Annotated in this window: 107 protein-coding genes and 2 pseudogenes (1 of these 109 running past the window's edge); 40 read left to right on the plus strand and 69 right to left on the minus strand. The window is 58.8% G+C overall.

Annotation, left to right across the window (positions count from 1 at the left end):
• Positions 1 to 369: pseudogene (locus tag GLP52_RS16310) on the minus strand (flagellar basal-body MS-ring/collar protein FliF); the annotation flags it as partial.
• A 134-nt stretch (positions 370 to 503) separates the two neighbouring features.
• On the opposite strand from GLP52_RS16310, the gene GLP52_RS16315 reads away from it, so the two are divergent.
• The 4 genes from GLP52_RS16315 to GLP52_RS16330 are packed head-to-tail and all read left to right on the plus strand — an operon-like array spanning position 504 to position 3,129.
• Positions 504 to 1,145 carry a flagellar basal body-associated FliL family protein gene (locus tag GLP52_RS16315; RefSeq protein ID WP_093732889.1) on the plus strand — a complete coding sequence of 214 codons (642 nt, stop codon included), beginning with the start codon at positions 504 to 506 and terminating at the stop codon, positions 1,143 to 1,145.
• A 9-nt stretch (positions 1,146 to 1,154) separates the two neighbouring features.
• A complete protein-coding gene (locus GLP52_RS16320; protein WP_093732888.1) occupies positions 1,155 to 2,108 on the plus strand; it encodes a flagellar motor switch protein FliM in 954 nt (317 codons plus the stop codon).
• Positions 2,089 to 2,463, plus strand: a complete 375-nt coding sequence (locus GLP52_RS16325; RefSeq protein WP_093732887.1) for a flagellar motor switch protein — start codon at positions 2,089 to 2,091, stop codon at positions 2,461 to 2,463. Before GLP52_RS16320 ends, GLP52_RS16325 begins: the two co-directional genes overlap by 20 nt.
• 3 nt (positions 2,464 to 2,466) lie before the next feature.
• Positions 2,467 to 3,129, plus strand: coding sequence for a MotE family protein (locus GLP52_RS16330; protein ID WP_093732886.1), 663 nt, complete (start codon positions 2,467 to 2,469; stop codon positions 3,127 to 3,129).
• Here GLP52_RS16330 and GLP52_RS16335 read toward each other — a convergent pair.
• Genes GLP52_RS16335 through GLP52_RS16370 form a run of 8 tightly spaced genes read right to left on the minus strand, consistent with a single transcriptional unit; the run spans position 3,126 to position 9,316 of the window.
• A complete protein-coding gene (locus GLP52_RS16335) occupies positions 3,126 to 4,253 on the minus strand; it encodes an EscU/YscU/HrcU family type III secretion system export apparatus switch protein (RefSeq protein WP_237273775.1) in 1,128 nt (375 codons plus the stop codon). The genes GLP52_RS16330 and GLP52_RS16335 overlap by 4 nt on opposite strands.
• A gap of 2 nt (positions 4,254 to 4,255) precedes the next feature.
• Positions 4,256 to 5,011 (minus strand): flagellar biosynthetic protein FliR, encoded by a 756-nt coding sequence (locus tag GLP52_RS16340; RefSeq protein ID WP_237272927.1) that lies wholly within the window; start codon positions 5,009 to 5,011, stop codon positions 4,256 to 4,258.
• A gap of 6 nt (positions 5,012 to 5,017) precedes the next feature.
• Complete coding sequence (gene flhA / locus GLP52_RS16345; protein ID WP_237272928.1) at positions 5,018 to 7,108, minus strand: flagellar biosynthesis protein FlhA; 2,091 nt, start codon at positions 7,106 to 7,108, stop codon at positions 5,018 to 5,020.
• Positions 7,109 to 7,110: 2 nt separating this feature from the next.
• Entirely contained in the window at positions 7,111 to 7,899 is a 789-nt protein-coding gene (locus GLP52_RS16350) for a lytic transglycosylase domain-containing protein (RefSeq protein ID WP_237272929.1), read from the minus strand.
• A 1-nt stretch (position 7,900) separates the two neighbouring features.
• Positions 7,901 to 8,170 (minus strand): flagellar biosynthetic protein FliQ, encoded by a 270-nt coding sequence (locus GLP52_RS16355; RefSeq protein WP_093732882.1) that lies wholly within the window; start codon positions 8,168 to 8,170, stop codon positions 7,901 to 7,903.
• A gap of 39 nt (positions 8,171 to 8,209) precedes the next feature.
• Entirely contained in the window at positions 8,210 to 8,527 is a 318-nt protein-coding gene (locus GLP52_RS16360) for a flagellar hook-basal body complex protein FliE (protein WP_093732881.1), read from the minus strand.
• Between the two features lie 9 nt (positions 8,528 to 8,536).
• On the minus strand, positions 8,537 to 8,947 hold the full coding sequence (flgC, locus tag GLP52_RS16365) for a flagellar basal body rod protein FlgC (RefSeq protein ID WP_093732880.1): 411 nt from the start codon (positions 8,945 to 8,947) through the stop codon (positions 8,537 to 8,539).
• Between the two features lie 15 nt (positions 8,948 to 8,962).
• Positions 8,963 to 9,316: a flagellar basal body protein gene (locus tag GLP52_RS16370; protein WP_237272930.1), complete on the minus strand. Its 354-nt coding sequence runs from the start codon at positions 9,314 to 9,316 to the stop codon at positions 8,963 to 8,965.
• Positions 9,317 to 9,378: 62 nt separating this feature from the next.
• Here GLP52_RS16370 and GLP52_RS16375 point away from each other — a divergent pair, with 62 nt between their 5' ends.
• Positions 9,379 to 10,770, plus strand: coding sequence for a FliI/YscN family ATPase (locus tag GLP52_RS16375; protein WP_237272931.1), 1,392 nt, complete (start codon positions 9,379 to 9,381; stop codon positions 10,768 to 10,770).
• A 99-nt stretch (positions 10,771 to 10,869) separates the two neighbouring features.
• Here the strand turns inward: GLP52_RS16375 and GLP52_RS16380 are convergent, their stop codons facing one another.
• The 5 genes from GLP52_RS16380 to GLP52_RS16400 form a co-directional block, all read right to left on the minus strand.
• Positions 10,870 to 11,775: a flagellin N-terminal helical domain-containing protein gene (locus GLP52_RS16380; RefSeq protein WP_237272932.1), complete on the minus strand. Its 906-nt coding sequence runs from the start codon at positions 11,773 to 11,775 to the stop codon at positions 10,870 to 10,872.
• A gap of 167 nt (positions 11,776 to 11,942) precedes the next feature.
• The gene (locus GLP52_RS16385) at positions 11,943 to 12,812 is read right to left on the minus strand and encodes a flagellin N-terminal helical domain-containing protein (protein WP_237272933.1); all 870 of its coding nucleotides are present in this window, start codon (positions 12,810 to 12,812) and stop codon (positions 11,943 to 11,945) included.
• A 132-nt stretch (positions 12,813 to 12,944) separates the two neighbouring features.
• Positions 12,945 to 13,436: a flagellar biosynthesis protein FlgI gene (locus GLP52_RS16390; protein ID WP_237272934.1), complete on the minus strand. Its 492-nt coding sequence runs from the start codon at positions 13,434 to 13,436 to the stop codon at positions 12,945 to 12,947.
• Complete coding sequence (locus GLP52_RS16395) at positions 13,433 to 13,735, minus strand: hypothetical protein (protein WP_237272935.1); 303 nt, start codon at positions 13,733 to 13,735, stop codon at positions 13,433 to 13,435. Before GLP52_RS16395 ends, GLP52_RS16390 begins: the two co-directional genes overlap by 4 nt.
• Positions 13,735 to 14,916 (minus strand): flagellar basal body P-ring protein FlgI, encoded by a 1,182-nt coding sequence (locus tag GLP52_RS16400; RefSeq protein ID WP_237272936.1) that lies wholly within the window; start codon positions 14,914 to 14,916, stop codon positions 13,735 to 13,737. Before GLP52_RS16400 ends, GLP52_RS16395 begins: the two co-directional genes overlap by 1 nt.
• 150 nt (positions 14,917 to 15,066) lie before the next feature.
• Between GLP52_RS16400 and GLP52_RS16405 the strand changes: the two genes are divergently transcribed.
• The gene (locus GLP52_RS16405; RefSeq protein WP_093732873.1) at positions 15,067 to 15,771 is read left to right on the plus strand and encodes a response regulator transcription factor; all 705 of its coding nucleotides are present in this window, start codon (positions 15,067 to 15,069) and stop codon (positions 15,769 to 15,771) included.
• Here the strand turns inward: GLP52_RS16405 and GLP52_RS16410 are convergent, their stop codons facing one another.
• The 4 genes from GLP52_RS16410 to GLP52_RS16425 form a co-directional block, all read right to left on the minus strand.
• Positions 15,772 to 16,851: a flagellin gene (locus GLP52_RS16410; protein ID WP_272903480.1), complete on the minus strand. Its 1,080-nt coding sequence runs from the start codon at positions 16,849 to 16,851 to the stop codon at positions 15,772 to 15,774.
• Between the two features lie 10 nt (positions 16,852 to 16,861).
• Complete coding sequence (gene flgK / locus GLP52_RS16415; RefSeq protein ID WP_093732871.1) at positions 16,862 to 18,280, minus strand: flagellar hook-associated protein FlgK; 1,419 nt, start codon at positions 18,278 to 18,280, stop codon at positions 16,862 to 16,864.
• 26 nt (positions 18,281 to 18,306) lie between these two features.
• On the minus strand, positions 18,307 to 19,608 hold the full coding sequence (locus GLP52_RS16420; RefSeq protein ID WP_237272938.1) for a flagellar hook protein FlgE: 1,302 nt from the start codon (positions 19,606 to 19,608) through the stop codon (positions 18,307 to 18,309).
• 130 nt (positions 19,609 to 19,738) lie between these two features.
• On the minus strand, positions 19,739 to 21,556 hold the full coding sequence (locus GLP52_RS16425) for a tetratricopeptide repeat protein (protein WP_237273776.1): 1,818 nt from the start codon (positions 21,554 to 21,556) through the stop codon (positions 19,739 to 19,741).
• Positions 21,557 to 21,673: 117 nt separating this feature from the next.
• On the opposite strand from GLP52_RS16425, the gene GLP52_RS16430 reads away from it, so the two are divergent.
• Genes GLP52_RS16430 through GLP52_RS16450 form a run of 5 tightly spaced genes read left to right on the plus strand, consistent with a single transcriptional unit; the run spans position 21,674 to position 25,109 of the window.
• Positions 21,674 to 22,405 (plus strand): flagellar hook basal-body protein, encoded by a 732-nt coding sequence (locus tag GLP52_RS16430; RefSeq protein WP_093732869.1) that lies wholly within the window; start codon positions 21,674 to 21,676, stop codon positions 22,403 to 22,405.
• 21 nt (positions 22,406 to 22,426) lie between these two features.
• On the plus strand, positions 22,427 to 23,212 hold the full coding sequence (gene flgG, locus GLP52_RS16435) for a flagellar basal-body rod protein FlgG (RefSeq protein ID WP_093732868.1): 786 nt from the start codon (positions 22,427 to 22,429) through the stop codon (positions 23,210 to 23,212).
• A gap of 12 nt (positions 23,213 to 23,224) precedes the next feature.
• Positions 23,225 to 23,905: a flagellar basal body P-ring formation chaperone FlgA gene (gene flgA, locus GLP52_RS16440; RefSeq protein ID WP_093732867.1), complete on the plus strand. Its 681-nt coding sequence runs from the start codon at positions 23,225 to 23,227 to the stop codon at positions 23,903 to 23,905.
• A complete protein-coding gene (locus GLP52_RS16445) occupies positions 23,902 to 24,639 on the plus strand; it encodes a flagellar basal body L-ring protein FlgH (protein ID WP_093732866.1) in 738 nt (245 codons plus the stop codon). The genes flgA and GLP52_RS16445 overlap by 4 nt, the downstream gene beginning before the upstream one ends.
• A 14-nt stretch (positions 24,640 to 24,653) precedes the next feature.
• Entirely contained in the window at positions 24,654 to 25,109 is a 456-nt protein-coding gene (locus GLP52_RS16450) for a flagellar biosynthesis protein FlgH (RefSeq protein WP_237272940.1), read from the plus strand.
• A gap of 11 nt (positions 25,110 to 25,120) precedes the next feature.
• Here the strand turns inward: GLP52_RS16450 and GLP52_RS16455 are convergent, their stop codons facing one another.
• The 13 genes from GLP52_RS16455 to GLP52_RS16515 form a co-directional block, all read right to left on the minus strand.
• Complete coding sequence (locus GLP52_RS16455; protein ID WP_237272941.1) at positions 25,121 to 25,792, minus strand: flagellar hook assembly protein FlgD; 672 nt, start codon at positions 25,790 to 25,792, stop codon at positions 25,121 to 25,123.
• A 13-nt stretch (positions 25,793 to 25,805) separates the two neighbouring features.
• Positions 25,806 to 27,251 (minus strand): flagellar hook-length control protein FliK, encoded by a 1,446-nt coding sequence (locus GLP52_RS16460; RefSeq protein WP_237272942.1) that lies wholly within the window; start codon positions 27,249 to 27,251, stop codon positions 25,806 to 25,808.
• A 1-nt stretch (position 27,252) separates the two neighbouring features.
• Positions 27,253 to 27,924: a sigma-70 family RNA polymerase sigma factor gene (locus GLP52_RS16465; RefSeq protein ID WP_093732862.1), complete on the minus strand. Its 672-nt coding sequence runs from the start codon at positions 27,922 to 27,924 to the stop codon at positions 27,253 to 27,255.
• A gap of 126 nt (positions 27,925 to 28,050) precedes the next feature.
• On the minus strand, positions 28,051 to 29,334 hold the full coding sequence (locus tag GLP52_RS16470) for a TRAP transporter large permease (protein ID WP_237272943.1): 1,284 nt from the start codon (positions 29,332 to 29,334) through the stop codon (positions 28,051 to 28,053).
• Positions 29,327 to 29,848 carry a TRAP transporter small permease gene (locus GLP52_RS16475; protein ID WP_237272944.1) on the minus strand — a complete coding sequence of 174 codons (522 nt, stop codon included), beginning with the start codon at positions 29,846 to 29,848 and terminating at the stop codon, positions 29,327 to 29,329. Before GLP52_RS16475 ends, GLP52_RS16470 begins: the two co-directional genes overlap by 8 nt.
• A gap of 53 nt (positions 29,849 to 29,901) precedes the next feature.
• Positions 29,902 to 30,882 carry a TRAP transporter substrate-binding protein gene (locus GLP52_RS16480; RefSeq protein WP_237272945.1) on the minus strand — a complete coding sequence of 327 codons (981 nt, stop codon included), beginning with the start codon at positions 30,880 to 30,882 and terminating at the stop codon, positions 29,902 to 29,904.
• Between the two features lie 89 nt (positions 30,883 to 30,971).
• Positions 30,972 to 31,853 carry an NAD(P)-dependent oxidoreductase gene (locus GLP52_RS16485; protein WP_237272946.1) on the minus strand — a complete coding sequence of 294 codons (882 nt, stop codon included), beginning with the start codon at positions 31,851 to 31,853 and terminating at the stop codon, positions 30,972 to 30,974.
• Between the two features lie 32 nt (positions 31,854 to 31,885).
• Positions 31,886 to 33,373: an aldehyde dehydrogenase family protein gene (locus GLP52_RS16490; protein WP_093732857.1), complete on the minus strand. Its 1,488-nt coding sequence runs from the start codon at positions 33,371 to 33,373 to the stop codon at positions 31,886 to 31,888.
• 211 nt (positions 33,374 to 33,584) lie between these two features.
• Positions 33,585 to 34,865 carry a surface lipoprotein assembly modifier gene (locus GLP52_RS16495; protein ID WP_093732856.1) on the minus strand — a complete coding sequence of 427 codons (1,281 nt, stop codon included), beginning with the start codon at positions 34,863 to 34,865 and terminating at the stop codon, positions 33,585 to 33,587.
• 163 nt (positions 34,866 to 35,028) lie between these two features.
• Positions 35,029 to 36,030 carry a transferrin-binding protein-like solute binding protein gene (locus GLP52_RS16500; RefSeq protein WP_237272947.1) on the minus strand — a complete coding sequence of 334 codons (1,002 nt, stop codon included), beginning with the start codon at positions 36,028 to 36,030 and terminating at the stop codon, positions 35,029 to 35,031.
• Positions 36,031 to 36,213: 183 nt separating this feature from the next.
• Entirely contained in the window at positions 36,214 to 37,089 is an 876-nt protein-coding gene (locus tag GLP52_RS16505; protein ID WP_237272948.1) for a hypothetical protein, read from the minus strand.
• Positions 37,090 to 37,107: 18 nt separating this feature from the next.
• Positions 37,108 to 41,076, minus strand: a complete 3,969-nt coding sequence (locus GLP52_RS16510) for a cytochrome P450 (RefSeq protein ID WP_237272949.1) — start codon at positions 41,074 to 41,076, stop codon at positions 37,108 to 37,110.
• Positions 41,077 to 41,123: 47 nt separating this feature from the next.
• A complete protein-coding gene (locus tag GLP52_RS16515) occupies positions 41,124 to 42,785 on the minus strand; it encodes a hypothetical protein (RefSeq protein ID WP_237272950.1) in 1,662 nt (553 codons plus the stop codon).
• Between the two features lie 165 nt (positions 42,786 to 42,950).
• On the opposite strand from GLP52_RS16515, the gene GLP52_RS16520 reads away from it, so the two are divergent.
• Positions 42,951 to 44,639 (plus strand): thiamine pyrophosphate-binding protein, encoded by a 1,689-nt coding sequence (locus GLP52_RS16520; protein WP_237272951.1) that lies wholly within the window; start codon positions 42,951 to 42,953, stop codon positions 44,637 to 44,639.
• A gap of 98 nt (positions 44,640 to 44,737) precedes the next feature.
• Positions 44,738 to 45,373 carry a glutathione S-transferase family protein gene (locus GLP52_RS16525; protein WP_237272952.1) on the plus strand — a complete coding sequence of 212 codons (636 nt, stop codon included), beginning with the start codon at positions 44,738 to 44,740 and terminating at the stop codon, positions 45,371 to 45,373.
• Between the two features lie 13 nt (positions 45,374 to 45,386).
• Here GLP52_RS16525 and GLP52_RS16530 read toward each other — a convergent pair whose 3' ends face one another.
• From GLP52_RS16530 to GLP52_RS16545, 4 genes are all read right to left on the minus strand, one after another.
• On the minus strand, positions 45,387 to 45,680 hold the full coding sequence (locus GLP52_RS16530; protein WP_093732851.1) for a CcdB family protein: 294 nt from the start codon (positions 45,678 to 45,680) through the stop codon (positions 45,387 to 45,389).
• 8 nt (positions 45,681 to 45,688) lie between these two features.
• On the minus strand, positions 45,689 to 45,910 hold the full coding sequence (locus GLP52_RS16535) for a type II toxin-antitoxin system CcdA family antitoxin (protein WP_237272953.1): 222 nt from the start codon (positions 45,908 to 45,910) through the stop codon (positions 45,689 to 45,691).
• Positions 45,911 to 46,074: 164 nt separating this feature from the next.
• Complete coding sequence (locus GLP52_RS16540; RefSeq protein ID WP_237272954.1) at positions 46,075 to 47,262, minus strand: ParB/RepB/Spo0J family partition protein; 1,188 nt, start codon at positions 47,260 to 47,262, stop codon at positions 46,075 to 46,077.
• Complete coding sequence (locus tag GLP52_RS16545; RefSeq protein WP_093732848.1) at positions 47,262 to 48,560, minus strand: AAA family ATPase; 1,299 nt, start codon at positions 48,558 to 48,560, stop codon at positions 47,262 to 47,264. The genes GLP52_RS16540 and GLP52_RS16545 overlap by 1 nt, the downstream gene beginning before the upstream one ends.
• A gap of 504 nt (positions 48,561 to 49,064) precedes the next feature.
• On the opposite strand from GLP52_RS16545, the gene GLP52_RS16550 reads away from it, so the two are divergent.
• The 8 genes from GLP52_RS16550 (at position 49,065) to GLP52_RS16585 (ending at position 59,743) form a co-directional block, all read left to right on the plus strand.
• Positions 49,065 to 49,745, plus strand: a complete 681-nt coding sequence (locus GLP52_RS16550) for a DnaA N-terminal domain-containing protein (protein WP_093732847.1) — start codon at positions 49,065 to 49,067, stop codon at positions 49,743 to 49,745.
• Between the two features lie 102 nt (positions 49,746 to 49,847).
• Positions 49,848 to 50,609, plus strand: a complete 762-nt coding sequence (locus GLP52_RS16555) for an SDR family NAD(P)-dependent oxidoreductase (RefSeq protein ID WP_093732846.1) — start codon at positions 49,848 to 49,850, stop codon at positions 50,607 to 50,609.
• 24 nt (positions 50,610 to 50,633) lie between these two features.
• Positions 50,634 to 51,794, plus strand: coding sequence for an acetyl-CoA C-acetyltransferase (locus GLP52_RS16560; RefSeq protein ID WP_237272955.1), 1,161 nt, complete (start codon positions 50,634 to 50,636; stop codon positions 51,792 to 51,794).
• Between the two features lie 101 nt (positions 51,795 to 51,895).
• Positions 51,896 to 52,873 carry an NAD(P)H-dependent flavin oxidoreductase gene (locus GLP52_RS16565; RefSeq protein ID WP_093732844.1) on the plus strand — a complete coding sequence of 326 codons (978 nt, stop codon included), beginning with the start codon at positions 51,896 to 51,898 and terminating at the stop codon, positions 52,871 to 52,873.
• Positions 52,874 to 52,931: 58 nt separating this feature from the next.
• Positions 52,932 to 54,194 carry a glycerate kinase type-2 family protein gene (locus GLP52_RS16570; protein ID WP_237272956.1) on the plus strand — a complete coding sequence of 421 codons (1,263 nt, stop codon included), beginning with the start codon at positions 52,932 to 52,934 and terminating at the stop codon, positions 54,192 to 54,194.
• Positions 54,195 to 54,465: 271 nt separating this feature from the next.
• Positions 54,466 to 57,570: a CHASE domain-containing protein gene (locus GLP52_RS16575; protein ID WP_237272957.1), complete on the plus strand. Its 3,105-nt coding sequence runs from the start codon at positions 54,466 to 54,468 to the stop codon at positions 57,568 to 57,570.
• 145 nt (positions 57,571 to 57,715) lie between these two features.
• On the plus strand, positions 57,716 to 59,368 hold the full coding sequence (locus tag GLP52_RS16580; RefSeq protein ID WP_237272958.1) for a PAS domain-containing sensor histidine kinase: 1,653 nt from the start codon (positions 57,716 to 57,718) through the stop codon (positions 59,366 to 59,368).
• 9 nt (positions 59,369 to 59,377) lie between these two features.
• Complete coding sequence (locus GLP52_RS16585) at positions 59,378 to 59,743, plus strand: response regulator (protein ID WP_093734529.1); 366 nt, start codon at positions 59,378 to 59,380, stop codon at positions 59,741 to 59,743.
• 214 nt (positions 59,744 to 59,957) lie between these two features.
• Here GLP52_RS16585 and GLP52_RS16590 read toward each other — a convergent pair.
• From GLP52_RS16590 to GLP52_RS16605, 4 genes and pseudogenes are all read right to left on the minus strand, one after another.
• Positions 59,958 to 60,092, minus strand: a pseudogene (locus GLP52_RS16590) (IS30 family transposase); the annotation flags it as partial.
• A 40-nt stretch (positions 60,093 to 60,132) separates the two neighbouring features.
• The gene (locus tag GLP52_RS16595) at positions 60,133 to 61,125 is read right to left on the minus strand and encodes an IS30 family transposase (RefSeq protein WP_237272959.1); all 993 of its coding nucleotides are present in this window, start codon (positions 61,123 to 61,125) and stop codon (positions 60,133 to 60,135) included.
• A 182-nt stretch (positions 61,126 to 61,307) separates the two neighbouring features.
• Positions 61,308 to 61,913, minus strand: a complete 606-nt coding sequence (locus tag GLP52_RS16600) for a GlxA family transcriptional regulator (RefSeq protein WP_237272960.1) — start codon at positions 61,911 to 61,913, stop codon at positions 61,308 to 61,310.
• A gap of 31 nt (positions 61,914 to 61,944) precedes the next feature.
• A complete protein-coding gene (locus GLP52_RS16605) occupies positions 61,945 to 62,205 on the minus strand; it encodes a hypothetical protein (RefSeq protein WP_237272961.1) in 261 nt (86 codons plus the stop codon).
• Positions 62,206 to 62,353: 148 nt separating this feature from the next.
• On the opposite strand from GLP52_RS16605, the gene GLP52_RS16610 reads away from it, so the two are divergent.
• The 8 genes from GLP52_RS16610 (at position 62,354) to GLP52_RS16645 (ending at position 70,745) form a co-directional block, all read left to right on the plus strand.
• Positions 62,354 to 63,247 (plus strand): 3-keto-5-aminohexanoate cleavage protein, encoded by an 894-nt coding sequence (locus GLP52_RS16610; protein ID WP_093732968.1) that lies wholly within the window; start codon positions 62,354 to 62,356, stop codon positions 63,245 to 63,247.
• A gap of 50 nt (positions 63,248 to 63,297) precedes the next feature.
• The gene (locus tag GLP52_RS16615; RefSeq protein WP_237272962.1) at positions 63,298 to 63,522 is read left to right on the plus strand and encodes a twin-arginine translocation signal domain-containing protein; all 225 of its coding nucleotides are present in this window, start codon (positions 63,298 to 63,300) and stop codon (positions 63,520 to 63,522) included.
• Positions 63,495 to 64,850, plus strand: a complete 1,356-nt coding sequence (locus GLP52_RS16620; RefSeq protein WP_237273777.1) for an ABC transporter substrate-binding protein — start codon at positions 63,495 to 63,497, stop codon at positions 64,848 to 64,850. Before GLP52_RS16615 ends, GLP52_RS16620 begins: the two co-directional genes overlap by 28 nt.
• Before the next feature lie 68 nt (positions 64,851 to 64,918).
• On the plus strand, positions 64,919 to 66,424 hold the full coding sequence (locus tag GLP52_RS16625) for a carnitine 3-dehydrogenase (RefSeq protein ID WP_237272964.1): 1,506 nt from the start codon (positions 64,919 to 64,921) through the stop codon (positions 66,422 to 66,424).
• A 1-nt stretch (position 66,425) separates the two neighbouring features.
• The gene (locus tag GLP52_RS16630; RefSeq protein WP_237273778.1) at positions 66,426 to 67,382 is read left to right on the plus strand and encodes an ABC transporter permease; all 957 of its coding nucleotides are present in this window, start codon (positions 66,426 to 66,428) and stop codon (positions 67,380 to 67,382) included.
• A 3-nt stretch (positions 67,383 to 67,385) separates the two neighbouring features.
• Positions 67,386 to 68,207, plus strand: a complete 822-nt coding sequence (locus tag GLP52_RS16635) for an ABC transporter permease (RefSeq protein WP_237272966.1) — start codon at positions 67,386 to 67,388, stop codon at positions 68,205 to 68,207.
• A 3-nt stretch (positions 68,208 to 68,210) separates the two neighbouring features.
• Complete coding sequence (locus GLP52_RS16640; protein ID WP_237272967.1) at positions 68,211 to 69,830, plus strand: ABC transporter ATP-binding protein; 1,620 nt, start codon at positions 68,211 to 68,213, stop codon at positions 69,828 to 69,830.
• A gap of 3 nt (positions 69,831 to 69,833) precedes the next feature.
• Positions 69,834 to 70,745, plus strand: coding sequence for an alpha/beta hydrolase (locus tag GLP52_RS16645; protein ID WP_237272968.1), 912 nt, complete (start codon positions 69,834 to 69,836; stop codon positions 70,743 to 70,745).
• 29 nt (positions 70,746 to 70,774) lie between these two features.
• Here the strand turns inward: GLP52_RS16645 and GLP52_RS16650 are convergent, their stop codons facing one another.
• From GLP52_RS16650 to GLP52_RS16675, 6 genes are all read right to left on the minus strand, one after another.
• The gene (locus GLP52_RS16650; RefSeq protein ID WP_237272969.1) at positions 70,775 to 72,403 is read right to left on the minus strand and encodes a GMC family oxidoreductase; all 1,629 of its coding nucleotides are present in this window, start codon (positions 72,401 to 72,403) and stop codon (positions 70,775 to 70,777) included.
• A 146-nt stretch (positions 72,404 to 72,549) separates the two neighbouring features.
• Positions 72,550 to 73,251, minus strand: a complete 702-nt coding sequence (locus GLP52_RS16655) for an ABC transporter ATP-binding protein (protein ID WP_237272970.1) — start codon at positions 73,249 to 73,251, stop codon at positions 72,550 to 72,552.
• Positions 73,244 to 74,020, minus strand: a complete 777-nt coding sequence (locus GLP52_RS16660) for an ABC transporter ATP-binding protein (protein WP_093732960.1) — start codon at positions 74,018 to 74,020, stop codon at positions 73,244 to 73,246. The genes GLP52_RS16655 and GLP52_RS16660 overlap by 8 nt, the downstream gene beginning before the upstream one ends.
• Positions 74,017 to 75,879: an ABC transporter permease gene (locus tag GLP52_RS16665; protein ID WP_093732959.1), complete on the minus strand. Its 1,863-nt coding sequence runs from the start codon at positions 75,877 to 75,879 to the stop codon at positions 74,017 to 74,019. Before GLP52_RS16665 ends, GLP52_RS16660 begins: the two co-directional genes overlap by 4 nt.
• A gap of 71 nt (positions 75,880 to 75,950) precedes the next feature.
• The gene (locus GLP52_RS16670) at positions 75,951 to 77,168 is read right to left on the minus strand and encodes an ABC transporter substrate-binding protein (protein ID WP_237272971.1); all 1,218 of its coding nucleotides are present in this window, start codon (positions 77,166 to 77,168) and stop codon (positions 75,951 to 75,953) included.
• Between the two features lie 54 nt (positions 77,169 to 77,222).
• The gene (locus GLP52_RS16675) at positions 77,223 to 78,290 is read right to left on the minus strand and encodes an aromatic ring-hydroxylating dioxygenase subunit alpha (protein WP_237272972.1); all 1,068 of its coding nucleotides are present in this window, start codon (positions 78,288 to 78,290) and stop codon (positions 77,223 to 77,225) included.
• Between the two features lie 159 nt (positions 78,291 to 78,449).
• Between GLP52_RS16675 and GLP52_RS16680 the strand changes: the two genes are divergently transcribed.
• Positions 78,450 to 78,887 (plus strand): MarR family winged helix-turn-helix transcriptional regulator, encoded by a 438-nt coding sequence (locus GLP52_RS16680; RefSeq protein WP_093732956.1) that lies wholly within the window; start codon positions 78,450 to 78,452, stop codon positions 78,885 to 78,887.
• A 3-nt stretch (positions 78,888 to 78,890) separates the two neighbouring features.
• Here the strand turns inward: GLP52_RS16680 and GLP52_RS16685 are convergent, their stop codons facing one another.
• The 7 genes from GLP52_RS16685 to GLP52_RS16715 all read right to left on the minus strand — a co-directional run bounded on the left by GLP52_RS16685 (position 78,891) and on the right by GLP52_RS16715 (position 86,850).
• On the minus strand, positions 78,891 to 79,475 hold the full coding sequence (locus tag GLP52_RS16685; protein ID WP_093732955.1) for an amino acid synthesis family protein: 585 nt from the start codon (positions 79,473 to 79,475) through the stop codon (positions 78,891 to 78,893).
• A complete protein-coding gene (locus GLP52_RS16690; RefSeq protein WP_093732954.1) occupies positions 79,472 to 80,056 on the minus strand; it encodes an amino acid synthesis family protein in 585 nt (194 codons plus the stop codon). The genes GLP52_RS16685 and GLP52_RS16690 overlap by 4 nt, the downstream gene beginning before the upstream one ends.
• Positions 80,049 to 80,897 carry a UPF0280 family protein gene (locus tag GLP52_RS16695; protein ID WP_093732953.1) on the minus strand — a complete coding sequence of 283 codons (849 nt, stop codon included), beginning with the start codon at positions 80,895 to 80,897 and terminating at the stop codon, positions 80,049 to 80,051. The genes GLP52_RS16690 and GLP52_RS16695 overlap by 8 nt, the downstream gene beginning before the upstream one ends.
• Positions 80,894 to 82,381 (minus strand): 6-hydroxynicotinate reductase, encoded by a 1,488-nt coding sequence (locus tag GLP52_RS16700; RefSeq protein ID WP_237272973.1) that lies wholly within the window; start codon positions 82,379 to 82,381, stop codon positions 80,894 to 80,896. The genes GLP52_RS16695 and GLP52_RS16700 overlap by 4 nt, the downstream gene beginning before the upstream one ends.
• Positions 82,374 to 85,121, minus strand: coding sequence for a molybdopterin-dependent oxidoreductase (locus GLP52_RS16705; RefSeq protein WP_237272974.1), 2,748 nt, complete (start codon positions 85,119 to 85,121; stop codon positions 82,374 to 82,376). The genes GLP52_RS16700 and GLP52_RS16705 overlap by 8 nt, the downstream gene beginning before the upstream one ends.
• A complete protein-coding gene (locus GLP52_RS16710) occupies positions 85,121 to 85,957 on the minus strand; it encodes an FAD binding domain-containing protein (RefSeq protein WP_237272975.1) in 837 nt (278 codons plus the stop codon). The genes GLP52_RS16705 and GLP52_RS16710 overlap by 1 nt, the downstream gene beginning before the upstream one ends.
• Positions 85,958 to 86,043: 86 nt before the next feature.
• The gene (locus GLP52_RS16715) at positions 86,044 to 86,850 is read right to left on the minus strand and encodes a ferredoxin--NADP reductase (protein WP_237272976.1); all 807 of its coding nucleotides are present in this window, start codon (positions 86,848 to 86,850) and stop codon (positions 86,044 to 86,046) included.
• A 132-nt stretch (positions 86,851 to 86,982) separates the two neighbouring features.
• On the opposite strand from GLP52_RS16715, the gene GLP52_RS16720 reads away from it, so the two are divergent.
• The 8 genes from GLP52_RS16720 to GLP52_RS16755 all read left to right on the plus strand — a co-directional run bounded on the left by GLP52_RS16720 (position 86,983) and on the right by GLP52_RS16755 (position 95,619).
• The gene (locus GLP52_RS16720; RefSeq protein ID WP_237272977.1) at positions 86,983 to 88,173 is read left to right on the plus strand and encodes an amidohydrolase family protein; all 1,191 of its coding nucleotides are present in this window, start codon (positions 86,983 to 86,985) and stop codon (positions 88,171 to 88,173) included.
• 375 nt (positions 88,174 to 88,548) lie between these two features.
• Positions 88,549 to 90,240 (plus strand): class I adenylate-forming enzyme family protein, encoded by a 1,692-nt coding sequence (locus GLP52_RS16725; RefSeq protein WP_237272978.1) that lies wholly within the window; start codon positions 88,549 to 88,551, stop codon positions 90,238 to 90,240.
• A gap of 33 nt (positions 90,241 to 90,273) precedes the next feature.
• Positions 90,274 to 91,566, plus strand: a complete 1,293-nt coding sequence (locus GLP52_RS16730) for a 3-hydroxyacyl-CoA dehydrogenase (protein ID WP_237272979.1) — start codon at positions 90,274 to 90,276, stop codon at positions 91,564 to 91,566.
• Entirely contained in the window at positions 91,563 to 92,342 is a 780-nt protein-coding gene (locus GLP52_RS16735; protein ID WP_093732945.1) for an enoyl-CoA hydratase-related protein, read from the plus strand. Before GLP52_RS16730 ends, GLP52_RS16735 begins: the two co-directional genes overlap by 4 nt.
• A gap of 57 nt (positions 92,343 to 92,399) precedes the next feature.
• On the plus strand, positions 92,400 to 93,686 hold the full coding sequence (locus tag GLP52_RS16740; protein ID WP_093732974.1) for an acyl-CoA dehydrogenase family protein: 1,287 nt from the start codon (positions 92,400 to 92,402) through the stop codon (positions 93,684 to 93,686).
• On the plus strand, positions 93,683 to 94,450 hold the full coding sequence (locus GLP52_RS16745) for an SDR family NAD(P)-dependent oxidoreductase (protein WP_093732944.1): 768 nt from the start codon (positions 93,683 to 93,685) through the stop codon (positions 94,448 to 94,450). Before GLP52_RS16740 ends, GLP52_RS16745 begins: the two co-directional genes overlap by 4 nt.
• A gap of 9 nt (positions 94,451 to 94,459) precedes the next feature.
• The gene (locus GLP52_RS16750; RefSeq protein ID WP_237272980.1) at positions 94,460 to 95,251 is read left to right on the plus strand and encodes an SDR family oxidoreductase; all 792 of its coding nucleotides are present in this window, start codon (positions 94,460 to 94,462) and stop codon (positions 95,249 to 95,251) included.
• Entirely contained in the window at positions 95,248 to 95,619 is a 372-nt protein-coding gene (locus GLP52_RS16755; protein WP_093732942.1) for a VOC family protein, read from the plus strand. Before GLP52_RS16750 ends, GLP52_RS16755 begins: the two co-directional genes overlap by 4 nt.
• A 21-nt stretch (positions 95,620 to 95,640) precedes the next feature.
• Here GLP52_RS16755 and GLP52_RS16760 read toward each other — a convergent pair whose 3' ends face one another.
• From GLP52_RS16760 to GLP52_RS16840, 17 genes are all read right to left on the minus strand, one after another.
• Positions 95,641 to 96,696 carry an amidohydrolase family protein gene (locus tag GLP52_RS16760; RefSeq protein ID WP_237272981.1) on the minus strand — a complete coding sequence of 352 codons (1,056 nt, stop codon included), beginning with the start codon at positions 96,694 to 96,696 and terminating at the stop codon, positions 95,641 to 95,643.
• Positions 96,693 to 97,571, minus strand: a complete 879-nt coding sequence (locus GLP52_RS16765; RefSeq protein ID WP_237272982.1) for an acyl-CoA thioesterase — start codon at positions 97,569 to 97,571, stop codon at positions 96,693 to 96,695. The genes GLP52_RS16760 and GLP52_RS16765 overlap by 4 nt, the downstream gene beginning before the upstream one ends.
• 6 nt (positions 97,572 to 97,577) lie before the next feature.
• Positions 97,578 to 99,536: an acetoacetate--CoA ligase gene (locus GLP52_RS16770; RefSeq protein ID WP_237272983.1), complete on the minus strand. Its 1,959-nt coding sequence runs from the start codon at positions 99,534 to 99,536 to the stop codon at positions 97,578 to 97,580.
• Positions 99,533 to 100,735 carry a serine hydrolase domain-containing protein gene (locus tag GLP52_RS16775; RefSeq protein ID WP_237272984.1) on the minus strand — a complete coding sequence of 401 codons (1,203 nt, stop codon included), beginning with the start codon at positions 100,733 to 100,735 and terminating at the stop codon, positions 99,533 to 99,535. The genes GLP52_RS16770 and GLP52_RS16775 overlap by 4 nt, the downstream gene beginning before the upstream one ends.
• A gap of 101 nt (positions 100,736 to 100,836) precedes the next feature.
• Positions 100,837 to 101,541 (minus strand): ABC transporter ATP-binding protein, encoded by a 705-nt coding sequence (locus GLP52_RS16780; RefSeq protein WP_005848854.1) that lies wholly within the window; start codon positions 101,539 to 101,541, stop codon positions 100,837 to 100,839.
• Positions 101,541 to 102,302 (minus strand): ABC transporter ATP-binding protein, encoded by a 762-nt coding sequence (locus GLP52_RS16785; RefSeq protein WP_237272985.1) that lies wholly within the window; start codon positions 102,300 to 102,302, stop codon positions 101,541 to 101,543. The genes GLP52_RS16780 and GLP52_RS16785 overlap by 1 nt, the downstream gene beginning before the upstream one ends.
• A complete protein-coding gene (locus tag GLP52_RS16790; protein ID WP_237272986.1) occupies positions 102,299 to 103,639 on the minus strand; it encodes a branched-chain amino acid ABC transporter permease in 1,341 nt (446 codons plus the stop codon). The genes GLP52_RS16785 and GLP52_RS16790 overlap by 4 nt, the downstream gene beginning before the upstream one ends.
• Positions 103,636 to 104,592 (minus strand): branched-chain amino acid ABC transporter permease, encoded by a 957-nt coding sequence (locus GLP52_RS16795; RefSeq protein WP_093732935.1) that lies wholly within the window; start codon positions 104,590 to 104,592, stop codon positions 103,636 to 103,638. Before GLP52_RS16795 ends, GLP52_RS16790 begins: the two co-directional genes overlap by 4 nt.
• 78 nt (positions 104,593 to 104,670) lie before the next feature.
• Positions 104,671 to 105,918, minus strand: a complete 1,248-nt coding sequence (locus GLP52_RS16800) for a branched-chain amino acid ABC transporter substrate-binding protein (protein ID WP_237272987.1) — start codon at positions 105,916 to 105,918, stop codon at positions 104,671 to 104,673.
• A gap of 460 nt (positions 105,919 to 106,378) precedes the next feature.
• Positions 106,379 to 107,176, minus strand: a complete 798-nt coding sequence (locus GLP52_RS16805) for an IclR family transcriptional regulator (RefSeq protein ID WP_093732933.1) — start codon at positions 107,174 to 107,176, stop codon at positions 106,379 to 106,381.
• Position 107,177: 1 nt separating this feature from the next.
• Entirely contained in the window at positions 107,178 to 108,209 is a 1,032-nt protein-coding gene (locus tag GLP52_RS16810; protein ID WP_237272988.1) for a phosphotransferase family protein, read from the minus strand.
• A 12-nt stretch (positions 108,210 to 108,221) separates the two neighbouring features.
• Positions 108,222 to 108,869, minus strand: a complete 648-nt coding sequence (locus GLP52_RS16815; protein WP_093732931.1) for a histidine phosphatase family protein — start codon at positions 108,867 to 108,869, stop codon at positions 108,222 to 108,224.
• 6 nt (positions 108,870 to 108,875) lie between these two features.
• The gene (locus GLP52_RS16820) at positions 108,876 to 110,072 is read right to left on the minus strand and encodes an acetyl-CoA C-acyltransferase (protein ID WP_093732930.1); all 1,197 of its coding nucleotides are present in this window, start codon (positions 110,070 to 110,072) and stop codon (positions 108,876 to 108,878) included.
• A 27-nt stretch (positions 110,073 to 110,099) separates the two neighbouring features.
• Positions 110,100 to 111,026, minus strand: coding sequence for an SDR family NAD(P)-dependent oxidoreductase (locus GLP52_RS16825; RefSeq protein ID WP_093732929.1), 927 nt, complete (start codon positions 111,024 to 111,026; stop codon positions 110,100 to 110,102).
• Between the two features lie 9 nt (positions 111,027 to 111,035).
• Complete coding sequence (locus GLP52_RS16830) at positions 111,036 to 111,857, minus strand: SDR family oxidoreductase (RefSeq protein WP_093732928.1); 822 nt, start codon at positions 111,855 to 111,857, stop codon at positions 111,036 to 111,038.
• Positions 111,858 to 111,860: 3 nt separating this feature from the next.
• The gene (locus GLP52_RS16835; RefSeq protein ID WP_237272989.1) at positions 111,861 to 112,976 is read right to left on the minus strand and encodes an acyl-CoA dehydrogenase family protein; all 1,116 of its coding nucleotides are present in this window, start codon (positions 112,974 to 112,976) and stop codon (positions 111,861 to 111,863) included.
• A 4-nt stretch (positions 112,977 to 112,980) separates the two neighbouring features.
• Positions 112,981 to 114,156: an acyl-CoA dehydrogenase family protein gene (locus GLP52_RS16840; protein ID WP_237272990.1), complete on the minus strand. Its 1,176-nt coding sequence runs from the start codon at positions 114,154 to 114,156 to the stop codon at positions 112,981 to 112,983.
• A 124-nt stretch (positions 114,157 to 114,280) separates the two neighbouring features.
• On the opposite strand from GLP52_RS16840, the gene GLP52_RS16845 reads away from it, so the two are divergent.
• Together GLP52_RS16845 and GLP52_RS16850 are read left to right on the plus strand one after the other, a co-directional pair.
• Positions 114,281 to 115,279: an NADPH:quinone oxidoreductase family protein gene (locus GLP52_RS16845; RefSeq protein WP_237272991.1), complete on the plus strand. Its 999-nt coding sequence runs from the start codon at positions 114,281 to 114,283 to the stop codon at positions 115,277 to 115,279.
• 18 nt (positions 115,280 to 115,297) lie between these two features.
• Positions 115,298 to 115,343 carry the beginning of an NADP-dependent oxidoreductase gene (locus GLP52_RS16850; RefSeq protein ID WP_237272992.1) on the plus strand. It continues 959 nt past the right edge of the window, so the window shows 46 of its 1,005 coding nt (coding positions 1–46); its start codon is at positions 115,298 to 115,300; its stop codon lies beyond the right edge, outside the window.

The following is a 115,343-nucleotide window of genomic DNA, read 5'->3' on the forward strand; positions in this document are numbered from 1 at the left end:
ATTGATTTTCTGAAGGAAGGAATTCATCGCCAGCCCGCTGTTTTCGTCAAACAGCTCCCACCCGGGATCGCCGTCGATCGGCATGCCGGTTTCGGCCAAAACCATCCGTGCCCGCACCGCATCACCGCGCGGCACAGAAATGCTCGTACCATCTTCCGACACCATGGCATCAAAGCCCGCATTCGCCAGTGTCGCTTCGATTGAATTCGCAGAGGTGATCGACAGATTCGAATAAAGCGGCGCGTAGTCCGGACGAGTCACCGCACCGATGCCGAGAATCATCAACAGCATCACGCCGATACCCGCCCCGCCAAGCACCATAAGCTTGTTACGACCGAGCGACTTAAGATTGTCGAGTAATCCTTGCATGATGCCCCTCAGCAGCGATTTGTTATGGATATATTGAACAATTCATGCCTCGTGGCAAGTATTAAACAATTTTTAACCTTGTGTTTTTGGCCCTGAGAGACGAATGTACATTAACACCAAGTTAAGGTTTCCACATGGCCGATAAAGCAAAAAAAAAGCCAGCCGCGGCAAAGCAGGGCACCCCTGCTGACGCAGCGGACCGGCCGCGCGGATCGCGCAAAATGCTGATTGCAGCGGCCTTGATGTGTGTGGTCTCGCTCGGTGGTGGCTTCTTCCTTGCGCGCGCGGCCTATGTCAAAGACGCAGAAGCCTTCGAGCCCGAGTACAAGAGCGATGAAGCCGAACACGCTGACGCCAAAGATAACGACGCTGCACCGCAAAAACCAAGCGACGAAACGCACGGCGAAGCCGAAACCGACGATCACGCAGACGGCGAAAAAGACGCTAAAGCAGCCGACACCGGCTTGCTTGATCTGGGCGAGATGCTGACCAACATTCAGGGGTTCGACCAGAACGGATCCCCCACGTCGGTTTATCTTAAGGTTAACCTGATGGTCGCCTACCGCCCCGACGACGGCGCGGACAAGCTGATGGCAGAGCGTCAGCCTTTCATGCGCGATCTCTTTAACGGGTACCTGCGTGGACTGACGGAAAACGACGTGCGCGGCATGGCGGGCATTCTGTATATCAAGGCCGAACTGCTAAAACGCGCCCGCGCGGCTGTTGGCAATGATCTGCCGCAGGAAATCCTGATCAAAGACCTGATCGTGCAATAGGGGGCTGAGATGAGCGCGAGCGATACAGCAACACGACCCGACGAAACAGGCCCTAACCTGATAGACGAGATCATCCGCATGTCGGATTTCACCTTTGACCGGCTTCCTATGCTGGACATCATCGGTGATCGCATGGTTGAAAACCTTTCAGTCGCCCTGCCCGATTTATTGCGGGCCATGTGTGAAGCATCGCTGGCATCGCTCGATTATATTCCAATGGGCAAAGTGATCGAAGGGCTGCCCAAGCCCACGTTTCTCGCCATCGGAACAGGCCATCCGTTCGTCGGCGAAATCCTTGTGGTGATGGACCAGACCGTTCTGATGACTGCGGTAGAGTTGATGCTGGGCGGCAATGCCAAGAATATCGACTTCGACAACACTGATCCCTTCACAGCTATTGAACTGGGCTTTGGAGAGCGGCTCGCCTCTGCTGTCTTTGCCGAGCTGGAGCGATCACTGTCGGTTGTAGGGGCCGCGAACCTAGAGCTGGACCGCATCGACACAGAGGTCGAAGGCGCTGCAATTGCCAAGAATACCAGCCTTTGTGCGCGGCTACGTTTGTCTCTCACCTTGGCAGGCAACACAGGTAACCTTGATCTGGTCATTCCCTATGACGCCCTAGAACAGATTCTGCCTGATCTTGGCAAAGTCTATTTCGGTGACCGCATGGTGTCGCAAGACCAGTGGCGGTCCCTTATCGAAGCGCAGATCGAACGTGCCCATGTAGAATTGGATGTCGTGCTGTCCGAAAACGTCTTTCCCCTACAGAAGATCATGTCGTGGCGTCCAGGCGATACGATTGATTTTGGTATCGAAGAAGGGCGCGACGCGACAGTGACTTGCGCCGATACCCCGATGTTCAACGTATCTTTGGGGAAACGCAATAACGGCTACGTGGCTGTGCAAATTACCGAAAAGCTGGAAATTCTGGAGGACCACGAAGATGATAGCAACGATAATTGACAGTCTGATCGTCGTATTGCTGATCGGCAGCATCGGCTATGGGTATGTGGTCTCGATGAAGTTACGCAAGCTGACCGCGACGCTGAAGCAGCTTGAGCCGCTGGTTGAACAATTCTCATCGGCGGTCGATAAATCCGAGCAATCGGTGCATCACATGCGTGAAAGCATTGAAACCGCGCAGCGTGTGCCTGACCCCGTCGACGAACCACGCCCCGTAGAAGAAGCCGCCGCCTCTTTCGCAAGCCGCCGCGCCACCAAGCCCGTTCCGGCCGAACGCAATGGCGTCCGTGTGGTGCGGGATAAAAAGGAAATGGTGCGCGCATTTTTCGAAAATTCCTCTGCGGCGAAGGGCTGATAGATGTTTGGATCAGGTATGTTTAACGGCAAGATTATCATTGGGGGGCTGGCGCTTACGCTCTGTGCCAAAGCGGCCCTGTCCTTCCCAGAGCTGCCGATGTTCAAAGATAGCCCCCTTCCCGCGCAGCCAATGGTCGTGCTTGCGGCGGAAACCAAGGAAGAAACGGAGCTGCAGCCGGTTCAGGATGCGCCGCCCTTGGTCGCTAATCTGCCCGACCTGTCAAACGGCTGCGAAGCGCCGGAAGACGTGCTTATTTCTTTGACCAAAGAACGTGAACTGGTGCGTTTGCAACAGGTAGAGCTGGAAAACCAGCGGGCTGAATTTGCCCTGGCACGTGAACGGCTTAACATCGAAAAGGCGTCGCTAACGGAACTGAAGACGTCTATCGAGAGCCTGTTGGGCCGCGTTGACGCCGCACAGACCGATGACCTTGATCGATTGATCCAGCTTTATACAAATATGAAGCCTACGGATGCCGCGCGTATTATGGATGATCTGGATATCGAAACCACCATCATGATCCTCGGAACCATGAAGCCAAGAACTGCCGCGCCAATCCTTGCGAAAATTCCCGCAGTGCGTGCCCGCGCGGTTTCCAAGATTATTCTTGAACGCTCTCAATTGCCCGCAGACCAGGACCTAACGGGCATCAAACTGCGCTAATTCGGGTCGGTCCGCAGGATTGATCCCTGCGGTGCCGCGCGCTTCTTATTGTTGCGCAGATCAAAGACAAAGCTAATAATCTCCGCCACGATTTCCCAATGGGCGACGGGGATGACCTGATCGACTTCGATCTCGTCATACAGCATCCGCGTTAACGGCTTATTCTCGATCATTGGAATATTGTGTTCCGATGCCACCTCGCGGATACGCCGCGCCAGATGATCAGCGCCCTTGGCAATACAGACCGGGGCCATGTCCTGCGCAGGGTCATACTTCAGCGCAATCGAATAATGTGTGGGGTTGGTCAGGATCACATCCGCCAAAGGCACGGCGGTAATGGTCCGCTGCTGCGACAACTCGCGGCGACGGCGCGCCCGTTTCTGGCGGATTTCGGGGGAGCCTTCGGATTCTTTATGCTCGTCCTGGATGTCCTTCTGGCTCATCCGTTGCTTGCGCCGCCAGTCAAAACGCCGCCATAAGATGTCGGCAATCGCAATGGGCACCAGCAGAATTGCCGCTGCAATCAGCAGCTTCACCGCGGCGGCGGTCAGATAGCCGGGCAGGTGCTCTGGGATGAAACCAGCCGATGTCCAGATGCGCCGCACTGCTTCATTCGTAAACCACACGGCGAGCCCGCCAATCGCCAACACTTTGACGATACTTTTCACGAATTCGACCAGCGCATTGGCCGAAAAAAGACGCTTAAATCCCTCGAACGGGGATAATTTCGAAAGTTTGGGTTTGATACGCTCGGCGGCAACCACAGTTTCGCCTTGGATCACCGCGCCAATCGCGCCCCCTAGGAACAGCACACCAAAGATCGGAAGAACCGCCCAGACGATCATAAAGAAAAACTCGCTCATGATCTGCCCCAACCGAATGACACCCGGCTCCCCCGTGGCGACCAACAGGGTGGGAGCGTGGTCTAGGAGAACCGAAAGCGCGACCACAATTTGCGGGGCTTGATACGGCAAGATCAAGGCAGCGATCGCCAGCATCGCGACGACAACCACCATATTTCCCGTCTCTTTCGAAGATGGGACGTCGCCTTTCTTGCGCGCGTCCTTAAGCTTCTTCTCGGTCGGCTCTAGCGTCTTTTCTGTGCTATCGCTGTTCTCGGCCATGACTAGATCCTAAACCCCATGATCCATTCTTGGAACCGCGTCAAAAAGTAATCAAGCATGGTTGGCAGGGCGATGGCAAGGATCAGTAGCCCTGCCCCAATCAGCAGCGACGCCGCGACAAAGAACACGGGCAGCTGCGGCATCATCCGGTTTGCCAACCCCATACCTAGGTTCAAGATCACCCCCATCACGAAAAATGGGGCCGCGATCGCCGTGCCAATATAGAGGCTCGCACTTGCCACGCGCAGAATTTGATCCGCCAGATCTGCTAGGACGAACTGACCGGGCGGAAAAACTTGATAGCTGGCGAGCAACGCGCGGATGATCAGATGATGGGTATCTGTGACAAAAATCATGGTAGCCGCACTCATAAGCAAAAGACTGGCGACCATTGTGGCCCCTTCAAATGATCCGAACGAGGGTCCAAAGGCATTCGCCAAACCGGATACCTGCCCCACCTGAAATCCGGCAAACTGCAATGCTGACAAGAGGATACGTGCGCAAAGCCCGATCCATAACCCAATCAACACCTCAGCGCCGAACAGGAATACCGCGGTCACGATACTGTCGGGTAACGAGCTTGCGACCGGGGTCAGAGGCAGCAGCGACAGGCTGATCAGCATCGCGAGCGATAGACGCGGCCGTACCGGAATCTGAACCTCGCCAAAACCCGGCATGAACATCAGCGCTGTTCCAATGCGCGCAAACACAACGAAGAATGAGAAAAACAATGACGAAATGAAAGGTTCGATTGCCACGGGCCCTTACCCGACGGTGCCAACGGTACGCAACGACGCTTTGCGGTGGACTTCGTTATGCGAAATCACCTGGGTCATTGGGCTGACCCGTTCCAGTATCGACCGCACGTAGGGACGCGCTTGGGGGCTCACTAAAATGGCCGGCCATTCATCCGCACTCGAGAATTTTTGGATTTCTTTCCGCACAGCAAGAACGAACTCCTGCACGCGCGATGGAGACATCAAAAACGTCTCCTCTCCATTTGCCTTCGAAATAGAGGTCGCTAACTCGCGTTCCCAATCACTGCCCAGGTTAATCACCGGTACGTACCCTTGAGAATCCTTTAAGGACTGGCAGATTTGCTTGGCGAGTTTGCTCCGCGCATGTTCGATCACGGTCCGGATATTCTTGGACGTCGCACTGGCCTCGGCGACCGCCTCGATGATCATTGAAAGGTTCCGGATCGATACCCGTTCAGCTAGTAGCGCTTGTAGAACATGCTGCAACATGACGGCTGAGCTGCTGTCCGACCCATTTGAAAGCAGTTTTTGGTATTCCTTATCCTGCCCTTCGATCAGTTCCTGCGTCGCAGCGTAGGTGAGTATCTCGGGCATGTGCTCTTTGATCACCTCGGTCAGGTGGGTGGTAATCACACTTTCAGGATCGACAACCGTCATCCCCATCAGCTCTGCTTCGGAAGCGCGCGTTTCGTCGACCCATATGGCCTCGAGCCCGAAGGTGGGCTCGCGTGTGCGCTTGCCGGGCAAATTGATCTCCTGCCCGGAGGGGTTAATGACCATCATCATCATCGGATCAACCTCACCGCGCGCCGCCTCTACGCCTTGCAGCGAGATGGTGTAGGTATAGGCGGGCAGTTCGGCATCGTCCTTAATCCGGACAAGAGGAAGGACAAAGCCAAAGTCCTTTATAAACAGAGACCTGAGGCTTTTTACCTTGCCTGGCAGGGCGGCATTCACTGATGTAATCATCGGGACAAGCCCGGAACCAAGGTCAAGCCGCACATCATCCACCCGAAGCATATCCGAAAGCTTGTCTTCGGTACTTTCAGCAGGGGCGGCCTGGCGCGCTGCCGCTAGTTCTTCGGCTTTATCCCGCTCTAGAAAAGACTTTTGCATGATATAGCCAAACCCCACCATGCCGGTCGACAACGCAAGAAAGATCATCAGCGGAAAGCCGGGCAGCCAACCGATGCAGAATGTCAGGCCGCCTGCGACATAGAGCGCCTTGGGGAAGTTGCTAAGCTGGCCTAAGACTGCTTCATTCGCGGCACCCAGCGTCCCGCCCTTTGTCACGAGCAAACCAGCGGCAAGGGAAACCACCAAAGCCGGGATTTGCGTAACCAGACCGTCCCCGATGGTCAGCACCGTATATCGGCTCATGGCATCGCCGACGCTTAGGCCGTGGCTGATCATCCCAATCATAATGCCGCCGAACACATTAATCAGCGTGATGATCAACCCGGCGACCGCATCGCCCCGGACAAATTTCGACGCACCATCCATGGCCCCGAAGAAAGAGCTTTCTTCCTCCACCGTTTTACGCCGTGTTTTCGCCTCCTCCTCTGTAATCGCGCCCGCCCCTAGGTCAGCGTCGATCGCCATTTGTTTGCCAGGCATCGCATCCAACGAGAATCGCGCTGCGACTTCTGCGATCCGAGTAGAGCCCTTAGTTATGACGATAAAGTTAATGATCACCAGAATTGTGAAAACGATGATCCCGATGATGAAATCGCCGCCCAGAATGAACTGCGAGAAACCTTCGATGACATTCCCTGCGGCACCTGGGCCATTGTGGCCTTCACTTAATATTAATCTGGTTGAGGATACGTTGAGGGCGAGACGCAGCATCGTGACGACCAGCAGCAGCGTCGGAAAGGAGTTAAATTCAAGAGGTGTACCGATCCACAACGCCACCATGAGAATCAGTACAGATAGCGCGAGCGAGATCGCAAGACCAAGATCGAGAAAGAAAGGAGGCAACGGAATAAACAGCATTGCCAGAATGAGAACCATCCCCACGGCAAACCCGATGTCGCGATTGGCACCACTCAGCTTTGCAAAGCTGAAGGGCACCGGATTTGTGTCGGGTGTCGCCACGTTCAGTTGACCTCCGCATAGTGGGGTAGGACCGGGGTCAACACCTGCGTCGAATAAATGGATAACGCACCGCGCGTTTTCCCGGAATTCGCGCCGCTTAGATCTGCGCTCCAATTAAAGTCGGGCATGTCGCGGGCAGCTGCAACCTGTTGCGGTGCGTTGTCGCCAGCGCTGACATCACTCGCAAAGCGGGTCAAGAATGCTTGGGCGATGCGCTGGTTCTGCTTCAACTTCTTTAGGTAAACCGCTTTATAGCTGGCGTTTGAGGAATGGTACCGGCCAGCCGCCTGCCACCAATCGCCCGTCTCGTGATAAAGCGATGTGAGAAAGCGCGCGGCATAGTCTACGTTATGCACCGGTGCCGTCGCCTCCTCGAGCGAGGCAAACTGGTCACCATGCCAACGCTGATTGATCTGCATACAACCGACATCTGTCGACCGAACGCCACGCGCCTGGGTCTCGCGGACATGCGCTTCGAGGGCCAGCTTGCTCCCGAAAAATGTGCCGGTGCCATTCGTATTTGCGGTCCAGGGCCACACCACCAACTTGTTGTTCACTTCGCGACCCGCTTCTTGAATACCTATGGCCAGCAGCAGGTTTCCCGGAATGTCATAGCGTTGTTCAGCTGCGAGAATTTCCTCAATGCAAATCCGCATCGGATTTTGGTTCGTGCTTAGCGCCGCAGGTTTTACCGCCGATACCGACGCGGTGTAAAACCCCGACCAGCCAGCTTTGTCCGCTTGTGCAGATATCGGCAGCAATACCGCCAGCAAAAATGCAGACAAGCGCACCCTAAAGCCCCCCATTGGCCACAAGGTCGAAAACCCGGTCAGACAGGCCTACGAGTGTCGAAAAGATAAAGGGTATACTGATCGCAAGCGTTACAAAGATTGCGGCAATTTTCGGCACAAAAGTCAGCGTCATTTCTTGAATTTGGGTCAAAGCCTGGAAAAAGGCGATGGCCAGTCCGACCCCAAGCGCCACGACCAGCACCGGCGCTGATCCGATCAGTGTCACGGTCAACGTCTGCCGGATGATCTCGTAGATAGTGACAGGATCCACAGTGGACCTCCGAAAAACATGGCGTACATTAACCTGATGTTAAACCGGCATGCGCATAACTTCTTGGTACGCTTCCACCAATTTGTCACGCAACGCCACCGACACCTGAACCGTCTGCTCCATCGCCATGGTGGCCTGAACAACTTCCTGAAGGCTGCCCTGCCCTGTCAGCCCCTTGATCGCCATCTGGTCGCCGCTGCGTACGGATTCCACCGCCTGCGACGCCGCATCGCCAACCATTTGCGAGAAATCTTTGGGAGCGGGGCCTGCAGCCTTCGGTCCGCGCGTTTCTCCCTGAACCGTCTTGGAATAGGCGGCTTCAACATAAGAGGAACGGATGGCGGAAAAATCTGTCATTCTGGCACCTTACTTCAACAGCTCGACCAGCTGACGGCGCATATCGCGCGCCTTGTCCAGCATCGAAAGGTTTGCTTCATAGCTGCGCGCGGCTTCGCGCATGTTGCTCATTTCGATCAACGGGTTAACGTTCGGCATCTTGATGTAGCCATTCTGATCGGCCGCTGGGTGCGATGGCTCGTACCGCAGGGTAAAGTCGGCAGCATCCCGCGTTACGCCCGCAGACTGCACAATCGCCGCGCCGGTGGCCGGATCGGTCCCGCTTTCGAAGGAAATGGCCTTGCGCTGATAGGGGTCACCCCCAGCCGTTTGCGCGGTCGAACTCGCGTTGGCAAGGTTTTCAGACACAATGCGCAACCGATCACCCTGCGCGCGCATCCCACTGGCTGCTGTTGTTGAAATTCTGGAAAGAGAATCCATCGCGCCCGCCTCCTATTACCGTCGACCTGCAACGGCATAAACCATCTCATGCGCCTTGCGGTACAAACTGGCTGCCATCTGAAACTGTCCCGAAGCACTATTCGCCTCGACCAACTGCTCTTCGAGATTCACGTTATTCCCGGTCATGGTCGCGCCAGAAAGAACCTTTGCCTCGACCACTTCGGCCTCTTGCAACCCCTGCGACCTGCCGGTGTCCTCAAGATAGCTTGCGAAGCTTTGAACGTCCTGCGCCCGGTAACCCGAGATATTTGCGTTGGCGATATTCTCGGACACGACGTTTTGCCGCGTGGCAAGCCACTGCAAACGCTTGGGGGCAAGACTGAACAAGGATGTAGGATCTGTATTCATACTAGACTCATAATCTATCCTTGATATATAGCAAGGATAGAATATTTTCGAAAGAGTATATTTTGACTTCTGCCTTCGCAAACCTGCAAAAGTCCATCTATTCATGCGCCAGCGCAAAGATCTCGGGCACCGTCAAATCAATCACCGGCATGACCTTGACGGTCGGCGGGCTGGAAGCAATGGCGGCCATCGGCAGCCAATGCAGAGTACACACCCCCGCAGGGCATATTGACGGTGAGGTCGTGAGCGCGCAGGGAAGCGACCTTTGTGTCTTGCCCTTTGGCACATGGGAAGGCGTGTCTGTCGGAAACGCGGTCGAATTGATCGAACATGACGATATGGTTTTCCCCGACGAGAGCTGGATCGGCACGGTGGTCGATGCGCTTGGCCGCCCGCTCACTCAATATGCACGCGCCCGACGCCCCCGACGAAAAACCCGTTTTCGCGCCAATCCGCCCGGCGCGTTCGATCGTAAAATGGTCGGCGAGAAGCTAGAGACCCAGATCAAATGCATCGACATCTTTACGCCCATTTGCCGCGGACAGCGGATGGGGGTTTTCGCGGGCTCCGGCGTTGGGAAATCCACGATGATGGCCATGCTCGCCCGCAATACGGATGCCGATGTCATCGTGATCGGGCTGATCGGCGAACGCGGACGCGAGGTACAACAGTTCATCCAAGAGGATTTGGGCGAGGAAGGCATGGCGCGCGCGGTGGTCGTTGTCTCTACCGGGGATGAGGCGCCGCTGCTGCGCAAGCAGGCCGCGCTCACCACGACTGCGATTGCCGAATACTTCAAATCGACGGGCAAACAGGTGCTGCTACTGCTCGACAGTGTCACGCGTTTTGCCATGGCGCAGCGTGAGATCGGCCTCGCCCGTGGCGAGCCACCGACCCTACGGGGCTATCCGCCGTCGGTCTTCAGCGAGCTTCCGCATTTACTAGAGCGCGCAGGCCCCGGCATGGCGGCCGAGGGCGACATAACAGGGCTTTATACCGTGTTGGTGGACGGGGATGACATGAACGAACCGATCGCGGATGCGGTGCGCGGCATCGTGGACGGGCATCTGGTTTTGGATCGGCGCATCGCGGAACAGGGGCGCTTTCCTGCGATCGACCTGCAAAAATCACTGTCACGGATGCTGCCGGGGTGCCACTCCCCCGAGGAGTATGAAATCACCAAAGTCGCGCGCAAGGCTTTGGGCCGCTATGCCGATATGGAGGATCTGATCCGCCTTGGGGCCTATAAATCAGGGTCCGATCCTGAAACTGATCAGGCCATTACCTTCTTTCAGGCAGCAAGCCCGTTTCTGTCACAAAGCCGTGGCGACAAAACGCCCGCCGCCGAGGGGTTTGCAGATACCTATCGGATGATCCTTGAATCCGGCATCGACGACCCGCTGCGGAGTTTTTTCGAGGAACGCGCCCGCGCCGAGGCTGGTCAGGCGCAATAAAAAACCGGCGGGACGCATGTCCGGGCCGGTGGTTTGTGTCCTCAGGGCCCCTCCCCACCAAAGGCGGAGAGGGTGTTTTCATAAAACGCCGAAAGCGAATTAACGGAACAAGCTCAGGATGTTCTGAGGGGCCTGGTTGGCAATCGACAAGGACTGCGTCGCCAGCTGCTGCTGAACCTGATAGGCCTGCAAACGTGCCGCTTCTTCTTCCATATCCGCATCAACCATCGAGCTCACGCCGGAATCCAGCGTGTCCGTCAGGCTGTCGATGAACTCCATCTGACCTTCCAGAGCGTTCTCGGTGATGCCGAGGGATGTGGCTGCAGTGATCGATGCTGCTAGCTGCTTTTCAGCAGCCGCCAGTTTAGTCCGTATGTTAGTTTCATCATTTGCACCGGCTGAAGTCTCTGCAGTATCCGCGGCGGATACATCGATCGCTTCGAAGGCTGTTTTGATGTCGTTTAGGTTAACACCTTCAAAGGAGAAAGTCGTTGTCCCAAAACCAGCCGAATCCCGCTTTACGCCGTTGACCAGAGTGACAGGTGTACCTGCCGTACGCCCGCCAGCGCCGTCATCGACCCCGAGGGTTGTCTTTGTACCGTCTACCAAATTATCGCCGTTAAAGGTGGCCTGCTCGATTGCAGTTCCCATGTTCTTAACAAGCGCAGCAATTTCGAGCTGAACATCATTACGATCCACGCCGTCGGTTTGGGCGAAGGCAACACGCTCAACAATCTGTTGTGCAATGTCGGCAACAGTTTCGGCACCAAGACGGGCTGTCGCGACGGAGTTCTTGGTTGCGGTCATGCCTTCGTTGATGGCTTTGAACATGCCGCTGTCGCCCTTCATCGTCTCGGAGACGGCGAAATAGGCAGCGTTGTCTTTACCAGATGCCACTTTCAGACCCGTGGAAACACGGTCCTGTGTTTGGTTCAGCCCGCGGTTCACGTCTTTCAACGTGGCCAGAGCGTTCATTGCGGAGCTATTGGTGAGAATGGACGACATTTAATGTTCTCCTTGCTTCTCGTATTGATCCAGTCTTCTGACTGATGCTGGCAGGGGGCCAGCTTTATTTATATTTTACTCAGTTGAAAGCGGGCTGGACGATTGTCAGTGCCAGCCCTCCCCCACCATAGATGGAGAGGGTATTGTCATAAAACGCCGAAGCCGAATTAACGGAACAAGCTCAGGATGTTCTGAGGCGCCTGGTTTGCAATCGACAACGACTGCGTCGCCAGCTGCTGCTGGACCTGATAGGCCTGCAAACGCGCCGCTTCTTCTTCCATATCCGCATCAACCATTGAGCTCACACCGGAATCCAGCGTGTCTGTCAGGCTGTCGATGAACTCCATCTGACCTTCCAGAGCGTTTTCGGTAATGCCGAGAGATGTCGCAGCAGTGATAGATGCTGCCAGTTGGGTTTCGGCAGCACTCAGTGCAGCGCTCATGTCGATATCATCCGGAGTTCCCGGAGTGGTTTCACTATAAACCTTCACGCTCTCAAATGCGGTTTTAATCGCGCCAAGGTTCACGCCTTCAAAATTGAATGTCGTGGTAGCGAAGGTGGATCCATCGCGTTTGACACCGTTGACCAGAGTTATGGAGTTATCGGTTGTCCCGTCATCCATTTTTGTCCCATCAACCAGGTTATCACCGTTGAAGGTCGCTTGTTCGATTGCGGTACCCATGTTCTTTACAAGCGCATCGATTTCCAACTGGACATCGGCACGGTCAACGCCATCGGTTTGAGCAAAAGCAACACGTTCAACGATCTGCTGCGCAATGTCAGAAACAGTTTCTGCACCCAGACGGGCTGTCGCGACGGAGTTCTTGGTCGCAGACATGCCTTCGTTAATGGCTTTGAACATGCCGCTGTCGCCTTTCATCGTCTCGGAGACGGCGAAATAGGCAGCGTTGTCTTTACCAGACGCCACTTTCAGACCCGTGGAAACACGGTCCTGTGTTTGGTTCAGCCCGCGGTTCACGTCTTTCAACGTGGCCAGAGCGTTCATTGCGGAGCTATTGGTGAGAATGGACGACATTTAATGTTCTCCTTGCTTCTCGTATTGATCCAGTCTTCTGACTGAGGTCAGCCGTAGAAAGGCTAACCTGAACTACTTAGCAGCTCAGGTTAAAGCAGGGTTAACAAAATGGGTAAATCGGTAGAAAGAGGATCAGAATTTCTGATCAATGCGCATATTTTTGTCGGCAACGCCGCTGACACGTTGCCCCATCTTCCCGTAATTCCCGTCTAGATCATTGCGATTGCTGATCTTTTTCACCTCGCGCAAAATGGTGCGCGCCGCGACCGCCATGCGGGACAAAATGGCGCTGTCTTCTTCAATCGCGCTTTTGAGGTGCCTGAGGTGCCGCTTGACCTCCAGCTCCGTCATAATCGGGTGATCGATAAAGGGCTCTACAAGCGGCGTTTGCAGTTCCAACCATTTCAGCGCGCGGGATTTCTCCTCGAAGATCGCGCTGACGACGTCCAGATCGCCGGCCTTGATCGCGTCTATCTCGCGGTTCAGCACGTCGATTGTATCGTGGATCTTCGCCACATAGGCGTGGATGTTTTCTTCGTCCTGCGGGGTTAACGCAGGCTGGTCCGTCGCCTCCCCCTCTGGGGTGCTGCCGCGTTGACCAAAGCGGAAGGTGCGCGACATCATTCGCCCTGCCCTCCGATCGTGAATTTGCCCTGACCGTAAGCATCCAGCATCTGCGACACGCTGCCCGAGAACCCGAAACCGCCCTGTTCGACAAGCTGGCCAGCAACGGCTTCTGACATGAACGACCGCCACATATCGGCTTGCTGCTCGCCCCCAAACGCAGATGAGCCGGCCGTCTTCATCATCTCATCGACAAACTGGGTCAGAAACACCTTTTCGAATTCCTTGCCCGTCTGCGCCGCGCGATCGGGCTTGGCGATGTCGAAGGCAGGCTGTGCCGACGTGATTGGACCCGTCATCAGATAATCTCCAGATCGGCGTGTAGGGCACCGGCGGCTTTGATCGCTTGCAGGATCGCGATTGTCTGCCGTGCGCCAACGCCAATGGCGTTCAACCCATCAACCAGTTCCTGCAGGCTCACGTCACCGTTCAGAATGCTAAAGCTGCCGTCGGTTTCCTGGATATCGATTTCCGTTTCGGGCACGATCACGGTCGTCCCCCCGATAGAGATGGGTTTCTCGCTGATCACAGCCGTATTGCCACCAACACTGATTGGACCGGGCTGGCTAACGCCAAAGTTCTCGCGCACGCGCACGGTCAATCCGCCTTGACTGATGGCAACCTGCGCGATCCGCACATCAGCTCCCATGACGATGGTGCCGGATTTCTCGTCGATCACGACCCGCGCAACGGCATCCGGCGTGACCAGCAGATTTTCAACTGACATGATCGTCTCTGGGGCGTTGCGCTTGTCACCGACCCAGACCTCGATCGTGCCGGAATCCAGCACTTCGACCTGACTAGACCCGAGGTGTCGGGCAATCGCCTCGCGCACACGGTCAGCGGTCGTAAAATCCGGATTGTTCAGCGCAATCCGGATGCTGTCGAGCTGGAAGAGGCTAAATTCGATCTCGCGTTCAACGATGGCACCGTTTTCGATCCGTGCGATAGTCGGAACGCCGTCCACGACGCTCGCGGCATTGCCGTCCACGCGATACCCCGAGGCCGCGACCGCACCCTGTCCTACGGCATAGACCTCACCGTCTGCACCGGTCAGCGGTGTGATCAACAAGGTACCACCGCGCAGGCTGGTCGCATCGCCCAAGGACGACACCGTGATATCGATGGGCGAGCCGCGCCGCGCAAAAGGCGGCAGCTTGGCCGTAACCATCACAGCTGCGGTATTTTTGGTTTTCAGCGTCTCGCCATCCAGATTGGCAACGCCCAAACGTTCAAGCATGCCGCGAATGGATTCACGCGTGAAGGGGCTAGAGTTCAGCTTGTCCCCCGTCCCCAAAAGGCCCACGACCAAGCCATAGCCGATCAAATGGTTTTCCCGAACCCCTTCGAAATGCGCAATGTCCTTGATCCGAACCTGCGCGCCCGCGGGGACTGCCGGCAACGCAAGCAGCGCGGCAGCCGCAATCACCTGCAAGCCGCGCAGCCATGCTGAGAAAGGGGGTCGCTGGCGGTGCGCCATTGCGAAATCTCCGGTACAAGAACAGTTCAACTATCCTTGCCATAATCACGTAGCAGACCGTTTTATACAAGTTAAATCATCTATTAATTGTTGCTACCGCAGAATATACTTGCTACCGATAGGAATAGTCAGGGTTTAGGGCACAAAAACATGCGCATGTATATTTTCGAACAGCGGAAAGAACGATGCGCCGGCCTAACCGCAGAACTGCGCAGCGCAGGTATCGAGCTTCAGTTCGTCACAGCCGAGTTTTTCACCACCGGGCTTGGCCCGTTGCTGCAACCTGGCCACCAAACCAATGCGGTTTTGATCGGTGAAGGCGATGACACGCGTGAGTATATCCGTGCGATGCGCACAGCAGGCTGCGTCAATCCGGTCATCGTCCTCAAGGATTTCCGCAACGCCAAAGACACCTCAGATCTGCTGAACCTCGGGGCCGATGATGTGATCGTAAGCCCTATACGCGGTGCAGAAGTGCTGTCGCGGACAAATTCGATTATCCGGCGGCACTATGGTCACGCCTCTGAAAGCGTGATTGTCGGAGAGCTGACGGCCTATTTCGACGGGCGCGACCCGATTGTGTCTGGCAGCCGGATTAAGTTGTCGAAACGAGAATACTCGGTGTTTCAGCATCTTGCGCTGAACTCGAACAAGGTCATCTCGAAAAACGCGATCTATGACGCCATCTATGGCAGCAGCATCGACCAGCCGTTTGACAAGGTGATTGACGTCTACATCTGCAAGCTGCGCAAAAAGCTCGCGTCGGCGTCAAAGTCGGGCTGGCAGTATATCGAAACCGTACATGGTCGTGGCTATAAGCTCAGCTCGCCCGAGGTGACCTCCAAGGCAAGCTGATCAGCGCAGATAGTTCAGGATCGACAGGCTCGAGAGCCGCGATGTCACCTGATAGCTCGCTTGCAACTGCGTTTCCAGACTGTTCATCCGCGTGGCTGCCTCATAGGGGTCGACGCTCTCGTAGTTGGAAATCTGCGTGCGCTGGACCAACGATAGATCATTCAGCTGCATCTGTGTTTTCTCGACGATCTGCTGGTTGAAACCGATCCGTGCAGAGATATCCAACATCCCTTCCTGCGACGCTGACAGGCTGTCGACGACCTCTGACATCCAAGTGCTATAGGCCGCGTCATCCATCTGGCTCACATCCGAAACAGCAAGCATTGCCAAGCCCTTATAGGCATCGCGGAAGGATTGTTCATTCGCACGCACGCCATATGCCACCTCTTGGCCGGTATTCACCCAAGCACTAAGCTGCTTTGTCTCGTTGCCAGCTGCATCGGCTTCGGGCGACGCTTGATAAAAAGTGCCTTGGAAATTTCGGCTGGCATCGGCGTCTTGAGACTGGAAAACCGCGTCGATCTGATCTGCAATCGCTTGGGCACTTGCGGGATCCGTCGGCCCGGAACCAAAGATTTCCTCCATCACGGATTGCGGTGACCGCCCGGTTTCAGCACTGTCTTCCGGCCAACGTGTCAGCGCGGTCTTGTTGGATTCCAGACCGGAAAACAGGTTTTCCCCGTTATACGAGGTGTTCATCGTCGACACGAGGCTTTCAAGGGCTGCCCGCGCCTGCATCTGGAGCACTTCGGCCCCATTGTTGTCCCGCGTTGCATTGACCAACGCGCTTTCCAGCACCGATTGCACCTGCGTGCGTGCAGCATCGACCGAGGCGAGCATCGCGTCAAGCTTGCTGCCGAGGACCTTGTTAGACGTGATGAAGGTTTGCGTATTCGCCTCTCGGCCGTGCAGTTTCATGACCGACGCGGCGCGCGGGCCCAGATCGGCATAGATGTCGGCCTTTTTTCCGGTCGCGACTTCCTCGCCCGCACGCTGCAACGCCATTGTGTTGCTCTGTACGTTCTGTCGGTTGAAAAGGTTAAACTGAAACGACGAAAAACTACTGATGCCTAGAACCATTTTATCCGCCTCATACCGCTGCGATCAGCGTGTCGATCATCTCTGACACTGCTGCGAGCACTCTGGAATTTGCCGCGTAACTTTGTTCGATCAACAACAATTGCTGCATCTCGTCGTCGATATTGACGCCCTCGGAATTGCGTCGCGCCGACATCACCACCTCGGCCGCAGAGGCCGCTGCATTGAAATCATTCTCGGCCCGCGCACGCTCTGCCGCCTGACTGGTGATCATCTCGGCTGAGAAATCACGCAATGAGACCTCGCTCGGAATGCCTGTGCCTTTCGCGGCGTTCATGGGGTCATCAAGTGCGGTCAGAAAGGCGTTGATTTGCCCCATTTCAGACCCTGCACCAGGGGAAACCGCCTCTAACCCGTCCCGAATACGCCAAACCTCGGCATCGCCAGTTGAGGAAATCTTGTCGTTCACCTGCAAGCGGCTGGCCAGTCCGGTGAGGTTATCGGGATCAAAAGCACTGCCGTTGTCGGTGAACAAGCCTGCCTCGTTCGGTTCCAGGCTGGCGTCGGCCCCTTCGAAGGTCTGGATCAACCCGCGGGCGAATTCATCCAACTGTTGACTAAACCGCGGTATCGTCTCTCTTTTCAGTTCGGATAGCCCCGCAAGACTGCCGTGCTGCACACCGCGGACGCCGTCTTTGAACGGGGTGATGTCTTGTTTGCCCGCCATCAGCGTCCCGTCACTGGGGTTAAAGGTCACGTCCTGAACCACTTGCCCTTCAAGCAAAGCCGCACCGCTGACGGTATATAGGCTGATCGACCCATTGGACGACCGGTGCATCCGCGTATCCACAATGCCCGATATCTGATCAAGGATCGTATCTACTTTTTCATCAAATTGCGCAGCCTCTAGCGATCCTGGCGCAAAACTGCTGCCCGAGGCATTCAGGTCACGCAGCTGATAGAGCGCGGTGTTCAAATCCGCGACTTCATAGCGGATCTCCATGTTCACGTCGCTCAGCGTGGTGGACAAGGTCGTCGCCGCCCCTTTGACCGATCGCGCCAAATCCTCTGCTGCCAACGCAACCGCGGTCTGCGCACCATTCGACGATGGCATATTTACCAGTGTTGTCAGACTGTTCTGAAAATCGTTGAACCGGTCCGCGGGCGACGTACCATCGCCGGGCTGCCCCAGATAGGAAGTATAGCTGGTCAGCCCTTCCTGAATCGATTGGTACTGCGTCATCCGGGCGTTTTCGAGCCGCGACATCCGCTGCAGCGTCGCATCGACTTCGCGGCGGACCTCGCTGATCACAGCGCCGCCTTGCCCGCCGCTGGCGGTGACAAGCACCGCCTCGCGCCGGACATACCCCGGGTTCATCGCATTCGACACGTTATCCGCCGCGACCCGCGACTGACCCTGTGTGGTATATAACCCGGCCGTGGCCGAATTCAGCGCGCCCGTAAGGCTCATGTCATGCTCCGGTCAGACCGTCTGGATTATCGCTTCAGACGGGTGGTTTCATCCATCATATCGTCGACGGTCGTGATAACTTTGGCGTTGGTAGAAAACGCCCGCTGCGCTTTGATCAAGTCGGTCATCTCTTGCGCAATGTCCACGTTAGAGCCTTCAAGCGCCCCGGCGTTGATCGACCCAACGGTAGAGGAATTGGCCTGCAACGCAGAGAACGACCCGGTCTCGCCAGACAGGCGATAGGCGTTGCCCTTCACCTCGACCAGCCCGTTGGGGTTGGCCACAACAGCGACAGGAATATCGTAAAGGGCGCGGCGCATACCATTGTCAAAAATGCCGAACAAAGTGCCCTCTTCGGTGATCTCGGTACGCACCAACTCCCCTGCACTGGACCCGTCGCGATCAAATGCGAGGCTGAAGTCACCGGCGAACTGGCTGATCCCGTCAAAGCTGCCCGGCTTGCCCAATGTGATGTCGATCTCTTGCGGGACGACACCGTTATTCAACGTGATGGTTGCCACACCTGTCTCTGGATCAACTGAAAACGCAGCCGGTGCTGTCGCTGTCGACGTGGCGTTTGTATACCCTAGGGGCGAACCGGCGGCCGGACCTGCGTTGTTGAATTCGATTGTGACGCTGCCCAAGGGATCACCCTTCTGGTCCGCGATTGCCAGATCCCACGTATTGGCCGTCGTGCCGGGGGCCCAGGAAAAGCTTACCCGCTGGCTTTCACCCAAGGCGGTAAACACTTCGGATGAGGTCACAAAAGGCGCACCGGGTTCGGCCTGACCTGTATCTTGCGACGGCAGGTTGCCAAAGGAAGAAATGGTCGTCGTCACCCCGGCAGAGATATTCAGGTTACCGATGTTTACGGTTTCCATATCGCTAAACGATGTGCGGTCGACGGATCCGATGCCGCCATCCAGCTGATACGGATAACCGGCAAGGTAATATCCCGCCGCATTTTGCAGATTGCCCTTTTCATCCGGCAGGAAAGATCCTGCACGCGTGAGCATATAGTTGGTCTGAACTGTTTCGTTCGGGTTCATCGACACCGAGAAAAAACCATTCCCGCCGATCGCCAGATCGGTAGGCGAGTTGGTCGAGATCAAGCCGCCCGCTGTCGAGATGTCTATCTCTTCGACGGCATTAACCGACAAAACCCCGTCACCATTTCCGCCCGAAGCCGTGGTCGTGACCATATGCGCGAACCCGCGGCGGTACCCCACCGTGTTCGAGTTTGCGATGTTCTCGGAGATGCTGCCAACCGCTTTGGAGTTGGCGCGCAACCCGCTGACACCGGTCTGAAGCGCACTTGAAATGCTCATGTTTCTACCTCGTTATCGTTCTTGGTATTCTTGCCTAATAGCACAAATAGACGGATTAGTTTAAGGAAGGTTAAATTGTAGCGTTTTATTTTTGCCTAACCTTGCAATTTCGACGCATCAGGATGCGAGTTCATGGAGATATCCCTGAATTGGCGATACTTTCAAAAGCGTTTTCCAGCTGATCTAACCGCTTTGCAGCGCTGCTGGCGCTTAGAGGATCCACACCATCCCGTGCTTCAGAAATGCTATTCGCTAGCGATATCAGATCCTTAGACGGCGTAAGGCTAGGAAAGGATCGGGTGACCTTCTCTAGTGTGCCCTGATCTTCAGACCGGTAGGCCGCAATCAGCAACCGTGTGGCATCCTGCAAGGAAAAGGCCTGTGGGTAGTCCCGCCAAAGCTGCGATAAAGCCTCTGATGCCTGCGGCCAGCGCTCTTCTTCGGACAGCGCCAAAGCCACATCGCGCAGATGTTGTGCCGTCGGGGTATTGACCGACGCCTTCAATAATGCGGGCTTATCCCCCAGCTTTGATAGGGCTTCTGCCAACAAAGTCTGATGCGCTTGCATCAGCTCTGGCGCAACGCTCGGGTCCATCTGGTCAAGCGTCAGCCGAGCCTCGGCGAACTGGCCGCCGCGCATCTGGGCCTGCGCGAGCTTCAGGTGCAGGCGGAAAATATCCGCCTCACGCGAGGTGCCCTGTTCTTCCTGCTTTTCTTGCAGGATGCGCACCGCACGACGGTATTCCTTGGCCGCAAGGTCGGTTGACCCGAGCTTCAGGACATAGTCGCCCAACGTTTCGATCTGCGCCGTGAACCCTTCGGTGTACCGGAAATGTGGCAGCAGCCGCAGATGCAGCGCCATCCACGCCGACAAGGGATATTGCCCCTCGCCCCCCGTAGCATAGATACGCGCCAACAATTCTTGTGCACGTGCTTCGTTCGACGCCGCCTCGGCGCGCTCGGGAAAGCGCAGCAATATGCGACCAAGGGTCAGCACCGCTTCGGGATCGTTGCCAAGCGCATGATAAACGCGTTCTTGGCGATACAGCACTTCCAGCTCATAACGACCGCCGCGCCACGCTTCTGATCCGCTCTTTAGGGTCGATTGTGCGGCAAGCAACGCCCCCTTCCCGCCCTCGGCAAGCGCCATATCCGCCACCGCCATCCGCGCGCGCACGGCATATTGGTCCCAGCCCTCGGCGGCCTCTAGATATGTCCTAAGGGCGGTGGCCTCATCGCCCCGCTTTTGCGCCGCCCGTGCCCGCAGGAATGTCCCGGACGAAGCCCCCGCGAGGTCCGGCATTTCATCCATCAAGCGCAGCGTCGCATCGACATATTCGCGCTTGTCCAACTCTATCGCCGCCTCTAGCAGCACGGGCAACACTGCACGTACAACTGATTCAGGCTGCGTGCTGAGCCCGCCAAAGCTGGCCTCGATATTAAGTGACAGCCGCCGAACATCCGATGTCGCGATGGCATCGAGGCTGGCCCAAAAGGCTCGATCCGGCCGACTACCCGCCAGCGGCGAGGTCGAAAAAGGCGGCGTCATCGCCGTTGGAGCCTCTCCTGCAAGCAGCCGCACCGCGTCTGATAGCGCCCGATGACGTCGTATGGGACCAGGGGTCTCGGGCACCACATCGGCCAGTATGGCCCCTGCCTCGAACAGCAGCATATGCGACAGATACAGCTCTGCGATATCCAGCATCACACGGATTTGGTCGGGACCCCGCTGGCTGCCCAGCTTATCGATGTTGTGCCGCATATCGGCGCGCAAGCCATCCGCAGACCAGCGCCGCAAATCCACATCGCGCCGCCAGCTCCGCCCTGAATCTAAAATGCTGTGGTCAAGAGTATCCACGACATCCGTCGGCGCTGCCACAAGGACACCCGCCGGAACAGCAAGAACCAGCGCCCCTTTAAGCACAGCAAGGCAAATATATCGGCGCACAACTATCCTTGATATAGTAATTACAGCTTGCCTTATCCTTGTATTCATGAAAATTTATATTTGCAATAACATGTAGAATGCGGTTTTTGTTTTGCGTTAGCATCGTCGGGGGATGAGATGACAAATATCAGTTACGTGTCGCTTTCTCAGGCAACCGCACTGACGCGCAGCATGGATACTGCGGCGCATAACCTCGCCAACGCCACAACATCGGGCTACAAGGCGATCCACCCTGTGACCCAATCTGTCCCAGATGGCAGCGGTCAAGACGCCATCAATTATGTGCGCGAAAGCGGGACCTACCTCGAACTCTCCGACGGCCCTCTCACGCAGACTGGCAACCCGATGGACATCGCTATTGCCGGTGACGGCTGGTTCCAGTTTCAAATGCCCGGCGGCGAGACAGGCTATAGCCGCCACGGGCGCCTTGTGGTCGACGTGGACGGCCAGTTGAAGACCGCGGCAGGCATGCCGTTGATGGGCGTCGGCGGCGGCCCTGTGGTCTTGCCCGATGACGTCGGTGACGAGGTGATGATCACCACCAGCGGCACAGTCACCAACCCACAAGGCGCGGTGCTGGGGGCGATCAGCGTTGTGGCGATTAACCAAGCGGCCCAGATGCTGCCGATGGGCGCGGGCATGTATCAACTGCCCCCCAATGCAGGCCAGCCACAGCAGATGGAAAGCCCGCAGGTCAAACAGGGCTTTGTCGAAGGCAGCAACGTGAACGCTGTCCTAGAAATGACCCGGCTTATCGACATCCAGCGGGCCTATGAAAACTCGGTCAAGCTGATGGGGTCCGACGATGATCTGACCCGCACGGCCATCCAGAAACTTGGGCGCGTGTAACGCCCCCGAAAGGAGTATAAGATGAAAGCACTCGGGATCGCGGCCACAGGGATGCTGGCACAGCAAACCAACGTTGATGTCATCGCCAACAACATCGCCAACGCAAACACCACCGGTTTTAAAAGTGGTCGGGCGGCATTTCAGGATTTGGTTTATCAAAGTTTTGCAAGCGCCGGTTCGTTGACTTCGGAAGAAGGCACTGCGCGGCCCGTAGGCACTGATATTGGCCTAGGTGTCCAAGCGGCAGGGGTGATCCGCCACAACATGCAAGGCGGGTTGATCCAGACGGAAAACCAGATGGACCTCGCCATCGAAGGGCGTGGCTATTTCACCGTTAACCGCCCCGACGGGACACAGGCCTTCACCCGCGACGGGAACTTTCAGCTGAGCGCCGAAGGTCAATTGGTCACGCTGAACGGCTATGAGGTCGAACCCGCGATCATCGTGCCCGAACTCACGCGTCAGGTCGAGATCAACCAAGAAGGCGTGGTCATGGCCTATGTCGAAAATCAGCCTGAACCGGTGGAACTCGGCCAGTTGAACTTTGCGACGTTCCTGAACGAGGCTGGCCTGAAACCTGTCGGTGACAACTTGATGGAGCAGACAGCCGCATCCGGTGAGCCTGTGCAAAACGTCCCAGGCACCCCCGGCGTCGGCATCACGCGCCAAGGCTATCTTGAACAGTCGAACGTGAACATCATCCAGCAAATCACCGATCTGATCTCGGCTCAGCGCGCCTACGAGATGAACTCGAAAGCGATTGAAACCGCCGATCAGATCATGACCACAACCAACCAGATCAAGTAACGGGTTAGACCGATGAAACGTGTTGCCATAGCCCTGTTCGTCCTGTTCCAGCTTGCGGTCTTTATGGTCCCGGGCCCTGCAGCCGCGCAACCCGTGCCTGTGACTGACCTGATCGAAGAACGTGCTGTGGGAGAACTGGGCGCAACCCTGCCCGCAAAAGCCAAGCTGGAGATCCGCATGGCCGAGGGGCTGATCCAGGAAGGGAACTTTGTCCAGGAGTTCTGGATCGACCCTGACTCGGGCCAATTTATCGCGAATATCGTGACCGACAGCGGTGTGCCGCAGCGGGTCTGGGGCTTGGCGATGGTCACGCTGACCATACCAGTCCCGAACCGCCGTATCGTGCCTGACGAAATCGTGCGCGCACAAGACGTGTCGCTGGTCGAGATGCCCATGCAGCGGGTCGGCAGCTATGCGATCAATGAATATGAACAACTTGTCGGGCAGCAGGTCCGGCGCATGTTGGTGACCGGTCGCCCTGTGCCCCGCAATTCAGTCATGCCGCCCCGGATCATCAGCCGCGGCGAAAAAGTTAAGATCCGCTTGTCTCATGGCGGGCTGCAACTGACCGCAAAAGGACGCGCCCTGGATGATGCCCACAAGGGTCAGGAACTGCGCGTCGTCAATCTTTCCAGCAACAAGGCCCTGTCCACCATCGCGATGGCAGCAGGCGTCGTCGAGGTCGTACAATGACATCCCTTCGTTTATCCGCCCGCTTGGGCTGTATCCTTGCGGCGTCGGCGCTTTTGCTTTCGGCCTGTGGCGACTTCAAAGAAACCCACAACCCCACGGTCAGCGATCTGACGCTCAGCCCTGACCATATGGGCGAGGTCAACCGCATCAGCATTCCGATGCCCCTGCCCACGCCAGCCGACCAGCCGAAACGTGCAGATCAGGCCAGCCTCTGGAGCAAACAAACACCGCGTCTGTTTCAAGACCGCCGCGCGGGTGACATCGGTGACCTTGTGACTGTCCTGATCGATATTGATGACCGTGCGCAGCTGCAAAACGCCACCGGGCGCAGCCGCTCGTCGTCGACAGGCGTTGATGACCCCGATATCCTGAACTTTGATACCTCGACCGAAAGCGGGAAACTGATCGGGCTTTCCAGCAGTTCTTCAAGTGAGGGCGAAGGGTCAATCCGCCGCAACGAAAGCATTCGTCTGCGCGTCGCAGCGCTTGTCATCCAGACCCTGCCAAACGGAAATTTCGTGATCGCAGGGCGCCAGGAGGTCAAGGTGAACAACGAACTGCGCGAGCTCCGCATCGCCGGTATCATCCGCCAGTCGGATATCAACGTCGGCAACACCATCGACTATGACAAGATCGCCGAAGCGCGGATTACTTATGGCGGACGCGGACAGATTTCGACGGTACAAACTGCACGCTACGGTCAGGACGCGCTTGAAGTGTTCCTGCCCTACTGACGCGGGCCGCGGCTGTGATTAAATACATCATCATAGCCGCATGCGTAATCGGCGCAGGGGCCATGGGCTATGTCGGCGAACGCTTTATGCGGCCGACGCCTTCGGCTCCCTCCGGTCAGGCGGTGACGCAAGAACTGATGTTCAAAATGCCTCTGGGCAAGTTCACCATGCAGATTATGCAAAGTCGCAAGGTCCTGCATCTGATGTTCGACATGGATGTCTTTGTCATGGGGGAAGTGTCTTTTCACGAGATCAACGGTGCCGTAGGGCGTGCCCGTTTGCGTGATGCCACCGTTTCCGCGATTGCCGAACTGGCCGAAACAGACCAAAGCCTTGCGCAACCGATCGCCGAAGAAACCCGCAAGGCGGAGCTTGCAGCACAGATCGTACGCAAATTATACGTTAATTTTCCTGCGGTACGTACCGCGCGGCTGAACAGCTTTTACAGCAATATCACGCTGCGCGAGTAAAAGGTCCGTATTTAGCTGGCTGATTTCACGGTGATTGACGATGCCGTTTCACCACCATCCAACCCAAAAATGATCTCTCCCTCGCGGAAACGTACGTCTTCAACGCGGGCACTGCGGGACGGCTGGATCGCAATATTGTTGCCCGCCGCGTCTTTTGCGGTCAGTACGACGGTATATTTCCCCGCCAACTGCGCATTACCGTAATCGTCACGACCGTCCCATCCAAGAGGGTTCGATGTGCCGGACACCGCGGGCAAGCCGGTCATCGTGCGCACATTCCGTCCCAGCGGATCAAAGATTTTCGCAGTGACATTAGACGCACCGGCACCAACCTCGTAGGTCGAGGCTGTCTTGCCGTCCGCCAGCATCACCACGTCAGATTGCACTGTTACGTCGCGCCCCAAAAGGTCCGTACCACCAAGGTTCAGCAAGCCGCTGATCTGGCTGGTCAGCGTCTCAAGCTGGGTATTTGTCTGCACCGCTTGTTCGACCTGGGACAGCTGCGCCAACTGTGCCACGAACTGTGTGCTGTCGACCGGTTCAAGCGGATCCTGGTTCTGGATTTGTGCCGTCAACAGGGTCAGGAATTTGGTATAGTCTTCCCCCAGCTGGCCCAGTGAATCCTGCGCCGAGCTCTGGCTCGTGCTGGTGACGTTGTTCAACAGTGTCTGGCTTGTAAGCATGGATCACACCCCCTTAGGTGAGAATATCAAGTTGTCCGTCATCCACCACATTTTTGTGCTGAACGCCAGGGGTCACAGTGCCCGCTGTGTCGTCATTTGCCCCGCCAAACGGCACATGGGACTGCTGTTGGTCGCGGGTTCGATCCTCCGAAAAACCTTGCTGGAATTCAAAGCTACCCGCATCGGTGAACCCCAAGCCTTGCGCCAGCAGTTGCCGTTCGTCGCGCAGCGTTTGTAGCACGGCGGGGTTTTCAACACGCACGACGACGCGGGTACCGTGGTCCTTGTCCGTCACGACATCAATCTCGATCTGCCCCAATCCACGCGGATGCAGGCTGACCGACGTACGCCCTTCTTTCGCCTCGACGGACTTCACCTGCGAGATCAGCGCATCGGCAAAGGGTTTTGGCGCTGGCTTGCTTTGCACCTCCGGGCTTGGCGCAGCAGCTTTCAGGTCGCTTGCTTGATCAGCAAGGAGTAGCGCGTTGCTTTCGACGGGTTGCGATTGCGCCACCTCGGCAGGCCGGAAAGTCGCGGTGCCGTCAACGGACGCTTTGCCCTGCGCGGCGGCGTTATTGAGAAAGGTTGGCTGCTCCGCCCCGAAGGCGGCCTGTCGCAATGGCGCAACGGGCGCATCCGCGTCGGTCATTGATTCTGACGCGGCGGCTCCTTCAACAGCTGTCGTGGCTTGCGGCACCGCGCGCGACGGAATGGAAAGCTTGTTGCTACCCTCCGGTTTAGGCACGGGCTGCATCCCCGTCATCACCTGCGTTTGCGCTACGGTCTGAACCTTTGTCGTGGCACTTATCGGTTGTTGATCCGTCGCAGGTATCTTGGGTGCGGTCCCTGACGGTAGAATAAGGGCCGTTTGCGGTGCGGGCGCAGCGATTTTGGCATCGCCTTTCGCCTCTACTGGTGGCGCCGCCGCAGGTGCACTCGCTTCAAGCGCAACCTTAACAGGTGTTTGCGTCGCACTTGCTGCTACCGCATCAGCGGCCAATGGCGCAGCAGCTGCAGCCGTCAGCGGCAGCTGCGGGTCAGGTGCGCCAGCCACAACTTGTACAGCGGCCTGTGGCACAGTGACAGCGGGGACGTTGACCGTGGTCGCGACGGTCACCGGCCCCGTTTCCTGTGGGGTAGCAGCCGCGAACGCCGGCAGCGCGGCGATCATCAGACCGGTGAAGGACGCCTCCATCGACAGGGCTGTCGGATCGCCCGCTTCCTCTGCGGTCAGGGAAAGGCCCAGTATATCTGCCATCCCTTCGGCGGTAGCATCGTCACTACCCGGCAGAATAGGCTCACCATCGGGGCCGAGGGTAAAGGGCGGCACCGTTGTGCCGGTCTCGGCGATCGGCACGGCTCCCATCAACGCGGCAAATCCTTCGGGCACAGCGGCATCGCCCTTGCCCGGTTTCACACCCGACTGTCCCGTCATCAAGGCTGAGAGAGCAGCATTCATATCAATGCATCTTGCTGGTCAGAACGCCGCGTGCAGCGAGTTCGTACTTCAACCGTGTCATTGCGCGGCGTTCAACCTGGCGCAGCTTGGCCGGCGTGACCGCCATTCGGGTCGCCAAATCTTGGATGCTCTCAGGTGGCTGCCGAAGCGTGCGTGCTTGCAACACCTCGCGGTCCATTGGCGGCAGCAGGGCCATCGCTTCAAACAGACGGGCGCGGATCAGACTTTGCGACGATTGCGCGATCACCGCTTCTTCGGGGTTAGGGTCTTCGGACGCAAGAAGCGCAAAGCTTTCGTCGTCATCAATCGAATGCTGCACAGTGCGTTGCACGCCTGCCGGTGTCTCAACGATTGTACGCAAGTGATTGCGCGCCGTCATTGTCGCGTTCTTGACCCACCATTTCGCATAGGTCGAAAAGCGCACATCACGGTCCAGATCAAACAGATCGGCGGCGTGGATCAGCCCCAATATACCCTCTGAAATCAGGTCTTCGCGTTCGGCTTGATTATCGCTGAGCTTGCGCGCCCAGTAGAACACGATACGCGCATGAGACAGCACCAAGGATTCAAGTGCGAACTTATCTTTGCTGTCCTGCCAATCCTTTAGCAGGACACGTTCATCTTCCAACGCCAACATCGGCGCATTGCGCGCTGCTGCATAAGTTATTGTCATTGCCTGCCCAACTTTTTCCCCAACATGACCACAGTTCACGAATCTGGGAAAGTTTATTATGCTTAAGGCAGGGTTAAATTGGCATTTATCCTTGGCAAACAGGTCGATAACAAAGGACAGTTGCCCTCAGAAACCGCTGAGCGTTGGCAACCACGTGGACAGCGCAGGGATAAAGGTGATCAGCAGCAGCGCCCCCATCAAAGCGATAAAGAACGGCGGCATCTCTTTGATCAGGGCAGAGGGTTTGATGTTCACTGCCGACGAGACCACGAAAATCAGGCTCCCCACAGGGGGCGTTGTCAGGCCCAATGTCAGGTTCACAATCACGATTATCGCGAAATGATCCGGGTCGATCCCAAGGGCAAAGCTGATCGGCGCAAGGATCGGCACAAGGATCATCACCCCGGGCAGCGGGTCCATGAACAGACCAAACACCAACAACAGCGCATTCACCGCGAGCAGAAAGACGATTGGCGACAGGTCCCATGCGATGATGGTTTCCGCCAGAAACTGTGGCACGCCTTCGATGATGAGTATCCATGCGAAAGCCCGCGCCGCACCAAGGATCAATAATACCGCCCCCGATACCAGCGCCGCCCGCAGGATAATCGCGGGCAGGTCCGCGACATGCAGCGATCGATAGATGAACATACCCACGAACAGCGCATAGAAGACCGCGATCACCGACGCCTCTGTCGGGGTGAACACGCCAAAGCGGATACCGCCGACGATCAGCACCACCAGCATCAGCGCGGGCAGCGCATAAAGAGCGATCCGCGCGATCTCTGCCAAGGGGGGCATCGGCGCGCCGCTGGCATAGCCGCGTTTGTGGCTGACCCGTGCATTGGCGACCAGCACCGCGAGGGTGATCAGAACACCCGGCAGCACACCCGCCATGAACAGCGACCCGACCGATACCTGCTGGTCCTGCATGGCGTAGATAATCATCGTGATCGACGGCGGGATAATCGGCCCCACGACCGAGCTCGAAATGGTCAGCGCACCGGCATAGGCACGGCCATATCCGCCCTTCTCCATCATCCGGATCATCATCGTCCCCGGCCCCGCCGCATCGGCAAGCGCGGAGCCGGAGATCCCCGCGAACATGGCAGAGCTGACCACATTTGCATGCCCCAGCCCACCCTTTAGATGCCCCACCAGCGATTGCGCCAAGCGCAACATCGCGAGGGTCACCGCCCCGCCGGTCATGATCTCCGCCGCGAGGATAAAGAACGGCACCGCCAGCAGTGGAAAGCTATCGAGGCCCGAAAACATCTCTTTTACGACGACAAGGTTGGGGTAAGACGACCCAAAGCTCAACGCGACAAACACGGAAATCGCCATGGCGAACGCCACGGGCAGACCAAGGGCCAGCAGCACGAACAGCGCAGGAAAAAGGATCTCAGCCATTTGCGCCTCCGGGCAGCGGATCGGCGGTGGCCCCATCCATACGCTTGTAATCCCCCGCCATAATGAACGGGCGGGCAATCAGCAGCAGATGCACGATCAACAGGGCAAACCCGACCGGCATCGCGGCATAGACATAAAGAAAGGGCATCCGCAGGGCAGGGGTCACCTGATACTGCATGCGCTGCGCGTATTGGATGCCGACGTAGACCATGAAACTGAAAAAGACCAAAAGCCCCAGAGCGATACCAGCCCGTAGTAGCTTTTGCCCGATGTTGGGCAGCGCGTCTTGCAGATTGGTGATTGCCACATGCCCGCCCGTGCGCAGCACAAGACCGGCACCGGAAAAGGTCATCCAGATCATCAAATACCGCGCCGCCTCGTCTGCCCATGGCAGCGAATGCGCGGTCACATAGCGCAGGGTGATATTGGCACCGACGACCAGCGTCATTGCAGAGAGCATGAGGATCAGCGCCCAACCGTTCAACGCCACGAAAATGGTTTCCAGTTTCTTCACGGCTTCCCCTCGCCCGATGTCGCCGGCACCCTTTGGATGCCGGCGGTTTTTTCTCACTCGAAGTTTACGATCGAGTCGACCAGCTCTTGGCTGTAGGTCTCATAGTAGCCTTCATAGGCCGATTTGATCGACGCCTGAAACGCTGCTTTCTCTTCGGCGGACAGGACGTTAACTTCCATCCCGCGCTCTTTCAGCGTCTCCACGCCCGAGGTTTCCACATCGTCAACATAGCCCCGCATCGCGGCAGAAGCTTCGGTCGCGGCTTTTTCCATCGCGACTTTCTGATCGTCGTCCAACCCCTCCCAGAATGGTTTGGACACCAGCAGCATTGCGGGCGAATAGACGTGACCCGACACGGTCAGATACTTCTGCACTTCGTTCAGCTTGACCGATACGATCACCGACAGCGGGTTTTCCTGCCCGTCAATCACACCTTGCTGCAACGAGGAAATCACCTCCGGCCAGGCCATCGGCGTGGGGGCCGCACCCATGGCGTCGAATGCCGCGAGGTGCACGGGGTTTTCCATCGTGCGGATCTTTAGCCCTTCGACATCGGCCGGCGTGTGGATCGCATTGCGGTTGTTGGTGATGTGGCGAAAGCCCTGTTCGCCCCACGCCAGACCGTGCAAACCAACATTGTCGAACTCGCCCAAAATCTCTTGGCCGATGGGTCCGTCCAGCACCGCGCGGGCGTGGTCCAGACCGCTGAACAGGAACGGAATGTCAAAGACACCGGTGGATGGCACGAAGTTCGCCAGCGTGCCCGAGGATACGATCGTCGCCTCGATGGTGCCCAGTTGGAGCCCCTCGATCACTTCGCGTTCGCCACCCAGACCCGACGACGGGAAGTGTTTGAACGTGAACTGGTCGCCGGTCTCTGCCAGCACGACTTCTTCGAACTTCTGCGCCGCGACGCCGTAGTGGCTGTCAGGTGCCAGTGCGTAGCCGATCTTGATCTCGGTTTGCGCAGCAGCAGGACCAGCCAAAGCGACAAACGCGCTTGCAGCCGCAAAATGTGTCAGATTGAATTTCATGGTAACCTCCCAGTAACCTTGTGGATGTGCTATCTAAACCCACCAAAGCTGACAAGATGCAGCCCTCGGTGGTACCGCGCAATGCTGCATTAGCCCTGCGCGGATTTCCGGAACAACTTTACCAGCTCGGGCACATAGGCCTGACCATGCCCCGCCTCGACCGTTCGGGCGAGCGCGGCAGAGACGTTATCGGCGACAGTCTGCTGCGCCCCCGATGCAGTCGACATGGCTCGGTAATAGTCGATGTCTTTTTGTGCGTTGCTGACGAAAAAGGGCAGCCCTTCGCGGTCGCCTTGCGTGATGTAGGGTGCCAAACGCTCAAGCGCGACACTCGCCCCGCCCCCGCCAGCCAAAACGTCCACGAACACCTGCGGATCGATCTGCGCATCGGCTGCCTGTGCCGCGGCTTCGGCCAACAGGGTCATGAACCCCACCGACACGTAGTTATGCAGCAGCTTCAGCCGGTGCCCGTGGCCAAGCGCGCCAACGTGGTCGACCGTGTCGGTAAAGCTCGCTAATACAGGTCGGACTTTTTCCAGTACAGCGGCATCGCCACCCACCAACAGGTTCAGCGCGCCGTCATGGGCGTGTTTCGCGGTGCGTGTCATCGGTGCATCAAGATAGGCGCCGCCCGCGTCCTTTACGGCAGCCCCCATACGCAGAGTGCTGTCGGGCAGTGCGGTCGAACAATCGACGACCACAGCACCGGGCTTCAGCCCCGAAACCAGCCCGTCTATGCCGGTCACAATCGCCTCGACCTGAGGCGATCCTGTGACGCAAAGAATAATCACATCGCATGCCGCTGCCAGCGCGGCAGGGGTGTCATAGGCGACCGCGCCCAGGCCGGTGATCTCATCCACCGGCTGGTTGCCCGGATGATCCAGAAAGCCCAGATCGAACTTGCCCTTGCCCAAGACGTTCCGCGCAATCCCGTGGCCCATCAGACCAACACCGATAATGCCAACTTTCATCGTTCCCCTCCCCCTTCGACTTTACGCGCAGCTTAGTCCGCGTTAATCCAGATCGCTTTGGTGTCCAGATATTCTTCCAGATGCTCGGTCCCGCCTTCGCGGCCATAACCCGACATCTTCACCCCGCCAAACGGCACCGCCGGATCAATCGCGTGGTACATATTCACCCAGACAGAGCCAGCCTTGAGCCGATGCGCCAGCTTGTGCGCCGTGCCCAGATTGGTCGAGAATACACCAGCAGCCAACCCGTAGGGCGTGTCATTGGCGCGGGTCACGACCTCGTCCAGATCATCAAAGGGCAGCGCGGAAATTACGGGGCCGAAAATCTCTTCGCGGGCGATGCGCATGTCGTCGGTGACGCCGCTAAAAACGGTGGGCTGGATGTAATGCCCGCCTTTCAGCGCAGCCCCTTCGGCGCGGTGCCCGCCGGTCAGAACCGATGCGCCTTCCGCCGGACCATCCGACAAAAAGCCCGCAATCCGGTCGGCCTGACGGGCCGAGATGATGGGCCCGATATCCGTGCCCTCGTCGATCCCCTGCCCGATCTTCAACCCTGCAGCAAACTCCGCCACGCGGCGGGTGAATTCATCATGGATCTCGCGCGCCACAAACAGCCGCGATCCGGCGATGCAAATCTGACCCGAGTTTGCAAAGACAGACATCGCGGCCACGGGCACCGCCTTGTCGATATCCGCGTCCTTGCACACGATAACGGGTGATTTCCCCCCCAGCTCGAGCGAGACGCGTTTCAACGTACCCGTCGCCGCGCGGGCAATCGCCTGACCGGTGGCCGTTGAACCGGTGAACACGATCTTGTCCACATCCGCATGCGCCGCCAGCGCCGCACCGGCGTCGGCCCCCAGTCCGGTCACCACATTCAGCACCCCGTCGGGCAGCCCCGCCTCTTGCATCAACCGCGCGATCATCAGCACGGTCAGCGACGCCTCCTCGGACGGTTTCAACACCACGGTGCAGCCGGTCGCCAGCGCAGGCGCGATCTTCCAGACGGAACCGGCGATTGGCGCATTCCACGGGATAATTGCCCCGACCACGCCCACGGGTTCACGCACGGTGGATGCATAAATCTCGCCGGGGAAGGAATTCGGGATGGTCTGGCCGTGGATCATCACCGCCTGCCCCGCATAGAACCGCAACATCCCTAACACGCGACGGCTGTTGGCCAGCGTACGCTGGATCGGCATCCCCATATCCAATGTGTCCGACAGGCACAGGCGTTCCCATTCTGCCTCGAACTTGTCGGCGATGCGCAGCAGCAACGCCTGACGCTCGAACGGGGTGAACTTGGCCCAAGGCCCCTCGAACGCCGCGCGGGCGGCTTTCACTGCGGCATCAATATCCGCCTCGCCCCCCTGCGGTACGGTCGCCAGTAAAGACCCGTTCGCCGGATTGCGCGCATCCATCTCTGCGCCCGATTGGGCCGGGCACCATTTGCCATTGATGAACATGGGGCGAAAGCTGCCATCATAAAGGTCGCTCGCCAAAGCGTTCCAGTCTTTCATACGTGTCTCCCTTGCTTTGCAGACCACCGCGTATACGGCGTCTTTCTGCACCTCGGATCGAGGCGCCGCAAGGTAAGGGAAGCTAATTAATCCAACTTTTTGAAAGTTTTACGTGGATATCTTTCCCGAATGTCCCGCAAACCTGTGTTTTGTCAGGTTAAACGGGGCACACAGCATGTGATTGCAGGAAAGGCCTATCGTTCCCTTTTTTTTAGAACTTCATCGATAGGCTCGCCCCGATGTCGTGGCTGTCATAATCGAACAAGGCCACATTCGATTTTGCCCGCGTGTAAGTATAGGTGATCCGCGGCACGTATTTCCCGATCTGCACCTTGTTGTGCTGCACGGTAAAGGTGACGCTGGTGGTGTCATCCTCGCGTGGGGTCACCGTACCGGGGAAAATACCGTCGTATCTGTCGTGTTCAAACGCAAGAACCACACCGGTAGACAGGCCCGATTTCCACTGCTTATCGACGCCCACCGAGACGCCGGTTTCACGGTGATCAAGATGCGCGCGCTGCGTCGTTTCGCGCAGGTGCGACACGCCAAACGACAGCCCGAGTGTCGGCGTCACCCGATGCTGATACGACGCCGACGCCCGCATCCGGTGCCCGTCGCGAAACGGGCTTTGGTCATAGGTCTGACGATCGAACCGCAGCGCCCCCGACACCACATCACGTGGGCGCAGTTGGTAGGCCCCTCGCACCTCTGCCCCCCAGCGGCGGCGCACGATGTCAGAATCCGAAAAGCTCAGCTCGGTAATCGGGCCGAACGAGAACCGCCCCCGCTGCCCGCCCCGAATAACGTCGAAACGGACGATGGCGGTGGTTTCGGTGTTCAACGCTGAATCGTAGAACTTGGCATCCAGACTGGCTGAGCCGACGCCCGACCATGTCTCGCTCCACTGCCAGCGCCGCCATGCGGTGCCGCCGATCGACAGCCCGACACCCGAAGACGCCCGCGAACTGGGGTTCAACGTGAACGGCACCCCGCCAACCAAAATCTCCTGCTCGGCACTGCCGCGTGTCTGGTTCGACGATGGCAGCAACGCAAAACGCAGCGCAAAGCCGCTGGGTTTGCGCGAGGTGTTGTTCAAGATGTAGGTCTGCAACCCGGCCCGCAGCTGTTCGTCGGCGGTTTCCGCCACCAGCCGCTCTGCATGATATCGCGCGGCGGTCACATCGCCACGATGGGCCAGCAGCAAGGTCAGCTCCCTTCGGGCCGGTTCATAGGCGGGCGCGATGCGCACCAGATCGCGGAACAACTCAATCGCCGCCGCAGGCTGGTTCTTTCGCAGCAAAATCTGCCCCTCCAGATAGGCCTGATGCACCGGCCCGTTGGGGTCATTCGCCACCAGCTTGGCCAGACTGGACCGCGCCGCGTCATACTCCCCCCGTTTCAGATAGTCTTGCGGTGTCGCGGCCTGCGCCGATCCAGACGACTGGAACGCGAATAGAACGCCCATCAGGGCGGCATAAATTAGATGTTTCATGGTTTAACCCTCAAGCAGTTAAATCGGCGTGAACCCTGATCTCTGCTCTGCGTCTCCCACATGAAATAATGGGGAGACGCAGGCATGGCTTGAGGTCATGCCCACGCCAAGAGAAGCTGGACCCGTAATTTGGTTGGCGCTTCTCTATCTCGTTGAACCGACGTTATTGTTTATCGGCGGTGAAGAAGCCGCTACCGTTCATGCTTTCATCGCCATCGGTCAGGCCTAATGTCAGCACGCCAGCAACTTCTTCAGCTTCGGGACCATAGAAGGCACCGGAATAGGTGCCCGAGCCACTGTCGACTTCCAGCTCGTTGATAAAGGTTTGGTCAGCGGTCAATGTTCCAGCAAAGCCATTGTTGTCAAAGCTAGTCTTGTTCATCTTGATCGTGCCGCCAATGGCATCACGTACGTCGCTTCCGGGGTCTTGGACCGTTGTATTGCCAATGGTCCCCCAAACTTCGCCCGCACCGAAATCGGCGGTCATCGCCAGATCGCTGCGCACTTTATACCGGCTTTCTTGGTTGGATTCGAAACCGGAATTCGGGATCACATTCACCCGTGATCGACCCGAATAAACCGCTTTGGGCAAGGCCTTTAGATCCGCGTCCGCGGTCTCGGTGCCGATGACCGCAAACGCGTTTTCATGCAAGCCAGGGTTATCGGGATCGTTAAGGTCACGCTGGATTTCAATCACCTGCGAATAGCCGTTGCCGGCAGTCAGAAAGTCCGCGATCTGGTCCGTGTAGCTGTAGACGCCGAAATATCCGTCCGCCCCATCTACTTCGTAGCCATCACCCTCGGCCGTTATATCACTTGGCTTAAAGGCTTTCTCTACGCCATTGATGGTCACCGTCAGCGCGCCTGCGTCATTGCGTTTGATAGACGCGGTGCCCCCGGATTTCAGGCTAGTTTTGCCAGTTTCGTAGTTCAGGTTTTTCAGGCTCACCCCGACGGCACGCGCGGTCAGCGTCTTGCCTGCTGCGATGGCACCGCCTGCATCGACCGGATTGCCGTCCTTATCAGTCGCAAACGTCCGTTTGGCCTGCGCCTCTTTCGTGATATCGGTGACGTCGATAACCTTGTCGATCCCTTTCGACGATCCGCAGGCCGCGACGCTGAGCGCCAGTGCCGTTGTGGTCATAAGTTTCATATAAAGTTTCATCTTAATGCCCTTTCTAAATAGCCCCAAGCGGGCGGGTGCCTGCCAAAAATCCGTGACAGGTTAAGAAAGGTTAAGATTGGACCGTGAATGTACCGTAATTTTCCAACACCCCTTCCGTGAAAAAATCGTGAAAAAACGGTGTATCCGAAGGTTTTGTGCGCCCAAAAGAATAGGAAGCGTTACCTATAGTTGCGTGAGATACCGCAGAGCCTGTTTGCTTGGCATAAAGAAGTAGCCCCCCGCTACCGTCCGCGTGAAATCTACCGGAGCATCTGTGTCGCCGCCGCCCGTCATCGGGCACATATCCAGCGCCAGCGACTCCTCGGACCCCGGAATGACAAATTCATCTCCCTGCTGCTTTGGCGTAATCAACGGGTCCGGCCCGTGGCGCCCGCCATGAAACCCGTCAGCATTGAGCCACGTCTGCTGCACAAACTCGAACTGCCGCTCTATGTTGGCGTTGAAGCACATGAAAAACGTGCCTTCCTCTGAATAGACAGCGGGTTCGACTTTGCTGTCGTGGCGTATCCATCCGGCGTCGACCAGACCGCTATCCTGCGGTGCCTCAAAGGTGCTGCTATAGGTACGCCCGCGCCGCAACAGCCGATGGCGGTTGTTGATCTCAAGCGTGATCTCGTGACCGGGGCGGAAACTGTCGCGCGGATTGGCGCGCCGGATATGGGATCCGATCGGGCAATACAGACCCAAGGGGTCATCCTCGCCGTGGCGAAAATCATTGTCGGGCCTAACCGGTTTCAGCAGGTCCTTCGGTATGCCAAGGGGGCCGACCTCGCGCTCCAGCTCCGACAAGGCGTCGTTGAAAAGGGTCCACCCCTGCGCGGTCCAGATCGTGTCATCCATTCCAAACGGTGCATCTACTCCCAGCCGTCCAGTACCACTGCGCGTCCGCGTAAGCGCAAAGAAGCGGTGCAGCGCGTCCAGTTCAGCGTCGGTGCTGGGGCGGCGGCCCTGGGCTGCCGTTATTGCCTTGATCCGCAACCCGACATACCGGCGCACCAGACTGTGATACCGCGCGCGATTGCGCACGCTGCGCGACACCGACGGGTTGCGCGCCAGCTAACTGCCATCGGCCCACCGGCCAATGATCTTGGCGGTAATCCATTGTTCGATCCAGATCTGGCGCGTACGCGGATTCATTGGCACCTCGCCATAAGGCCGCTGATCCATATCCCCATCCACATCCGAGTCCCGTCTATCGCTTGTCACGATATCCTTGTCGTCGGGCCCCTGCCCGATGCCCCCGGTCTTGATATCAAAGGACACATCTTCCCTGATCGCATCCGCAACGCCTTTTTGCGGCACGTGCCGCGCCTCAAGCACTGATGCCTTGTCGGACACAAACGTCTGCAAGGCTTTGTCGTTATGCAAGATCTGGCGCACAGCGAGAAAGCTGCCGCCCCGCCCGAAATCGCGCTGATCCCCGAGTTCGGACCGTCCGAACTGTGGCACCAGATCTGTCACCGGATTTTGTATCGAGGACAGCCCCGCCGCGGCGGGCGTATCGGCGGGCACGGTGATCGCCAAAGGCAGATAGCCGCGCGAATCCGGATAGCCGAGAATGAACTCTCCTGCCCCGACCACGTCGTCCCGCGCGGCCTTGCCTTTGGCAAAGGCCTGCGTGTGCCGCATGATCGGCTGCGAGATCCCGTCGCGCGTGCCAAACCCGTCGCTATGCGCTAGCCCGCGCCGCTGCACATCCGCCCGCACAGTGTTTTGGACCGTCACGCCAAAATGACCGGCCATAACCGTCACGGTGACATCCGTCTCTTTTTGTTCGTCTGCATCGCGGGCATAGGACAGTAGCAAGGCGTGGGCGGAACCGTCGCTCCACCGCCAACGGGCCGGATCGGCGGGCGTGCCTGCATCGCCCAACACCCGCGCCCGCGCCGTCATGCCGCTGGCAAAGGCATGGGGCAGCGTGCCGCGCCCTTCATAGGGTGTGTCGGGAAAGCCAAGCTGCGACAGCCCCGCCGAAGACAACGCGATAAAATGCGCGGGATAGTCAGGATAGGCATCGCCAAAGCTCAGCCGTGCATCCCAGGGCGCACCGGGCACTTCGGCGTTGCGCGCGTCTTGCAGCAGCTGCCCGATGAAACGCTTGCCGCCCTGCGCCGTGTCGAAACGGATCACCCGCGCGGTCATCAGCGGATGCCGCCCCAGCCCGTTGAACAACAGCGTCTGCACCTGATCCGTCTCAATCGCATCCGCTGGCCGCGGGGCGGTATAGAACAGATTGGCCCATGCGCGACATTCATCATGGGTCAACGCCCGCGCCAGCCCATCGCGCACCAGCGCATTCGTGCGGATCATCCCCGTGGTGAGCTGCGGAAAACGGCTGTACCAGAACTGCGTTTGCACCTGCTGGCGGCGCACCCATCGTTTGAACTTGTCCCCGTCTTGTGCGCCATCCAGAAAGAACCACCGGCTGCGCGGAAAGCCCGCACAATTGTTCCACGCCATCGTTTGCCCGCGGTGCACCTTGGTGATGAAATCCTCAAGATAGCTTTCCCAACTGCCGTCATAATTGCCCTGAAAGATCAGCTTTTGACTGCCTTTAGGACAATACCAGCGCGCATAATGGATGGTGGCGAAATCCGTGACAAAGCCGGGGCGGAACCACAGGATTTTCATGTATTTGATGATGTGAAAGGCCAGCGCTGTGGTCAACCGCCGCAGCATGCCGGGCTTGAGTGCACTGACAGATGTGATGTGGTTCTGCGCATAGCCCGGCAGATCCTCCATCTGCTGCACGGCGGCAACGTGATCATGGGGCGCATAGCGGTTATCCGGCGTCTCGTCCGTCTCCACCCGTCGCAGCCATGCCAACGCAATGCCCGTTGCGGTCAATGCCAACAGCAGCGGCACCATCCACAGCGAGACATAGACATCCGCCGCCTGCAGCAAGGTGACCACGCCAAAAGCCACCAACCCCACAGGCAACAGCAGCGCCATTACCGCGAAAGCTGCCAAGGGTTTCAGCCCCAGCCCCGCATATTTCGCGATAAAGCCGGAGAACGGGAAATCCTTATGCCGCGAGAACCGCGGATAGCGATGTGACGGACGATACAGAAGCGCGGCGCGCGCGGAGTCTTTCCGCATCTCCTGTCGGATTTCGGTCATCACAGCAACCGGGTCCGTGGTCCCCTCCTGCGACAGCTGCCGGACAAGAGGCTCCGCCCACTCATACAGCTCCTTTTCAGCCTCAATCTGCCGGACGGGCATATGCTCTGTCCCGTTGAAACTCACCCCGATGGTGCCCCAAGGCTTGGTATCGGGGTGCAGCAAATGGGCACGCAATGCCGCCACAAAGCCGCCGCGTGCCCCCTCAAGATAGGGCAAAAGCACTGTGCAGGGCGTGTCGATCATCTGAGCCAGCCGCGCCAGCGCATCGCGTTGCGTGCCGTCGGTATTGAACTCTGCCAGCAGATGCGTGGGCCGTGCGTCCAGCCGCGTTTCGGCCCCCAGATTGACGAGGTTCAGGCTGGCAAAATGCACGATCCCGGTCGTATCCAACCCCTGCTTCAGGTCCGACCCTTCGTCAAGCAGCCCCTTCAGAGCAGCCCGCAACGCGTCAATATCAACGCCTTGTTTCAACGGTAGGGGTGAAACGATCGTGGACTGGGCCTGATGCCCTTCGACCATATCAAACCGCATCCGCAAACGCCCCAGATACGGGCCATAGAACTTTGGCCTTTCGGGCAGAAAGGCGATACCCGGACGCGACAGAATGACCTGAAACGCCTCGGTGATGATTTCATGCGCCATGTCGTGACCCAGACAATGATGCATCCCCAAGCCGAATGACAAATCCGGCAAAACCTGTCCGTCCTTGCCCAAGAACCCCTCCCCCGGGGCAAAACGGTTGGGATGTTTCACCACCCGCGGATCATGCAGCCCCACGGCGGTGGCAAGGATGACAGGCGCACCGGGCTTGATGCGGCGCAGTGCGTCGGGCAGACCTTGCGTGTCCACACCGTCTTTGCGCAACCGAAACTGACCGGGAAACAACGACGGATTAAAGCGCGCGATCTCGAACAGCATGTCGCGCAACGCGGTACGGGCGTGCGCATCATCGGGTGCGGCTTCGGCCCGCGCGGCACAGCGCATTGCGTGGTGAAACTGGTCAGGTTTGCGGCGCATCTGATCAAGTATCTTGCCCGCCGCCAGCGCCGTCGTGGGGACAAAGCCGGTGATCACCCCGAACAAGATCACGCGCACCGTGTCCTTGTCCGACTGCGTCCAGACCGCCCCGTCCGGCCCTTGCTGCGCCACCTCGTCCATCAACCCTTGCAGAAAACTCGCGTCCTCTGGCGCGCTGCGCTCATCAGCGGTTAGGTTCGCATAGGCGTTAATACTGATGTCCAACAGATCGCAAATCCGTTTCGCCCCGATCATCGCTTGGCGTCGCACCGCAGGCGTGCCGGTAGGATCGGCAAAGATCAGCGACGAACAGGCCGCCGAAAATGCCGCGAAATTTTCAGCACTCGGGGCCGCGATGCCAAAGGTCTTCAGGCAGGCCTCCGCCGTGACGCGCATGAAGACATCACGCGCCATGTCGATCTGTCCGCCGCTATCCTCCAACAACGCCTCGGTCACGTGGCGCACCACGGGGCGTACATGGGTCACAGGATCAATCGCCGCCCAAGGACCGCGCAAAATCGCCATCTGCGCGGCATGGGTGCCCCCGTCATCGCCCAAGGCAAATACGGGCGGACCCGCCATTTCTTCCATTTCGGGGCCAAAGGGCACACCAAACACATCAGGCCGGTGCAGTGCGGCAACGATCTCGGCATGGCGGGTGACGAAATAATAGGGGCCCAACCGCACCACCGGCCCGATCCGCTGCATCAACCGCAACCCGCCGTGTTTCAGCAGAGCTTGGGTAATCCGGCTGCGCAGCTGCGCAAACCAGCTGCCATTCAGCGCATCCAGCGAAAAGTGCCGCGTCCCCAGATCAGAGGGATGCGCCCGTTCATCGGCCTGCGCCTGTCGGATACCCGCAAAGTTATCTGCATATTTCGTCATGGAACGGATGCCTTGTGCAAGGGCCCCCAAGCGACGACGCGCCCTACCTAAAACATCTCATCAATCATACGCGCGTTCTGCGACCGGTCGGAGAAAGGAAGCCAGTTAATGTAGCTGCGGTTGAAACGGGGTTCGAACTCGTACAACGCGCGTTTTGCCCGCGCCACCGCATCAGGGCGGCCCATACGGTGAAGCGCCAACACTTTGACCATATGGGAATACCAATAGGCCGGACGCAGCAACAACGCGTGATCCGCATGCTGCAAGGCTGCGGATAAATCGCCCGCCAAAAGGGCGGCCAGCGCATATTCCCCTTCAAAGCAAAAGCGCTGCGGGTGGTGCGGTGCCAGACGGATCGCGCGCTCTAGCGCGTTGATCGCTGCCAGTGGGTCCCCGTCATAGGCCAGATTGGTGCCGCGCTGGTCATGGGCAAAGGCGAGAGACGGACACAGGCGAATGGCCTCGTCCGTGTAATGCACCGCGGCCGACTTGTTGCCCAGCCAACACTCCGCACAGCCCGCGATCCAATAGCCGCGCCCGTCCGATACATCCAGTTTGATCGCCCGCTGCGCCTGCCGCCGCGCCAATTTGATATCACGCGGATCGGCGCGACAGGTCCAGACCCGCCACAGCGTGGTCAGCGCAAGATAGATATGCGCCTCTACGTGGCCGGGATTGCGGGTGGTGATATCCTCGAAGATCATCCGCGCCTTTTCGAAATCTTCCGGCGTGAGCCGGTTGATATGCCACCGCCCCTGCCAGACCAGCGCCGCGTCGCTTTGGGCTGCCCGCGACTGGGACCGCTCTTCGTAGGCTTGCGCCAGCGCGCAGCTAAAGTTCCCCGCCACGTCGATCGCCAGTTCGCGGGCCACGGCGGCAAGATCAGCCCCCATATCGGCCGGATCCGCCGCAAGGGCAGTGAACTGGGCGCGTTTGACCGACTGGCCGGTCGTGAGATGCGTCAACTCTGCCGTCAGGATCAGCTGCGTCCCGTCGGTGCGCAGCTGTCCCGTCACCGCATAGTTGGCCGTCGCGGGCCGCGCCGCCCCTGCGGCACTGCGGGCAGTGTGCACCGTCCAATCCATAAATGAAATCCAGCGATGCCGCGCCAACTGGTCCAGCACCTGTTCCCCCAGCTCCTGCGCTTGGGGGGCCGGATGATCGGCACTGGCAAAGGGCATCAACGTCACACAGGGCACATCAAGCGGGGCGGCAACCGGGGCCACCGTGCCCGCGCCGCCGCCTTGATGTGCGTCTATTTGGCGGGCCCAGAAACCGCGCTGCTCGCGCAGCCAGTTGTCAAACTCCGGATCTTTGACATCAAGCCCCTCAAGGAACTCTTCCTGCCCCGTTAGGCGATCGGCAAGCCCGCCTAGATCCAGCGCATCAACGTCCACTTGGTCCAGCGACAGCGTGACCGTGGTACGATCCGCCTGCAACACCTCGTCCATCGGGGCCAAGGCACGGCGCAAGGCAGACAGCGTCTGGCGCAGGCTCGCCGCGCCCTCACGCTCTCCGCGTTCGCTCCATAATTTGTATTGCAACCACCGTCGTTCGCGTCTGCCACCGGGGGCGACGGCCAGCAGCGCCAGCAGCGCGCGCGCTTTCTTCGACGTGATTGTAATACCCGACCCATCGCTCAGCCGCAGATCGAACGGCCCGATGACATTCAGCTTTAAGCCTAAGGTCTTATGAGATCCATCTGCCACAACAACCACACCATTTCCGCATAGGTTGAGTGTGCGGGATACGCCGCGATCCGTCAAATTCTAATTGTGCGCACATGTTTCCCCAACGGCATTGCAAAACCCGCCCCGGCGTGGTGCATCTTTGCCAACCGAAAAATACCAGATGACATGGACGGAGCCCGACCAATGACCCAGAACGCCCCCCTTAAACGCCGAACCGGCGGACAGGTCCTTGTAGACCAGCTTTTGATCCACGGGGCCGACACAGCCTATTGCGTGCCCGGTGAAAGCTACCTCGAGGTGCTGGACGCGCTGCATGATGTGCAGGACCGCTTTACCCTGATCAACGCCCGCCACGAGGCAGGTGCCGCAAATATGGCCGAAACCTACGGCAAGCTGCATGGCACCCCCGGCATCTGCATGGTCACCCGCGGCCCCGGTGCCTGCCATGCCGCCATCGGCGTGCATATCGCGCAACAAGACAGCACGCCGATGATCCTGCTTGTGGGCCAGATCGCCCGCGACACCACGGACCGCGAAGCTTTTCAGGAGGTCGACTACCGCGCCATGTTTGGCCCCATCGCCAAATGGGCGACCCAGATTGATGATGCATCCCGCGTGCCCGAATATATGGCCCGCGCCTTCCGCGTCGCCACCTCTGGCCGGCCCGGTCCGGTTGTCATCGCCCTGCCCGAAGACATGCTGACCGATATCGTCGAAGTCGCAGATGCCCGCCCCTATACCGCGACCCAAGCGCAGCTTTCGCCAGCAAATGTCGACGCGCTGACGGCAGAGATCGCACAGGCCAAACGCCCGCTGATCCTGCTTGGCGGTTCCGGCTGGTCCGAGGACGCCGCCGCTGCGATCACCCGCTTTGCCGAGACCAACAACATCCCCGTCGCGACGTCCTTCCGGCGGCAGGACATCGTGCACAACCTATCCCCCGTCTTTGCCGGCGATTTCGGCACCTCCACTGCGCCGACGCTGTTTGCCCGTCAAAAAGAGGCGGACCTGCTGATCGTCATCGGGGCTCGCCTTGGCGAAATGACCACCAAGACCTACACCACGCTGCAGTCGCCCAACCCCGACACGCGTCTGGTGCATCTGCATCCCGACGCTGATGAAATCGGGCGGGTGTATTCCCCCGACCTCGGGTTTGCCGCCTGCCCCGCCGCCGCCGCGGCGGCACTGGCCAAAGTTGATCTGGGCCGCGCTGACGATTGGCAGGACTGGTGCGCCAAGCTGCACGGGGATTACCTGACCGACACCGACAGCCCCAATGGTGACGACTGGGAGCTCGACATGGGCGTCGCCCTTTGCCAGATCCGCGACGGCCTCCCCCAGGACACAATCGTGACGCTGGACGCTGGCAACCACACCGGCTGGGCGCAACGCTATCTGCGCTTTGGCCGCCCGGGGCGCATCGTGGGCTCGACCTGCGGCGCGATGGGGTATTCCGTACCAGCGGGCGTTGCTGCCGCGCTGGCACATCCCGATCAACTGGTGTTGTCTTTCGTCGGCGATGGCGGTTTCATGATGAGCGGTCAGGAACTCGCCACCGCCGCGCAATACGGTGCGACGCCGATCGTGCTGCTGTTCAACAACGGCATTTATGGCACCATCCGCATGCACCAGGAACGTGATCACCCCGAACGCATTTCAGGCACCACGCTGATCAATCAGGACTTCTGCAAAATGGCCGAAGGCTATGGGGCCCATGCAGAACGCGTGACGAAGACCTCAGACTTTGCGGCCGCCTTTGAACGGGCCCGCGCCAGTGGCTGTCCCGCGTTGATCGAATTGGTCACCAACCCCGAACAGATCTCGACCCGCACAACAATCACGAAATTGCGCGATGCGGCGAAAAGCAAATAGTCTCTAAACTCAATATTAGAGACAGATATAGCGCCCCGCCCGCAGTTTGAACTTGGGCGGGGCACCCTTCCCCGGAACGCAGACCAAAGGATCCAGCGATGATTGATCTCTATACTTGGACCACCCCGAATGGCCGTAAGGTCTCCATTCTGCTCGAAGAGTTGGGCGTGGACTATACCACCCATGCGATCGACATCACCGCCGACGCACAGTTCGCCCCCGATTTCCTGGCCATAAGCCCCAACAACAAGATCCCCGCGATCAAGGACCATGACAACGGCCTGACCTTAATGGAATCTGGCGCAATCTTGTGGTATCTTGCTGATAAATATGGGCAATTCCTGCCATCAGATGCGATTGGGCGGGCCACGGTGCATGAATGGCTGATGTGGCAGATGGGCGGCCTGGGCCCGATGGCCGGACAGGCGCATCACTTCTTACAGTTCAACCCGGGCAAGGCCCCCTACGCCGAAACCCGCTATGCGACCGAAGTGCAGCGGCTGTATGGCGTGCTGGATAAGCAGCTTGAGGGGCAGGATTATATTTGCGGTGCCTATTCCATCGCGGATATGGCCTGCTGGCCGTGGGTTGCACGGTATGAATGGCAGCGTGTAGATTTAATGCAGTTCCCCAATGTGCTGCGCTGGTACAAGGCGCTGCGGTCACGCGACGCTGTGGTCAAGGGCTACCAAGTGCCAAAAGACGTGGGCGAAGTTCCCCGCGGGGAACCATAAGCCGCGGGCACCGTCACAGCCCGTCGATTAGGATATCCAACGCCCGCTTCAACGCATCGCGCTCTGCCTCAAGCGAAGTCACCTTGTCGCGCAGCGCGGTGCCGGGCACGGCGGCAAGCTCTTGCACCCGCACGATCCATACGGTGCCGTCGATCTCTACCTGCGGGGTCAGACCAGGAAAGGCAGCATACCGCCCCGCCTCGCGCAGCGGTGCCACCACGCGCGAGGCGTCGATGCCAATCAAGTCGGTTTGCAGATCCACCACAAGCTGCCCGCCCGCAAGCCGGTACACATCAAACTGCGCCATAACGCGCCCTAAAAACTACGGAAGCGTTCAAGCGGCAAGCCCTCGGCCTCCACCTCTTGCGCATAGGCATCCAGTGCCTGCTGGTTCTCGATCCGCCAGCGACGGTTGCGTTCTGCCTTGGCGGCCTCTGAAATCGCAGCCTCGGCAAGCCGCGACATGTTCAGCCCAAGCGCGCGCGCCGTTTCGGCGACGCTGGCATCTAATGTAAGATTTACTTTGACACGGCCCATGGCACCACCTCGAGTTATGCGTACAAGTCAGGAGTATAGGTGAGGATGAGGATTCGGGCAAGGCGGCGTCGGTTGGCGCGCATATATGGGCCTATCTCGCCAATCAGTCCCGACCTGTCGCAAATTAGAAGGGGCAAGACGATCCGCCCTGCCCCGTTAAACATTCAGTCTTCCTTATCGAGCGCCGCTAGGAATGCTTCGATACCGCGCTGCAATCGCGCCTTGCTCACAGCCGAGAAATCCCGCGGCAAGCGCATCTCGACCTTTCCATCCGACGCGATCACCCGCATCTCGCCCTGCGGCAGCCCAAGGCGTAAAGACGTCTTGGCTGAACTGCGGCCCGCGGGCTTTGGGGCGGTTTTCTTGGCCGTAATACCCGCACGCAAGATCGCCAGTTCGGCATCACCGTCGCGGTCGGGTTGCCTGATCAATGCCTTTTTCAGCGCCATAGCGTGCCCGGCGTTCGCATCCAGATAGCGATACACATCCAACCCAAGCGCGCGCGGGATCACCTCGGGGTGTCGCAACGCACCGTCCAGATCTGCCAAGACCCGCGCGAACTGGCGGATATAGGTCTTCTTCTGCTTCAATGCAGAGGCATATAGCGTGCCGACCGCATCGCTGACATCGATGCCGGAATCTTGCGCATATAACAGGGCCAGCCGCGCCATTTCGCCAAAGGACAGGTCTTTGCGCACGAGGTTCTCATCGACCATTTTGCGGTAAAGATCTGCCAAGGGTTCCCCGCGGGGAACCAGCGCTGCGGGGATGCGGGAATAGCGCGGGTCGCCTGTTTCAGCAGCAAGCTCGCGAAAGGCGGTCAGACGTCGGAAGCCCTGAATGAGCTCATAGCCGTTGTCCGTCTGCTCTACACGAATGGGGTTCGACAGACCGACCGATTGAATCGACTGCTTCAGCTCTGCCAGCTCGGGATCGACATTCGCCGACCGGTCTCGGGTCAGCTTGTTGGTGTGCACATCCGACGTCTGGATCAAATCGGTGATCAACCCTAACCGTTTTAACCGTACATGCTCATGCGCCAAGGCATCGTTTTCGGCCCGGATAGCGGCCTCTGCCGTGGCGCGCTCAGAGGTCGCCTCCAACGTTTCCGAGATCGCACTGGCCATCGGACCACGGCGCGCAGGGGCGGGGGCAGGGGCAGGGGTCGACGTGGGCGCAGCGCTCGGGGCTGGAGAAACAACCGGATCGCTGTTCTGCAGCGGGTGTCCTTGGATGTTGTATTCTTTCACGACCGGCGGCGCAGGCTTATCGTTCCCCGCGGGGAACCCCGCCGCTTCTTCCTCGTCATCCAGTTCGAAGTTGATGTCAAAAACAGACCGCTTCTTAACCATTATTCATCCTCCAGCTTATCCCACGCGTCCACCAGCGTGGTACGGAATTCATCATAGGCCCGATCAAAGGAAGCCCGTGCGCGGCGCCAAGTCTCGCGGGTCATCTGACGATAATCCATCTCGTAGATCGACGACAGGAACCGGCCAGACTGCTCGACCGCGCGGGTCATTTCAATCGGGTGCTCTGCTACATGTGGCTTGAAAACCTGATGAAAGGCTGACTGCATCGCACGGTGTAGATCGTTATTAGGCTCGAAACGGGTCAATAGAAACTTGATGTCGGCAAACGCCTTCACCGGATCCGTGCCCGTCGGCAACCGACCGCGGAAGCGACCGAGATCCTCCAGCGCCTCGGAAAGCTGGCCGATAAAGCTGGTGGTGCTGTCATATTCCCAATAGCCCGGGCCCGACGGAATGTACAAAACATCCGCCGCAAAAACCGCGTTCATAGATTGGTACCCAATGGCAGGGGGGCAGTCGAAGATGATCAGGTCGTAGGCGTCAGGCGGGATCGTATCAAGGTAGCGCGACACCGCGGCAAAGAACGACCATTCAGGGTTCAGGTGCCGGTACTGCGCGCTGGCAAATTCGACAAAGGCCGCGTTGGCGCAGCTCGGGACAAGATCGATCGTGGGCCAGCTGGTCGGCTTGATGAAATCAGTGGCGCGCAATTCGCTAAGCCCCATGCCGGTGACAGAGGCAGGCAGTTTGCGTTGGGGCAGGGTGGCCCCGCTTTCGGCACCGCCCTGAACCGCATTCATCCGCTCTGTCTCGCGGATAAGATCGCGGGCCATGATGCCCCAGACGGTGACCTCTTCTGACACGTCGGACAGCCCCATCGAATGGCTGAGCGTGGCCTGCGGATCAAAATCCACGGCCAGCACGCGGTAGCCGTCCAGTGCGGCGGCATGAGCGAAGTGCAGCGCGACGGTAGACTTGCCCGCGCCACCCTTGAAGTTCGCGATCGCGGCGCGCACCGCCCGTTTGCCCGCAGGCCGCGGCGGCATCAGCGAACGGTTCTTGATTTTGAGCTTGCGACGCAGCTCGTTGATTTCCTCCAGCGAATACCAGCGCTGGCGGCCTTCTTCCTCGACTTGCCCCTCGGGCAGGGACGGGTCTGCCGCCAGCCTGCCGCGCAGGGTCGATGGGTTGGTCTTAAAGATCAGCTCCGCCACCTCCCAGCTTGAGAACCGGCGCAGGGTCTTTTCCATCTCAGGCGAATACGTCTGATGCCGGATGTGCCCCTGCATCTTGAGCGACTGCGCCTGAAGCTTTGCCAGGTCCGCATAGGTAAACATAAGCTGTCCTTTTCCCTACCCGTTCCCCGCGGGGAACCACAACGCCGCGCGCTGTGGCGACACCGGAAAACCCGTAAGAGAACGCTAATTACTACTCAATTTGGATTTACGCTGAATTTGCATCTTATGGAAAGACATATATTCTATGAACGGGGTCGCAATATCCCTTATACCACACGGCCACGACGCGATTCGCCACATAGCACCCGCTTTATAGCTCAAGCACGGAAATATAGGGGGACAGCAGGATCGGCACCGCGAGATATTGGGGGACAAAATCGCTGCATTAGGGGACGCCCTGTCTGTCCCTCTATACCAGTGATACCTTAACTTTCAATTTTGAATGGGAAAGAAAGAGGGTCGGGGCAAAACCAATCCTTGACAGAATCGGGTTTCCGGACGCAAATCAGGGAAGAGGCGGAAAGGACGTTGTCCACGCCCCGAGGATCCACAAAGAGATCGAACTGAGGCTGCACATTCACATCGTGCCAGATCGGAGCAGCTATGCTTTCACCCAAACCCGTGGGGCGCGACGCCGCCGCGCGCAAATACGACATCATCACTGCCTTGGGGGCCTATGCCCTTGCCGGTGGTAAACACGATCACCGTTTGGTGTTGCGCTTCATTACACTAGTGACGGCGCGCTACAACTGGGCCCGCAACGAACTGGCCGTCGGTCAGCGCGAGATCGCCCAGCTGTGGTCCGTTGATGAGCGCACCGTCAAACGCGAGATGGCAAAGCTGCGCGGGTGTGGCTGGCTCGTGGTCAAACGACAGGGCGCGCGCGGACGGGTGACGGAGTACGGGCTCGACCTTGATGCGATCCTTGAAATGACGCGGCCGCAGTGGCCGCATGTTGGCCCCGACTTTGATCTACGGATGCAAGGGGCACCCGAACCTACACGCGTTGTGCCATTGCCGGTACGCGGCACCGCGCCGACACCGCCGGTTGAGGGCGGGAGCGAATGGGCGTTGGCACAGACCGTGCTGCATGCCGAAGACGCGGGTGTCTATGGCAGCTGGCTGCATAACCTCACGCGGCACGATCGGGCAGGGGGGCGTGTGACGCTTCAAGCCCCGAGCCGTTTTCACGGTGCCTATGTCCAGACCCACCTGACCACCCGCGTGCTGGCTGCACTGCAAGCTGTCGATAGTGATGTCTCTGACGTCGTGATCATCGCCTGAACCAGGCTGCCAGATTTGCCTCACCCGTTGCACCACGCTTTACCATTGTAATCCGCCAAAACGCGGGCGACATTCGCCGCAAATGGGGAAGGGGAGCATATCATGCATTTGAACGGACAAGCGGCCATCGTCACAGGTGGTGCATCAGGATTGGGCGGGGCCACGGCTGAATTTCTGGCACAGGCCGGGGCCAAGGTGACCATCTTTGATATGAACGCCGAATTGGGCGAAGATAAAGCCGCCGCCATTGGTGGCAAATTCCTGCGTGTTGATGTGACTGACGAGAGCGCCGTCGAGGCGGCGATTGCCAAGGCCGAAGGGCTGCACGGTAAGGCGCGAATTCTGGTGAACTGTGCAGGCATCGGGCCGCCCGCGAAGGTGGTGGACCGGGATGGCGCGGCGCTGCCGTTGGCGAGCTTTGCAAACGTGGTGAATGTAAACTTGCTGGGGTCATTCAACGTGCTGTCGAAATTCGCGGCCGCGCTGCACAAGGCAGAGCCTGTGGGCGAGGAGCGGGGCGTGATCATCAACACGGCCTCGGTCGCGGCGTTCGACGGGCAGATCGGGCAGGCGGCCTATGCCGCGTCTAAGGGCGGGATTGTGGGCATGACCTTGCCCGTCGCCCGCGAGCTGGCGCGCTATGGCATCCGCGTGATGACGATTGCGCCGGGGCTGTTTCTGACTCCGCTTCTGGCCAGTCTGCCGCAAGAGGCGCAAGATTCGCTTGGCGCGCAGGTGCCCTTTCCCAGCCGCTTGGGCGACCCGTCCGAATACGCCAAAATGGTCGGCGCGATCATCGATAACCCGATGTTGAACGGTGAAACGATCCGCCTTGATGGCGCAATCCGGATGGCGCCGAAATAGAGACTACTTAGGGAGGAAAGCACAATGGCACATGCCTATATCGTAGAAACAGCCCGCACCGCAGGGGGGCGCCGTGGCGGCGCGCTGCGCGACTGGCACCCTGCTAATCTGGGGGCCGAGGTACTGAACGCGCTGGTCGCACGCGCGGGGATCGACGGCGCGGTCATTGATGACGTGATCGTCGGCTGCGTCAGTCAGGGCGGAGAGCAATCCTTTGCCTTCGGGCGCAACTGCGTGCTGGCGTCGAACCTGCCGCAATCTGTGCCTGCGGTGACCATTGACCGGCAATGCGGCAGCTCGCAACAGGCGGTGCAATTCGCGGCACAGGCGGTGATGTCGGGCACGCAGGATGTGGTTGTCGCCATGGGTGTCGAAAGCATGACACGGGTGCCGATGGGATCGAACGTGTCGCTTTATGCCAAGGCGGGATTGGGCGAGGGACCGTTCAGCGACCGGATCGAAGCACGGTACGGCACCAAGAATTTCAGCCAGTTCATCGGCGCCGAAATGGTCGCGCAAAAGCACGGGTTCACCCGCGAAGAACTGGACGCCTACGCGCTGGAGAGCCATCGCCGCGCCACGGCCGCGCGAGACGGCGGGGCCTTTGACGCCGAGATCATTCCGCTGGCCATCGACGGCGGGATGCACACGCTTGACGAAGGTATCCGTGATGATGCGTCGCTTGCGTCGATCGCTGGCGTAAAGCTGTTGGACCCTAACGGGATGATCTCTGCTGCGAATGCGTCGCAGATTTGCGACGGTGCGGCGGGGGTGTTGGTCGTGTCCGAGGCGGCGCTGAAGAAATACAACCTGACCCCAAAGGCGCGGATCGTGAATCTGACCGTGACGGCGGGCGACCCTGTGATCATGCTTGAGGAACCTTTGCCTGCCACCGACCGCGCGTTGGAACGGGCAGGTATGAAGATCGACGACATTGATTTGTTCGAGGTCAACGAAGCCTTTGCGCCAATCCCGATGGCCTGGGCGAAACACACTGGTGCCGATCCGGCCAAGTTGAATGTGAACGGCGGCGCGATTGCGCTTGGGCATCCGCTGGGCGCATCCGGGGCGCGGCTGATGACGACGCTGGTGCACAGCCTGCATGCGCGCGGCAAGAAATACGGTTTGCAGACCATGTGCGAAGGCGGCGGCATTGCCAACGTCACGATTATCGAGGCGCTGTAGTCGCAACCATAAGAAGGAGATGAGGGACGTAACGTCCGTCATTTCCAAAGGCCGCACATCCTGACAAGTTGCAGGAAAATAATACGTCCCGGAGGAACAAGATGACGCTACCCGCCCTTTTCGACAATTTGCGTATCCCGCTGATTGGCAGCCCGCTGTTCATTATCTCGAACCCTGATCTGGTGATTGCACAGTGCAAGGCCGGTATCGTGGGTAGCTTTCCTGCGCTGAATGCACGCGAAGCAGAAGGGGAGCCGATCGAGCTGGACCGCTGGCTGACGCGCATCAAGGAAGAGCTGGACCGTCACAACCAAGCCAACCCCGACAATCCCGCCGCCCCTTATGCGGTGAACCAGATTGTGCATAAATCCAACACCCGTCTCGAGCGCGACGTAGAGATTTGCGTCAAGCACGAGGTGCCACTGTGGATCACGTCCTTGGGCGCACAGGAATGGCTGAACGACGCGGCGCATGGTGCGGGTGGTGTGGTCTTGCATGACATCATCAACAACCGCTTTGCACATAAAGCGATTGAAAAAGGGGCCGATGGTCTGATCGCTGTGGCGGCTGGTGCAGGGGGCCACGCCGGGGCGTTGTCGCCACTGGCGCTGATTCAGGAAATTCGCGAATGGTTTAACGGGCCGGTATTCTTGTCCGGTGCGATTGCCAAGGGCGACAGCATTCTGGCGGCGCAGGCTATGGGTGCGGATGGTGGCTATGCCGGGTCGGCGTTTATCGCCACGCAAGAAGCGAACGCTGACGACCGTTATAAACAGATGATCGCGGATTCGGGCGCGTCGGATATCGTCTATTCCGATTTGTTCACCGGGGTTTGGGGCAACTATCTGAAGTCCTCGATCGAGGCGCAGGGGATGGACCCGAACAACCTTGAACGGTCCGACCCGTCGAACATGAACTTTGGGGCTGACCGCGAAAAGCCCAAAAGCTGGAAAGAGATTTGGGGGGCCGGGCAGGGGATTGGCGCCGTCAAGGATGTGCGCCCCGCCGCCGAGGTGGTAGAGCGTCTGGCAACAGAATACGCCGCCGCCCGCAAACGTCTGTTCGATCAGACCGCGTGAGTGTAAAACAGGCCGTCCCTTCGGGGGCGGCTTTTTTGATGCGAGGACAGAGATAGCGATGCACGACACACCGCAGACGACATTGCGCCGATTGTTCGACCGGGCCGTCGCGGTGGCGGACCCGATGCAATCGCTGGCCACGCATCTGCCGCCCAAACCGGCGGGCCGCGTCGTGGTGATCGGCGCGGGCAAGGCAAGCGCGCGCATGGCAGAGGCCGTCGAGGCGGCGTGGGGTCCTTGTGACGGTTTGGTGATCACCCGCTATGGATATGCGCGCCCCTGTCAGGGGATCGAGATTGTCGAGGCCGCGCATCCCGTGCCCGATGCAGCCGGACAGGCGGCAACCGCGCGGATGTTAGATCTGTTGAGCGGCTTGGGGGAGGGGGACTTTGTGCTGGCGCTGATCTCGGGCGGGGCGTCGGCGCTGCTGACCGCGCCCTTGGGGGAGATTACGCTGGCCGAAAAACAAGCGGTGAACGCGGGGTTGCTGGCCTCTGGTGCGCCGATCACGCAGATGAATGTGGTGCGCAAGCATCTGTCGCAGGTCAAAGGCGGTCAGCTGGCGGCGGCGGCTTATCCGGCGGTGATGCACACATTGATGATCTCGGATGTGCCGGGGGATGATATGGCGATGATCGGGTCCGGCCCGACGGTGGGCGATGCCACCACATCGCAGGACGCGCAGGCGATTTTGACGCAGTGGGGCGTGGCGGTTCCGGCTTCGGTCACGCGGGCGCTCGCTGCGGGGTCTCAGGTCGTGCCGCCGGGTGATGCGCGGCTGTCGCGGGTGATGAACCGGATTTATGCAGCCCCCAAGCAATCACTTGATGCGGCACAGGCTTTGGCCGAGGCGGAGGGGTATCGCGTGATTCGTCTGGGCAATGATATTGAGGGCGAGGCCCGCGAGGTCGCCCGGGCCCATGCCGCCTTGGCCCTGCAAGAACAGGCGCGTCTGCGTCATGGCGATGCGCCGGTGATAATCCTGTCGGGTGGGGAGCTAACGGTGACACGGCGCGGGGAGGGCGTTGGCGGACCGAATGCGGAATACGCGCTTGCCTTGATGTTGGCCCTGAACGGGGCGGCGGGCGTCTGGGGGTTGGCCTGCGATACCGACGGCGTCGACGGCGCGGCCGAGGTCGCAGGGGCCATCATCGGACCCGACAGTTTGGACCGTGCCCATGCGGCAGGAGTTGATGCGAAGGCGGCGCTTGCCGCAAATGACGCGCATGGTTTCTTTGAATGTATTGGCGGTCAGGTCATAACAGGACCGACGCTTACGAACGTCAACGACTTCCGTGCACTGGTTGTTTTCCCAGGTTAGAATTCAATTTTAGATTGGATAGCGTTTAAGAATCTGTTCATGTTTCTCGCATAATCCTTCGTGCAAGCTACAATTAACATTGGCACCGAAAACGGTGCTACCTATAAGTGAAGAATGCCGTTAACCTTTTCAGCAAGCGGCTTTCAGCGGAATGGGCGCTGTATCCAGTTTTGCGAATTGTGAGAGAGTAGTTTTGTTCAAGCGCTTAGATTTGATTTTGGTCGTCGCCTGCCTTTTCGTGACCTTCGGGATCTACGCAGAAGGCGCGCGCATGAACCGCGCCGCGGCCAAGGCCGAATTTGCTCGCATCACCGAAGATGGCCTGCAGGCGCTAGACCGCCGGATGAATATCTATCTGCAAAGCCTGAACGGTGCTGCAGGGATGATGCAGGCATCCGAGAATATCGAGTATGACGACTTCGAAACCTTCGTTGAAAGTGTCGATATCGAAAATTACCTGCCCGGTATCAACGGGATCGGTTTCATCGAACCTGTCGCAAGGGTGGACGAAGCAGCCTTTGTGTCCCAGATGCGCGCCAATGGGACGTCTGGGTTTAAGGTGCGTCCTGAAACCAACCACGACCTAAAGTATGTGATCAAATACATCGCGCCGGTGCTGCCCAACAAGGAAGCGGTGGGGCTGGATATCAGCTTTGAAAAGGGGCGACGCGAGGCGGCAAATCGGGCGCGTGAAACGAACACACCACAGCTGACGCCGCGTATCCTGCTGGTGCAGGACGCGATGAAAGAGCCGGGGTTCTTGTTGCTGCGCCCGCTGTTCTATAGCTCGGGACAGCGCGATGGGGAGTTTCGCGGTTGGGTATATGCGCCCTTTGTTGGCCGGAACCTGCTGCAAGACCTGACGCCGAACCAGAACAACGTTTACGATTTCCACGTATATGACGGCGACACGACCGATCCCGAAGCGCTGATTTATGCCAGTCAGGATCACAATCATACGGCCGGCAAATATGGCACCACCTATACCACCGAATTCTTTGGCCGGACCTGGACGGTGCAGTTTGAAAGCACGCCGCAGTTCGAAGCGCTCTTTCCCGGTGGTACCCCACTTCTGGCGCTGGTCGCAGGGATCGCGTTGACGGCAATGTTGATGATTGTACTGCGTGCCATACGCCAGCGCGCAAATTCCTTGGCCGAAGTCGCAAAACTGCGCGAACAGCAGATCAGCGCCCGCGAGGAGGAAAACCGGTCGATCATTGAAAACAGTGTCGTGGGCATCTTCATTCTAGATCACCGGCGGCAGGTCCTGTTTGCCAACCATGCTGCGCTTGAAGTTTTCAACGAGGTAGAGGACGGCATGGGCGGGCGTCCCCTGTCTGACTTTGTCACCCCTGCCCAAGGAGTTCCTGATGACGCCGGCTATAACGCGACGGGCAAGACGCGGGACGGGGCCGAGCTGTATCTTGACGTGCACCACAACGACTGGGTCACGCTGAATGGTGTCAAACGGGTGACGGCCATTGTGCGCGACGTGACTGCCGAAGTGGGGGCCGTGGAAGAACTAGCGGGAATCAAGGAACGCTACGATTATGCGTTGGCCGGATCAGAGATCGGTGTCTTTGAAGTTAATCTCGCGACTGGAAAATCGGTAGTCTCACCGACTTGGCGGAAGATTACCCATGTGGCTCCCGAGGTCGAGGATACTCAAGAAGCCTTCCTGAACCGCATCCACCCCGACGATTTGCCCCGGCTGCTTGAGGCAGATAAAAACTGTATCACCGGCAAGGCCGAAAGATCGCTCACGGAATTTCGGATGCAGTTTGGCGACAGCTGGCGCTGGATGCGGTCCGATGCCGTTGTCGTGGATCGCGCGTCCGATGGTACGGCGAAACGGATGGTCGGCACACAAAGCGACATCACCGCCCTGCGCCACGCCCGAAACGCGCTTGAGGCAAGTGAAAAGCGGTTCCGCACCGTGTTGAATGCTGCCCCCGTCGGCATGGCGACGCTGAACAGCGACGGTCGGTTTACCACCGTGAACAATGCTATGTGCGAGCTTACGGGCTATTCCCAAAAGGAGATGACCGACAGCTTTACCCTCGGACAGGTCATCCCTAAAAAAGACGTAAAGATGATGCGGGATATCGTCACCCAGTTTACCCAAAGCGGGTCGAACGAAGTGTATCGGGGCGAACATCCTATCCTGCACAAAGACGGTGGCGAACGATGGGGATTGTTCAACATCACCTGGACCTATGACAAGAATGAAGACGCTTTTGTCTTTATCGCGCAAGTTAACGACATCACCGATCAAAAGAAGATCGACGAAATCAAGAATGAATTTGTCTCAACCGTTAGCCATGAATTACGCACGCCATTGACGTCGATCAAAGGCGCGCTTGGGCTGATTGAGATGTCGGCGCGGGACGCTTTGCCTGCATCCGCCCTGCGTCTGATCGAGATCGCGCGGAATAATGCGGACCGTCTGACCACCATCGTGAACGACATTCTGGACCTCGAAAAAATCTCGTCGGGCAAGATCGATTTCGACCTCGACCATATGAGCCTGAACGAGGTCATCGATTCCGCCGTCCACGAGATGATGCCTTTCGCAGTAACGCACGGGACCAGCCTTCAGATTGATGTGCCCGAGACGCCGATCCATGTAACGGCGGATTGGTCGCGCATGATGCAGGTTCTGGCAAACCTGATTTCCAATGCCTGCAAATATTCAAACGAAGGCACAGCTGTTACGATCAAGGCGGAACCGATTGGCGAAATGGCGATCGTCTATGTGCAGAATTTCGGCCCCGGCGTGCCTGAAAATTTCAAGAACCGCATCTTCCAGGCGTTTTCGCAGGCCGATGGATCAGACACACGCGCAAAGGGCGGGACCGGCCTTGGGCTGAACATCACGCGGCAGATCGTGTGGCGGCAGGGCGGGAATATCGGGTTCGAAAGCAAGCCGAGCGGGACGACTATCTTTTGGTTTACGTGCCCGTTAAGCAGTGGTCCTGCTGACGTGCAGGGGCCTGTCCAGCCGCCGCAGCTCGAGGTCGTTGCTGATACGGAGCGCAACCTAAAGGTGTTGCATCTTGAGGATGATGAAGAGTTTGCAGAGGTGCTTCGCGAGGGGTTAAAGCCCTTTGCCGACGTCCAGAACGTCACTCGTCTGAACGAGGTTCCTGCCGCGCTGAATACGGGACCGTTGGACGTTATCGTTCTGGACTGGACGGTGCCGGATGGTGATGCAAGTGCCGTTCTGGACGACATAGCAAGGTTTCAACCCCAAGCGCGGGTGGTCGGACTGACATCGGATGCCGCACGCGACAAGGATAGCCGAGTGGGCACGCATCTGGTAAAATCGCAAACTGAGCTATCGCATATTATCAACAGCATTGTCGGGTCGACATAAAGCCTGCGCTGATCTATCTCAGGTTGTGTATAATTTATTTTAAGTCGCCTTAAAAATGACTAGATGCTTTTGTCTATAGGGGCGCAAGGGATAAGAGGGTGCTGAAGCTGGGATGGTGCCTTCTTTTTGTAGATAAGGACGTCCTATGTCTTGGAACGAAAAAAAGAGCCGCATCGCGACTGGTTTCGTCGCAGGGTCGGCTTTGGCCGGAGGGTGGTACACCTCAAGCGCGGCGCTCTTGTCGGGTGGGGCTGCCCAGACTGTTCCCATTGTTGGCGCGATTGCACTTGCCGGCCTTGTTCCCCTGATTGCAATGAATTTTCGATCGACGCCGGCGCGGTCCACGATAGATGACAGCCTTAAGCAACAGCTCAGCGTCCTGAAGAAGCACACGATGGTGAATGTCGTCGACATCGATAACCGGCTGGTAGAGGTGAACGACCTGCTGCTTGAGGCGACGGGCTATACACGCGACGAACTGATCGGCCAACCGGTCAAGATGTTATATGCCAGCGACAACCATATCACGACAGCCGAAATTCGGGATTTTCTAAGGCAGGGCAAGGGCTGGCAAGGCCAGACCACATTGCGTCATCGTGATGGCTCTAGCTGTGTGACCCAAACGACCGTAACGCCGCTGCGGGACGCCGATGGCAATTGGATAGGGTCGATCTCGGCGCGCACGGATATTACGGCAACCACAAAATTGATCGCCCGACGCGACACGGCCATGACATTGCACGAGCTACGCGATGACATCTGGATTGTGTCTGAACAGGATCTTGAACTGCGGTATATGAACCTCGCAGCAAAGGCGCGGTTCGGCTGGGCAAAACGCCCTGACGATGGGCTGACTGTGCGTGATATGTCGCGGGACAACGGGTGCGAAGACGTGCTTGAGGCGTGTTTGCGGATAGTGGACACAGGCGAGACGTTCACCACTTTTAGCGCACAGATCGGGTCTAAGAAATTCGACGGGTCGATCAAATGGTTGAACAAGGGGACCGCCGATGGTCGCTTGCTAATCATGTTGCACGACATCACCGAACGTCTTGAACAAGACCAGCTTCAGGCGGATTTCATTTCGATGGTCAGCCACGAGCTGCGGTCGCCGCTGACCTCTATCAAGGGATCCATGGGGTTATTGTTGTCCAAGGCCGCGGGGGAGCTGCCACCCAAGGCCGAAGGGCTGCTGGAAATTGCGCATCGCAACGCCGACCGTCTGGTGCTGATTATCAATGATATTCTGGACATCGAGAAGATATCGTCGGGACGTCTGGATTTCGAGATGGAAACCGCAGACCTGTCAGAGTTGATCGCGGAATCTTTGCGGGCCAACGCGATGGCGCATCAGCGGTTTGGTCTTCAAATCAAATGCCGCGGTGTTGATACCTCGACGTTTATCGAAACTGACGCCAACCGTATCATTCAAGTTTTAACCAACCTTATGTCGAATGCCGCGAAGTTTTCCAAACCCGGCGGTGTGGTCGAAATTTCTGTTACCAAGAACGAAGAAGTCGTTAGTGTATCCGTGCGTGACGAAGGTATGGGCATTGCCACAGAAGACCAACACAAGATTTTCCAGCGTTTTGCAGATATGGCAAACTCGGATCGTGCGAGCAAAGGCGGTACCGGTTTGGGGCTGAGTATCTGTAAAGCAATTGTTGAAGGTTTGGGTGGGACGATCAATTTTGTGAGTGAAGAAGGGCGGGGGACAACTTTCACCTTCACTTTACCCGTCAAAACGCGGCATTCTGAGCCGGACAAAGATTTTGAAAGACTAGAAAATGTTGGATAAGTGTACCGTATGATCAAATTGCTTCACGTAGAAGACGATGCCGATATCCGCGAAATCGCCAAGATGTCTCTCGAGCTTTCGGGCGATTTCGTGGTTGAACAGTGTGATTGCGGCGAACAAGCGCTTGAAAAGACGCTCGATTATATCCCCGATGTATTTCTGTTGGACATGATGATGCCGGGCATGACGGGCCGCCAAACGCTAGAAAAGCTGCGCGAGAATCCGAACTTTGCAAATGTACCTGCAATTTTCATGACCGCGCGGGCACAGCCCAACGAGTTGGAAGAGCTGCGCGGCATTGGCGCGACAGAGGTGATCAGCAAACCATTTGATCCCATGTCGCTGGCAGACCAGATCAAAGCCGCCATCGCGTGAAGCCTACCAAATTTTAGAATACAGAAACCGCAGTGGCGTACACTGCGGTTTTTTACTTTTGTATCATATCCGTAGTTTCTGATGTTCAGGGTGCCAAGCGGTTGATCCGAACGCTTTGCGGTGTGAACTCACGGTGAAGTGCAGTTCTTGATATCTCGTTTTACTCCAACCGGTTCTGTATTTCCATCAGGTTGCTTTCAAAGACCTCAGCGGCCTTAAGATGTTTCCTGGCGGAGAACTCGGTGCCTCGGTCGAAGGTGATCGACTGGCGCGCGTCGGCGGGCAGGGGAGCCAACCCGTTGATCAGGGACTCCTTGATCGGCTTGGATTGGCGATCTTCATTACGCATCTATCCGCTGGATTCTCAAGGGTCGTTGCGACGGTTACCGCTATCTTAGTTTCATGAGTTCTTCCCTGAATGCTTCCGTTGGTGTGCGCCATCCCAGACACTTTCTGGGCGTGCCGTTCAAGCGGTCGCAAATCGACTTCTTATCTCGATTTGAGAGCGCGGCCACAGGCGCATCTCTTGGTAAGTAGCGCCGCGCACGCTTGTTCAGGTTTTCGACGGAACCCTTTTGCCACGGGGCTTGCGGATCACAGAACCATGCCTCGGTTCCGATTCCAGGTTCCAGCTTGCGCCAATTCCTAAACTCAATACCTCTATCAAAGGTGATCGATTTACGGGCCGTTTGGGGCAGGGGTTCCATCACAGTCATTAGCTTGTCCATCAGATGCGTTGTGCTGCGGTCGTTGTTACGGAACAGGACGGCGAAGCGGGTTTTCCGCTCAATGAGCGAGGCGACGTTCATCTTACCCTGAGCACGCTCGAAAATCATCAAATCGCCCTCCCATTCGCCAAAAGTCTCACGCGTATCAACGTAGTCGGGTCGTTCATGGATGGACCGATCTGGCGGGAAAACAAGGCCACGGGACCTGCGTGAATGGTGCGGTCTCCGTTTCTTGCGCCGGTTTGGGAGGTATCGGGCCAGCTCTTTGGATTGACCGTCTGGACTGTAGACATAAGCATAAATTGTCTCGTGGCTCACACGAACTTTCTGGCCTTCAAAGAACAATCGACCCGCGATCTGTTCGGGAGACCAACCTTCTTTGAGCTGTTTGATCACAGCCTTTCGCAGGCCGACAAGGCGCACCAATTTTTGACGGCGTGCACGCCTTTGAACCGCAGCGCGTTGAGCAACAACACCATAGTATCCGTTCAATTCCGGCAGGTCTTCGTCGGCATAGCGGTTGCGCTTGATGTCACGATAAATCGTCGAAACATGCCTGCCGATCTCCGCTGCTATCTCTCGTACGGGTATCTTAGCATTCAACATATCTTCAATCGTGCGCCGTTCACGCAGGTTTAGCTCTGTATGGGCCATCTTTCATTCTCCTTGCTTTCCAGCAAGATAGGGGAAATTTCGCAACCCAGTTTAGAATGTGCCCGCGCTACAACGCTAGACCGGATAATGAACGTTATGTTAATTTATATCTACGTATTCATATTCGGATCTCACGACCGCAGCCAATCAGATAACTCCGCATCGCTAATAGAAGCACCGGTCTAAATGGAACCGCTGTCTGGTCGCGTCCGGCACCGTATTTCGCTGATCGTGCTGCCAAATTGTATTTTGAACGCGCGCGCCAGTGTGGCTGCGGAGCTAAAGCCGGTCCGGGTCGCGATCTCGTGGGTGGGCATACTCGTTTCTAGTGCAAGGCTCCGGGACTGGATCAGGCGCAGACGGCGGTAGTATTGGCCGGCCGAAACCCCGAGCTCGCGGTGGAACATGCGATCGAGCGAACGAAGTGAAACCCCGGCATGCTGCGAGACCTCCCTGAGGGTGACTGGCTCTTCTATATATTTCAACATATAGCGCACCGCCCGCCCAAGGCGGGGCGACAGTGCGCCGCTTTCCGCCCGTCGTGCGTCGGCCGTATCATATACGAAAAGCGTGCTTACATCATGCGCCAGCGCATCTCCGGCCCGATCACGGATCAGATCAAGAGCCAAGCTCATGGCCGAGGTTGCACTGCCAGCGCTTTGCCGATCCCGATCCACGACGTAGCTGTCGGCCACGACATCAACCTCCAGAAAGGCTTCGGCAAATGCGTCGAGCTCGTACCAATGCACCGTCGCACGGCGCCCGTGTAGCAGGCCCGCGGCGGCCATGACCCACGCCCCCATATCAAGCCCAATCAGACTATCTGCCCGACGGGCTGCGGCCCGAACCTGCGGCCCGAACCTGCGGCGGCTCGGCCTGCTCTCTGACGCCGTATCCAGCCACGATGACAAGCGCATCAACGCGATCAAGCGCTTCTAATGCGATATCCGGGCGTAGCTGCATACCCGACGAACTGCGGATCGGCCGCCCGCCAACAGTGGCCACCTGCCAGCGAAACAGCGGATTGCCCGAAATGTCGCAAGCGGCGCGTAAAGGCTCTACCGCGCTGGCGAGCACCATGTTTGAAAAGCCATCGAAGGGCAAAATAGCTAATCGGAAAGGGTATATTGGCGACATATGCAAGCAATATGGCAGTTTAGGCCAATAGGAAAGTTGGTTCCTTTCTAAGGTGGCCGCAACAAGACATCACGCAAACGGAGGCGACAACGTGAACTGGGATACATTCATCACCTGTGCGGTGACAGGTTCAGGCCAGAGCCACACAAAAAGCGACAAAATCCCCGTAACCCCGGCAGAGATCGCCGCCGCCTGTGTAGAAGCCGCCAATGCGGGCGCCGCGGTGGCCCATGTGCACGTGCGTGACCCTGAAACCGGTGCCCCATCGCGCGACATCGCATTGTACCGCGAAGTTGTGGCGCGGGTCCGCGATAGCGGGACCGATGTGATCTTGAATCTGACAGCTGGCATGGGCGGTGATATCGTCCTTGGCTCGGCCGAAGCGCCCTTGCCGTTGAATGAGCGCGAAACCGAGTTGATCGGGGCGACCGAACGTTTGGTCCATGTCGAGGAATTGTTGCCGGAAATCTGCACGTTGGATTGCGGCACGATGAATTTCGCCGAAGCTGACTATGTCATGACCAACACACCTGGCACCCTGCGTACAATGGCCAAGCGCATTCAGGCGGCCGGCGTGAAGCCGGAGATCGAGGTCTTTGATCTGGGCCACCTTTGGCTAGCCAAAACGCTGGTACAAGAGGGGCTGATCGACGATCCGGTGCTGGTGCAGCTTTGCATGGGCATCCCTTACGGCGCGCCCAATGACCTCAATTCAGTCATGGCGATGGTGAATAACATGCCCGAAGGCTGGTGTTATTCGATGTTCTCTATAGGGCGCATGCAACTGCCATTCGCGGCCCAAGCTGTACTTGCAGGGGGCAATGTGCGCGTCGGGCTAGAGGATAATATCTGGCTGAGCAAAGGGGTGAAGGCCTCTAACGGTGATCTGGTTGAACGGGCCGTGACGATGCTGTCGGCGATGAACGTTAACCTGCTGACCCCCGCCGAAGTGCGCAGCAAGCTGAACCTGAAAAAACGCTGGTAAATCCGGCGCGACAACGGGCGTTAATACGCCGCTAGCAAGGGAGATTTGCTATGACCCTATCCAACCTCGACCGCCGCGGTTTCCTGCGGACAAGTTCGGCTGCTGCCCTAGCCTTGGGGCTTGCGCCTGCGGCTTTTGCACAGCCAGCGCCCAAGCGTGGGGGCAGTGTGCGGGTTGGCAGTTCGGGGGGGCGACGTCTGACACGATCGACCCGGCCACGACCTATGGTGGGGTGGTTGCTCTTGGGATGCTTGCCGTGTGCAACACGCTGCTAGAGATCGACGCTGCGGGCGTGGCGCAGCCTGAACTGGCCGAAAGCTATGAAGCCAGTGACGATGCGGCGACATGGACTTTCCGCCTGCGCAAGACGAACTTTTCCAACGGCAAGCAAGTCACCGCGAAGGACGTGATCGCGTCGTTTAACCATCACCGTGGCGAGGATACGAAATCCGGTGCCAAAGAGCTGCTAAAGCAGGTGAAAGAGATCCGGGCCGACGGTGACAATGTTGTCGTATTCGAGCTGACCAGCGGCAACGCCGATTTTCCATATGTCACCGCCGATTACCACATGTGGATCATGCCGGAAAACGGCGAAGGCGGGCTGGACTGGCAGTCGGGTGTCGGCACTGGCGGCTATACGTTGGAAGAGTTCGAGCCCGGCGTACGCATGCGTCTGAAACGCCGCGACGACTATTTCAAATCCGATCGGGCCTGGTTTGATGAGGTGACAATTCTGACCATAAACGACCCGACCGCGCGTCAGAGCGCGTTGGTCACCGGCGAAGTGGATATCATTAATGCCGTGCCGACAAAAACCGTCCATATGCTCAAGCGCCGTCCGAATGTGCATACGGTCGAAGTCACCGGCACCTCGCATTTTCCGATTGCAATGCAGTGTAGCAAGGCACCTTTCGAGGATGTGAACGTGCGTCTTGCCCTGAAACATGCGGTGAACCGACAGGAAATGCTGGATAAGGTGCTGCGCGGCCATGGCAGCCTTGGCAATGACCACCCCATTGCACCGTCGCAGCGGTTTCATGCGGCAGATCTAGAGCAGCGGACCTATGATCCCGACAAGGCCAAGTTCCACCTCAAGAAAGCCGGGCTCGACAGTTTGGATGTAACGCTTGCCACCTCTGACGGGGCCTATTCCGGCGCGGTTGATGCCGCCGTATTGTTCCAGCAAAGCGCGTCCAAGGCGGGCATCAACCTAGAGGTCAACAGCCGACCAGCTGATGGGTATTGGTCCAACGTCTGGATGAAAGAACCCTTCTTTATGGGGTATTGGAACGGGCGCCCGACCGCTGACTGGATGTTCAGCCTTGTCTATGGCGCTGGTGCTGCGTGGAACGAGACCAAGTGGCAGAACGACGAATTCAACACGTTGCTGATCCAGGCGCGGACCGAGCTGGACGAGAACCGGCGGGCCGAGATGTACGCCGATATGCAGCGGCTTTGTCGCGACGATGGCGGGGCGATTATCCCGATGTTCGGCAACTACATCGACGGCAGGAACGACCGTGTCGCCCATGGCGAGGTCGCGGCGAACCAGTATCTCGATGGCTGGAAGGCCATCGAACGCTGGTGGCTCACCGACGTTTGATCCCCCCTGCTCTGCTGCCATGTTCCCGGCGGCAGAGCCTTTTTTTATGGCGACAGAAGGCTTCTGAAATGTCCAAATTGATCTCGAAGGTTGCCTGTATTGGCGGTGGTGTCATCGGCGGTGGTTGGATCGCGCGTTTCTTGCTGAACGGGATTGACGTCGCGGTGCATGACCCCAGCCCGGACGCCCGCCGCATTGTCGACGAAGTGCTCGAGAACGCCCGCCGTGCCTACGCCCGCATGCTGATGGCACCGCTTGGCCCCGAAGGCCAACTGACCTTTCACGACACGCTTGCCGCGGCGGTGGCGGGTGCCGATTATATCCAGGAAAGCGTGCCTGAGCGGCTCGACCTGAAGCATACTGTCATCGCCGCCATCGAAGCCGCCGCGCCCCGTGATGCGCTGATCGGCTCCTCCACCTCGGGCTTTCGCCCTTCGCAATTGCAAGAGGGTATGGCCCACCCCGAACGGCTGTTCGTGGCGCATCCGTTCAATCCCGTTTATCTAGTTCCGCTGGTCGAGATCGTGGGCTCCCCCGCGAATACAGAGGCCGCGCTTGACCGCGCCGCAGAAATCCAGCGCGAGACCGGGTTGAAACCTGTCCGCATCCGCAAGGAAATCGACGCCCATATCGGGGACCGCCTGCTCGAAGCCGTCTGGCGCGAGGCGCTTTGGCTGGTGCATGACGATGTAGCCACAACCGAAGAGATCGACGACGTTATCCGCTTTGGCTTTGGTCTTCGCTGGGCGCAGATGGGCTTGTTTGAGACCTATCGCATTGCCGGTGGCGAAGCCGGGATGAAGCATTTCATCGAACAATTTGGCCCCGCCCTGAAATGGCCGTGGACCAAGCTCATGGACGTGCCAGAGATGACAGACGCGCTGGCAGGTAAAATTGGCGATCAGTCAGACGCGCAATCCGGGCAGCATTCGATCCGTGAATTGGAGCGGATTCGCGATGACAACTTGATCGGCATTCTACAGGCTCTGCGGGCCAACGACTGGGGCGCGGGCGAGACCCTTCGCGAGATGGAAGACCGCTTCTTCGAGCGTGCGAAAGCCGTCGCGCGCGCTACTGAAACGGACTATCGCGCGTCCATGGTGCTGCATGAAACGCGTGTGCCGGGCGAATGGCTGGATTACAACGGCCATATGACCGAATTCCGTTACCTTCAGGTTTTCGGCGATGCGACCGACGCTTTCTTGGGCCATATCGGCATGGACGACGCCTATCGCAGCGCGGGCCGCTCGGTCTATACGGTGGAAACCCACATTCGCCATCTTGCGGAAACCAAGGTCAACACGCGGCTTTCGGTGAAAAGCATCGTGCTGGGCCATGACGCCAAGCGCATCCGTTTGCATCACGAAATGGTTGATGAGGCCGGGCAGGTGCAGGCCACCGCCGAGCATATGTTGATGCATGTGGATACAGAGGCGGGCCGCGCAAGTCCGATGGCGGCACCGCTGACCGAACGGCTTGCGGCTCTCTCGCCGGGTCAAAGCGGGCTGGAGGTGCCTGAGCACGCGGGCCGCCCGATCCGCGACATCGGTTGGCCTGAACCGGAGGTCAGCTGACATGCACCCGCTCGCCCGCATGATCCTGCACCGTCTGGCTCTTGGGCTGTTGACGCTGTTTGCGATTTCTCTGTTTATCTTTATGGCAATTGAATTGTTGCCCGGAGACCTTGCCGAAGAGGTACTTGGCCAATCCGCTACACCGGAAACAGTGGCGGCCTTCCGACGTGACCTTGGTCTCGATCAGCCGGCCTATGTTCGGTATCTTGACTGGCTTGGCGGCATTGTTCGGGGTGATTTTGGTCAGTCGTTGGCGAACAACCGGCCGATTTCCGACCTGTTGGCTGCCCGCCTTGGGAACACGCTCTTTCTCGCTGTTTATGCGGCGGTCATCTCAGTGCCGCTGGCCGTGGGGCTGGGATTGCTGGCCGCGCTGTATCGCGGCAGCTGGTTTGACCGGGGGGTGAACATCTTTACCCTCTCGTCGATCTCGTTTCCGGAGTATTTCGTCGCCTACATCCTGATGCTGTTCCTGTCGATCCGCTGGGGCATTTTTCCGTCAATCTCGGATTTCGGCAGTAGCGCAGGGCTGGGCGAGATGCTGTACCGCACATTCCTGCCAGCCTTGACGCTGGTGCTTGTAGTGACCGCACATATGATGCGCATGACGCGGGCGGCAATCATAAACCTGCTGGCCCAACCCTATATCGAACTGGCGTGGCTCAAGGGGGCGTCCCCCCTCCGAGTGATCCTGCGCCACGCGCTTCCCAATGCGCTTGCACCAATCATCAATGTGGTGGCCCTGAACCTCGCCTATCTGATTACAGGCGTGGTCATCGTCGAGGTCGTCTTTGTCTACCCCGGCCTTGGACAGCTGATGGTTGATTCCGTAGCAAAACGGGACATCCCCGTGGTGCAGGCAAGCTGTCTGATTTTTGCGAGCATCTACATTCTTCTCAACCTCGGCGCGGATGTGCTGGCGATCGCCACCAATCCCCGCCTGATGCACAGGAAGTGACCCATGAGATTTTATAACGGTGCTTCCGTCCCGCCCACGGCTGTCTTTGGCATTATTGTCATCGTCCTATATGCCCTTATCGCCATTTTCGCAGGGCAACTGGCCCCATTCGCTGAAACCGAGATTGTCGGGATGGAGTTCGAACCACCTGGCGGGGCCTATCTGCTGGGGACCGACAATCTTGGGCGGGACATGCTGTCGCGGCTGATCTGGGGGGCGCGCAATTCCATCGGCATCGCTCTTGCGACCACTGGAATCGCCTTTTTCTCCGGCGCACTCCTAGGACTGTTTGCAGCCGTGGTCGGTGGATGGGCCGACCAGATCTTGTCGCGTCTGGTAGATATGTTGATCTCGATCCCGTCACTGCTGTTTGCATTGTTGCTGCTGTCCATTTTCGGCACCTCGATCCTGACCTTGATCCTTGTCATCGCCACGCTCGAGATGACGCGTGTGTTTCGCTTGTCCCGCGCCGTGGCGATGGATGTCGTGGTGATGGACTTTGTCGAGGCCGCAAGGCTGCGCGGCGAAGGCATGTGGTGGCTGATCCGGCGCGAGATCCTGCCTAATATCATGGCCCCGCTGGTGGCCGAATTCGGGCTGCGCTTTTGCTTTGTTTTCCTCGCAATCTCTGCCCTGTCGTTTCTGGGCCTCGGCATCCAGCCCCCCACCGCCGATTGGGGATCGATGGTGCGCGATAATGCGGCGCTGATTACCTTTGGCGACATTACGCCCTTGCTGCCCGCAGCCGCGATCGCGCTGCTGACCGTGGCAATTAATTTCGTCGTGGACTGGATGCTTCACCGCACCTCTGGCCTGAAGGATTAAGAGATGAGCAAACCGCTTTTAACCATTCGAGATCTTAAGATCGAAGGGCGCAAGGGGAGCGATTGGCTCCCCATTATCAAAGGTGTGGACCTTGAACTTAGGCGGGGCGAAGTGCTGGGGCTGATCGGGGAATCCGGTGCAGGAAAGTCGACGATGGGCCTTGCTGCCATGGGGTATACCCGCGATGGGACCCGCATTTCAGGCGGAGAGATCACGTTTGACGGAATGGACCTGCGAGGCCTCAGCGAGCGTCGCAAGCGTGGGCTGCGCGGCAAGCGCATCGCCTATGTCGCGCAATCGGCGGCGGCGAATTTCAACCCCGCACACCGGCTGATCGATCAATACAGCGAAGGCCCGGCGGATATTCACGGATTAACTTCGCAGCGTGATGCGGCGCAGGATGCCCGGATGCTGTACGCCCGTCTGCGTTTGCCCAACCCCGATGAAATCGGCTTTCGCTATCCGCATCAGCTGTCGGGGGGACAATTGCAGCGCGCAATGACCGCGATGGCAATGTCGTGCAAGCCTGACCTTATTATTTTTGATGAACCGACCACCGCACTGGATGTCACCACACAGATCGAGGTGCTGCGTGCCATCCGCGATGCGGTGCGCGAACTTGGCACCGCGGCGATTTATATTACCCATGACCTAGCCGTGGTCGCCCAGATGGCTGATCGCATCAAAATTCTGCTGCGCGGCGAAGAGGTCGAAGAGCAGCCCACGCGCGAGATGTTGGCGAACCCGAAAGAGCCCTATTCCAAGTCGCTTTGGGCTGTGCGCAGTTTCGAAGTCGAGGAACGGCCAGTGCCAACGGATGAAACGCCGGTGCTGCGGGTTCACGATGTGACCGCAGAATATGCGCAGGGCATCCCGGTGCTTGAAAACGTCAGCTTTGATATTCACGCGGGGCGCACGGTGGCCGTTGTGGGCGAAAGCGGCTCGGGAAAATCGACCATGGCACGGGTCATTACGGGATTGTTGCCGCCGACTGCCGGTAAGATCGCGCTCGAGGGTACGGCCCTGCCCCCAAGGCTCGCGCAGCGGCGCAAGGGGGACTTGCAGCAGGTGCAGATGATCTATCAATCGGCCGATACCGCGATGAACCCCAAACAGACCATCCGCGAAATCCTTGGCCGGCCGATCTGGTTCTATCTCGGGCTGCGGGGTCGGGCACAGGAAGACAAAATCCGCGAGCTGCTTACCGCGATCGAGCTTGACCCTGACGAATTTATCGACCGCTATCCTGGCTCGCTTTCCGGCGGGCAAAAGCAGCGTATCGGCATTGCCCGGGCCCTGGCCGCCGAGCCAAAGTTCATCATCTGTGACGAGGTCACATCGGCGTTGGATCAACTGGTCGCCGAAGGCATCTTGCGTCTGCTCAAACGGCTGCAAGACGAACGCGGGCTCGCTTATATGTTCATCACCCATGACCTTGCCACAGTGCGTGCTATCGCGGATTATGTGGTAGTGATGCAAAACGGGAAGGTTGTTGAGCAAGGCCCGAAAAGCCAGATGTTCACGCCGCCGCATCATCCCTATACTAAATTGCTGCTCAGCTCGGTGCCCGATATGGACCCCGACTGGCTCGACCGGACCATCAAGACCAGAGAGGAAGCCTGACCCATGCACGTGACCGATCCCGAGGTGCTCCGCTTTATCGCAGATACCGAAGCCGCCTACCCCGCCGAAGCCAATGGGGCGACCGCACAAGACAACCGCCGTATGTATGACGCGATGTGCGCTGTTTTTCGTGCCTCGCGTCCAGCCGGACTGCCGGTGCGCGACGAAAGCGTCGCAGGCGTTCCAGTACGGCGGTACACGCCTGAAGGTGCGCATGCTCGACCATTTTTGCTTTATTCTCACGGGGGCGGGTTTGTTGTTGGTGGGCTTGATAGCCATGATGATGTGTGCGCTGAACTGGCCGTTGCGACCGGATGCGAGGTTATCTCTGTCGATTATCGGCTCGCGCCGGAACACCTGTTTCCCGCGCAGATCGATGATGTCGCAGCGGTCTGGAGCGTTGAAGCTGCCGACGGGCGTCAGGGTATCGCCATTGGGGACAGCGCAGGCGGCAATCTTTCTGCGGGTCTGTGTTTCCGGATGCGTCGCACCGGTGGGCCGATGCCGCTTGCGCAGGTGCTGATCTATCCAGGTTTAGGCGGCGACATGGATGCGCCAAGCTATATCGATAACGCCGAAGCCCCGATGCTGCGCACGCAGGACCTGAAAACCTATGCTGGTATGTTGACAGGCGGCGATATGGAACTGCGGCGCAGCAACCCTGAAATCTCGCCTTTGGTTGCGCAAAGTTTCGCAGGACTGCCCCCCGCGTTCATCGTCACCGCCGATATTGATCCGCTGCGGGACGACGGCCCGGCCTATCTAAAAGCGCTACAGGCCGAAGGTATTGATGCAGAATGGCGCAATGAACCGCAACTGATCCACGGCTACCTGCGGGCCCGCCACCGCAGCGCCCGCGCAGCCGAGAGCTTTCGCGTGATCTGCAACTGGATCAACGCTTTCCTCGCACGATAGCACCCAGCCTATACCATAATCGGGCCGCGCTATTCACCAGCGCGCGGGTCCCCCCGCATAATCATATCGGCTGCTTTCTCTGCGATCATTACCGTCGGCGATGCGGTGTTGCCCGATACGATGCGCGGCATCACCGACGCGTCGACAACGCGCAGCCCCTGCATCCCGTGAACGCGCAGGTCCGTCCCAACCACGGCCTTCGCATCCTGCCCCATTTTGCAGGTGCCCACCGGATGGAAAATCGTTGTGGCAATGTCGCCCGCTTTGGCCAGCAGTTCTTCATCGGTGGCGTAGGCGCTGCCGGGAAGCACCTCTTCTGGCGCATAGGGCTGCAGCGCCTTGGCTGTCATGATCTCACGCGCTTGCCTGAGCGATGTGACGGCGACACGTTTGTCATGATCGGAACTGAGGTAATTCAGCCGGATATCGGGCTGTGTGTCACTGTCGGATGTGGTGATGTGACAGGTGCCGATACTTTCGGGACGCAGGTTGCACACTGACATTGTGATCGCCGGATAAGCGTGTAGCGGATCGCCCAGTCGGTCGGTGGACAGGGGCTGAACATGGTATTCCAGATCAGGCGTCGCCATGGAGGGGTCGGATTTCGTGAACATGCCAAACTGGCTGGGAGCCATCGAGAGGGGGCCAGACCGCTTGAGCCCGTATTCAAGGGCCATGCGCGCCTTGCCTGAAAAGCTGTTGACCATAGTATTCAACGTCTTTGCACCCGTGACCTTATAAACGGTGCGGATTTGCAGGTGGTCTTGTAGGTTCTCTCCGACGCCGTTTAATTCGTGGTGCAGCGCTATGCCTTGATCGGCAAGCACATTCGCGCGGCCAATGCCTGACAGTTCCAGCAGCTTGGGCGAATTGATCGCACCGGCGCAAAGCAGCACTTCGGCCTGCGCGAACGCTTTTTGTACTTTGCCTTTGCGGCGAAATCTGACGCCTCGGACGGTTTTACCGTCAAGGATCAGACTGTCGCTATGGGCCTGGGTGATGACCCGCAGATTGGGGCGCTTCATCGCTGGACGCAGGAAACCGCGTGCCGTGCTCCAGCGGCGTCCCCTGTCCTGATTGACCTCGAAAAAGCCCGAGCCCGCATTATCCCCATCGTTAAAATCGGCACGCGGCAGAATGCCGAATTCCTGAGCGCCGTCTTGAACGGCCTTGAGAATATCCCACTTTAGCCGCTGTTTACTGACCTTCCAGTTGCCGCCCTGCCGGTGTAGTTCCGTATCGCCGCCGTGGTGGTCTTCGGATTTCAAGAAGTAGGGCAGCACATCGTCCCAGCCCCATCCGGTATTTCCCAATTGACGCCAGTGGTCATAATCGGCGGCCTGCCCGCGCATATAGATCATGCCGTTGACCGACGTGCAGCCGCCCAACACCTTGCCCCGCGGGTAAACAAGGCTGCGCCCGTTCAGCCCCGGATCGGGTGCCGTCTGCATCATCCAGTCCGTGCGCTGATTGCCGATACAATAAAGATACCCAACGGGGATATGCACCCAGTGATAGTTGTCGGACTTGCCTGCCTCTAGCAACAACACCTTGGTTTTGGGGTTTTCGCTCAGCCGGTTGGCCAGCACGCAGCCCGCGGTTCCTGCCCCGATGATGATATAATCATAGTCGCCATCAAGGCTGGACGTGTCCGTCATATCGCGCTCCCTCTTTCGCGGCTCTCGGACCCGCAGCCGTCATCAAAACACGTTTTCATGTTCCGTCATGGCTCAAAAGGGTTTTCTTGCAAAGTCGTCCGCAATTGCAGCGGCACGGCTGCGATACCTAGAAAGCTGAATGTCCGTTACACCGACAGATATTGATCGCGAATTTCAGGCTGTGATTGCAGGGACGCCAGCGAGCCTGCGAATTTTTGGGTGCCGTGCTCGATGATCACCACCGCATCGGCCACGGCCTGGGCGAAATGCAAATTCTGTTCCGACAAGAGCACCGTTAATCCTTCGTCTTTAAGTTGCAGGATGACACGGGCCATCTGTTCGACAATCACCGGCGCGATCCCTTCCGAGGGTTCATCTAGCAGGATGAACGCGGGATTGCCCATTAAGGTCCGTGCGATGGTCAGCATCTGCTGTTCACCCCCCGACAGCGCCTTGCCACGGTTGTGACAGCGTTCGGCGAGGTTCGGGAACAGATCAAACACCATGTCTTCGGTCCAGGTGGTGCACCCGTCGCGGGGCGGCTGGCGGCCCACCTCGAGGTTTTCAAGCACGGTAAGCTGGGTGAAAATCCGGCGTTCCTCGGGCACATAGCCCAGACCATTGCGCGCGACTTTGTGACTGGGCCAACCGGTGATGTCTTGGCCTTGATAGATGATCTTGCCCCTGCGCGGCCGCACCAGTTGCATGATGGATTTCATTGTCGTGGTCTTGCCGGCCCCGTTGCGCCCCAGCAGCGCAACGACGGTGCTGCGGGCAACATCAAAGTTCAGATCGTTCAGGACCTGCGCCTTGCCATAAAATGAATTTACGCCGTTCACTTCAAGCATGGGCATTCTCCTGCGCTTTGAACAGCGTGCCGCCGCCCAGATAGACCTCTTGCACCTGCGGGTTGTTGCGGATCTCGTCGACGGTGCCATCGGCGATCAACTGGCCGCGATTGAGCACCATGATCCGGTGCGAATGGGCAAAGACCACATCCATATCATGTTCTGTAAACAGCACGCTGATCCCCCGTTGATCCAGAATGTCGGCGGTCAGCTGCATCAGCGCGATCCGTTCGCGCGGTGCCATGCCAGCGGTGGGTTCATCCATCAGCAGCAAGATCGGGTCATTGGCCAGGGCGACCGCCAGTTCGAGCCGCTTGAGGTCACCATAAGCAAGCACCGCGCAGTGGCGTTCGGCCTGATCGGCCATGCCCACAGTATCGAGCAGCGCCAAGGCCTCGTCGCGGTAAAGCTTATGCGCGAATTTCGTCAGCGAATAGAGCCGTTTGTGGTGCGACATCAGCGCCATCTGCACGTTCTCGACCACGGTCATCGAGGCATATGTCGCAGTGATTTGAAACGTCCGCCCCACCCCCATGCGCCAGATCTTGCGCGGTTGCATGCCGGCGATATTCTTGCCCATCAACTGCACGGTGCCGGACGACGGTTTCAGCTGCCCCATCAGCATGTTGAAACACGTGCTTTTGCCCGCGCCATTGGGGCCGATCAGCGCCAGCAGCTCGCCCTTGGCAAGGTCGAAACTGACGTCATCCACCGCCTTGATGGCACCGAAATTGCGGGACAGGTTGCGCACAGACAGGATCGGGCTCATTTCGCGTCCTCCGGTGTTTTCAGCAGGCCGATGCGTTCGCCCGCTTTGCGCAGCGATCCGACGATGCCTTCGGGGCCAAGGATCACGACAAAGATGATCAGCAGGCCCAAGGCGAGCCGCCAGTATTCGAAACGGGTCAAGTAATCTTTGACGCCTTCAAAGAACGCACCACCAACCCAGCCCCCCGCCAGTGTTTTTACACCGCCCAGAAACACCACGATCAGCGCATCGAAACTGCGTGCGGTCTCAAGCTCGTTCGGGAAGATGCTGCCTTTGGAAAAGACGAACAACCCGCCGGCCAGACCCGCCATGATACCCGCAAAGGTAAAGGCGACCCACTGGATGCGCTTGGTGTTGATCCCCATTGCTTCGGCCTGACGCGCACTGTCGCGTGCTGCGCGCATGGCATAGCCAAAGGGCGCGTGTGCGGCTTGGCGCAGCAGCAGGATGCCCCCGATGCAAAAGACGAAAGCGAGGTAGTAATACACGTCATTGTCCGACGCCCAATCGGACGGCCAGATGTTGACCAGCCCGTCGTCGCCCCCCGTCACATCGCCCCACTGGAACGCAAGGCTCCAGAGCAGTTGCCCGAAGGCCAGCGTGAGCATGGCGAAATAGACACCGGTCGACCGCAGGCAGACCCATCCAATCACCACAGCGGCAAGACCCGCACAAATGGGGGCCAGCACCAGCGCCAGCTCCATCGGGGTGTCGGCATAGGTGACGAATAGCGCCGCGGCATAGGCACCGCCGCCAAAGAAGGCCGCATGGCCAAAGCTGACCAATCCGCCCTGCCCGAGCATGAAGTGCAGCGAGGCGGCAAAGAGACAGAAGATCATGATGTCCGTCACCAGCACCACGGCGAAGTTACCACTGTAGAACGGCAGCAGCGCAAGAAGGACTAACCCGGCAGTCACCAGCATCCGTACGCGGTTGCCAGCGGGTTTGATCGGGCGTTCCGGCTCTCCGGTCTGGCCGTGCTCGCCTGCGATTTCCTCTTTTCCCAGCAAACCGAAGGGGCGGAACATGAGGACGATCACCATGACGACGAACATTAGAACAAGCGTCGATTGCGGCGCATAGGTCACGCCAAAGACGTTCAGGACCGAAATGATCACTGCCGCCAGATAGGCCCCTGGCAGCGACCCCATGCCGCCGATGACCACGACCACAAAGACCGACCCGATGATACTGAAATCCATCAGCAAATCAGCACCGCCTTTGGGCAGTTGCAACGCGCCGCCAAGCCCTGCAAGCGCACAGCCCAGAAAGAAGACGCCCGTAAACAGCCAAGCCTGATTGACGCCAAGGGCACCGACCATCTCGCGGTCTTGGGTGGCGGCGCGCACCAAGGTGCCGACGCGGGTTTTCGTGATCAGGTACCACAGGGCGAAGGCGACAAAGGGCGTGATGATGATCAACGCGATGTCATATTGCGGCACGGGTTCCCCCATGATGCGGATCACCCCTTTCAGCCCCGGCGCGCGCGGTCCCAGCAGATCGGTCGGTCCCCAGATCATGAGCGCCAGATCCTGTATGACTAGGATGACGCCAAAGGTCGCGACCAGTTGGAACAGCTCAGGCGCGCTATAGACAGGTCGCAGCACGCAGATCTCGACGATCACGCCGATGACGCCGACGATCAGCCCCGCCAGCAAGATCGCACCCCAAAAACCGACCATGCCCGGCAGCACCTGCATCAGCGAATAGCCGACATAGGCGCCCAGCATGTAGAACGACCCGTGGGCAAAATTCACCACCCGTGTGACGCCAAAGATCAGCGACAGCCCAGAGGCAACCATGAAGAGCGCACCCGCATTGGCAAGCCCAGTCAGAATCTGTGCGATAAAAAGGCCCATGGGCACCTCTTGATATTAGGGAGGGGGTCAGTGCTGCCAAGGGAGCCTCCCCCCTTGGCAGCGGGTCCGGGTTATTCTGCCGGACGCAGTTTCGTCACTTCTTCGTCTGACGGCAGGTAGTCGGCACCGTCCAGATAGGTCCAGTCGGTCATAACGCCTGCCCCATCCTTGAGCATGGTTTTCCCAACAAAGGCCCCCATGGTGGCCTGATTGTCGATCTCGCGGAAGGTGATGTCGCCCACGGGCGTCGTCACGTCCAAACCTTCAAAGGCCATACGGATCGCGTCGCTTTCAGTTGAACCGGCTTTGCTGATCGCCGCGGCGATGCTTTGCGCGGTCATGTAGCCCACAAGCGAGCCGAGCTTTGGCGTTTCGTCAAATTTCGCCTGATAGCCGTCAACAAAGAGTTTGTTCGCGCCGTCTTCTTCGGTGAAGTCGTACCAAGGGTAGCCGGTCACGACCCAGCCTTCGGGGGCTTCATCAGCCAGTGGCTCTAGGTATTCCGGTTCGCCCGACAGCAGGCCATAGACGGTGCGGCCGTCGAACAGACCGCGGGTGGTGCCTTCGCGGACGAATTTCGCAAGGTCAGGGCCGAAGGTCACGTTATAGATCGCGTCGGGTTTGGACCGCTCCAACGCTTGTACCTCGGCACCGGCATCGATCTTGAACAGCGCGGGCCATTGCTCTCCGACGAATTCGACCTCGGGTTTCAGCTGGGTCAGCACCTCTTTGAACGCGGCAACGGCGTCTTTGCCGTAGGCATAGTTCGGCGCGATGGTCGCGTATTTCACGGCATCGGTCTTGGCGGCTTGTTCCGCCAGCATCGCGGCCTGCATATAGGTCGAGGTCCGCAGGCGGAAGGTCCAGGGGTTGCCTTGGCTCCAGGTTAGCGCGTCAGCCAGCGGTTCGGCCGCAAGGTAAACCCAGCCCTTTTCCGCCGCGACCGAGGAGATCGCCAAGCCGACATTCGACAGGATCGAACCGGTGATCATCACGGTGCCTTCGCTGGTCATCAGCTCTTCGGCGATTTTGATCGCTTCACCGGGGTCGCCTTGATCGTCGCGGAAGATGAATTCAAGCGGGCGGTCCAGCACGCCGCCATCGGCGTTGATTTCCTCAAGCGCCAGTTCAATGCCCTGTTTGTAGGGCTCCGCAAAAGCGGCGAGACGTTTGTAGTGGTTGATCTCGCCGACCTTGATCGGCTCGCCCGATTGCGCTGACGCAGCGAAGCCGGTGACGCCAAGGGCAAAGGCCCCTATGACGCTGTTCAGGAATGTCTTTCTGTTCATCTGGTGGTCCTCTCGTGTTGGGGTGTGCCGTCTTTTGCGGCTTTGTTTTTTAGATCAATCATGTTGGACAAACACCGGTGCGACAGGGTCGCCCAGATCGTCCGTCGCCTCTGCCTCGATCCGGTCGCGGATGCGTTTACGGTAGACATTGGGTGCCTTGTCGATAGCGATGCGGATGGGTTTGCGTTTTTGGGGGCGCTGCTCTTCTTGGTGGACGGCTTCCAAAATCGCCTTGTCCTCGGCAAATGCAACGCGGAACATCGCGTCCATTTGGTCCGACGCGGCGTCATCGCCAAGGGCGGTGTTACGCAGGTGCATCCAGTGGTCGATCGTATAGTCCTCTGTCACGGGTGTGACGAAATGGAGCGCAAAGATACGCACGCCTTTGTTGCGCTGATCTTCGGGAAGTTCAAGCTTTGCGTCGGACGACCCAAAGTCAATGACAGCGGTCGAAGGCATGTGCAGATAGTAATAGTGCCAGCGGTCCACGTTGCCGTTAAAGCCGCCGAATTTTTTGAAAAAGCCGATGGGCTCCGCATCTCTGATCCAGCGCCACGCCACGATCACCTCGTCAGCGGTCTTTACATGCACCGGCACGTTTTCAGAGGCGGCGTTACCAAGTGTCGTCGGGTGGACAAAGCTGACATGCGCAGGGTCCACAAGGTTTTCGGCCACATTCAGGTAGTTGGCTTGAATATGCAGCTTGTCGCCGTGGTGGATGTGCCACCCCTCCTGACCCAGCTCGGGCAAGTCAAAGGCCAGCGCGGGGTCTGCCTTGTCGGCGTCGCCCATCCAGATAAACACGATGCCGTGGCGTTCCAGCACCGGGTAGCTTTCCACATAGGCAGATTTGGGCAGGTTCGATTGCCCCGGCACCCGCACGCAGGCCCCGTCCGCGCCAAAGGTCATGCCGTGATAGCCGCATTGAATGGTGTCGCCGATGCGTTTGCCCTTGGACAGCGGCAGCAAGCGGTGCGGACAGCGATCTTCGAGCGCGGCGATCTGGCCTTTGCTGGTGCGGTAGACTACAAGGTTTTGCGCAAGCAGTGTCAGCGGCACCAAATCATCGCCAAAGTCGGTGGACCACCCGGCAACGTACCAAGCGTTTCTGACAAAGGACATCTTCTCACTCCTTGCTTTTCACAGGTTCATGAAGGACCAGAAACTTGTTAGCTGTCAAACAAATTCTTGTCGCCCATCTGATATAGACCCCAGATGGAAACCGTGGGATGATAGTGCCTAATCAATACGCATTGACCCCCAGAACACTGGATAAGAACCTTGGTTGAAACCACACAAGACCTGACCCTGAACGCGGACTATGCGCTAGAGCAACAGATCGGGTTCAAGCTGCGCCTTGCGAACCAGCGTCACCTTGAGATTTTCAACCGACGGATGCCCGACATCACCCCAACACAGTTTGCGGTGCTGGCCAAACTGCGCGACGAGGCGCGGATCAGCCAGAACCACTTGGGGCGTCTGGTCGGGATGGATGCAGCGACCACCAAAGGGGTGATCGACCGTTTGCGTAAAAAGGGTTTGGTCCATTCCACCCCGTCAAAGACCGACATGCGGCGGCTGGAAATTTCGCTGACCGACGAGGGGATCGCGGTGACGGCCAAGGCGATTGCCACGGCGCAGGAAATCTCGGCCGAGACAGTCGGCAACCTCACCCCGCGCGAGGTCGACCGACTGCTGGCCCTGCTCGAAAAACTCTAGGCTCTAACGCAGGCCATCTTTGCCTTCGGCGTCTGCGTGGGTCAGCCCACCGACACGGGGCAAGGGGCGCCCAGAATCTGTGACAGCCACGGCCACCAGTATCTCGCCTGCGCGCGGCGCATCGTTCAACCGGACCTCTATCCCGTCGAAATGACTGCGCACATAGGCGGCGTCTTTGTGCCCCAGCGGCACGTCCAACACTTGCCCCGGCCCGCCCATCTTTTTTGACGACGGCACCAGTGCTGCCCCCTTTTCTACCGCAACCCGTAGCGGTGCGCCGAGTTTCGGGTGCAGGATGGCGGCGGCGTGTTCCAACTCTCCGCCTTCGCCAACCATTGCGGCCTTGCCATAGCTTTCGGCCTGCGCGGGGGTGATGCCAAGTGCCGCGACACATTTATCACCCAGCAGTCCCCCGAGCTCTGCACCGATATCCATCAGTGGGGTCAGGTCTTCGGTATAAGAGCCTACAAAGGGGTTTTTGATCACGGCCACGGCGACAGCCTTGCGCGTCGGCGGCGATATCTGCCGCCCGATCTCGCGGTGTGTCTCTTCGACCCAAACGGCGATCTTGCGGATTTCGGCGCTCATCTCAGGCCATCCTTTCCTTCGATTTCCTTTGCATCCAACCCGCCCGCGCGGTTGTGGATACGTGCCCCTGTGGTCATCACAAGGATCACAGCCATTTCATCGGCGCGCGGGCTGTCGTTCAGGCCGACCTCGATTGAATCAAAGTGGCTGCGGACATAGGACGCGTCGACATGGGTGACGGGTACATCGAGCCTGACCCCCGCCGCGCCGACCTTTTTCGTGGACGGCACAATCGCCTTCGATCCGCCCAATACATCGCGCATCGCATAGCCGCCCGGCGCGTGCCAGAGCGCACCGTGCTCCAACTCTCCGCCCGTGCCGACGATGCTGCCTTTGCCGTATCCTTCGATCTGTGCGGCCTCGACCCCGAGCGCCGCCAGCAGCTTTTGCGCCATCGCGACCCCCAGCGGTTTGAGGTCTTCCATAAAGGGCTGGATGTCCTCGATATAAGAGCCTGCATAGGGGTTTTGGATCACAGCCATGACCGACCCGCGTTTCAGCGGCGTATTGGCGGGGGGGCCGCCTTCGTGGAAAATCTCTTCGACGCTGGTGACGATTTTGCGGGTCATAACCTCAGGCATGTTCGGGGGCTTTCGTTAGGGATTTCAGAGTTTCGGGCAGGCCGATGACAGTATGTTGGTCGCGCAGGAACAGTGCAGCGGCAGAGATGAGGCCACGGTCGCGCAAACCCTGCGCCGCTGTCGCGCCTGCATTGAGGGCGTGGTTAGCATCGGCAGGGGAGAGCGGCCCGACATGGGTAACCACTGGGGCCGCACCAAGGTCGCTGTCTTCGTGCAACTGGTTGGCGGGGCTACGCCGGATCGCGGGATGGGCGGGCAGATCAACGGCATTTCCCAGCCTCGTCGCCGCCGCATCGGCCATCGCGGCGGATCGGGCCAGCACGGTCACACTGTCGGCGATGCCCAAGGACTGGCTACGCCCGCCCTGCCCGCTGGTGGCGATGCCGCGAATGGGGTCACTGCTGCGGATCGTGACGCTGCCAAGCGACCGCCCGTCCAGCCCCGCAATACCCACGTCAAAGCGCGCGCCCTCGGTCAGATGCAGCGCGATATCGCCACCGTTGTTCACATAGGCGCGGGTCAGATTGGAGGCATCCACCATGGCCGACAATACCTCTGCCGCGACGGCACCGGCGACGCAGATCATCGGCGTGGTCAGCCCGTCGGCATAGGGCAAGGCGGCGCGGTACATCGCGCGGGCGATCTTGCCTTTTGGTTTGCTGTCGACAGGGCGGCGCAGCAGGGGCAGCTCTGCGGTTAGCTCAGATAGAACAGTGCTAAAGCGATCAAACGCCGCCTGAAACGCCACATCGCGCGCGCCATCTGCCCCGATGATCAGGTCAATCGGGCCGTGGGACAGATGCAGCCTGCCGCCGGATAGATACGCCGCCTGTGCCGTCATGTCTCGTCCTTCGACCAGCCATAGTTTTCCCGCGCGTTCGGATCTGGTTGTAACAGCTGTTGTGCCACCCGCCGTACGTCATCGGTGACCACATCACGCACGGGCTGGATATGCTCCATATGCCCGCCAAGCGTGCCGTAATCCTCGCGGCGCAGGGTGAATTCGATGGGGGCGACCAGCGCAGGCGTGGGCACATAGCCAAAGGAGTTTGTGGGCATATCCATGACATCCACCATGACGGTTATGCCGCCTCCCGGCCAGACATAGGCCTCGGCGCCGCCGCAGGACACATGGGTCAGGGATTCCTTGACCGACCGCGTCAGACGCACGGGGTTTTCCGTTACGCCCGCGCGCAGGCTGCCGCCGGCCCCCCCCATGAACAGCACCGAACAGAGCGAGGGTTCGCAATTCTCGGCGATGCGGTCGGCGACGACCAACAGCTCAGGCGTGATCTCGGCGGGTTGAGGGACAAGTGCATCATCCAACGTGAAATACGCCCATTGCTCGCCCGTGGTAGAGATCATCAGCAGACGCAACCCGGGCCAAGCGCGTTTCGGATCGGCGTCGCGCAGGATGGTCAACGGGTCTTCGACGTCGGTGCCACCCCACCCGGTACCGGGGTCCGCGACTTGAAAATACCGCCCCGGCGTCGACCGCCGCCCGTTCACGCGGATGCCAGAGGGGGTCATATCCAGCCCCTTGCCGGCCTCGTGTTCGGTCAGCACGCCTGTGATGTGATCATCGACGACCACCACCTCGTCCACATGCCCGTACCATTGTTTGGCAAACATCCCGATGGTCGCCGACCCGCACCCGACCCGCATCAGCTTTTCTGGCGTGCCGTTGATAATTGGCGCTTTGCCCGCCTCAACCACCATGGTGACGCCGCCGTCGATTGTGACCTCGACGGGTTCACGGTTGCACAGGCGCAGCAGCGCGTCACAGGTGACGCGGCCTTCTTTCTTGGAGCCGCCGGTCAGGTGTTCGACCCCGCCCAAAGAAAGCATCTTGGACCCGTATTCCGAGGTCATGACGTGGCCGATCGCTTCTCCGCCTGCCCGCACCACGGCGCGTTCGTCGCCGATGTGGCGGTCGGTGTCGATCTTCACCTTGACCCCGCAGTACGAAAAAATGCCTTCGGTCACGACAGTGATCATGTCCACGCCCTCGACCTCTTGGCTGACGATGAAGGGCGCGGGTTTATAGTCAGGGTAGGTGGTCCCCGCCCCCACGGCCGTCACGAAATCGCGCCCGCCCTGAATCACGTCGCCGTCCCAATCCTGCGCATTGTCGCCCTGATCCAGAAAGGCCACGGCCTTGGCCCCTGACTGGATTACGGTCAGCGGGTCAAGCCGCACCAGCTCGCCCGCGTGATTGGCGTAGCGGTCGCAGGCACCGGATTTGCCGTCGGCGATGAAACACATCACCGGACAGGCATCGCAGCGGATTTTTTCGGGCTTGGGGTCGCGCAGGTCATCAGGCATGTCCGGCCTCCTTTAGGGCGGCGCGCAGGCGCGTGGGCGTGGCCGGCGTTTGCGTCACGCGCGCACCGGTGGCATGGTATATGGCATTCAGGATCGCGGGGGCGGTGGGGATCAGCACATGTTCCCCCAGACCTTTCGCGCCGTAGGGCCCGTGGGCATCTGCCACCTCCAGGATCAGCGTTTCGATCGGGGGGACATCGCCGATGGTCGGCATCAGATAGTCATGCAGGTTTTCGGTGCGGCCGGGGATATACTCTTCCATCAGCGCCATACCAAGCCCTTGGGCGATGCCACCCTGCACCTGTCCCTCGACCAGCAACGGGTTGATCGCACGGCCCACGTCATGGGCGGCGACAAAGCGCAGCGGGCGGCACAGACCAAGGGCGATATCCACCTCGACCACCACCAGATGCGCGGCGTAACCGAATTGCGCATAGGGCACGCCTTGCCCGTTTTCATCTAACGGCTTCACCGGCGGATCATAGCTTTCTTCGGCGCGCAGCACATAGCCATCGTCGTCCGCAGGCAGCCGTGACAGATCAAGCTGTTGCACATGGCCCGCGTCGGTGACCGTCACCCGCCCGCCTTGCGCCGTAATCTGTGCTGTGGGACCCGCGTTGACCTGGCGCAGAATCTCGGCCCGCAGCGCCTCGCCTGTTTTTAGCGCGGCATTGCCCGACACAAAGGTCTGCCGCGAGGCAGAAGTCTTGCCTGCGTCCGGCGTGATATCCGTATCGCCGCCGAGGATTTCGATGCCTTCAACCGACAGGCCAAGTGCTTTGGCAAAGATTTGCGGGATGACCGTGTTCGACCCCTGCCCGATGTCCATCGCGCCTTGGTGTAAAACGACTGTACCATCGGCCCGCACGCCCGCCAGAATCGTCGACGGGTTCGGCAGTGAGGTATTGCCGCAGCCGTACCATGCCCCCGCGATCCCAACGCCGCGTTTCACCGTATCATTCTGCGCGTTGAACTGCGCGCATTCGGCTTTTGCATCCTCCCACGCAGGGCGCAGCGCTTCAAGACAGGGGGCGATGCCGACCCCTTGATCAAAGACCTGACCGCAGACCGTGGGCACCCCATCCGCCAATGCGTTCTTCAGGCGAAAATCGAGCGGATCGAGCCCCAGCTTTTCTGCCAGCAGATCAAAGGCGGTTTCCTGAGCGATGGCTGATTGCGGCACGCCAAACCCGCGAAAGGCGCCTGCGGGTGGGCAATGGGTGTGCACCGCCCTGCTGCGGGCGCGGTAGTCGGGGATATAATAAGGGCCAGAGGCATGGACCGGCACGCGGTTGGCCACAGTCGGGCCCCAACTGGCATAAGCACCTGTGTTGAAATCCCCGTCAAAGCGTAGCCCCGAAAGCGCCCCATCGGCCTTGGCCCCGACCTTGATTGTGATCTGCGCGGGGTGGCGTTTGGTGGTCGATTGCATCGTCTCGACGCGGCTATAGGTCATACGTACGGGGCGACCCGTTTTCAGTGCAGCAATGGCGATGAAGGGCTGCAATGACAGATCAATCTTCGACCCGAAGCCCCCACCTACTGCCGTTGGCACGATGCGAATATCAGCCATCGGACGGTCAAGGATCGCGGCCAGCGCCTCGCGGTCCATACCGGGGGCTTGGGTGCAGGCGTGAACATGGATGCGCCCGCCTACCACTTCGGCAAAGCCGGCTTCCGGTTCGATATACCCGTGTTCGACAAAACTGGTGGTGTACTGCGCCTCGACCGTGGCATCGGCAGCATCAAGGGCGGCATCCACATCGCCGCACTGCACGAAACCGCCGCACATTATATTGCGTTTGCGATCCTCGAACAGTTGCGGCGCGTCGGGGGCGGTTGCCTCCGTCGTGTCCGAAAGCGCTGTCTGCGGGGTCCAGTTGATCGGGAAGGTGGCCAGATCAAGGGCGTTCACCGTCTCTGCCTCGCCCACGATGCAGGCGACCGCCTCGCCCCGAAACCGCACGTGGTTCACGGCAAAAACGGGCTGGTCGATGAAACCGGGGATCACACCAAAGGCATTCAGGCCGGGCACATCACTTGCGGTCAGGACGCAATGGAGGCCGGGGTGGGACACGCGCCAAGCCTCGAGGTCATCAAAGGTAAATGTTGCCGAGGGATGGGGCGAGCGGACGGCTCGCGCGACCAGCGCACCTGTCGGGGCAACGTCATCGCCGAACGCCTCTGATCCATCGACCTTGGCCACCCCGTCCAGCCGCCGTGCGGGCTGGCCAAGGTCGGTTGATGCGACAGTCAGCGTGGCGGCGGCGTGGGCATCCACCACTGCGTCGATAATCTTGCGATATCCGGTGCAGCGACACAGCACCCCGCCAAGCGCGTCTTGCACCTGCGCGGCATCCGGTTGCGGGGTCGCGCGCAATAGTGCCACGGCAGAGACCATCATCCCCGGCGTGCAAATACCGCATTGCGCCGCTTGGTGATGTTGAAAGCTTTGCATCAACGCCTGCGCGTCACGGTCAGTTTTTACCAGCCCTGCCAGCGTCTCGACGTGTCGCCCCACGGCCTGTTGCACGGGCATCAAACAGGCGCAGACAGGGGCCCCGTCGACCAGCACAGTGCAGGCCCCGCAGTCGCCGGCGTTGCAGCCGATCTTGACATCCTTGCGGTCCAGTCGTTCGCGCAAAGCGTAAGAAAGCCGCTCCCCCGGCAGGGGTTCGACCTGCGCTATGGCACCGTTCAAGGTAAACGACGTCACTTCGGTCATGGTCGGTTTGTCCATCAGATGACCCCTTTGAAAGCAAGCGTGACAGCGCGGCGGATCAATGTGGCACTGGCGGCAAGGCGGTAGTCGGCACTGGCGCGCACATCCGTAATTGGCGTGAGCGATTGTATCAGATCAGCCGTCATCCGGTTTTGCACGTCGCCAAGCGCGCAGTCCCGCAAGTGATCTTCGAGCGTGGTCAGCCGCTGTGCGACCGGCGATGCGGCACCGATAGCGATGCGGATATCGATCAATCTGTCGCCCTCAACCACTGCCAGCACCGCGACCATGCAGATAGAAATCACCAGATATTTCCGCGCCCCTAGCTTGACGAAACTGCTGTAGCTGTTGACGGGCGGGGTCGGGATATGCACCGCCGATACAAGCTCGTTCTGGGCACGATCTGTCTGGCGCACGCCCTGCAGAAACCGCCACAAGGGCACCACCCGCGACCCGTTTGCGTTGCAAAGCTCTACCTCGGCATTCAGTGTCAACAGCGGCGGCACGCCGTCGGCGGCGGGCGAAGCGTTGCACAGATTGCCCGCGATGGTGCCCGCGTTCTGGATCTGGATCGACCCGACTTCTCGCGCGGCCAGTTTCAGCCCGTCAAAGGCGGCGGGCAGATCGGCGCGGATGATGTCCGTCCATGTGGTGGCCGCCCCGATGCGCCAGCCCATGTCGGTTTGGCTGATCCCGCGCAGTTCTGGCAGGCGGGTGATGTCCAGCAGGTCACCGGTCACTGGACGGTCGCCCTGTGCCGGGAACCAATCGGTGCCCCCCGCGATGATCGACACCGGCCCTGCGGCCAGCGCGCTAAGTGCTTGATCGAGCGTCGTCGCGGTCAGGTAGCTCATTTGGTCACCTTTTGCTTCGGAGAAACTTGTTGGTATACGAATAGAGGTTCGGCCAAGGCCCATCTGTCAAATCATTTCGCATGCCATCAGCCGACAAAGGCTTTTTCGACCACAAAACTAGCAGGACGGTTGTTGGCCCCCTCGACCAGGCCAAAGGATTCGAGCGCAACCTTGGTGTCGTTCAGCATCGCAATCGACCCGCAGATCATCCCGCGGTCGGTGTCCGGGTGGATCGGAGGCAGACCAAGGTCGCGGAACATCTTGCCCGACATCATCAGATCGGTTTGCCGCCCCTCGCGCGACCATGGCTCGCGGGTCAGCGTGTCGTATAGGGTCAGCCTTTGCGCCAATTCGCCGACCAGCGGATCGGCCTTGAGGCTGGCAACCAGTTCTCGGCCATAGGTCAACTCTCCGGCGGTGCGGCAGGTGTGACACAGGATCAGATCGTCGAACTTTTCATATGTCTCGGGGTCGCGGATGACCGAAGCGAACGGCGCGATGCCGGTGCCTGTCGCAAACATCCACAGCCGTTTTCCGGGCAGCAAAGCGTCATTCACCAGCGTCCCCGTCGGCTTGCGCCGCATTAACACGGTGTCGCCGACCTTGAGCTTTTGCAGATGCTGGGTCAGCGGCCCGTCAGGTACTTTGATAGAGTAGAATTCGACCCCCTCGTCCCATGATGGCGACGCGATAGAATAGGCTCTGAACACCGGTTTTTCGGCATTCGGCAACCCAATCATCACAAACTCGCCGGACCGGAACCGAAAGGATGGATCGCGGGTGATGCGAAAGCGGAACAGGCTGTCAGTATAGTGCTGCACTTGCGTCACCGTTTCGGCAAAGACACCGGCGGGGATCGGATAGGTTTGGGGTATAGCAGCTGCGGTGTCCATGGGCTGTCCTTATCGGCTAGATCTCCATTATTGTTTGTGCACAAATGATATTCTGTCAAGCGTTTCGTCTTGATCGGTTGATTTTTTCTGTTAGCGTTCAAATGAAACTGATGCGGCTTGAAAGGCGATCTCATGTCAGACACCTCTGCAAAACTCGTGATCCGAAACATCGGGATGATCCTGACCGGCAAGATGGAAGAGCCCATAGCCGACGGGGATTGTCTAATCGCGATTGACGGCAAGATCACGCAGTGGGGCTATGCCACGGATATGGATTGCGAGGGGGCTACGACAGAGGTCGACGCCCATGGCGCGGCACTGGCCCCCGGCCTGATCGACAGCCATGTGCATCCGGTGGTGGGAGATTATACGCCGCGTCAGCAGCAGTTGGGATGGATCGATTCAACGCTACACGGCGGTGTCACGACGCTCATTTCGGCCGGCGAGGTCCATATGCCGGGCCGCCCCAAGGATATCGTCGGCCTCAAGGCGATGGCGATTGCGTCGCAGCGCTGGTACGAAAATTTCCGCCCCTCTGGCGTCAAGGTGCACGCAGGAGCCCCCGTTATTGAGCACGGCATGGTGGAAGAAGACTTTGCCGAGATGGCAAAGGCCGGCGTGACCTTGCTGGGAGAGGTCGGACTGGGCACCGTCAAGGACGGCAAAACGGCGGCACAAATGGTGGGATGGGCGCGCAAATACGGGATGCAAAGCACGATCCACACCGGCGGCCCCTCGATCCCCGGATCGGGGTTGATCGACGCCGATATGGTGCTCGAGACGGGGACAGATGTGGTCGGGCACATCAATGGCGGACACTCCGCCCTGCCCGACGACCAGATCATCTGCCTGTGCGAAGGCTGCAAAGCCGCGCTCGAGATTGTGCATAACGGAAATGAGCGCGCCGCGTTGCTGACGCTGAATACCGCGCGCGAGCTTGGCAAGTTGGATCAGTTGATCCTTGGCACCGACGGTCCGGCAGGGTCCGGCGTGCAACCTTTGGGGATCATGCGGATGGTCGCGATGCTGTCGTCGCTGGGGAATGTCCCGGCCGAGATCGCGTTCTGCTTTGCCAATGGCAACACCGCACGGCAGCGCAAGCTCGATACCGGATTGATCGAGGTCGGCAAATGTGCGGATTTCGTCTTGATGGATCAGGCACAGCATGCGCCCGGCAAGAACATGCTCGAATCCGTCCAGCTGGGTAATTTGCCGGGTGTGGGCATGACGGTGATTGATGGCGTGGTCCGCAGCTTGCGCAGCCGCAACACCCCGCCTGCGACCCGCCTGCCGGAGCTGATCAGCGGCAGCGTCGGGACGTAACCACGCGCGATATTAGCCGCAGCACCCGCACCGCTGCGCCTAAGTGACGCGATGTTTCAATGACATCGCAGGTGCCCTGGCGCCCTTCTTTCGGTTTCCCCAAAAGAAAGGCTTTTCTTACCTGTGCATTCATGGTCAGTTTTCGCCAAGATACAGCACCGCGTCAGCGGGGGGCCTTGGTGCGCGTAAAAACCTGTCAAACGTCAGTTTGCGGAACATTGTTCCATCATGCGGTATTGCAGTTTGGATTTTAACGATTAGGCTGCAGACATCAGAGTCGCGGACAATCGTGGAGGAGTGTCCGGCAACAGGCTCGATAAGGGAGGACGAAATGGCCACACTATCTGTATCTATGCTGTCTGCGGGCCGGTGCATATGACCGCAATGACCCCCGAGGAAGCCATTCGCCACGTGGTTTCGACAAACCCGACGTTCGAGGTAGCCGAGAGCAACATTCGTGGCGTCACCTATAAGACATTCAAAAACATTCCCAAAACCCTTGGAGGCCTCGTTCAGGCGAGCCGCGAGATTCATGATAACGGGGAGGCGGAGTTTCTGGTCTATCAGGACGAACGCTGGACCTATGATGAATTTGTCGCCGACGTGAATCGTATTGCCAACGGGCTGCGCGACACGCTTGGGATCAAGACCGGCGACCGTGTCGGCATCGCGATGCGCAACTACCCCGAACTGTTGATGTTAACCCTTGCCGTTGCCTCGGCTGGTGCGGTGGTGGTGTTCGTGAACGCGTGGTGGACGACCGAAGAGCTCGACTATGCGCTGCAAGACAGCGGTGCCAAGACGGTGTTTGCTGATGGTCCCCGCTTTGAACGGATGATGCCGCTGGTCGACGACCTAGGGCTGCGTCTGATCGGCGTGCGTGATGGCGAAGACATGGGCCCGCACAAGCTATCGGCGGTGATGCAAGGTATGGCCGATACTGCGCCCGAGGGTGTCGACCTGGACACCGACGATGATTTTGCGGTGATGTATTCCTCTGGCACGACGGGCAAGCCGAAAGGTGTGGTCCAAACCCACCGTGGTGCGCTGAGCGCGGTGTTCAGCTGGCTGTTACAGGCGGTCGCCGTCCCGCTGGTCACACCCCCTGAACCCGGTGCGCCGCCCGCGCCGCGCCCGTCGGGGTTAATCGTCACGCCGCTGTTCCACGTCACTGCGACGCATCCGCTGTTTTTGCTGAGCCTGCCAGCCGGTGCCAAGATTTCGCTGCTGCACAAATGGGATGCCGAAGAAGCGGTGCGTGTGATCAACCGCGAAGGCGTGACCCGTTTTCTAGGTGTGCCGACGCAATCTGCTGACCTGCTTGAGGCCGCGAAACGCATGGGCGAGACGCTGCCGACGCTCAGCTGGCTTGGGGCTGGCGGGGCGAAACGCCCTGCGGCCCAGGTGGCGCAGCTTAAGGGACAATTCCCCGCCGCTGATATCGCGACCGGCTGGGGCATGACCGAGACCAACGCCCTTGGTATCGGGATGGTCGGCGAAGAATACAACAAACGCCCCGACGCCGCAGGCAAGCTGCACCCGCCGCTGCAAGATATCCGGTTTCTGGATGACAAGGGCAACGATGTGCCACAGGGCGAACTGGGCGAGATTACCGTCAAAAGCCCCGCCAATATGCGCTGCTATCTGAACAAGCCCGAAGCCACTGAAGAGACGATGCAAGACGGCTGGCTGCGCACCGGTGATCTGGGTGTGATCGACGCCGAAGGCTATATCACGATCCTGGACCGCAAGAAGAACATCATCATTCGCGGTGGTGAAAACATTGCCTGTCTTGACGTGGAAGGTGCGTTGCACACCCACCCCGATGTGATCGAGGCCTGCGCGTTCTCTGTCCCCGATCCGCGTTTGGGCGAAGTCGTCGGGGCCTCTGTGCAGACCCGCGATGGCAAGCCGTTAACGCAGGCGGATATGGCGGCACACCTCGACGGGCGGCTGGCCAAATTCAAGATACCCGAAAAACTGTGGTGCCAGGACGGTCCTTTGACCCGTGGTGCCACCGACAAGATTGACCGCCGTGCGATCCGCGCGGCCTGTCTGGACACATAAGGCCCACCAACCGGGCCGGAAGAAAGGAAGACTATGAACACCCCAACCGACGCAGAAATTGGTGCCTATATCGGTGCTGCCGGCAAAGCCGCGTGGGAGGTCCCGGACCTGCCCGCCAATACCAAACAGCGCGAGATCAAATCCGTAGGCATCATCGGCGCGGGCACGATGGGCGGCGGCATTGCGATGAACTTTGCCACCGCGGGCATCCCCGTCACCATCGTCGAGACCACGCAAGAAGCACTGGATCGCGGGTTGAAGGTTGTGCGCGGCAACTACCAGCGCAGCAGTGACAAGGGCCGTTTCCCGCAAGACGAAGTCGAAGCCCGGATGGACCGTTTCGACGGCAAGCTGGAACTTGCTGCCTTGGCGGACTGTGATCTGGTGATCGAAGCCGTGTTCGAAGACATGGAGCTGAAGCGCAAGATCTTCACCGAGCTGGACCGCGTGATGAAACCCGGCGCGATCCTTGCGACGAACACCTCGGCGTTGAACATCGACGAAATCGCAGCGATGACCAGCCGCCCCGAAGACGTCATCGGACTGCACTTTTTCTCGCCTGCCAACGTAATGAAACTGCTCGAAATTGTGCGCGCGAAACATACTGCCGATGACGTGGTCGCGACCTCGATGGATTTGGCGGCCAAGATCAACAAGATTGCCGTGCTGGTTGGCGTTTGCCCCGGTTTTGTCGGCAACCGCATTTTGTTCGCGCGCCAGAAACAGGCGAACAAGCTGCTGCAACAGGGCTTGATGCCGTGGGATGTGGATGCCGCGCTGAACGCCTTTGGCTTCAAGATGGGGCCGTTCCAGATGTCCGATCTGGCCGGTCTGGATATCGGGTGGTCCAAAGGGGCCAAGACTGAAAACCCGATCCGCGATGCGCTGTGTGAAATGGACCGCCGTGGCCAAAAGACCCAAGCGGGCTTCTACGACTATGACGAATCGCGTCGCCCGATCCCGTCCGATGTTGTGGCGAAAGTGATTAAGGACATCACAGGTGCCGAGACAAGCCAGATGTCGCAAGACGAGATCATCGAAATCTGCATTTATCCGATGATCAACGAGGCTGTCAAAATCCTCGAAGAGAACAAGGCGCAGCGCCCGTCTGACATCGATGTGGTCTGGCTGAACGGCTATGGCTGGCCTGCCGATAAGGGCGGCCCGATGTTCCATGGCGACATGGTCGGTGCGCAAGCCGTGCTGGACGTGATGGAAAAGCTAGGCGCCCAAGACCCCGAATTCGCGCCCGCTGAGCTGCTACGCGATTTGGCCGCAAATGGCGGCAAGTTCACAGAAATCGACACCGGAGGGCTGAAGGTATGAGCTATCAATATATCACCACCGAAAAAAAGGGTCACATCCTGGTCGTGACCATGAACCGGCCCGAAGTCTACAACGCCGTGCATGTGGACATGCACAATGAAATGGCCGCCTGCTGGGACGCGTTTGCAGCGGATCAGGATCTGTGGGTCGCCGTTCTCACAGGGGCGGGCGACAAAGCGTTCTCCGCGGGGAACGACCTGAAAGCTACCGCAGCGGGCGGGTCCAAGGCGACAATGCCCGCCAGCGGCTTCGCCGGTCTGTCCTCGCGTTTTGATCTGGAAAAGCCCATCGTCGCAGCCGTCAACGGTTTCGCCATGGGCGGTGGTTTTGAAACAGCATTGTCCTGCGACATTATTCTGGCGTCAGAGCAGGCGAAATTCGCCCTGCCCGAAGTCAAGGTCGGCTTCTTTGCCGCGGCATCGGGCGTACAGCGTCTGTCGCGCTATATCGGGCGCCTTGCCGCGCAAGAGCTGATGTTCACAGGGCGCACCATCATGGCCGACGAAGCGCTGGCGATGGGTTGTGTCAACGCAGTTTACCCTGCGGAACAGCTGATGGCGAAAGCGATGGAAAAGGCCGAAGAGCTGTGCGGCGTATCGCCGTCGGCGGTCAAGGCCACGAAACGCGTGCTGAACGACATGTACGCCCGTGACGGGATGCAAGACAGCATTGCCTATTCACGCGAAGTGATCGCGGATCTTAGCAAAACCGAAGACTTCAAGGAAGGCGTGAACGCCTTTGTCGAAAAACGCAAACCCAACTGGGTCAACAAATAATATCCGAAATTAACTGCCAGGAGGCACTCTATGTCACATAACGAAGCTATGGCCGGAATGAACAACCTTGATATGTCGGAAAAAGCCAAGCCCCTATTGGCCGCCGTGATCAAGCACATCCGCGAAAACGTCGACCCGATGACCGACGAATTCTTCCGTCTTGGCGAAGGCCGCGCCGACCGCTGGTCCTATGCACCGGGCCAATTGGAACTGCTGGAAGAAGCCAAGCAAAAGGCGCGTGATGCCGGTCTGTGGAACTTCTTTCTGCCTAACGCCGAAACCGGCGAAGGCCTTAGCAACCTCGACTACGCTTATATCGCAGCCGAGTTGGGCAAGAGCCCGCTGGCCCCTGAAACACTGAACTGTAACGCACCTGACACTGGCAACATGGAAGTGTTGGAACGCATCGGCACGCCCGAGCAAAAAGAACAGTGGCTCAAGCCCCTGCTTGCCGGTGAAATCCGGTCAGCCTTTGCGATGACCGAACCTGATATGGCGTCCTCGGATGCCAAGAACATCTCTACTTCTGCTGTGCTAGAAAACGGCGAGTGGGTGATCAACGGCGAGAAATACTACATTTCGGGCGCAGGTGATCCACGCTGTAAGATCATGATCACGATGGTCAAAACGTCCCCCGACGCCGACCCCTTCCGCCAGCAGTCCCAGATCCTTGTGCCGATCGACACCCCCGGTGTCGAAATTGTCGGCCCGATGCATGTATTCGGTCACGACGACGCGCCACACGGTCACATGCACATCAAGTTCACCAACGTCCGCGTGCCCGAGGAAAACATTCTGTGGGGCGAAGGCCGCGGATTTGAAATTTCCCAAGTTCGTCTTGGGCCAGGCCGTATCCACCACTGCATGCGCTCTATCGGGTCGGCAGAAAAAGCGTTGGACCTGATGATCGAACGCGGTCTGAGCCGCGAAGCGTTTGGGAAGAAGATCATTGATCTGGGCAAGAACATGGAAACCATCTCTCGTGCCAAGATCGAGATCGAGGCGATGCGCCTGATGGTTCTGAAAGCCGCCAAGGCGATGGATGTGCTGGGCAACAAAGAAGCGCGCATCTGGGTCAGCATGATCAAGGCGATGGTGCCAGAAAAAGTCTGTAACATCATTGACCAAGCGATGCAGGTGCATGGTGCCACGGGTATCTCGCAGTGGTCGCCGCTGTCGGGCATGTACACGTCCCAGCGTACGCTGCGCTTTGCGGATGGCCCTGATGAAGTCCACCATCACGTGATCGCCCGCGCCGAGGTCAAGGATTATCAGGAATCCAACCTGCGCACATCGCGTGCCCGCGACGAGATCGCGACAGGTCGCACGCGGGGTGGCGTATGACCCTATTCGATCTGACCGGAAAGGTGGCGCTGTTGACCGGCGCCTCCAAGGGCATGGGGCTGGCGATGGCCAAGGCCCTGGCCGAGCATGGCGCGACAGTCGTCATCTCGGCGCGCAAGCAAGACCAACTGGATGCCGCCGCCGCCGAGATCAACGCGCTTGGCAAGGGCAAGGCGTTCGGCGTCGCGTGTAATGTCGGCTACAAAGAGCAGTTGCAGGCGCTGGTGGACGAGACCCACAAGCTGGCGGGCAAAATCGACATCGTGATCGGCAATGCCGGCGTGAACCCCTATTATGGGCCCACGTCCGAGATCCCCGATGATGCCTATGAAAAGACGATGAACGCCAATGTGCTGTCCAACCTTTGGCTGGCACAGATGGTGGCCCCCGACATGATCGAAAAAGGGTCTGGCTCGATGGCGTTCACCTCGTCCATCGGGGCGTTCAAACCGTCGGTCATGCTGGGCACCTATGGCATGTCCAAGCTGGCGCTGATCGGCCTTGTGCGGAATCTCGCGGCAGAATTCGGGCCCAAGGGTCTGCGGTTCAACGCGATTTGCCCGGGTCTGGTGAAAACCGAATTTGCGCGCGAGCTGTGGGACAATCCCGAAGTCGAAAACCGCATCAAGAATGAAATCCCGCTGCGCCGTCTTGGCGAGGCAGAGGATTTCGCGGGGCTCGCCGTGTTCCTTGCTTCTGATGCAAGCCGCTACATGACCGGTCAGGCGCTGACCGTTTGTGGCGGGTCGAACATGTGGACGTGAGGGGCAGTTATGGAACTCAAGGATAAAATCATCGTCATCACCGGTGCCGCCAGCGGCATCGGCAAGGCGATGGCCGTCCGCTTTGCTGCGGAAGGGGCTAAGAAAGTCGTCTGTGTTGATCTCAACAAAGAGGGCGCGCAGGCGGTTGCCGATGAAATCGGTGGCGTAGCATTCGGTGTGAATGTTGGCGTAGAGCAAGAGATCGCGGATATGATCGATGCCGTTGAAAACGACATCGGTCCGATTGATCTGTTCTGTTCGAACGCGGGCATCCTGATCGCGGGCGGCATGGAAGTGCCGAACGAGGACTGGCAGCGCATCTGGGACATCAACGTGATGGCCCACATCTGGGCGGCCCGTCATCTGGTGCCGCGCATGACCGAACGCGGGGGCGGCTATCTGTTGAACACTGCCTCGGCAGCGGGTCTGCTTAATCAGGTCGGCTGCGCGCCTTACGGCGTGACGAAACATGCAGCTGTTGCCGTTGCTGAATGGTTGGCGATGTCCCACGGGGATGACGGGATCAAGGTATCGGTGTTGTGTCCGCAAGCGGTTCGCAGCGAAATGACCCGCGGTCACGAGGATTCTGTGGCCGCACTCGACGGACTGCTGGAAGCCGAACCTGTGGCCGAAGCCTGTCTGGAGACCATCCGCAACGAGACATTTCTTGTTCTGCCCCACCCTCAGGTGTTGGAATACATGCGCAAGAAGACCGAAAACTACGACCGCTGGATCGGGGGCATGCGCAAGCTGCACCGGATGTATGGCGACCGCAGAAACCCGCAAGGAAATGCATCATGATCGGCTATACCACCGTCGGCACCAGCGACATCGCACGCGCAAAACAGTTCTATTGCGACCTGTTCGAAAGCAAGGGAGCCAAGCTACTGATCGACAGCGGCCGGATTGCCATGATTGGCACCGGCGGCGGCACACCCATGATTTCGGTCTGCGAGCCCTATAACAAAGAGGCCCCTACCCCCGGCAACGGGGTGATGGTGGCGTTTACGGCGGACAGCAAAGAAGAAGTCGACGCGTTCTACGCCAAGGCGATTGAGCTTGGCGCGGCGGACGAAGGCGCGCCGGGGCAACGGATCCCGGACCGTTTTTACGGGGCCTATGTCCGGGACTTTGATGGCAACAAACTGTGCTTTTTCAAATTCGGTTAACCTGAAAACCTGCCGTCCGCATCACGCGGGCGGCAACCCATAGACACGCCGCGCTGTGCCGGAAAACAGCGCCTGTCGCGCTGCGTCATCTAGATGCGCTGACATCTTTTTAAATGCATTCCAGATCACCACATAGCTGACCGCCGTACGGTCCACGGGAAAGTTGCTTTCGAACATGCAACGCTCGGGGCCGAAAACGTCCAGCATATGCGCGTACCATTTGCCTTGCGTCTCGATGATTTCATCCGAGGATGGTGGCAGGTCACGGTGCATATAGCCGTAGCCGTTGTCGGGCATACAAAGCCCGCCCAGTTTGGCCATCACATTGGGGCACTCTGCGAGCTCTGACATATGGTCCTTCCACGCGGCAAAGATGTCGTCCCGTTTGCCCTCGAACCGGCCAACACCCAAAGGCGTGCCAAAGTGATCGAGGACGAGCGTCGTCTGTGGGGCAGCGCGGGCAAGATCGAGAAACTCTTGGTGCTGGTGGTGATAATGCCAGCTGTCCAGCGTCAGTCCGCGGTCGCCCAAAATCGCGACACCGCGCACAAACTCGGGGTCGCCATACTGATTTTCGACCCCGCGTCCGGGGATCGCCAGATGCTGCGGTTCCGCATCGCGCGCGCCGGAGTTGCGGATACCTTTGAACAGCCCGTTCCCTGCGGCCTCATGCGCGTCGAGCGCGGCATGCAGCTGGTCGGGGGGCAGCACCAGTTCGGTCTGCGCGATGATGCCCGCGATCTGCGCCTGACCGCGCGGCGTCTGCGCCGCCATTTGCGCCACGGTACGGGTCTCGCCCACCGATTGCAGATGCGCGGGGGCGTCGCGATCCCAATAGGACCGACATTCGATATAGACCGTCTGCACCACGTTATGCCCGGCGCCGGTGTCACGCCAAAGCGCGTCCATCTCGTAGACGGCGGGGGCCTCGGGCGTGCCGTGACGCCAAAGGTGATGGTGGGGGTCCACGATCTCGCGCTGCGGGTCGATTGCCGCCTCGGGGACCAGCCCGAGCCAGTCGTCACGCAGTTCGATGCCCGGTCGCAAGCCCGGATAGCGGCCCCCTGTCTCTGTCATGAAGCAACTTCTTTCTTTTTGTAGGGCCGCATCAACCCTTCTTGGGCAGTGGTGGCGGCCAGTTGTCCGTTTTGGTTATAGATCAGCCCGCGATTGAACCCACGCGCGCCGCCCGTAAAGGGCGCGTCGAGCTCGTATAAATGCCAGTCCGAGAAATCGATCGGCGCGTGAAACCACATGGCGTGATCCAGACTTGCGGTCATGACCTCGCCCTGAAACCACGTCAGCCCGTGGGGCCGCAGGGACGATCCGAGCAGGTTCATATCCGACGCATAGGCCAGCAAGCAGTGCTGCATGATCGGCGACTGCCCCTTGGCGGCCTCCATCCGGAACCAAAGATAGTTCTTGTCCGAAGTCTTTTCAGGTTCGAACAGATCGCGTGGATCAACCTCGCGGATCTCAATAGGGCGTTCGCGCAGGAAATCGTCGCGGTGTTTAGGAGAGATTTTCTCGATATAGGGTTCGCGCAGGTCCGGGCGGTCAAGCCAGTGTTCAGGCCCTTTGACGTCGGGCATCTTGTGTTGGTAATCCCAGCCCTCTTCCTGCACGTGGAACGATGCCGAAAGGTTAAAAATCTGTTTGCCGTGCTGGATCGCAACGACTCGCCGTGTGGTAAAGCTGCCCCCGTCACGGGCGCGGTCCACCTGATAGATCACCGGGATCGACGGATCGCCCGGACGGATGAAATAGGCATGCAGCGAATGGCACATCCGGTCCGGCACCGTGCGATAGGCGGCCATCAAAGCCTGCGCGATAACATGGCCGCCAAAGATGCGCGTGGTGGTTTCCCCGCCCGATCCGATCCCCCGGAACAAATCGACCTCAAGCTGTTCTATATCCAGCAATTCAAGGAGTTGGCGGGCCACGTCAGTCATCTGGGTTTAATCCTTCTGGGTCGCACGGGTCTTGGCGTAGGCGACATAAAAATCAAAGCTGTCCGGATTGGCCATTGAATCTTTGTTCACCACCTTTTCCGGATCCTGCCCAAGCAACAGCTTTTTCACAGGAACCTCAAGCTTTTTGCCGGACAATGTGCGCGGGACTTCGGCCACCTCGATGATCTCGTTCGGGATGAACCGCGCTGATACATTTTTGCGGATCGCGGCGTTGATCTTGTCCTTGAACGCGTCGTCAAAGGCGACGCCTTGGGCCGGCACCACAAACAGCGGCATAAAGCTTTCGCGCCCCAGAAATTCGAGGTCGACAACAAGGCTGTCCATCACCTCGTCCAGCCCTTCGACCGCCTGATAAATCTCGGCACTGCCAAGACGCAGACCCTTGCGGTTGATCGTGGCGTCAGAGCGGCCATAGATCACCGACCCGCCGTGTGCGTTGATCTCGATCCAGTCGCCGTGGCGCCAGATGCCGGCATAGGTGTCGAAATAGCTGTCGTGCAGGCGGCTTCCATCATCGTCGCCCCAAAAGTACAGCGGCATCGACGGTAGCGGTTCGGTACAGACCAATTCGCCCACTACGCCGGTCAGATCGTTGCCGTCTTCGTCAAAGGCGCGCACCGCATTGCCAAGCGCACGACACTGCATTTCGCCTGCGCGCACCGGCATACCTGGATGCCCCAGCACGAAGGCCCCTGCCAGATCGGTCCCGCCCGAGATCGGCGCAAGCCAGACGTCCTCTTTCACTTTGGAATATATCCAGTCGTAGGCGTCCGAGCTGAGCGGCGAACCGGTTGAGCCGAGCGAGCGCAGCGCCGAGAGGTCGACCTCGTCGCGCGGCGTCAGCCCCGCCTTCATGCAGCCGCTAAAGAAGGCAGCGCCTGCGCCGAAGAAATCAAGCTTTTCATCCGCGACAAAGCGCCAGATCACGCCCATGTCAGGGTAATTCGGTGCCCCGTCGAACATCGCAACTGTGGTGCCTTGACCCAGTGCTGTGAATTGCGAGTTCCACATGATCCAGCCGGAAGACGTCAGCCAGCAATACCGCCCGCCGCGCCGGAAATCATGGTGCAGGGATTGTTTCGCGGATTCCAGAATGATCCCGCCATGCCCGTGCACAATCGGCTTGGGATTGCCGGTGGTACCGGAGGAATAGACGATCCACAGCGGATGGTCGAAGGGGACTTGGGTGCTCTCATAGGGCGCGTCGCGGTCCAGCAGGCTGTCCCACGCCATATGCCCTTGGGGCAGATCGCCCACGAAGGGCACCGTGACGCATTGCACCAAACTAGGCAAAGCCGTCTCTAGTCCCGCAAGTATCTCGCGACGGTCCACGGTTTTGCCTGCGTGCACGTAGCCATCTTGCGCGATCAGCACCTTGGGTTCGATCTGCTTGAAGCGGTCCAGAATGGCGACATGCCCCATGTCGGGTGCGCAGAGCGACCAGATCGCGCCGATGCTGGCGGTGGCGAAAAAGGCGATCATCGCGGTTTCGGTATTGGGCAGTACCGCGACAACGCGGTCGCCTTTGGTTACGCCCATATCGCGCAGATGCGCCGCAACACTTGCCACCTGGTCGCGCAGTTCGGTCCACGACAGCCGTTTGCGGCCAAAGGTTTCGGACTGCACGATCAGCGCATCACCCTCGGGCTGGCTGTCCACGTGCTTCATGATCTGATCGGTAAAGTTCAGCATCGCTCCCGGGCACCATTCGGCACCGGGCATCTGACGCTTCGCCATCACACTTGTGTAAGGCGCGCTGGCTTTTACGTCGAAATATTCCCAGATCGCGGACCAGAACCCGTCCAGGTCGGTCACGCTCCAATCCCACATGGCGTTATAGTCGTCGAACGTTAGGCCGCGCTTGTCTTTCAGGAACCGTTCAAATTCCGCCATGGTCGAGGCATCGGCGCGCTCTTTTGTCGGGGTCCAAAGGATATCGTTCATGTCATCGCTCCGTGGATGAGGGCCTTGAGTTGGGGGCGCGCGGGGTACGAGCTGGACGGCGCGAGCTGCGTGAAGAACACGACAGACAGATCCAGCACCGGATCAATCCAGAAGAAGGTAGACGCCATGCCGCCCCAGCTGAAATCGCCTAGGCTGCTGGGAACGCGCACGCGGCCGGGGTTCAGCACGACGGCACCGCCGAGGCCAAAGCCCATGCCCTCCATCGGTTGTTCGGCGAAGCTGGCGGGACCCATCGACGCGATGTCGCCGGGCAGATGGTTGCGCATCATAAAGTCGAGCGTCTTGGGCGACAGCAGTCCCGCCCCGCCTGTGCGCAGCATTTCTGTGAACTTGAGGTAATCATCGATGGTGCCCACCAGCCCGCCGCCGCCAGAGTGCATTTCGGCGTTCAGAAAGGGGGAGTTTTCAGGCTTGTCGACACAGCGCAGAACGGGGGTATCTGGCTTGGCCGCGTTCATCCCGTAGGCGCTGCCTGCCAGCGGAGTGTAAAGCGAGGCGAAACGGTCCTGTCCGCCGGTGGGCACAGAAAACCGCGTCTCATCCATGCCAAGGGGGCCGAGGATTTCATCGACTAGAAACGCCTCTAGCGACTTGCCCGAGACGACCTCTATCACGCGGCCAAGCACGTCGATGCCCACGGAATATTCCCAGCGTGTGCCGGGGTGAAACGCCAGCGGCAATGCGGCCACGCGGTCTGTCATCTCTGCCAGCGAGCCCTGATCGGCGCGGAACAGGATATCGGCTTCGTCCATGGCTTTGGCGGTGATGCCGGGGTTGAACGGATAGCTCAGCCCCGAGGTATGGGTCAGCAGCTGGTGCAGCGTCGGCGTCTGGCAGGGTTCGGTTTGGTCCGCCGCGGTCGCGCCGTCGATCAGGCAGCGCATATTGGCAAAGGCAGGGATGAAATCTGACACGGGCGCATCAAGGTGGAACAGCCCGCGTTCCGCCAACATCATGATCGCAACAGATGTGACGGGTTTGGTCATCGAATAGATGCGGGCGATGGTGTCGCGGGTAAACGGCTGCCCTGTCTCTATGTCACGCGTGCCTTTGGCATCAAAATAAACCTCTTGCCCGCCCTGCGCCACCAGCACCGAACAACCGGCAAACCGTTTGCGGTCCACATAGGTCTGCATCCAGTCCCCGATGCGGCCCAACTTATTTGTGTCGAACGCCAAAAAACTTTCCTCCCAAGCCGCGACCGCGCCTCAGGAGGATGAGGCCGCGGCCCGCGACGATTTCAATAGATGATGTATAGGTTAGGGTCTGACGTACGTGATCAGACCTCAAGCCATTCCTTGCGCACGTCATCACGCTGGCGCAATTCAGCCGGCGTGCCCTCATAGACCACCTGACCATGCCCCATGACATAGACCCGATCCGCGATGTCCATCGCGATCGACAGTTTCTGTTCCACCAGCAGGGTAGAGATCCCGCGGTTGGCGATCTCTTTGAGCACCTCGGCGACCTTCTGCACCATCTGCGGGGACAGACCTTCGGTGGGTTCGTCAATCATGACCAGATCGGGGTCGCCCATCAGCGTGCGACACATGGTCAACATCTGCTGTTCCCCCCCCGACAGAACCGAGGCTTCGACGTCAGCGCGGCGGTCGAGGTTTTCGAACATGTCGAACATCGACTGCATCGACCAACGGCCCGCGCCATCCTTCTGTCCGGGTTTCAGACCCAGCGTCAGGTTCTGCCGCGTGGTGAGACCGGGAAAGATATCGCGGTTCTCGGGCACATATCCGATCCCCATATTGGCGATCTGGAACGCTTTCTTGCCGCTGATCTCCTGCCCCTGAAACTTGACCGATCCTTTCGGTTCGACCTCGCCCATGATGGCCTTGCAGGTGGTAGACCGCCCCACCCCGTTGCGCCCCAGAAGCGCGACGATCTCGCCTTCTTTGACGTTCAGGTTCACCCCCTGAAGGATGTGGGACTTGCCGTAGAAGGCGTGCATATCCGTGACTTCGAGCATCATTAGTGTTCTGCCTCCAATGCGGCGCCCAGATAGGCTTCTTGTACGCGGGCGTCTGCACGCACCTCTTCGGGTTTTCCGGTGGCGATGATTTCGCCATAGACCAGCACCGAAATCCGGTCGGCGAGACCGAAGACCACGCTCATGTCATGTTCCACCATGATCAGCGTCTTGCCCGCGGTCACCTTGAGGATCAGGTCGGTGATATAGTCGGTTTCCGTGTTGCTCATCCCCGCCGTCGGTTCGTCCAGCATGATGACATCGGCACCGCCCGCGATGGTGATCCCGATTTCAAGCGCGCGCTGTTCGGCGTAAGACAGGGTGCCCGCGGGCAGGTTGCGCCGTTCCAGCAGGTTGATCTGGTCAAGGATGCGGTCCGCGCCCTCGGTCAGTTCGCGGGACCGGTTCACCAGATTCCAGAAGCTGTATTTATAGCCCTGCGACCACAAGAGCGCGCAGCGCACGTTTTCAAACACGGTCATTGCCGGAAAGATGTTGGTGATCTGGAACGAGCGGCTTAGCCCCTTGCGGTTGATCTGGAAGGGTTCGAGCCCGGCCAGATCCTCGCCGTGCAGCTTTACCGTTCCAGCCGAGGGCGCAAACCGTGCGGTGATCAGGTTGAACAGCGTCGATTTACCCGCGCCGTTCGGCCCGATCACGGCGTGGCGTTCTGCCTTGCCGATGCTTAGATCGATGCCTCGGATGATCTCGGCCTTGCCAAAGCTTTTCTTGAGGCCAGTCAGTTCAAGTGCGGGTGTGCTCATGACGCGCCTCCTGCTGTGGTTGCTTCACTCCATGCTTCTTTCAGCGCGGGTGCTGTGACTTTGGCGATGCCAAGCCCGATCAGCGTTATCGCACCCGCCACCAGCCACGGCATCAGGGTGTGGCTGTCGAAGGTGGTCCAGAAGACGGTCATTTCATTGTCACCCGTAGCGCCATGACGGTAGTGGAACGTCATCTCGACCAAGGCGGCCAGCCCCATCAAACCGATTGCCGCCGGCAGCAGCGTCTTGAGATAGGGCATGATCAACGTCGATGCCTTGCCCAGCTTGAACACAGGCACATGCATCATCAGCAGACCTGCCAGACCACCGGGGAAGAACATCACTGTGGAAAGGAACAGAATGCCTGCGTAAAAGGCCCACAGCTCTGTCGACAGGCTGAGAACGGTTTGCAGCAGGGTAAAGGCGATGGCCCCGATGATCGGGCCAAAGAAGAACCCGACGCCGCCAAGGAACGTCACCAGCAGGATGATCCCTGACGAGGCGGTGTTCAGGTTTTCCTCGGTCAGGATTTCGTAGTTGATCGCGAAAAGCCCACCGGACACGCCTGCAAAGAAGCCAGAGGCGACAAAGCTGTAGAAGCGGACCCACCGCGAGGAATAGCCCAGAAACTCTGCCCGTTCGGGATTGTCACGCACGGCGTTTGCCATGCGACCCACGGGTGTGCGGCTCCAGAGATACATCAGTGCGGCAGAGACCACGACCCATCCCGCAGTCAGGTAGTAAACCTCGATCTGCTGCAGGAATTCGACGCCAAAGAAGGGTTGCGCATAGGTACGGTCGCCGCTGACGCCCTCTTCGCCACCAAAGAACGCGACGATGATGACGGAACAGGCGGCGATCAATTCGCCCACACCCAGCGAGATCATGGCGAATACTGTGCCCGCGTTGCGGGTCGAAAACGCACCGACAATCATTGCCAGCCCCATGCCGAACAACCCGCCAAACACCGGCAGGATCACCAGCGGGATGGTCGAGAAGAAATCAGACATGTTCATGATGTGCATACAGGCAAAGCCACCCACACCAGCATAGACCGCATGACCGAAGGACAGCATGCCCCCCTGCCCGAGCAGCATGTTATAGGCCAGCGCAAAGACGATTGTGATCGACATCTGGTTCATGATCGTCAGTGCCGAATTGTTGGTAAACACCATCGGCAAAATGGCCAGCACGACAGAGGCGATGACCCAAGGGGCCAGTGTCAGCACCAGCGAACCTGACCGCATACGCTGCGCGGGTTTGGACGGGTCCGTGGTGATCTGCTCTTCGGGGCGGGCGCCTTTTGGAACGTCGGTTCTTGGATCTGAAACTGTCATGAGCTGCGCTTTCCGAAAAGACCTGCCGGGCGGAAGATGAGGATCAGCACCATCAGGATATAGGGCAAGATGTCGGCGATCTGCGGGCTGGTGAGGCTCCAGAAGTCGCGGAATATGCTGTCATCCAGGCTCTCGGGTTTAGAGATGCCAAGGCCGGTCAGGATATTCTCCATCTCGATATTGTAGGATTTGGCGAAAGTAGTGATCCAGCCGATCAACAGCGACGCGATCAACGCCCCCCACAGCGACCCGAGGCCGCCGATCACGATGGTCACAAATACAATCGACCCCAGCACAAACGCCATCCCTGGGAAGGTCCCAAGCACCGGCCCAGCAATTACACCGGCCACACCGGCCAGGGCTGTGCCAACCCCGAACACGCCCATAAAGATCAGAGGCACATTGTGGCCCAAGGCTTCGACCGTGCGCGGATAGCTCAGTGCCGCCTGAATAATCATGCCGACGCGGGTTTTGGTCAGCACGTAAAGCAGCCCGATGAAGATGCTGATCGAGATGAAGATCATGAAAATTTTATAAGCGGGGATAGAGTTCCCCGAGATCGCAAACGCGGTAAAGTTCAACGCGTCAGGAACAGAATAGGGCAGTTGGTTCTTGCCCCAGATAAATTGCACCAGTTCTTCGATCAACAGCGCCAGACCAAAGGTAAAGATTAGCTCGGGCACGTGCCCGTATTGGTGAACGCGGCGCAGGCCGTAGCGTTCAACACCGGCCCCCAGCACCCCTACAACAAGCGGCGCGATCAGAAGCCCCATCCAGAACCCAAGCGCGATGCTGATCTGGTAAGCGAAATAGGCGCCTAGCATATAAAAGCTGGCGTGAGCGAAGTTCAAAACGCCCATCATCGAAAAGATAAGGGTCAGACCGGCGGAAAGCATGAACAACAGCAATCCAGTAACCAGCCCGTCGATGAGGTTGACGAGAATGAGGTCCATGAGGCCCCTCCAGTAGTGTGGTGGCAAGGTGCAAAAGGGGTCCGCCTGCACACGCAGACGGACCCGAGAAAAATCGCCTTATTCGGGGCGTTTCATCTCGCAGGTTGTCGGGCTGTCCATCGACGCCATTTCGACGGTCGATTCAGTCACGACACCAAACCCGGACTGATCATAGTCAAAGTCCAGATTGTCGTTCGTGTGGACGCCGACATGCATGTCCTGAATGATCTGGTGATCTTGGGGACGCATGAACAGTTTGCCACCCCACATGCTGTCGTATTCCATGCCTTCCAGCTTGCTTGCCACGGCGACCACATCTGTGGCGGAGCCCGCTTCGGTGATGGCTTGGGCCAGCATGCCGATGGTATTGAAGATACGGCTTTGGTCAATGTTGCCGTCCGGATATTTCTCGAGGAACGCGTTGTAGGTTTCGCGTGCTTCTTCCGTGGCGATCGGGTTGATGCTGCCCTGAGAGATCAGGCGGATCTTGTCTTTACCGCTTTCGCCAAAGGCGGCGGTGATGCCGGAACCCGCAGCGTAGTAGGTATAGATCGGACCTTCGAAACCGTTGTCGATGATCGCCTTACCAATGCCCAGCATGTCTGCGCCCCAGTTACCGGTGATCACAGCATCCGCGCCAGAGGAAACGACTTTGCGCGCATAAGGCGTAAAGTCTTTTACCTTGCCGATGGGGTGTAGTTCGTCACCGACGACTTCGATGCCGTCACCTTTCGCGCCCAGCATTTCATTGGCGGCTGCAGACACAGCTTTACCAAAGGAATAATCCTGCCCGATGATGTAGACCTTCTTGATGCTGTCGTCCTGAACGATCACATCGGTCAACGCATCCATCTTGATGTCGGAATTGGCGTCGAAACGGAAATGCCAGAAGTTACATTTGTCATTGGTCAGCGCAGGGTCAACAGCGGCGTAGTTCAGGAACAGAACACGGCTGTCGGGGTTGCGGCGGTTGTGCTTGTCGATCGCTTCGGTCAAGGCGTTCGCAACGCCCGAGGAGTTCCCCTGAACGATATAGCGTGCGCCTTGGTCAATCGCGACCTGCAGCTGAATAAGGGATTCTTTGGGGCTGATCTTGTTATCAAAGGCCAGCACTTCCATTTGCTGGCCATCCAGCAAACCACCTTTGTCGTTCACCATGTGATCAGCCGCGAATTCGAACTGATGCAAACCGTTTGTACCGGTGCTTGCGAATGGACCGGACAGCGGATCAATGAACGCGATTTTGATATTTTCGGCAAAGGCTGCGCTCGCGCCAATGACCAAAGAAAGCGCGGAAACCGCGCCGTACTTAGCGATATTTTTCATTTCAATCCTCCCAAGGACGGCCCGGCGCTTTTTGCGTTTTTTAGAATGCCAGACCTTGGAAAGAGCCTTGCATAATGCGGTTTATTGTCAAGCGCCTCTATTCATAAGTTGCGAGGCGATACCGTTCTTCATGCCATATCTTGCGTGACAGAAGGTGTTTGAAGTCCAACGCAGCTGAGGTTGCGACGGGAATTTTCTCAACAGGCGTACAAATAACGTGTTGATACTAAATAGATAAATAAATCGTGCATTTCTTGGCAGCACACGCCGAATTGTAAGGCTGCCTGACAAGTGTCCGCCAAAAGCTCGCGCAACTTTTTTTCGACAAAACGATCTAATCCTGACAAATGTCATGGCCTGCGCACGCTGTAAAAATGCAGCGGACGGCATGCGGGTAAATTAGCTCACACCGCAATCTATACGTTTGGACAAGTTGATTCCCCCGCGTACGGGGGGTGGCCTAGAACCGGATGCTGATTGCCTGTGCGGCATCTGCCAAAAGCTGTGCATAGGTCGTCTCTAGCTGGCGCTTTTTGACGTGAAATGCCGGACCGCCGACGTTCAGCCCGTAAACCTGCGAGCCGTTCGGCGAAAACACAGGCACCGCAATGCCATTCACATCGGGGCGCCAGTCACCATAGCTGGAGCAGAACCCTTTGTCCGCAAACTCTGCTACTGCGTTGTCATAGCTGTCACGCGCGCGGGCCTCGAATTCTGGACCTTCCGCGGCAGCCCAGCGAAAGGCGCGGTCGCGGGAGTCGTCTTTCATGCCCATAAGAATCGCCCGACCGATGGCTGAATCAAACAACGGCAGACGCGACCCGACGCGAATTTGCAGCGCCACATCCTCGCGCGAGCGTTTGGTCGCGATATAGACGACATCCAGCCGGTGCACTTCGCCAATGGCGATCGTGACATAGGAATTGGGCCCGTCGCGCAGCTTGCGCATCTCATCCTGCGCACGGTCGCCGATCTCCATGCTGGACAGCACACCAAAGCCAAGCTGGAGCACACCGGCACCCAGCCGATATGTGCCTGTGCGGGCTTCGGCGACGAGGTAGTCCAGCTCGACCAGCGTATGGGTCAGACGCGATACTGTCGCCTTGGGCAGCCCTGTCCGTTCGGAGAAATCCGTGTTGGTCAGGGCCGTTTCATTTTCCCGAAAGCAGCGCAACACATCCAGCCCGCGGGCAAGCGCCGTGACAAAGTTTCTGTCCTTCGTCTCTGCCGGATCTGTTGCGAACTCGTTGGGGGCCATATTATTTGCCTTCCAACGCTTTAAGCCCGTTTTCCGCAAATACCGGCACATAGGCACCGACCTTCATCGCGCGTTCGGGGTTGGAGGCATTGCCGTCCAGCGCACGTTTCAGCACGCCCTGAATGATCCCCGCCATGCGGAAGAAGCAGAACGCAAGGTAGAAGCCAAAGTTGTCGATCCCTTCCAGCCCGCGGCGTTCGCAGTATTTCGCGATGAATTCAGCATCGGTCGGCACGCCAAGTGCTGCGCGGTCCTCTCCGCCAAAGCCGCGCCCTTCGGTGCCCGCGGGCATCTGCCACTGCATGATTACGGCGGCAAGGTCGGCGTAAGGATGGCCAATGGTCGACAGTTCCCAGTCCAGAATGGCCAAGCAATTGGTGCCGTCTTTTTCGAACATCATATTGTCGATGCGATAGTCGCCATGCACCAGCGTGCGCTGCCCGTCGTCTTCTGGGATGCTCGCGGTCAGCTTTTCGATCAGCTGATTCATCGCCGGCAGGTCTTCGGTCTCGGAGGCGCGGTACTGTTTGGTCCAGCGCGCGACCTGACGTTCATAGTAGTTGCCGGGAGGGCCATAGTCCGACAGGCCAACGGCAGCGATATCCACATCGTGCAAAGCCGCCAACACGCGGTTCATCTCGTCGATGACACCGGCGCGGCCTGCCTTGTCCATCTCGGGCATGCGCGGGTCCATAAAGTTGCGCCCGTCGATGTGGTCCATGATATAGAAGGCCGACCCGATGACATCGTCATCTTCGCACAGCAGGTGCATTTTCGACACCGGCACATCGGTATCCTGCAACGCTTTTTGCACGCGGAACTCACGATCAACCGCATGGGCGGATTTCAACAGAACCCCCGGCGGCTTGCGGCGTAGCACATAGTTGCGCGACGGGGTTTTCAGCAGGAAGGTCGGGTTCGATTGCCCCGCCTGAAACTTAGAGACCTCAAGCGGGCCTTCAAAGCCCTCAAGGTGTTTTTCCAGATAGGCGCTGACCTTCGGAATATCGAGTGTCTGGGTGTCTGTGCTCATGGCTACCGTTCCTTAACTATAGGTCAGCATGCCAGCGGTCTGGGCTGACATCAGATGCGGGGTCGCGTTGAATTCATGCAAGAAAAACGCGGACTTGGTGAAGACGAATTTGGTAATTGATGTGTTCTTGATTTGCAGGTTCAAGGTCATCATCATTTTGTGCGGTGCCCCGAGGGATGCAGCTGTAAGCTGTCCGATCACGCCGCCCGAGCTCACGGCCAGCACACGCTCGGCCCCTTCGGCACAGGCGATCAGGCGGGCGGCTTCTACGCGGTTGGTAAAGCTGCCCCAAGTTTCGGCTGGGCCTTCGATTTCGTCGGCCTGCCACTGAAAAACGGTCTCGCGCAGGGTACGAAAATGTACCTTGCGGTCGCCTTTTACCAGATCCGGAACGGCCCCTTTATAGCGCGCGTTCAGCAAGTCCTGGAAATCATATTCATTCAGCCCGGGGTGTGTATCGCCTGCCTCGAATCCCATCGAGGCAAGCGTTTCTTTCTGGCGGGTCAGGGTGCCGGTGATCGTCCGGTCCGGCACCCAACCTGTATCGCGAAGCAACTGGCCAACGGCCTCGGATTGCCGGTGCCCAAGGTCCGACAGCTTGTCGTAGTTGTCAGCCCCAAAGGACGCCTGACCGTGACGTATGACCAGTAGCTCTCCCATAGCGGTTTACAGAACCTCGAAGAGGCCAGCAGCGCCCATGCCGCCACCGACACACATGGTGCAGACAACATATTTGGCACCGCGACGCTTGCCTTCGATCAGCGCGTGGCCAACCATGCGCGCGCCCGACATGCCGTAGGGGTGACCGATCGAAATCGCGCCGCCGTCCACGTTCAACAGCTCGTCCGGGATGCCCAGCTTGTCGCGCGAGGCGATAACCTGGCAGGCGAAGGCTTCGTTCAATTCCCACAGACCGATGTCCTCGATCTTCAGCCCATGCGCTTCCAGCAGCTTTGGCACGGCATAGATCGGACCGATACCCATCTCGTCAGGCTCGCAGCCTGCGGCCATCACACCAACGTAGCGGCCCAGTGGCTGAAGACCGCGGCGTTCGGCTTCCTTGGCTTCCATGACCACGGCGGCAGATGCGCCATCGGAGAGCTGCGAGGCGTTACCCGCGGTGATGAACTTGCCTTCGGGCAGGTGGATACCGTCTTTGAACACAGGCTTCAGACCTGCAAGGCTTTCGGCCGTGGTGCCAGGGCGGTTGCCCTCATCTTTTTCCAACGTAACTTCGTGCTTGGAAATCTCTTTGGTGGCTTTGTCCTGAACCATCATTGTGGTGGTCATTCCGACGATCTCGTCGTCAAAACGGCCGGCCTGCTGCGCTTGGTGCGTCAGCTCTTGGCTGCGTGCTGCGTATTCGTCTTGCGCTTCGCGGCTGACGTTATAGCGCTCGGCCACGTTTTCAGCTGTTTCCAGCATGGTCATATAGATTTCGGGCTTGTTCTGCTTGAGCCAAGGGTCGGCGCTGACGCGCATCTCTGGTGTTTGCACCATGGAAATGCTGTCGACGCCGCCGCCGATGACAATATCCATGCCGTCGGTGATAACCTGCTTGGCCGCGGTGGCAATTGCCATCATGCCCGAGGCACACTGACGGTCCAGCGACATGCCTGCAACGGTCACCGGCAGACCCGCGCGAATGGCGGCTTGACGTGCAATGTTGCCCGCCTGATGGCCCTGTTGCAATGCCGACCCGATAACGCAGTCAGAGATTTCCGACCCGTCAAGCCCGGCGCGCTTCACGGCGTGCTCGATGGCGTGCGCGGCAAGCGCTTGTGGTGTGGTTGCGTTGAACGCACCGCGATAGGCTTTGCCGATCGGGGTACGGGCTGTGGATACGATTACTGCGTCACGCATGGTGATCTCCCTTTGAAATTTCGTCTGTTAGCCCCAATCCAGATCAAGACCTTGGGCCTTGGCTGAATTGAGAGCGTATTTCTTCGTTTGACTAAAGGCATCGGTCAGCTCTTGCTGGCCTGTCTCGTCGGTGATTTTGTCGAAAGCGGATGCGACACCTTCAGGGGTATTCTCGTCGCCGGTCAAGGTCACGCCTTCCGTTTCGTAAATACGGGTTTGAGCGAACCCGCCTGCCCCTGCCCCAAGGATCACGCGGCTGGGGCCGTCCTCGCTGACGAGGTACAGCAGGCCGGGGGTGATGGTTTCAGGCGCCAGCAACGCCTGCGCCTGTTCGGGCAGCAGGTCGGCGGTCATCCGTGTGGCCGCTGTGGGGGCAAGCGTGTTGACGCGGATATTGTCGCGCGCGCCTTCCAGATGCAGCACGTTCATCAGCCCCATCATCGCCGCTTTGGCCGCGCCATAGTTGGACTGGCCAAAGTTGCCATACAGCCCCGACGCCGAGGATGTCAGCACAATGCGCCCGTATTTTTGTTGGCGCATGATCGGCCAGCAGGCATGGGTCACATTCGCAGACCCGATCAGATGCACGTCGACGACCTTGCGGAAATCCGACATCTCCATTTTCGAGAACGTTTTGTCCCGTAAGATGCCTGCGTTGTTCACCACAATGTCGATGCGGCCCCAGGCGTCCATGACCTGTGCGACCATATCCTTGACGCCTGCCTCGTCCGACACATCGCAGCCATGCGCCATCGCCTCGCCGCCCGCGTCGCGGATTTCTTGCGCGACCGCTTCGGCAGCAGCCGAGGATGCCCCCTGCCCGTCGGTTGTCACCCCTAGATCATTGACCATAACCTTGGCACCGCGTGCCGCGAGACCAAGCGCATGGCTGCGCCCCAGTCCCGTGCCTGCGCCGGTAACAATGGCCACGCGATTGTCAAAACGAATTTCCATCATTGCCCCTTAGTGCAGTGCTTGTTCAAAGATGTTCGGCCCGCTCATCACATTGATGCCGCCGCTGACAGGCACCACGGCGCCTGTGATATAGGCGCCGCCCTTGCCGCATAGAAATAGCATGCAGCCCGCGATATCCGTATCGGTCCCGACGCGGCGCAAGGGCACGTCGTCGCCCACCTTGCTGCGCATGCCCTCGTCATGGGTCGCAAAAGCGGTCATGCGCGACACGAAAGGTCCAGGGGCCAAGGCGTTCACCGTGATTGCATCGCCCGCCAGTTCCTTGGCAAGGATCTTGCTCAGGTGGATTACCGCGGCCTTCGAGGCGGAATAGCTGTAGGCACCATCGCCCATCTCGCGTTCGCCCATGACAGAACCGACGTTCACGACCCGTGCCGGATCTTCGATCGTCGCGTTCACCTTGAGCAGTGGCAGCAGCTTTTGCGTCAGATCAAACAGACCTGCGACGTTCACGTCCATGACCTTGCCCCAGGCTTTGAACGGAAAGTCACCCAAAGGTGCGCCCCAAGTGATACCCGCGTTGTTCATCAAAATATCGAGGCTCTGGGTGCGTTCCTTCACGGCTGCAACCATCGCGTCGACACCTTCTTCGGTGCCTACATCGCCCGCGAACCCCTCGGCAGAGCCAGAGGCCCCGAGCGCGTTCAGCTCTTTCGCCACGGCTTCGCAGGCCTCGCCCTTGCGGCTGGCGATCAGCACGCGGGCACCGGCACGCACCAGCGCCTCGGCCGCCATCCGGCCAATCCCGGTCGCCCCGCCTGTGACCAGCGCGGTTTTGCCCTCGAGCCCGAAAAGTGTCTGAATATCCATGCCTTAAAATCCTCTGTGCTTGGCGACTTGGGCGGCGTGATAGCCGTAGTCCCCCATCCATTCGGCGCCAACGCGGGCGCGCTTCATGTAAAATCCGATGTCGAATGCATCGGTCATGCCGATCCCGCCGTGCATCTGTACCCCTTCGATCACCGCCAGCTTGGCCGTCGATGTCGCGCGGGCCTTGGCCAGCGATACAGCCATGGTGGCATTATCGGGATCTTCGTCGAGCTTGCGCCCCGCGTGCAACACGGCAGAGGCGGTGACTTCGATCTCGCACCACAGGTGGGCGGCGCGATGTTGCAAGGCTTGGAATGTGCCGATCAATGTGCCGAATTGCTTGCGCTCTTTCAGATAACCAACGGTCATCCCGAACGCCCCCGCAGCGACGCCGGCCATTTCGGCGGCCAGTGCGGCCTGTCCTGCCTCGATCGCGGGTTTGAGCACGGTCATGGCGTCGTCGACCTGACCCAGCACATCATCGCCCGTCGCTTCGACATTGTCGAAGTCGATCCGCGCAGAATCGCGTGCGTCGATCATGTTCTGCGCATTGCGCGTGATGCCCGCACGGTCTGCGGGAATGTCGAACAGGGTCAACCCATTGTCGGTCTTGGCCAGCACCAGCAACCGGTCTGCCAAAGCACCATCCACGACAAAGGTCTTCTTGCCGGTCAGGCGGAAACCGTTGCCTTCGGATGTGGCAACCATCGCGGTGGCGTTTGGGTCAAACTTCGATGTCTCATCCACCGCCAGCGCATAAGTCGCGTCACCGCTAGCAATCTTGGCGAGTGCAGCTTCGGCGCGCGCGTCGCTGACGTTGCGCAGGGCTGTTGCGGCGATCACCGCTGTCGAAAGAAAGGGGCTAACGGCCAGCGTCTTGCCCATTTCTTGCGCCAGAATACCGGCAGCAGCATGGCCCATATCGACACCACCTGCGCTTTCGGGAACCAGCACACCGGCCCATCCCATCGCGGCCATCTCTTTCCACATCTTGACGTCGTGCGTTTTGCCCGCATCGCGCAGGTCGCGGAACGCTTTGACGGGGGCGGATTTATCAAGGAAACCGCGCGCTGCATCGACCAGCATGGTTTCGTCTTCTGTTAATACTAATTTTACCATGATCTTACCCCGGAAGCCCAAGCACGCGGCGGGAGATAATGCTCAGCATCACCTCGCTTGTGCCGCCTTCGATTGAATTGGCCTTTGTTCGCAGCCAGTCCGCCGGACGGTTGCCCAACGGCCCGTCCCATTCCAGCGCATCACTGCCGCCGGCGGCCATCAGCAATTCATGGCGCTGCATGTTCAGCTCTGTGCCCATGTATTTCAGCATCGCGGACGCATTGCCTGCGCCAGTGCCTGCTTCGGCTTGGTCTTTGTAGCGTTCCAGCGTGAGGCCAATGGCAAGCGCATCCACTTCGCAGCGCATCGCGTCAGCGCGCAGCACGGTGTCCATCTCTTGCCCCTCGGCCAAAGATTCGTTCAGCACCGCACCAAGTGCGCGACCGCCCGAAAGGCCCTGCCCCCCGCCCGAGATCATCTCGCGCTCGTGGGTCAGCAGGTATTTTGCAACGTCCCAACCGCGGTTCTCTTCGCCGACGATCCGGTCCTTAGGCACCTTCACATTGGTAAAGAACGTTTCGCAGAACACGGACGCACCGGAAATCAGTTTGATCGGGCGGGTTTCGACGCCGTCGTCTTCCATGTCGATCAGCAGAAAGGAAATGCCGTTATGCTTGGATGCATCACGATCCGTGCGGATCAGCGCAAAAATCCAGTCGGCTTTGTCGGCATAAGAGGTCCAGATTTTCTGTCCGTTCACCAGCCAATGGTCGCCCTTGTCCTCGCCCTTGGTCTGGACACTGGCCAGATCGGACCCGGCGCCCGGCTCGGAATAGCCCTGACACCAGCGGACTTCACCACGTGCGATCGGCGGCAAATAATGCAGTTTCTGCTCATGCGTGCCAAAGTGCAGCAAGGCGGGCCCAAGCATCCAGATACCAAAGCTTTGCAACGGGTTGCGCGCCTCGATCCGGTCCATCTCTTCTTTGAAAATCTTTTCCTGCGTGCGGTTCATCCCCGCCCCGCCGTACTCAACGGGCCATGTGGGCACGGTATAGCCCTTGGACGCGGCGCGCTCTAACCAGACGCGTTGCGCGTCGGATTCGAACTCAAAATTCTTGCCACCCCAGCATATCGATGCTTCACTCGGCTCACCGCCGCGCATTTCGGCTGGGCAGTTTGCCTCAAGCCAATCGCGCAACTCCGCGCGGAAACCCTCCAGTTCCTGTTCGGACTGCATCTTATCTCCCCCCTCGTTTTGCGAACTCCAATTCCGCACTGCAAAATTGCATTTCGAAATTCGATTGACAAGACAGTTTCTGAACGCGCCTATTGCTTTGCAAATCTAGAGGAGGAATGACCCGATGAAAGCCATGCTTAGCACTGCCCCCGGCGGCCCCGAAACACTGGAACTGACCGAGCTTCCACAGCCAGAACCCAAGAAAGGTCAGGTTCGAATCCGTGTGCGTGCGGCCGGGCTGAACTTCCCTGACACCTTGATTATCAAGGATCTTTACCAGATGAAGCCACCGCGCCCGTTCGCTCCGGGTGGCGAAGTATCTGGCGATGTGGACGCCGTGGGAGAGGGCGTTTCCAACGTTGCAGTCGGCGACCGCGTGCTGGCAATGACCGGCTTTGGCGGCTTTGCGACAGACATCATTGTTGACGCGGAAAGGGTCATGAAGATCCCCGACGCGATGCCATATGACGAAGCGTCATGTCTGGTTCTGACCTATGGGACCTCACATCACGCCCTGAAAAACCGGGCCGAAATCCAGCCCGGCGAATCTTTGCTGATCATGGGCGCTGCGGGTGGTGTCGGTGCCGCCGCAATCGAACTGGCCAAAGCTTCGGGCGTACGGGTCATCGCCGCGGTATCGTCGGAAGACAAAGCGCAGTTCTGTCGTGATCTAGGGGCCGATGAAACGATCATCTACAGCCGCGACATGGACGACCGCGCCACACAAAAAGCTTTCTCGGACGAGATCAAGAAGCTGTCGGGCGGTGACGGTGTTGATGTCGTCTATGACGCTGTGGGCGGCGCCTATGCCGAACCCGCCGTGCGTGCGCTGGCCTGGAAAGGCCGCTACCTCGTCGTGGGCTTCCCGGCTGGCATCCCCAAAATCCCGTTGAACCTGACGCTGCTTAAGGGCTCGCAGATCATGGGTGTTTTCTGGGGCGCGCACACGGCACGTGAACCCAAGGTACATGCCGAAAACATGGCCGATCTGTTCCGCATGTATGCTGACGGTCAGATCAAACCGCGCATCTCGGCTCGCTTTCCGCTGGAGAAAGCCGCCGACGCGCTGAACCTGATGCAAGACCGCAAGGTGCAGGGCAAAGTCGTTTTGGATGTTCAATAATCAGGAAGGACAACCAAAATGACCAACACACAAATTGTTATCGCAGAGCTGCCCAGCGATTCGC

This window comes from Sulfitobacter sp. M22, from assembly GCF_021736025.1.
GTDB lineage: Bacteria > Pseudomonadota > Alphaproteobacteria > Rhodobacterales > Rhodobacteraceae > Sulfitobacter > Sulfitobacter litoralis.

Coding starts and splice junctions, on each gene's coding strand:
- GLP52_RS16780 (WP_005848854.1), bottom strand. CDS start 101,541: ATGATGCTCGAAGTCACGGATATGCACGCCTTCTACGGCAAGTCCCAC.
- GLP52_RS16575 (WP_237272957.1), top strand. CDS start 54,466: ATGAACCGCGCCGCGGCCAAGGCCGAATTTGCTCGCATCACCGAAGAT.
- GLP52_RS16430 (WP_093732869.1), top strand. CDS start 21,674: ATGACAAATATCAGTTACGTGTCGCTTTCTCAGGCAACCGCACTGACG.
- GLP52_RS16580 (WP_237272958.1), top strand. CDS start 57,716: ATGTCTTGGAACGAAAAAAAGAGCCGCATCGCGACTGGTTTCGTCGCA.
- GLP52_RS16625 (WP_237272964.1), top strand. CDS start 64,919: ATGTCCAAATTGATCTCGAAGGTTGCCTGTATTGGCGGTGGTGTCATC.
- GLP52_RS16390 (WP_237272934.1), bottom strand. CDS start 13,436: ATGATGTCGCGCACCTTCCGCTTTGGTCAACGCGGCAGCACCCCAGAG.
- GLP52_RS16630 (WP_237273778.1), top strand. CDS start 66,426: ATGCACCCGCTCGCCCGCATGATCCTGCACCGTCTGGCTCTTGGGCTG.
- GLP52_RS16840 (WP_237272990.1), bottom strand. CDS start 114,156: ATGCAGTCCGAACAGGAACTGGAGGGTTTCCGCGCGGAGTTGCGCGAT.
- flgA (WP_093732867.1), top strand. CDS start 23,225: ATGAAACGTGTTGCCATAGCCCTGTTCGTCCTGTTCCAGCTTGCGGTC.
- GLP52_RS16755 (WP_093732942.1), top strand. CDS start 95,248: ATGATCGGCTATACCACCGTCGGCACCAGCGACATCGCACGCGCAAAA.
- GLP52_RS16795 (WP_093732935.1), bottom strand. CDS start 104,592: ATGGACCTCATTCTCGTCAACCTCATCGACGGGCTGGTTACTGGATTG.
- GLP52_RS16510 (WP_237272949.1), bottom strand. CDS start 41,076: ATGACGAAATATGCAGATAACTTTGCGGGTATCCGACAGGCGCAGGCC.
- GLP52_RS16385 (WP_237272933.1), bottom strand. CDS start 12,812: ATGTCGTCCATTCTCACCAATAGCTCCGCAATGAACGCTCTGGCCACG.
- GLP52_RS16820 (WP_093732930.1), bottom strand. CDS start 110,072: ATGCGTGACGCAGTAATCGTATCCACAGCCCGTACCCCGATCGGCAAA.
- GLP52_RS16520 (WP_237272951.1), top strand. CDS start 42,951: ATGACCCAGAACGCCCCCCTTAAACGCCGAACCGGCGGACAGGTCCTT.
- GLP52_RS16800 (WP_237272987.1), bottom strand. CDS start 105,918: ATGAAAAATATCGCTAAGTACGGCGCGGTTTCCGCGCTTTCTTTGGTC.
- GLP52_RS16675 (WP_237272972.1), bottom strand. CDS start 78,290: ATGTCCTTTGTCAGAAACGCTTGGTACGTTGCCGGGTGGTCCACCGAC.
- GLP52_RS16485 (WP_237272946.1), bottom strand. CDS start 31,853: ATGAAAGTTGGCATTATCGGTGTTGGTCTGATGGGCCACGGGATTGCG.
- GLP52_RS16665 (WP_093732959.1), bottom strand. CDS start 75,879: ATGGGCCTTTTTATCGCACAGATTCTGACTGGGCTTGCCAATGCGGGT.
- GLP52_RS16730 (WP_237272979.1), top strand. CDS start 90,274: ATGAACACCCCAACCGACGCAGAAATTGGTGCCTATATCGGTGCTGCC.
- GLP52_RS16570 (WP_237272956.1), top strand. CDS start 52,932: ATGCACGACACACCGCAGACGACATTGCGCCGATTGTTCGACCGGGCC.
- GLP52_RS16525 (WP_237272952.1), top strand. CDS start 44,738: ATGATTGATCTCTATACTTGGACCACCCCGAATGGCCGTAAGGTCTCC.
- GLP52_RS16845 (WP_237272991.1), top strand. CDS start 114,281: ATGAAAGCCATGCTTAGCACTGCCCCCGGCGGCCCCGAAACACTGGAA.
- GLP52_RS16720 (WP_237272977.1), top strand. CDS start 86,983: ATGTCAGACACCTCTGCAAAACTCGTGATCCGAAACATCGGGATGATC.
- GLP52_RS16320 (WP_093732888.1), top strand. CDS start 1,155: ATGAGCGCGAGCGATACAGCAACACGACCCGACGAAACAGGCCCTAAC.
- GLP52_RS16705 (WP_237272974.1), bottom strand. CDS start 85,121: ATGGACAAACCGACCATGACCGAAGTGACGTCGTTTACCTTGAACGGT.
- GLP52_RS16380 (WP_237272932.1), bottom strand. CDS start 11,775: ATGTCGTCCATTCTCACCAATAGCTCCGCAATGAACGCTCTGGCCACG.
- GLP52_RS16325 (WP_093732887.1), top strand. CDS start 2,089: ATGATAGCAACGATAATTGACAGTCTGATCGTCGTATTGCTGATCGGC.
- GLP52_RS16695 (WP_093732953.1), bottom strand. CDS start 80,897: ATGACGGCACAGGCGGCGTATCTATCCGGCGGCAGGCTGCATCTGTCC.
- GLP52_RS16760 (WP_237272981.1), bottom strand. CDS start 96,696: ATGACAGAGACAGGGGGCCGCTATCCGGGCTTGCGACCGGGCATCGAA.
- GLP52_RS16745 (WP_093732944.1), top strand. CDS start 93,683: ATGACCCTATTCGATCTGACCGGAAAGGTGGCGCTGTTGACCGGCGCC.
- GLP52_RS16740 (WP_093732974.1), top strand. CDS start 92,400: ATGAACAACCTTGATATGTCGGAAAAAGCCAAGCCCCTATTGGCCGCC.
- GLP52_RS16825 (WP_093732929.1), bottom strand. CDS start 111,026: ATGGAAATTCGTTTTGACAATCGCGTGGCCATTGTTACCGGCGCAGGC.
- GLP52_RS16700 (WP_237272973.1), bottom strand. CDS start 82,381: ATGCCTGATGACCTGCGCGACCCCAAGCCCGAAAAAATCCGCTGCGAT.
- GLP52_RS16500 (WP_237272947.1), bottom strand. CDS start 36,030: ATGAAACTTTATATGAAACTTATGACCACAACGGCACTGGCGCTCAGC.
- GLP52_RS16420 (WP_237272938.1), bottom strand. CDS start 19,608: ATGAGCATTTCAAGTGCGCTTCAGACCGGTGTCAGCGGGTTGCGCGCC.
- GLP52_RS16530 (WP_093732851.1), bottom strand. CDS start 45,680: ATGGCGCAGTTTGATGTGTACCGGCTTGCGGGCGGGCAGCTTGTGGTG.
- GLP52_RS16465 (WP_093732862.1), bottom strand. CDS start 27,924: ATGACAATAACTTATGCAGCAGCGCGCAATGCGCCGATGTTGGCGTTG.
- GLP52_RS16830 (WP_093732928.1), bottom strand. CDS start 111,857: ATGGATATTCAGACACTTTTCGGGCTCGAGGGCAAAACCGCGCTGGTC.
- GLP52_RS16555 (WP_093732846.1), top strand. CDS start 49,848: ATGCATTTGAACGGACAAGCGGCCATCGTCACAGGTGGTGCATCAGGA.
- GLP52_RS16690 (WP_093732954.1), bottom strand. CDS start 80,056: ATGCCTGAGGTTATGACCCGCAAAATCGTCACCAGCGTCGAAGAGATT.
- GLP52_RS16595 (WP_237272959.1), bottom strand. CDS start 61,125: ATGGCCCATACAGAGCTAAACCTGCGTGAACGGCGCACGATTGAAGAT.
- GLP52_RS16495 (WP_093732856.1), bottom strand. CDS start 34,865: ATGAAACATCTAATTTATGCCGCCCTGATGGGCGTTCTATTCGCGTTC.
- GLP52_RS16655 (WP_237272970.1), bottom strand. CDS start 73,251: ATGCTTGAAGTGAACGGCGTAAATTCATTTTATGGCAAGGCGCAGGTC.
- GLP52_RS16535 (WP_237272953.1), bottom strand. CDS start 45,910: ATGGGCCGTGTCAAAGTAAATCTTACATTAGATGCCAGCGTCGCCGAA.
- GLP52_RS16585 (WP_093734529.1), top strand. CDS start 59,378: ATGATCAAATTGCTTCACGTAGAAGACGATGCCGATATCCGCGAAATC.
- GLP52_RS16810 (WP_237272988.1), bottom strand. CDS start 108,209: ATGAGCACAGACACCCAGACACTCGATATTCCGAAGGTCAGCGCCTAT.
- GLP52_RS16815 (WP_093732931.1), bottom strand. CDS start 108,869: ATGGGAGAGCTACTGGTCATACGTCACGGTCAGGCGTCCTTTGGGGCT.
- GLP52_RS16335 (WP_237273775.1), bottom strand. CDS start 4,253: ATGGCCGAGAACAGCGATAGCACAGAAAAGACGCTAGAGCCGACCGAG.
- GLP52_RS16835 (WP_237272989.1), bottom strand. CDS start 112,976: ATGGTAAAATTAGTATTAACAGAAGACGAAACCATGCTGGTCGATGCA.
- GLP52_RS16405 (WP_093732873.1), top strand. CDS start 15,067: ATGCGCATGTATATTTTCGAACAGCGGAAAGAACGATGCGCCGGCCTA.
- GLP52_RS16540 (WP_237272954.1), bottom strand. CDS start 47,262: ATGGTTAAGAAGCGGTCTGTTTTTGACATCAACTTCGAACTGGATGAC.
- GLP52_RS16645 (WP_237272968.1), top strand. CDS start 69,834: ATGCACGTGACCGATCCCGAGGTGCTCCGCTTTATCGCAGATACCGAA.
- GLP52_RS16620 (WP_237273777.1), top strand. CDS start 63,495: ATGCTTGCCGTGTGCAACACGCTGCTAGAGATCGACGCTGCGGGCGTG.
- GLP52_RS16670 (WP_237272971.1), bottom strand. CDS start 77,168: ATGAACAGAAAGACATTCCTGAACAGCGTCATAGGGGCCTTTGCCCTT.
- GLP52_RS16650 (WP_237272969.1), bottom strand. CDS start 72,403: ATGACGGACACGTCCAGCCTTGATGGCGACTATGATTATATCATCATC.
- GLP52_RS16715 (WP_237272976.1), bottom strand. CDS start 86,850: ATGGACACCGCAGCTGCTATACCCCAAACCTATCCGATCCCCGCCGGT.
- GLP52_RS16455 (WP_237272941.1), bottom strand. CDS start 25,792: ATGCTTACAAGCCAGACACTGTTGAACAACGTCACCAGCACGAGCCAG.
- GLP52_RS16770 (WP_237272983.1), bottom strand. CDS start 99,536: ATGAACGATATCCTTTGGACCCCGACAAAAGAGCGCGCCGATGCCTCG.
- GLP52_RS16470 (WP_237272943.1), bottom strand. CDS start 29,334: ATGGCTGAGATCCTTTTTCCTGCGCTGTTCGTGCTGCTGGCCCTTGGT.
- flgK (WP_093732871.1), bottom strand. CDS start 18,280: ATGAGCCTTACGGGCGCGCTGAATTCGGCCACGGCCGGGTTATATACC.
- GLP52_RS16735 (WP_093732945.1), top strand. CDS start 91,563: ATGAGCTATCAATATATCACCACCGAAAAAAAGGGTCACATCCTGGTC.
- GLP52_RS16360 (WP_093732881.1), bottom strand. CDS start 8,527: ATGACAGATTTTTCCGCCATCCGTTCCTCTTATGTTGAAGCCGCCTAT.
- GLP52_RS16330 (WP_093732886.1), top strand. CDS start 2,467: ATGTTTGGATCAGGTATGTTTAACGGCAAGATTATCATTGGGGGGCTG.
- GLP52_RS16725 (WP_237272978.1), top strand. CDS start 88,549: ATGACCGCAATGACCCCCGAGGAAGCCATTCGCCACGTGGTTTCGACA.
- GLP52_RS16445 (WP_093732866.1), top strand. CDS start 23,902: ATGACATCCCTTCGTTTATCCGCCCGCTTGGGCTGTATCCTTGCGGCG.
- GLP52_RS16565 (WP_093732844.1), top strand. CDS start 51,896: ATGACGCTACCCGCCCTTTTCGACAATTTGCGTATCCCGCTGATTGGC.
- flgG (WP_093732868.1), top strand. CDS start 22,427: ATGAAAGCACTCGGGATCGCGGCCACAGGGATGCTGGCACAGCAAACC.
- GLP52_RS16395 (WP_237272935.1), bottom strand. CDS start 13,735: ATGACGGGTCCAATCACGTCGGCACAGCCTGCCTTCGACATCGCCAAG.
- GLP52_RS16550 (WP_093732847.1), top strand. CDS start 49,065: ATGCTTTCACCCAAACCCGTGGGGCGCGACGCCGCCGCGCGCAAATAC.
- GLP52_RS16370 (WP_237272930.1), bottom strand. CDS start 9,316: ATGAATACAGATCCTACATCCTTGTTCAGTCTTGCCCCCAAGCGTTTG.
- GLP52_RS16790 (WP_237272986.1), bottom strand. CDS start 103,639: ATGACAGTTTCAGATCCAAGAACCGACGTTCCAAAAGGCGCCCGCCCC.
- GLP52_RS16765 (WP_237272982.1), bottom strand. CDS start 97,571: ATGACTGACGTGGCCCGCCAACTCCTTGAATTGCTGGATATAGAACAG.
- GLP52_RS16635 (WP_237272966.1), top strand. CDS start 67,386: ATGAGATTTTATAACGGTGCTTCCGTCCCGCCCACGGCTGTCTTTGGC.
- GLP52_RS16605 (WP_237272961.1), bottom strand. CDS start 62,205: ATGGTGCTCGCCAGCGCGGTAGAGCCTTTACGCGCCGCTTGCGACATT.
- GLP52_RS16660 (WP_093732960.1), bottom strand. CDS start 74,020: ATGAGCCCGATCCTGTCTGTGCGCAACCTGTCCCGCAATTTCGGTGCC.
- GLP52_RS16750 (WP_237272980.1), top strand. CDS start 94,460: ATGGAACTCAAGGATAAAATCATCGTCATCACCGGTGCCGCCAGCGGC.
- GLP52_RS16710 (WP_237272975.1), bottom strand. CDS start 85,957: ATGAGCTACCTGACCGCGACGACGCTCGATCAAGCACTTAGCGCGCTG.
- GLP52_RS16640 (WP_237272967.1), top strand. CDS start 68,211: ATGAGCAAACCGCTTTTAACCATTCGAGATCTTAAGATCGAAGGGCGC.
- GLP52_RS16685 (WP_093732955.1), bottom strand. CDS start 79,475: ATGAGCGCCGAAATCCGCAAGATCGCCGTTTGGGTCGAAGAGACACAC.
- GLP52_RS16315 (WP_093732889.1), top strand. CDS start 504: ATGGCCGATAAAGCAAAAAAAAAGCCAGCCGCGGCAAAGCAGGGCACC.
- flgC (WP_093732880.1), bottom strand. CDS start 8,947: ATGGATTCTCTTTCCAGAATTTCAACAACAGCAGCCAGTGGGATGCGC.
- GLP52_RS16480 (WP_237272945.1), bottom strand. CDS start 30,882: ATGAAATTCAATCTGACACATTTTGCGGCTGCAAGCGCGTTTGTCGCT.
- GLP52_RS16460 (WP_237272942.1), bottom strand. CDS start 27,251: ATGAATGCTGCTCTCTCAGCCTTGATGACGGGACAGTCGGGTGTGAAA.
- GLP52_RS16785 (WP_237272985.1), bottom strand. CDS start 102,302: ATGAGCACACCCGCACTTGAACTGACTGGCCTCAAGAAAAGCTTTGGC.
- GLP52_RS16400 (WP_237272936.1), bottom strand. CDS start 14,916: ATGGCGCACCGCCAGCGACCCCCTTTCTCAGCATGGCTGCGCGGCTTG.
- GLP52_RS16410 (WP_272903480.1), bottom strand. CDS start 16,851: ATGGTTCTAGGCATCAGTAGTTTTTCGTCGTTTCAGTTTAACCTTTTC.
- GLP52_RS16615 (WP_237272962.1), top strand. CDS start 63,298: ATGACCCTATCCAACCTCGACCGCCGCGGTTTCCTGCGGACAAGTTCG.
- GLP52_RS16490 (WP_093732857.1), bottom strand. CDS start 33,373: ATGAAAGACTGGAACGCTTTGGCGAGCGACCTTTATGATGGCAGCTTT.
- GLP52_RS16560 (WP_237272955.1), top strand. CDS start 50,634: ATGGCACATGCCTATATCGTAGAAACAGCCCGCACCGCAGGGGGGCGC.
- GLP52_RS16805 (WP_093732933.1), bottom strand. CDS start 107,176: ATGGCCCCCAACGAGTTCGCAACAGATCCGGCAGAGACGAAGGACAGA.
- GLP52_RS16545 (WP_093732848.1), bottom strand. CDS start 48,560: ATGTTTACCTATGCGGACCTGGCAAAGCTTCAGGCGCAGTCGCTCAAG.
- GLP52_RS16600 (WP_237272960.1), bottom strand. CDS start 61,913: ATGGCCGCCGCGGGCCTGCTACACGGGCGCCGTGCGACGGTGCATTGG.